The sequence below is a fragment of the Limnobacter sp. genome (assembly GCF_964228395.1).
Classification (GTDB): Bacteria; Pseudomonadota; Gammaproteobacteria; order Burkholderiales; family Burkholderiaceae_B; genus Limnobacter.
Map to the genome: position 1 here is coordinate 1 of NZ_CAXQZX010000055.1, position 93496 is coordinate 93496.

Below are 93496 nucleotides of genomic sequence, written 5' to 3' on the forward strand. Positions count from 1 at the left end.
CCGGTTTGGCCCACACCGAGGGGCCGAGGCGTGTTTACCGACCAAGCCCCGGCTTGACGGGAAACCGGATCGGATGCAATGGCGACATTTTAGCCATGCATGCCCCCTCGGAAGGGACAAGAAGGGAACCACGGGCTGATCCCAGGCCCAGTGGCCTGTGCCAACCCGGCACCTAAAAGCTGCGCAATCAAACGAAACGCAGGTCGATCCCTAGCCGAGTGACCTCAGTTGCGGAAGTACTTGCGCGACCTGTACACCAAGGCCTCACCCTCTCTAAAATCGCACCGCAACACCTCGCCCACCATGATGAAGTGATCGCCCTCGTCGTAACGGCTTTTGATTTTGCACTCAAAGTGCGCCAAGGCATTGGGGATGAGCGGGGCGCCGCCCAGGCCTTCAATCACTTCCACGCCTTCAAAGCGGTCGCCTTTGTATGTGGAAAACCGGTGTGACAAATCTTCCTGCTCGGCCGCCAGCACGCTCACGCCGTAGTGCGTGGCCTGTGCAAATGCAGCGTGGCTGCTGGCCTTTTTGGCCAGGCTCCACAACACCAGCGGCGGGTGCAGGCTCACCGAGTTAAAGGAGTTGGCGGTGACCCCCACGTATTTGCCATCGGCCTTTTTGGTGGTGATGATGGTGATGCCCGTGGCAAACTGGGCCAGAGCCTGGCGGAACATGTGCGCGTCCAGTTCGGCTTCGCCTTCGTGTTTCTCTGCACGAATAAACGGTGGGTTGGGTGGTGCTTGCATGAGGTACTTCTTTAAAAATAAGCCACCATTGTGCCAAACAACGGCCTTGCTTGCTGGAATTGCCGCTCGAAAGGTGTGGCTTGGGCCCAAGCGCAAGGCGTGCATGTGATTGAAATGATTTAAAATACGGCACTTCCTTAAGCCAACCTTTGCCGCAGGGCCGTCACTTTGTCTTCCCTTTCTTTTCTTTTAAAGTCCACCTCAGGCCAAGCCAGGCGAGGCCAAATCACCACCGCGCACGGCACCATTCAAACGCCAATTTTTATGCCGGTGGGCACCTATGGCACAGTGAAGGGCATGACGCCCCGCGATCTTCAGGGCATTCAGGCCCAAATCATTCTGGGTAACACTTTCCATTTGTGGATGCGCCCCGGGCTGGACATCATGGCCAACTTTGGTGGGCTGCATCAATTCATGGCCTGGCCCGGGCCGATTCTCACCGATTCGGGTGGATTTCAGGTGTTTAGTTTGGGCGCCATGCGAAAAATCAAAGAGGAGGGTGTGCACTTCCGCTCGCCTGTGAATGGCGACAAGCTTTTTTTGACGCCCGAAGAAAGCATGCGCATTCAAACCGTGTTGAATTCCGACATTGTGATGATTTTTGACGAATGCACCCCTTACCCCGCCACGCACGATGAGGCCAGGCGCTCCATGGAAATGTCGATGCGGTGGGCGCGCCGCTCGCGAGACGCCTTCGATGCCCTGCACAACACCAATGGCTTGTTTGGCATAGTACAGGGCGGCATGTATGAAGACTTGCGCGACATATCGCTACAAGGCTTGGAGCAAATTGGTTTTGATGGTTATGCAATTGGCGGTCTGTCGGTGGGCGAGCCCAAAGACGACATGCAGCGCATATTGGCCCACACAGCACCCAAGCTGCCGGTGAACAAACCCCGATACCTCATGGGGGTGGGTACGCCGGAAGATTTGGTGAACGCCGTGGGGCAGGGCATAGACATGTTCGATTGCGTGATGCCAACCCGCAATGCGCGCAATGGTTGGTTGTTTACCCGAACTGGCGATATTCGAATTCGCAACGCCCGATTCCGCAACGATGAGCGGCCTCTGGATGAGCAATGCACATGCTACACCTGCCAACATTTCTCGCGCGCGTATTTGCACCACCTGGACCGCAGCAAAGAAATCCTTGGCGCTCACCTGAACACCACCCACAACCTGCATTACTACCTCGACCTGATGCAGCAGATGCGAACGGCCATTGAAGAAGACCGTTTTGAAGCATGGAGCCTGCAATTTGCTGCGCTGCGGTCGCAAGGCGTACCCGAGTAATTTGTCTCTTTCAGTTTGGCGTAAGTTTTCGCTCTGATACTGGGCCGCAAGCCTAGGCTTGGAGGGATGTGACCCTGGTAGTTCCAAGTCTTCGGTTAATTAAACCTCTAAAGGAGACAAGCGATGAGCAACCCAAAGGGCGGTGAGGCCTACTGGAAAGCAACGCTCGGCCTCTTGACCAAGATCCTGATCGTTTGGTTCGTGGTCTCGTACGGCGCGGGCATTATGTTTGTTGAGCAATTGAACGCATTTAGCCTGGGCGGTTACCCCTTGGGCTTCTGGTTTGCTCAGCAAGGGTCCATTTACGTGTTTATTGCACTTATTTTCTATTACGCAAAGAAAATGGGTGAGTTAGACCGTGAACACGACGTCGACGAAAAATAAGGAGAGCGTGAATGGATTTGCAAACAATCACCTACGTTGTCGTGGGTTTAAGTTTCGCGCTGTACATCGGCATTGCGATTTGGTCGCGCGCCGGTAGCACAGGCGAGTTTTATGTGGCTGGCGGTGGCGTGCACCCCGTGGCCAACGGCATGGCCACAGCAGCCGACTGGATGTCTGCGGCCTCTTTCATTTCCATGGCCGGCCTAATCGCCAACCTTGGCTATGGTGGTTCTGTGTTCCTGATGGGCTGGACCGGCGGCTACGTGCTGTTGGCCATGTTGTTGGCACCCTACTTGCGCAAATTTGGCAAGTTCACTGTGCCACAGTTCATTGGCGATCGTTACTACTCCCAAACCGCCCGTACTGTGGCGGTGATCTGCTTGTTGGTGGCTTCTATTACTTACGTGATTGGTCAGATGACAGGCGTGGGCGTGGCATTCTCGCGCTTCCTGGGGGTTTCGTCTGAGACCGGTATTTACATCGGTATGGGCATTGTGTTCATGTACGCGGTGTTTGGCGGCATGAAAGGCATTACCTACACCCAGATCGCCCAGTACATTGTGTTGATTTTCGCCTACACCATTCCAGCGATTTTTATTTCGCTGAACCTGACCGGCAACCCGTTGCCCCAGTTGGGTTTGGGCTCTGACATGATTGCCAACGGCAAACCCATGTTGGCCACGCTGGACAAAGTGGTGACCGACCTTGGATTTAACAACTACACCACCACGCCCAACGGCAGCTACCTCAACACCTTCTTCTACACCGTGAGCTTGATGATTGGTACCGCGGGTCTGCCCCACGTGATCATTCGCTTCTTCACCGTGCCGAAGGTGGCTGATGCCCGTTCGTCCGCAGGCTGGGCATTGGTGTTTATCGCCATTTTGTACACCACAGCCCCTGCTGTTGGCGCCATGGCTCGCTACAACCTGCATGCCACGGTGAACACCAATGTGGTCACAGGCGGTGATCTGTTTGCACCAGAGGCCTCTTTGCCGGTTGATCAACAACCCGCATGGATGAACCGTTGGGCGCAAACTGGTTTGCTGGCGTTTGAAGACAAAAACGGCGACGGCCGCATCCAGTACTACAACGACAAGAGCAAAAACCCCGAGTTTCTGGCCAAGGTGGAAGCCGCCGGCTGGAAGGGCAACGAGTTGACGGTCAATGCTGACATCATGGTGTTGGCCAACCCTGAAATTGCTCTGTTGCCCAACTGGGTGATTGCGCTGGTTGCAGCGGGTGGTTTGGCTGCTGCCTTGTCTACTGCGGCGGGCTTGCTGTTGGCGATTTCTTCGGCTGTGTCGCACGACCTCATCAAAGGTGTGTTCAACCCAAGCATCTCCGAGAAAAGCGAGTTGCTGGCCGGCAAAATTTCAATGGCAGGCGCCATTGTGTTGGCTGGTTACTTGGGCTTGAATCCCCCAGGCTTTGCGGCAGGTACGGTGGCTTTGGCCTTCGGTATTGCGGCCTCCACGCTGTTCCCTGTGATCATGATGGGCATTTTCTCCAAGAAAATGAACTCTGCAGGCGCCATCGCGGGCATGTTGACTGGCTTGGCCGTGACCCTGTTCTACGTGTTTGCGCACAAGGGCATCTTGTTCATCAAGGGCACCGAGTATGTTGAACTGGTGGGCGGCACCAACGGGTTCTTTGGCATTACGCCGGAAGCCTTCGGTACCGTTGGCGCGATTGTTAACGCAGTCGTGGCCGTGGTGGTGAGCAAGGTGACCGCACCTCCACCAGAGCACATTCAGCACTTGGTGGAAGACGTTCGTACCCCACGCGGTGCAGGCGCAGCCACTGGGCATTAACACAACGAAAACCCCGGCATGAAACCGGGGTCAAAAGCAAAGCAGTATCCTGTCATCAAAGCCCGGCCTCGAGCCGGGCTTTTTTATGGGTGTTGTTGCCACCACACGCTAGAGGAAAACATTTACTGTGCTGCTCAAAAAAATGATTGAATGGCAGCCAATTGAGCGTGAACCCATGGGTGACTGCCCAGAGCAGCCAGCAAGATCAGCGCCAGAGCAAACCAACCCAGTGGCTTCACCCAGTTTTTTCGGGAGGGTGCGGTGTAGTAGTCGATCTTCGCGGTTCTGGTTGAAGCCGCGGGTGTACTGCCTCTGGCTTTGCCCTCCATATCCTTTGATGCTTCATGGTGTTCGTTGTTTGGCAGGCTGTTTTTGACTTGTTCAGGGATAACCTTGCCCAAAAACCACATGGCCGCTGAAATCACCACCAAGTCGTCGGTGAGGCCAAACAGCAGTAGCACGTCGGGCACCATGTCAATGGGGCTGAAGAGGTACACCACCACGCCCAGCATCACGCCCTTGATCCATTTGGGCGTGTCGGCATGGCGAAAGGCGTGCAGCATCAGCCGACCGTGGGTTTTAAGCGCTTTGAGTTTGTTCAGAATTGGAAAAAAACGAGACAACATACACCGTGGTCCAAAAATTTAACAAGAAGAGGAAATCATGAGCCAGGCCCCTTTGATGATTCAGCGCAGCTGCAAAATCCCAGTGCCCCTCACTGCCTGCTTTAACGCATTTACCCGGCTAAAAGCCGATGAGTACATCCACAGCGACGCTGTGATTGCCCCCATTACTAACATAGAAATGATACGCGGCGCAGCGTTTCGAGAGGTGGGCGATATTCAACGCATCACGTTTAAGGGCGGGGCGGTGATTGAAGAGGAGTTGCTGGCCGTGGTCGCCAATCGCCAGTTTGTTTACCGTGGCACGGGTTTTAGCCAGCCCTTGCTAAGTTGGCTTGACCACGCCAAAGGCTCGTTCGAATTTGAGGGTCAGGGTGACGAAACCTTGGTGACTTGGCGATACTTGTTTTACCTGCGTGAAGACGTGGCTTACACGGCCAAGCGCATGGTGTTTAAAGCCGTGGTGGTGAATGTGATTTGGCACCGCATGATGAGCAAAACCTTGTCGAACCTGACCAAGATCATCACCTTGCGAACCCTCAAGCCGGGTAAAAAAGCATGAATATCTTTCAACCCATCAGGGTTTTATTGGCTTGGGTGGCCTTGGGTGCGATGTTGCCCAACGCCTTGGCCACCAGTGCATCGCCCGAAGTGAGACCACTGTCCAAACCACTGGCTGAACCGCAAATTTGCGTGTTTGACTTGCTGGGCACCAAAGGCCCCATCTTTAACCTGGCGCAAGAATACGCCCTGGAAGGGCGCAAAAATGGCTACCCCTTCAAGCCTGTGGTGTACACCAACGAGGCCGTGGCTGCCAAAGATTTTGAAATTGGCAAATGCGATGGTTTGGTGGCCACTGGCATTCGCACTCGGCGTTTTAACAGCTTTGCTGGCAGTTTGGATGCCATTGGTGCATTGCCCAACTACCAGGCGGTGCTGTTGGCCTTAAAAAGCATGGGCAGCCCACAGCTTCAGCCGGTGATGGTGCAAGGCGATTATGAGGTGGGTGGCGTGTTGCCTTTTGGAGCTGCTTACATTTTTGTAAAAGACCGCGACATTGACAGCCTGGCCAAGGCCGCCGGCAAGCGTGTGGCAGCCCTGGCGCATGATGAGTCCCAGCGCAAGTTGATCGAGCAGGTCGGGGCTCAGCCCGTGTCAGCCGAGGTAAACAACCTGGGCACCATGTTCAACAATGGCGCGGTGGATATTATTGTTGCCCCCTCTATTGCCTATGCACCTTTGGAGTTGTACAAAGGCATCCGAAAGCGTGGCGGCGTTATCGATTTGCCAGTGGCGATGGTGACCTATCAAATTATTTTGCGCAAATCGCGGTTTGAGTCCGGCTCGGGCCAGAAGCTTCGCGAGTACGTGGCTCAAGAAATGCCCAAGGCTTTGGCTGCAGTGGAAAAAATCGATAAAGATATTCCAGCCAAAGCCTGGTTGAGCGTGGCCGAAGACAAAAAGCCTGAGTACCACGCCATGATGCGCGAGGCGCGTATCCAGTTGAGCCGCGAAGGTGTTTACGATGGTTGCGCCCTGCGCTTAATGCACAAAGTACGATGTGCGGTGGAGCCTACCTTGGGCGAGTGCAACCTGCCGGAGCAGTACAAAGTGCCTGCCGTGTGCCCGGTGCGCCAGCGTTGATCGGTTGCTAGCCCAACACCACGGGGGTGTTGGGCAGCTCGTTGGGGCCACCGCCTTGCTGGCAGGGGAAGTGTTGCACCAACAAATGCGTAATGGCTTGAATGGCCAATTGGCAGCCCTCGGTGTAGTGTCGCTTGGCAAATTCCGATTGCACCGCTTCGCAAAGCGCCTGCCAAGCTTGCGGGCCCACTGCGCGGTGTATGCCCCGGTCGGCTACAATTTCGATGGCGTGGTCGGCCAGCAGCACGTACACCAGCACCCCATTGTTAAGCTCGGTGTCCCACACTCGCAGGTGTGAAAACACCTCCAAGGCGCGCTCGCGCGGTGTTTGCTTGGCGAGCAGCGCATTCAATGCAAGAGAGCTTTCTACCGCAAATTGAATTTCACCGGTGTGTTGTTGCTCGCTGCTGGCGATGCTGTGTTCAACCGCCTGCAGGCAACTGGGGCTGAAAGCCTTGCTCACAGCGCGCTCTGTGATACACAAGTGGCTCAGTAGCCTTTTTAATGTCATACCGCCCCTTTTGCCCAAGCTGCTTATCACCAACGCCCCGAGGCACCGCCGCCGCCAAAGCCGCCACCGCCTCCCCGAAAGCCGCCTCCTCCCCCGAAGCCGCCGCCAAAGCCGCCACGCCGCCCACCATACACCGTGCCCAGCCCGCCGCCACCTTGGTTAAACAGCGTGAGCAGCAGTGCAGCCACACCGGCCAGCAAGGCAATTAAAACCGCCCCACTTAAAAACCAGGCCAACACCGACACGCCAGCGCCAACGGCCATGGCGGCTGGCAGGCGGCCCATGGCCTTGCGCAGGGCGCCTCCCACGGCGATGGCAACAAAAAACAGCAGGGGGCCAAATTCCTCCAGTGCATTGGGTGTAGAGGCCTGGCGGGTAGCGTTTGGTGCGGGCAAAGGTTCGCCCTCAACAAGCCTCATGATGGCTTGGGTGCCCGCTTGCAGTGCGCCGTGCACATCGCCCGCGCGCAGGCGGGGCACCATGATGTCTTCAATAATTCGTTTGGATGCAATGTCGGTGAGTACCCCTTCAAGGCCGTAACCCACCTCGATGCGCAAAGCCCGGTCTTGCAGGGCCAGCACCACAATCGCTCCATCATCCACTTGCTTGCGGCCAATCTTCCAGGCCTCGGCCACGCGCAAGCTATATTGCTCAATGGTTTCGGGCTGTGTGGTTTGCACCAGCAGCACAGCCACTTGGCTGCCTTTTTGCTCTTCAAAGGTTTGCAAGGTTTGTGCAAGGCTTTGCAGTTGGGCGGCTTGGAGGGTGTTGGTGGTGTCAACCACCGGGCCAGCCAAGGCAGGCACTGGTACCTCTGCGCGTGCTGGTACGGCCAACATCAACAAGCCAGCCATGCACAGCGCAAACCAAACCGTGGGCAACACGCCCTGTGCCCCCAAAAAAAGAGTGCCTCGCATGTTTGCGTGCTGACACATGCGTTTTATTGAGCCGGCTTATTGCCACCGCCAAAGTCCACCACCGGTGGTCTGGAAATGGCTGCTTCATTGTCGACGGTGAAGGTGGGTTTGACCTCGTAGCCCATGACCATGGCAGTGAGGTTGCTTGGGAAGGACCGAACCGCCACGTTGTAGTTTTGCACGGCCTGAATGTAACGGTTTCGCGCCACTGTAATGCGGTTCTCGGTGCCTTCAAGTTGGGCTTGCAAATCCCGAAAGGCCTGGTTGGCTTTTAGCGTGGGGTAGTTTTCAGACACCATCAACAAGCGCGACAACACGCGTCCCAGTTCGCCTTGGGCTTGCTGAAACTGGCTGAACGCCTCAGGGTTGTTGATGAGCTCTGGTGTGGCCTGAATCGAGGTCGCTTTGGCTCGAGCCTCGACCACCTGCGTGAGCGTTTCTTGCTCAAAATTGGCCTCGGCTTTCACCACATTCACCAGGTTGGGAATGAGGTCTGCACGTCTCTGATATTGGTTGAGCACCTCGGCCCAACTGGCCTTGATTTGCTCGTCGCCACTTTGGAAGGTGTTGTATCCACAGCCAGAAAGGATCAACAGCAGAAACACGGCAAAGGCTGAAGAAGGGCGCAACAGTGTGTAGGTCATTCAGGTCATCCTTGATCGTCAAACCGAGCTGGTCGCCGAAACAAACGCCAGCCCGGGGGCTGCACCAAAAGAGCTTACTTCTTCATCATCTCAAAAAATTCGCCATTGTTTTTGGTTTGGCGAATCTTGTCCATGAGGAATTCCATGGCCGCAATTTCGTCCATGTCGTGCAGCAAGCGGCGCAGCACCCAAATTTTTTGCAGCAGGTCGGGCTTGATGAGCAGCTCTTCGCGGCGAGTGGACGAGCGGTTGATGTTGATCGCTGGGTAAACACGCTTTTCGGCCATGCGGCGTTCAAGGTGAATTTCCATGTTGCCGGTGCCCTTGAATTCTTCGTAAATCACTTCGTCCATCCGGCTGCCGGTGTCAACCAGTGCAGTGGCGATGATGGTGAGCGAGCCGCCTTCTTCAATGTTGCGGGCTGCGCCAAAGAAACGCTTGGGGCGGTGCAAGGCGTTGGCATCTACACCACCCGTGAGCACTTTGCCAGAGGAGGGCACCACGGTGTTGTAAGCACGGGCCAGTCGGGTGATGGAGTCCAGCAGAATCACCACATCGCGCTTGTGCTCCACCAGTCGCTTGGCCTTTTCAATCACCATTTCGGCCACTTGCACGTGGCGTGTGGCGGGTTCATCGAAGGTGGAGGCAATCACCTCGCCGCGCACACTGCGCTGCATCTCGGTCACCTCTTCTGGACGCTCGTCGATGAGCAACACAATCAGGGTGATGTCGGGGTGGTTGTCGGTGATGGCGTGGGCCACGTGCTGCAGCATCACGGTTTTACCAGACTTGGGCGGGGCCACCAGCAGGCCGCGCTGGCCCTTGCCGATGGGGGCGATCATGTCGATGATGCGGCCTGTGTTGTTTTCTTCACCGCGCATCTCGCGTTCCAGTTTCAAGGACTGGTTGGGGTGCAACGGGGTCAGGTTTTCAAACAGAATTTTGTGCTTGCTGGCCTCGGGGGGCTCGCCGTTGACCTTGTCGACCTTCACCAGCGCAAAGTAGCGTTCGCCATCTTTGGGGGTGCGCACCTCGCCTTCAATGCTGTCGCCAGTGTGCAGGTTGAAGCGGCGGATCTGGCTGGGCGAAATGTAGATGTCGTCGGGGCTGGCCAAGTAGCTGGTTTCAGGCGAACGCAAAAAACCAAACCCGTCGGGCAACACTTCCAACACACCATCGCCAAAAATTTGCTCACCGTTCTTGGCCCGCTTCTTCAGGATGGCAAACATCAATTCTTGCTTGCGCAAACGGTTGGCGTTTTCAATTTCCAGGCCAGAAGCCATTTCTAGCAGGGCAGAGACGTGGAGGGTTTTCAGTTCAGATAAATACATGGTGGTTTTTGAGTGTTGGCCTGGCGAACGCCGAAGGTTTTTTAGTTGGGTAACGTGGGGAAAACTGCAGGCTTGGATGTTGAAAGCCCGGCGAGTGCCGGGCTCGGAATACTTAGTATATTACAGATGGCTCTCGAGGAAAGCGGCCAATTGCGATTTGGACAGTGCGCCCACCTTGGTGGCCACCACAGCGCCGTTTTTAAACAACATAAGGGTGGGGATGCCGCGGATACCGTACTTGGCTGGTGTTTCTGCATTTTCGTCCACGTTCATTTTGGCGATCTGCAGCTTGCCTTTGTATTCGGAAGACACCTCATCCAGAATGGGGGCGATCATCTTGCAGGGGCCACACCACTCTGCCCAGTAATCGACCAGCACGGGGCCATCGGTCTTCAAAACATCGCTTTCGAAAGATGCGTCGCTGACGTGTTTGATGAGATCACTGCTCATTGAAAAGAATCCTTAAGAAAATGCTACTCTGGATGTTACAGCGAAATTGACGCCAAATACAAACCCGCCCTCGCTACCGTACCACTTAACTGTAGACGTTTTTCCCGAATTCAAGCCCAATGCCGCGATTGCCCAGCCAAACCGAGCTTCAGCCCGATGCCTGCCCGTTTGAAGCAGCCTTGAATTGGTTGCAAGCGCAGGGCGTGGCACCTGCACGCGTACTGTGGCTGATGCCCCGCATTGAATCTGCTGTTGAATTCAAGCGCGCATACGCACGGCATCAAGGCTTGCTGGCTTGCCTGTCGCCCAAGGTGCAAACCGCTGACCGCCTAAGCCAGCCCAGGGCGGTGTTGCCTTGGTTAAACCTGCAAACCGAGTTGGTGGGTTTGCTGGCCGGGCAGCCCAGCTTAACGGGGGGTTTGGTGGGCGAGGGCTTGTGGGCCCTGGCGCAAGAATACCTGGAGCTGGCCATGCGTTTGGTGTTGGTTAAAGCAAGCCAACCTCGTGCGTGGGCCAGTTACCTGGAGTCAAGCCCGTTTGCAGCCCAAGAAGCCGCGGTGGTGACCCAACTGGCCACCACGTTTGAGCATGACTTGCTGGATTTGCTGCCCAAACCCAGCACCCCCGGCTCTGCGCTTGATTGTGTGGTGTGGTACGACGATGGCGAAGCCTTGCCGGCCATGTGGCTGAATATCCATTACCCCGGCGTGCCTGTGCTGCGTGTGGCCCTGCCTGCGGTGCAGGGGCCAAAGCCTTGGCAACAGGTGGCAGAGGCGGTGCAAGCCGGGCGCAAACAGGTGCGATTGTGCCTGGCGCCTGATGAAACCACGCAGGCGCAGCAAGCCGCCTGGCAAATTGTGCAGTGGTTGCAGCAAAACCCCCATGAAGACATTGCCGTGGCGGTGCTTGACCGCTTGGCCGCCCGGCGTTTGGTGCCGGTGTTGGCTAGTTTGGGGGTGCGGGTGGATGACCGCACCGGCTGGCGTCTGTCCACCGCCAGCGTGGCGGGGTGGCTAGATCAGGTGTTTCAGCAACACGCCGAGCAGGGTGAGGTGGTTCAGTTCACTCACCCTTTCACGGGGGAACCTTTGCTCCAAACCTCGCCATGGGCAAAAACCGGCAGCCACACTTTGGCCCAATGGGCGCAGGCTTGGCGGCAGGTGCTCAACAACCGTGGTTTAGACCTGGTGTTGGAAAGCGATGAGGCTGGTCGCATTGTGCTGTTGGGTTTGGCCGAGATGGCGCAAACCCACGCGGGCCTCTTGATGGATGCCCACGGGTTTTTGGCGGCGTGGCGATACTGGGCCGAGCAGGAGCGTTTTAGGCCCGAGGATGTTCAAAGCCCTGTGCGAATGGTGCCACTGCAGTCGACGCGGCTTCGCCAGTTCAAACGAGCGCTGGTGTTGGGTTGTGCGCAGGCGCACCTGAAGGAGAGCCCACCCGGTTTGCTGCCCCCCAGTGTGGCGCATGAACTGGGTTTCACCGGGCCCAATGTGCAACGCGTGCAAAAGCTGTCGGCTTTGCACCATGTGCTGATGACTACGCCAGAGGTGGCCTTGGTGCACGCCAGCACGGCCCTGGGACGGGCCGAGCCCTTGCTGCCCGAGTTGCAGTGGCTCGATGTGCTGCTCGAACATGCGGGGTTGGAATGGAAGGCGAATTGGCCGCCGCAAACGCTGCCCATTTGCCCACAACCCATCGAGGAGCTCGCCTTGCGTGCTTTGCCCAAGGGGCAGTCGGTGCCGGCTCGTTTGCGTGTGACCGGGCTGGACGACTGGGCCGCTTGTCCTTTGCGGTTTGGCCTGAAGCACGCCCTGCCTTGGCCGAATCAAAACGAACAAGGGGCTTTGGGTTTTTATCAACTGCGCGGCATTTATGTGCACAAAGTGTTGGAGCGCACGGCCAGGCACATGCAAAGCCGGCCGGGGGCCGATTTGCAAACCTGGAAGCAGGCCTTACAGACCCAGAGCCAAGCGGTGCGGCAAGGCATGGCCCTTGAAGAGCAAGCGGTGCTGCACCCCTTTGTGGCCCCCTTCGAGCAATTTATTCCCCGAATTGCAGGCCGCCTGATGGCCAAAGCCATCGAAGGCTGGCAGTTTGATGGCGCTGAGCGCTCGGTGGCAGGCCATTTGGATTTGCCCGCCTTGGGTCGACGCATTGAATTGCAGGGGCGTTTGGATCGCCTGGACCGTCGCGGCCACGAGGTGCAAATCACCGACATCAAATTCAAATCCCTTGGCGAGCTTCGCAAGCTCGCCCAAAACCCGTTGAAGAGCCCACAGTTGCCAGCCTACCAAGCCTTGTTGAACCTTCCACATGCGCAGCTTTGTTTTTTGGGCGTGCACAGCAATGGCGTAGAGTGGGTGGATTTTCCAACCGTGGAGTCTGACAACGCACCGCCTGGGGTTTCTAGTTGGGGTGAGGCCCTGTGGCAGCAACTACAAACCGATTTACAGGCCTTTTTTGACGGCTCACAGACTTGGCAAGCCCGGCCCGGGGACGCCTGCGCGCATTGCGATGTGCGCGGCGTGTGCCGACCCAGCGAGGAAGAACCCGGGGATGCTTCAGAAGTGGAGGGCGATGCATGAACCTCCCCCCCAACAGTTTGAACAACAATGCGCGCATGGCATTCACGGCCACGGCTTGCAACCCCGCCAACAGCGTGGTGGTGGAGGCCTGTGCGGGCAGTGGCAAAACCTGGTTGCTCACCGCAAGGCTGTTTCGCTTATTGCTGGCTGGCGCCAAGCCAGAGCACATTCTGGCCATTACCTTCACCCGCAAAGCTGCCGAGGAAATGCAAACCCGGCTTTACGACCTGCTTCGGGAGTGCGCCTGTGCCAGCCCGACGCGCTTGCAAGAATTGCTCAGCGAGCGCGCCGCGCCCGTGGATGCAGCCACGCTGGCCAAAGCGCGTGCCCTGGCTGGCGAGGTGCTCACCAGCCCGCGCGGGGTGACCATCAACACCTTCCACGGCTGGTTTACCTCCCTGTGCCAGCTTGCGCCTTTGTCGAGCGGGTTTTCCAGGCAAAGCGAGCCCACAGAGCAAACCCAATTCTGGATGGACCAAGCCATTGAACACCTCACGCGGAAGGCTTTGCAATTGGAGGTCGATCAACCCCAGTTGGCCTCGGCCTTCAACACATTGGCCAAGCTCTTGGGGCGTGAAGGGCAGCACAAGGTTTTAAAAGACGCCCTGCAAAACCGCGTGGCGTGTATGTTGGCTTTGCTCAACCCCAACGCGCCCGGCCTCTTGGACGTGTTTCAGGTCGACCCTGCGCAGCGTTGGCCTGTGGCCTTGCTGGATGATGTGCAATGGCTTGCGCAGTGCCGGCAGATTGCGGTTGACCTGGGGTTGGGCACTGCTGCGCAACAGCGGGCAGCCAATGAGCTGGAAGCCCTTTGTAGCGAGGTGGGCGCTGGTGGCGACGCTGAGCAGCAATTCAATGTGTTTTTTGATTTCTTTTTAAAATCAGACGGCGCACCTCGGGTGGGCTCGCCTTTTAAAGTCACCAAAGACCAAACCGGCAATCCACGGTTTGATGAGGTCCGGTGGACCCAAAGCCTGCAGGCTGTGCAACTCAATTTGCGAACGGCGCGCCAGAGGCAGCACGACCAGGAAGACCTGGAGTGCACCGAGGCTTTGCGGCAGCTTCAGCCCGCGCTCTTCGAGGTGTACCAGCAATTAAAACGCGAGCAGGGCTTGTGCGACTTTGATGACCTGGAAGCCACCGCTTTGCAGTTGATGATGGACGACGAACAGCGGGCCTACATGCTGCAAAAGCTGGATGCCCGGGTGCGCCATGTGTTGCTGGATGAGTTCCAAGACACCAACCCCGTGCAGTGGAATATTCTGCGCCACTGGCTGGAAGACTACGGGGACGCCGAGCGCCCCAGCGTGTTTTTGGTGGGCGATCCCAAGCAGTCGATTTACCGTTTCAGGCGGGCCGAGTCGCGTTTGTTCGAGCAGGCCAAACAATGGCTAAAACAACATTTTCAAGCGCATGATTTGTATTCTGACGAAACGCGCCGTTGCGCCCACGGGGTGGTAGAAGTCGTCAACGCCGTGTTTGCCCCGGGGCAACTGCGCGGCAACACGCCATTTCGCCCCCACACCAGCCTGGCTGCGCCAGCGCAGCACGCCTGGCCCGCGCTCGCCCTCTACCCTTTGGTCGAAAAAGAATCGCCTTTGAGTGAAGCCACCTTGTGCGTGCACACCTTGCAACAGTGGTTAAACAGTGGCCGCATTGAAGGCCTGCACCAAGTGATGGTGCTGGTGCAGGCCCACAGCAGCGTGCCCCCACTGACCCGGGCGCTGCGCGAGGCCAATTTGCCATACACAGTCAAGGACAAAGGCGAGCGGTATTCGTCAGTGGTGTGGGCCGACACATTGGCCTTGTTGCGCTTCCTGGATGAGCCCACCAACACCATGGCCTTGCTGCATGTGCTGCGTAGCCCCTTGCTGGGCCTGAAGGTAGGGCAGGTTCAACAATTGATACACGCAGGCCATGCCCTGCAAAGTCCGCACGCATGGCACACCTTGTGCGCCTTGGCGCAGGCTGCTGATCCGCCCTGGGCGGTCTCAGTCCAGGCCCTTTTGCAAGGGTGGTTGCACAGTGCCAAGGCCATGCCTTTGTTTGAAACCTTGAGCCTGGTGGTGCAGCAAAGCGAGGCCATGCAGCGTTACCTAAACGCCGCTGCACCCCGTGAACGCAAACTGTTTTCCGAGCATTGGGACTGGTTAAAAGCCTGGGCGCTTGGGGTGGACAAAGGGCGATTCCCCAGCCTTGGCAAGGCCATTGAACAGGCCGAACGTCTGGCCTTGTACGAGGGTTCAGATGGCGAAGGTGAGGCCCCCAGCCCCGGGGTGTTGCGCATCATGACCGTTCACTCCGCCAAGGGGTTGGAAGCCGACCATGTGTGGTTGTTGGATGCCAATCGCACCGCAGAGGGCATGGGCAGCCCAGCTGGGCTGTTGCTTGACTGGCCTCTGGAAGACAGGGTGCCCCGCGCTGTGACGGTGATGGGCAACACCCGGCGCCCCAGCCTGGGGCGCACCGCCGTGCAAGCCTTGGACGAACAAGCGTACCTGGATGAAGAAGACCACCTGCTGTACGTGGCATTGACCCGCGCGCGGCTTAGCGTGCATGTCAGCGGCAGGCAGGGCGGCAAAGGCGCGGGCCGTGCTTGGTATGCCCGCCTGCTGCCCCATGTGCCTGGTGTAAGCGAATGGCCCGCAGTTCAAGGCGATGTGGCTGTGGCGCAGGCCTTGGACGATGCCCCAGCGGTTTGGACACGCCCTGCCTGGCCCGTGGTGCAAGCGCTTGAAGCCCCCGTTGGGCAGGTGTTACCGCGCCTGCACTCCCCCGAGCTGCGCATGGGCACCGCCTGGCACGCCGCGCTTGAGCATGTGGATGCACTGGCCACCACCGAATTTGAAACATGGTGGGCAGAACGCCTGTTGGATTGCGAGGCGGTGTTTTTGCCCCTTGCGGAAGATGAATTGCAGCAGGTGAAATCCGCCTGCCACACTGTGCTTTCCAAAGCAGAGCTACACCCCTACCTGCAGCATGCGGAGCAAGCCTGGAATGAACTGGAATGGACCCTGCCGAATGGCCGATTTTTACGGGCAGACCGGGTGGTGTACACCCAGGGGCAATGGTGGGTGCTGGATTACAAATGGGCGGTTAACGCCCACAATTTGCCCGAATACACCCAGCAAGTGCTTGAATACGTGGCCCTTGTGGACCAAACCTTGCGCTTGGGCACAGCCCCAGGCACGCCTGCTGGCCCCACGCGGGCTGCGCTGATTGACCGGCATGGGGAAATGCACCGCCTCAGTTCAGTGTAGAATGCAGGTCAGGCGGGCCTCCCCGCATGGTGTAGCGGCCAACCTGGTCAGGTCCGGAAGGAAGCAGCCACAACCGTCAAGCCAGTGCCGGGGTTCTGGCTCGCCTCTTTATTTGGGACTCCACGCGCATGACTCAAACCGTTTCTCAAGCACTGGCCCGCAAATGGCGCCCCCGTGATTTTGATTCGCTGGTGGGCCAGGCGCACGTGGTCAAAGCCTTGTCCCACGCGCTGGACAATCAACGCCTGCACCACGCCTACCTGTTCACGGGCACCCGCGGCGTGGGCAAAACCACCATTGCCCGCATCATGGCCAAGGCGGTCAATTGCGAGCAAGGCATTTCCCGCAACCCGTGTGGCGTTTGCCAAGCCTGCCAGGAAATTTCGCAAGGGCGCTTTGTCGACCTGCTTGAAGTGGACGCGGCCACCAACACCCGCGTGGATGAAATGCGAGCCCTGCTCGAAAACGCCATGTACGCTCCCACGGCGGGGCGATATAAGGTGTACGTCATCGACGAAGTGCACATGTTGTCCACCAGTGCCTTCAATGCCATGCTCAAAACCCTGGAAGAGCCACCGGGGCATGTGCTGTTTATTTTGGCCACCACCGACCCGCAAAAAATTCCGCCCACGGTGCTGTCGCGTTGCCTGCAGTTTGCCCTGCGCCAGCTGCCGCCCGACCAATTGGCCGAGCACTTGGGCAACATTCTTGTGCAAGAAAACATCGCCCACGAGGCTGGCGCACTTCGCTTGTTGGCCAAGGCCGCCCGTGGCAGCGTGCGCGACGCTTTGTCCCTCACTGACCAGGCCATTGCCTACAGCGCAGGGCAGGTCACAGAGGCCACCGTGCGCACCATGTTGGGTGCCGTTGATCAGCACGTGGTGCATCAAATTTTGCAGGCCCTGGCCCAAAGCGATGGCAAAACCCTGCTGGATTTAAGCAAGGCCTTGGAGGCCGCCAGCGCCCCTTTTGGCGCCATTCTGGACGAGTTGGCAGCCATTAGCTACCGGCTGTCGGTGGCCCATTTTGCAGGCGGGCTGGATACCGCCGATCCTGATGAGGTCGCTTTGCTGGCTTTGCAGGGCTTGTTCGATCCAGAAACGCTGCAACTGTTTTTCCAGATTGCAACCCATGCACGCGCCGAGCTGCACCTGGCCCCCGAAGAGTCAATTGGCTTTTCAATGGCTTTAATTCGCATGTTGGCTTTTAAGCCGGGTGGGCAGGGGCAAGCCGTGCAGGCCGCTGGCAAACCTGCACCCGCCATGCCAACCCGTGCCCCCGGTGCAACGCCACCGGCCCAGCCCGCAGCAGCCGCCGCCAAGCCGCAGCCTGCCTCCCCGCCCGCCAAGCCGCCAGTGCAGCAGGGCAGCGTGCATGCTTTGGCTCCAGCAGCGCCCAAAACCGTTGCGCCAGCCCCGTCGACCTTGCCCGTTGATTTGCCCACAGCCGCCAATTGGCCCACACTGTCACAAAGCATTGCAGCCAAGGGCTTAATGCGGCAGGCCTTGGTGCAGGCGGAGCTGGTTGAAGCACACCAAGACGGCGCGGTGCTGCACATTGTGCTGCGCACGGGCATTAAAACCTACACAGAGACCAGCATGGTAAGCCGCCTTGAGGCGCTGCTGGGTTCGCATTTTGATTGCCCTGTCAAATTGCAAATGCAATTGGGTGAAGCGCAGCAAACTGCGCACGCTGTGCAAACAGAAAACCGTCGCCAGGCTTTGCAGGGTGCCAAAGAGGCTTTGCAGGGCGACCCCTTTTTAAACGATATTCAGAACCTGATGGGGGCCTCTGTGGTCTCAGGTTCTGAACGAAGCCTGAAAGACATTGGCCCCGCAGACGTATAACCGGAGGAATATCCCCATGAACATGATGAAAGGCCAATTGGCCGGCCTGATGAAACAGGCCCAGCAAATGCAGGAAAAAATGGCCAAAATGCAGGCCGAAATCGCCGCCCTGGAAGTGGAAGGGCAATCTGGCGGTGGCATGGTCAAGGTGCTGATGACCTGCAAACACGACGTCAAGCGCGTCACCATCGACCCCAGCTTGCTGGACGATGACAAAGACATGCTGGAAGACCTGGTTGCCGCCGCGTTTAACGACGCCGTGCGCAAAGCCGAAAACCTGATGCAAGAAAAAATGGCCTCTGTGACCGCGGGCTTCCCCATGCCCCCCGGTTTTAAAATGCCATTCTGAACTTTCTCAGTCTTATGACCCGCTCTGTGCCCGACGCCTTTGAAGGTCTGGATCCCCTGGTGGATTTGGTGCAGGCTTTCAAACGCCTGCCCGGCGTGGGGCCCAAATCGGCCCAGCGGCTGGCGTTCCATTTGCTGCAAAACGACCGCCAGGCGGCTACTGCATTGGGGCAATCCTTGCTCAAGGCCGTGGCAGAAATTCAGCACTGTGCCCGCTGCAACAATTTTTGCCACAGCCAGGTGTGTTCCATTTGTAGCGACACCCGCCGCAATCCGGGCTTGCTGTGCGTGGTCGAAACCCCCGCCGACCTCGCCGCCATTGAGAACACTCAAACCTACCGTGGCTATTACTACGTGTTGATGGGGCGTGCCTCCCCTTTGGATGGTGTTCACCCCGAGTCGCTGGATTGGCCCAAGCTCAGCGAGCGCCTTGGCGATGAGTCGGTGAGCGAAGTCATTTTGGCGACCAATTTCACCAACGAGGGCGAGGCCACGGCGGTGTTTTTAACTGACCGCATACGTCGCCTGGGCTTGAAGGTGAGTCGGCTCGCCCGTGGCGTGCCGTTGGGGGGCGAACTGGAATACACCGACCCCAGCACGGTGGCCCGCGCATTGCTGGACCGCCGTCAATTGGGCAACAACGACTTCTAAACCCCAGGCTTTATTCACCATGGCCAGTGAACACACATCACCCAAGAGTACAACTGCCCCCACTGCGGGGCCTTTGGCGGGCTTGCGCGTATTGGAACTGGGCACCCTGATTGCCGGGCCATTTGCCAGTCGCATGTTGGGCGAATTTGGCGCAGAGGTCATCAAGGTGGAAACCCCGGGCACCGGCGACCCCATCCGAAAATGGCGTGTGCTGCACGAAGGCAACTCCCTGTGGTGGGCTGTGCAGGCGCGCAACAAGAAATCCATTACCTTGAACCTGAAGCACGAGCAAGGCTTGAAGGTGCTGAGGGATTTGTTGGCCAGCACCGATATTTTGGTCGAGAATTTCCGCCCGGGGCAGCTCGAGAAATGGGGCTTGGGCCCCGATGAACTGTTGGCCTTGAACCCCGGCCTGATTGCGGTGCGCCTAAGCGGCTACGGCCAAAGCGGGCCTTACAAAGATCGTCCCGGGTTTGGTGCGATTGCTGAATCCATCGGCGGCATGCGTTTTTTAAGTGGCGATGTGGACAGGCCCCCGGTGCGGGTGGGCATTTCGATTGGAGATTCTTTGGCAGGTTTGCATGCGGTGATCGGTGCCCTCATGGCCCTTCAACACCGCAACACCACCGGGCAGGGCCAGGTGGTGGATGTGGCCTTGTATGAATCGGTGTTCAACATGATGGAAAGCCTGTTGCCCGAGTACGATTTTGCCGGCGTGGTGCGCAAACGAAGCGGGGCAAGCCTGCCGGGCATTGTTCCCTCCAACACCTACACATGCCAGTGCGGCGGCTACATTGTGATTGGCGGCAACGGCGATGCCATCTTTAAACGGCTGATGCAGGCCATCGGCAGAAGCGATTTTGCCAACAACCCTGACATGGCCACCAACGATGGCCGCGTGCGCCACACCGAATTAATCGACAACACCATCGCCGACTGGTGCGCGCAACGCTCGATTGACGAGGCATTGGCCGTGTTGCAGGCCGCCGATGTGCCAGCCAGCAAAATTTACAGCATCGAAGACATTGTGCGCGATCCGCAGTTTGCCGCCCGCCATATGATTGAAGAGCACGCTTTTGGCGGGGGCACATTGAAGGTGCCGGGCATTGTGCCCAAGTTGAGCAACACCCCGGGGCAAACCCGCTGGCTTGGCCCTGGCCTGGGCCAACACACCGATGAGGTGTTGGCCGCTCTGGGTTATGGCCCAGAGGCCATTGCAAAGCTGCGGGAGCAGGGGGCTGTTTAAGCCTGAAGCAGCCCGTCCAGTGTGATGGAATCTTTGACAAACGCGCGAATGCCTTCGGCCAGTTTTTCGGTGGCCATGGCGTCTGCGTTTAATTCAAACCTGAATGCCGCCTCGCCATCTGGGAAACTCTCGCGAGGCTGCTGCAAGGCCCATGCGGGGTTCAGGTCAACGGGCAGTTGGCCATCGTCAGCACGCAGTTCTGCCAGCAATTCGGGGCTAATGGTCAGCAAATCGCAGCCAGCCAATGCCTTAATTTGACCGGCATTGCGGAAACTCGCTCCCATCACCTCGGTGGGTATATTGTTTTGCTTGTAATAAGCGTAAATGCGCCGCACAGACTGTACGCCGGGGTCGTTTACGCCAGCCTGCGCCGCCTCATTCCATTGCGCGCCAGCCGCCTTTTTATACCAGTCGTAAATTCGGCCCACAAAAGGCGAAATAAGCTGAACACCTGCCTTGGCACAGGCATGTGCCTGAATGGGCGAGAACAGCAGGGTGAGGTTGCAGTGTATGCCCTCTTGCTCCAACTGGCGGGCGGCTTCAATGCCTTCCCATGTCGAGGCGATTTTGATCAAGAGTTGTTTTTCGGGGTTGATGCCTTCGGCCTTGTACAGGCTGACAATTCGCTTGGCCCGCTCGATGGTGGCTTGTGTGTCAAAAGACAGCCGCGCATCCACCTCGGTGGACACTCGCCCCGGGATGATTTCTAGAATTTTACATCCAAAGGCCACCAACAAGCGGTCGGTTTGTAATGCCAGGGGTTCGCTGCCGTAGGCCACCTTGATTTTGTTCATCAAGGGCTCGTACTGCGGTTTTTGCACAGCCTTAAGAATCAGCGAGGGGTTGGTGGTGGCGTCTTGCGGCAAAAAGGAAGCCATGGCCTGAAAGTCGCCTGTGTCGGCCACCACCGTGGTGACCGCCTTGAGTTGCTCAAGAATGTTGCTCATGAATCTGCTTATGACTTCGGTTGCTAAAAAAATCAATACGAATCCCCCCAGTATAGGCGTTTTGAGGTGTCCCTTTGATGAATCACAGGGTATCCTTGATCCACAAGAGTCAATAAATAACCAAGGGGTCATTGCCATGTACACTCAAAGTGCCCTGTTAGACCAACCACTCATTGATGAAGACCAATGGGGTCGGCTTCAGTCTGAGCTGGGTTCGGAAATGCTGCAGGAGTTTGCCCAGGAGTTTTTTGAAGAAACGCGCGAGTTGTGGTTTGATGCCGCGCTCAACCCCCTGGGCATGGAAGAAAAAGCCTTCAAGTCCATGGCCCATCGCAGCGCGGGTGCTGCGGGCACCATCGGTTTCAAACGCCTCCGGTTTGCTTTTTTGTGCATGGAGCACAATCCCTTGGGCGAATCCACCATGACCTATGTTCAATCCATGCGGGCTGTGTTTGAAGACACCGCTGCATGGGTCAATTCTCAGGCTTAATCGATTTCCATGTTGTATTCGGTGTCACCAAAACAATGGGCGGGTGTGGGCTTGGCCGTGTGCCTTGGGGCCTTGGCGGCTGCGCTTTATTTGCAGATTGTGCTGAACTGGTTCCCCTGCCCGCTGTGCATTGTTCAGCGCTATGCATACCTGGTGGCTGCAATCGGATTTTTGGGTCTATTGCTGGTGGGGCCACGCTCTTGGCTTGCCAAGGGTTTGATGGGTGCGGTTGTATTGGCCGTGTTGGGTGGCTTGGGCACCGCGGCTTATCATGTGTGGGTGTTGTCCAACCCCATGCAAACCTGTGGAGTGGACCCACTTCAAACCCGTTTGAATGAACTGCCCTGGGTGGCTTATTGGCCCGACATGTTTGTGGCCGATGGTTTGTGCACGGCAGAGTACCCGCCTTTGTTGGGCTTGTCCCTGCCCATGTGGAGCGGAATTGGCTTTGTGTTGTTGGGGCTGGTGCTGTACTTGGCCCGTCGCAATGCCAGAAGGCTTAGACGGTCATGGTGACGGGGCTGGACAAGGTAATCCAGTTGTCGTTTTTGCTGGTGCCCACGTGCTGGGTTTTTTCCAGCGTTTCCATGTAGGCCAACAAGGTGCCCAAGGCGTCCATGCCGCCAGGCAGTTTGCTTTGGCGAATGGCTTGCACCACGGTGGCCAAGGCCTCATCCAAGTTCACCGCTTTGTCCTGTTTGCAGTTCAGGGACTGCAACTCCACCACGTCAGACTGAAATTGCTCAAACGGGGCTGTGGCGCGCAATTCGATGGTTTGCATAATGGCTGGCTCGCAGTGGGGCTTTCGATCGGGCTTCGTTAAGCGTTAATTTCTCATTTTTGCGCTGCGCGGCAGCGGGCGAATAAGCCCCTTTTTTTTGGCCAGTTTGCCAGATCCCCAAACCGTGCTCCACCGCTTGGGCGATCCACCCATGACCAAGGCTGGCCGTAGAAGCAGGGGTTCACCGGGAGACCCTGCATGCTGATCAATATTTCAAACGGGGCATCGATTGCGCCCCTGATCCATCGAAAGTCCATTTTGCCGGAGCAGTTGTACTTCAGCTCTGGCAAGCAACTTCGGCCAGGCCAGCGACTGGGGGCCGATGGCCTGATTGCACTGGAGTTGGAGTTAAGCCAATCCACTTTGCTGTACTTGCAGGCCAAAGACCTCTTTGAGGAGCTGGCCTGCGCCCATGCCGTGTTGTCCAAGGCTTTGCTGGATGAAGACCCTGACACGTTTTTGCCAGCCATTGATGAGCTGGCAAACCGAATTGAACACATTGCCACGCATCACTTCGACCTGGCTTACGCTTACCTGGCCTGGCACACGGCAGACGATTACCCGGTGATGCACCATTTGCTGGTGGCTCTCACCTTGGTGCGGGCGGGCCAGTGCAGTGCGCAGTTTGAGGGGGCAGAGTTGCGCTCGTACCTGAAGGCAGCGCTTACCATGAACCTCAGCATGTTGACCTTGCAAGCCCGTTTGCGCGACCAAAAAGAACCCCTGACCCGTGAGCAACGCGAGACCATTCGCAAGCACCCCGAGCAAAGCGCCAATAAGCTAACGCTGTTGGGTGTGAAAGACGAGCGTTGGATAGACACCGTGCGCATGCATCATGAGCTGCCCGACGGCAGCGGTTACCCCAGCCAGGTGCGCAACACCAACCCTGGGGCCGTGTTGCTGGGGGTGTGTGATTCGTTTAATGCGCGCATGGCGCAGCGGGATTACCGCAATAATTTCACGGCTGAGCAGGCAGTAAAAGACCTGTTTGCCCACGCTGACCCGTTGACCAGTGGCTTTACTGCAGTGGTGCTGGAGCAATTGGGCATTTACCCGGCGGGCAGCCTGGTTCAACTGGTGGGCAACCAGATCGGCTGCAGTTTGATTCGGGGTGAAACCGCCATTACCCCGGTGGTGTTGGTGTTTAAAAATTTGCCGCAGCCCGGTGGTGGGGCCGCTTTGGTGGATTCGTCACAAGACGAGTTTAAAATTCGCAATGCCTTGCCCCGACGGGGCTTGGGCAAATTGCCCGCCTTGCTGGATCTGTTGGCCAAAGTGGTTTAGCTGTCGGTCTCTAATTCCAGGCTGGCCACGGTTTGATTGCCCACCCGGGCCAATTGTAATGTCCAGTGGTGGCGTGTGGCGATGCGCTCGGCCATGGCCAGGCCAATGCCTTCGCCCTCAAACTCGTCGTTGCCGTGCATGCGGTGGAACAGCCTGAACTTTTGGGCGTCATGCGCCTGCGAAAATCCAACCCCGTTGTCGATGATTTCCAGGGTGTTGGGGCTGGCCATGCGAATTTGTACACGGGGCTGCTCAACAGGCTTGGCAAACTTCACGGCATTGTCGATGAGTTCTTTGAACAGGCGCATCACCAGCGCTTTATCGAACTTGAATTGCCCACTCACCTGGATCTCAATGGGCACGGGGCTGAAGTCAAAATGCTCATCGACGACCTGCTCCAGGATGTTTTGCAATGAATGCGTTTGCAGGTTCAGCGGGCAAACACCCAAACGAAGATATTCAATGAGCGCATCCAACAGCACGCCCATGCGTTTGCCGTTGCGGCGAATTTCCTCCAGGGATTTTTCTGCCTCGGGTGGTGCGTTGGCGCCCAGGTCGTCTGCCAAAAAGAAGGAATAAGCGTCGATGGCTCGCAGGGGTGCTCGAAAATCGTGGGCGATGGTGCCAGACAGCCAATTGAGTTGGTTCAGCAGGGCGTTGTTTTCGCGGATTTGCCGTTGGGTTTCCAGGTCGACACTGCGGGCCAGTTGCTCATAGGCTTCCCGAAGGGTGCTCATTTCCTGTTGCCTGGCGCTGATTCGCCCTTCCAGTGTGAGGCGCAGGGCCATTTGCTGCTGCTCATTCTGTTGTTGCTGGGTTTTTAGCTCGGCCCGCAACTTGCCGTTAAGCTCCTCCAGGGCAGCGGTTTTGGCTTGTTGCATGCCAAGCTCGCTTTGCAGTTGAGCCAATTGCTTGGGCGAGGCCAGGGGTTGGCCCGTGAAAAAAGACAGCAGTCGAAGCAGTACGGCCAGCACAACGTTACTTGGTGTTGATGGTCGACAACTGTGAGCTGACGGGGGCCTGGTTTTTCGAGCCGATGGAGTCGACGTAAGCGCGGTAGGCTTTGCCCGCAGATTCGGCACGGTAGGGCTCGGTTTCACCGCGGTTTTGCCCTTCGGCCTGCTCTTTCAGCCAGGCGCGCGTGCTGGCGCCGGTTTGGGCATCGGTGGTGCCTTCATGACCTTGCGTATTTGAGGTTTGAGCCTGTGCCACGCTGGGCAGGCCAAATGCCAGCCCTGTGGTGAGGACCGCAGTGAGTGCCGCGGTGCGCGCAACAGTGATGGGGTGTAGCCGAGTGACCATGATCAGTTTCCTTGCGGTGACATGCGCCTTTTGATCGTGTTGGCTTGAGACATCACGCGGTTGCGCGTGCTGTCGGACCATTGCAGGCGGTCGGCAATGTCCAGGGCCATGTTTGGGTCTTCAAACACCAAGCCCCACAAGGCCAGGTTGGCCAGCACATTGGGGTCGTTGTTTGACAATTGGTTGGCTTTCATCAGCGTGCTGTAGGCCGGTTCTTTTTGACCCTCCAGCAAGTACACCAAACCAAGGTCTGAGTATGCGGTGATGTTCAATGGATCGGCTTGTACCGATTTTTCAAGCCGCGTGGCCGCGGTTTTAAGGTCGCCCCGTTCAATGGCCACTTTGCCCAAGCCGTACCAAACCGGCCCAAGGCGCGATTGTTCGGTGCCACTGAGCAGGCTTTTGTAGACCAGTTCGGCCTGGTCCAACTGACTGGTTTTGCGAAGCGCATCGGCGCGCAGTTGGCGGCTTTCGCGGTTGGCACCCCATTTTTGGTCGTAGGCATCCAGGTGGGCCAGGGCCGCGTAGGCGTTGTCTTGCTGCAGCATGGTTTGCACCAGCTTGAGATGAATGGCGCGCTCACGCTCGGCACGTCCGCGTTTGAGCTCTTCGTCTTCGCGCAGGTCTTCCTGGCGCTGGGCCTCGATCATGGCTTGTTGCGAGGGCGACACCAAATCCACATTGGCTGTTGGCCGGGCGGGCTCGGGCGCAGTTTGGGCTGCGGGGCCTGATTGCCTGGTTGGTGCTGCACACGCGGCCAGCACCAAAGGCAGCAGCAGGGCGACCAGGCGCGATGCCCGGTTTGCCCGGTGTGGTGTGGGTGGGGTGCTGCGGGTGTCCTTCACTGCCTTATCCTCCAACTCGTTCAAATGCGCGAATGATGGAGATGATACCCGGCCCGCCGGTCATGATGAGCAGGGCTGGCAGCATGGTAATCACCATCACGCCAGTCAGTTTAACAGTCAGCTTGCCCATGGTTTCTTTGGCATTGGCTCTTTCTTTTTCAATGAGTCGGTCAGAAAACTGCTTGAGGGGTTCTTGCACCGCCCCGCCGTATTTTTCAATTTGTCCGATCACTTGCACAAAAGATTTGAATTCATCGCTGGAATACACGGTGCTGATTTTTTTCAGGATTTCATTCCAGGGCACTCCAGACTTCACCTGAGCGCGTTGGCGGTGCAGCATGCGGCCCGTGATGGGCACCAGGTCACGAAGTTGGGTGGACATGATTTCAATGGACTGGTCCACGCTCAAACCCACGCCTTGCAGCAGGCGCATTACGTCCACAATGGCCACCAGTTCGCGCTCGAAGGCCGCTTCACGGCTTTCGCCAATGGCTTTGAGTAACCACTTTGGACCCATGAAGCCAATGCCAGCCACTGCGATGATTTGAATCATCTGAATGGGCCCAAACCCGCTGCTCCAGTTCAGGTAGATGCCCAGCGCCACCCCCACGATGAGCAGGGTGATGCGCAACAGCACATAGCGGTTAAGATCTTCGTCACGACCGAAGCCAGCTCGACCAAGCAGCTTTCGATCTTCATCTTCAATGAAGTAACCGAAGGCTTTGGTTTGTGAAAACTGGTGCCCGATTCGATCGATGCGCCCGCTCAACACGGCGGTGGGCACCTGGTTGCGCGCGGCCAGTGTGCTTTGCACCCGCCGGCGTTTGTCGATGAATTCCTCAATGCGCGCCAAGGCTTTTTCTTTGCGGGTGGCTTGCCTGTACAGGCTCCAGGCCAGGCCTACAAAACCCAGCCCGAGCAGAAAAATTCCCATGAGCAGCAATTGGTCTTTTGGCATGCGTGGGCCCCTTAAATGCTCTTGACCATGCGGTAAATGATGGCGGCACCTGCCACTTGCAACAAGGCGGCCAGCAAGAGAAGCATGCGCCCGGTGTCGTCATTCCACATGGTGCCCAAATAGGCAGGGTTGAGCGTGAGGATGATGCCTGCCAGCGCGGGTGTCAGGCAGCACATAAACACAGCCGACATCCGCGCCTCGGATGACATGGCCAGCATCTCTTGATGGTGTTGCTCGCGATCGCGCAGGTACTGTGCCAGGCGGCCCAGCAAAATATCGCTTTTGCCACCATAGTTCAGGGCCAGAGCCACCACCGATGCGATCAATTTGAATTCTGTCAGGCCGTACACGCGGGCCAAGCGGTGCATGGCTTGGTCGAGTTCCAGGCCAGCGTATTGCATTTGTACGGCCAGGCCCAGCGCCTCTTTCAGGGGCTGCTCAGCGTTTTCCAGTGCGGTGTTGAACGACACCGTGAGGCTGTAACCCACGGCGCTTACGCGGACCACACCGTCCAAAAAATTCGGCAATTGGCTGAGCATTTGCAATCGTCGTTTGCGCTGCTTGTATAGCACGTAGGCGCCCACGCCCAATAGCGCAAGCATGAGAGCTCCGATGGCACTGGCGAGACCACGAAACACCAGGCCCGCCAGCGTGGGCACCAATAATATGAGGCCAATTCGTAGCCCCAAGGTGCGATCAATCACCAGGCCGGCAGAAATCAAGCTGTCGGTGATCCATTGGGGTATATATTTTTTGCGCAGAGGGTCTTTTTCCAGGGCCAGCGGGTCGCGGGCCTGGCTGAGGGCACTGTCCAGGCGGCTTTCGGCGCGCTTGCGCAGTTCATCCTCCGAGCTTTTGCCCAGCAGCAAAACAGCCAGAGAAATAAACACCAGCGCAGCGGCGATGAGTCCGAAGGTCATGTGAGGCGTATGTGGGAGATTTTCGGGTTTTTGGGGTACGGCACCACGGGCAACCAGTTGTCCAGTTCTTGCCCGTCGGGTCCAAGCCGGCTTTCGTGTCGATACAGGTCTTGCAGCAAAATATTGTCGTCCACGATGCCCGCCACCTCTGTGATGCTGTGGATGCGGCGCTTGCCCGAGGGCAGTCGCACAATTTGCACAATCAGGTCCAGGGCCGATGCGATTTGCCTGCGCAGGCTCATTTCGTTGCCGGTGAAACCAGCAAAGCCTGACAGCATTTCCAGGCGGTGCAGGCAATCGCGTGGTGTGGAGGCGTGGATGGTGCCCATGGACCCATCGTGACCGGTGCTCATGGCTTGCAACATGTCCAGCACCTCTGCGCCGCGCACTTCACCCACCACCACTCGGTCAGGGCGCATGCGCAGGCTGTTTTTGACCAGGTCGCGAATGGAAATGGCCCCCGCGCCTTCGTGCCCACCCGGGCGGCTTTCCAGCCGCACCACATGGTGGTGGTTCAGTTGCAGTTCGGCGGTGTCTTCAATGGTAATGATGCGCTCGCCCGGTGGAATAAATTCGGCCAGCACGTTCAGCATGGAGGTTTTACCTGTGGATGTGGCACCACTGACCACCAGGTTGCAGCGCTTGCGAACAGCTTCGCGCATCAGGTCGTATAGCCGTGCATCAAAAGTGCCCAGGCCCATCAGGTCCTCTGCCCGCAGCGGGGTGCTTCTAAATTTACGGATGGACACCACCACGCCATCTCGGGCCAGCGGGGAGATGATCACGTTGATGCGGCTTCCATCGGGCAGGCGAGCATCCACCATGGGGCTGGACTCATCCAGGCGCCGGCCCAGTGGGGCCAAAATACGCCGCACGATGCGCAGCAGGTGGGCGTTGTCGGCAAAGCGGGTGCTCACCCGTTCCATGCGCCCCATCTTGGACACATACACGTCTTTGTAGCCGTTGATCATGATGTCTTCAACGGTGGGTTCGGCGAGCAGATCCTCAAGTGGACCAAAGCCGGCAATTTCTTTAAACAGCGAGTTGGCCACATGCACCACCTCGTTGTCGTTCAAAGGAATTTGTTTGCCGTAAATCAAGCTTTGCACTTCACCCTGAATAAATTTCTCCAGGGCTTTGTTGTCCATTTTTGCAAAGGTGGCGCCTTTTTTCTCGATGATGGCCAGGATGTGCTCATGCGCCATGTCTTTCACATCGTTGAGCACTGCAGAATCGATGTCGCTGGCTGCAGCCGCCGCAAATTGCACGGGCTCCGTGTGCTCCGCGCTGTGAGCTGTTGGGGCCGAGGCGGGCTGATCGGAGTCTGGGCGCGGGGCAGGGCTTTCCTGTCCAAAAATAATCTCGCTCATTTCTTGAACCACTTCTTCAATGTCGATGCGATTCCCTCTGTACCGTCACCCCCTTTGAGGTGAGAGATGCGCTTGTCGAGCAGCGCACTCACGGCCTTGGTGTAGGGGTCTTTGCTGTCTGTGAGTGACACCACCTGCCCGCCGTTGACCGCATTGATCAATGTGGTGCGCCGGTCCGGCAGGGTGTGTACTTTTTCGATGCCCAGCTTGCGGGCAATGGAGTCGGCGTCCAAGGCCACTTCTTTTTGGTGGGGGGCAATCACCAATTCAAAGGTGCGCGAGGCAATGCCTTTGTCGTTCAGGCTTTTGATTAACTCCGCAGTGGTGACCACGCCGGGCACCGATTGCGGCGTCAACACCAAGGTGCTGTCTGCGCTGCGCAGCAGGCTGGCCACAAATTCAAGGTTTGAGAAGCCGCACAGGTCGATCACGATGTTCTGGAAAAACGACTTGATGAGGTTCAAAAACTTCAATGCATCTGAGGCGGAAATGTCGCGCAGGTCGGCCAGGTTTCTGGGCAGTGACAAAATGGCCACGCCCGTTTGAACGTTTTTGCGAAATGCTGTTTTGGCCAGCGTGGCGTCAAAGCGTTTAAGGTTACGCACGCATTCCACAAAGTCCATGGCGCCTTGTTTGTCTTCTGCGGGCAGGTGGATCAGGCCATCACCAAGCGGCAAACCAAAATCAAGCAGCAGGGTTTCGCCGTCGCCACGACGCGCCAGTTGGGCGGCCAGGTTCACGGCCAGCGTGGTGGAACCCACACCTTGCCGACCACCCAACACCACCATCACATAGCCTTTGCTTTCTTGTTGGGTTTGAGGCGCTTTTTCGAGCACGGCCGACAAAATTTTGACCGCTTCGCCCGCGCTGCTGTCCAAGCCCAGAAAGTCGCGTACGCCCGAGCGCAGGGCATTGACCACCGACTCTGTCGAGGTTTTGGAGCCCAAGGCCACCACAGGCAAGTCGGGGGCCAGTTCGCGCAGCTCTTTAACCACCAGGCTGGGGTCCAGGCCCACTTGAGGCGAGTAGTCCACCACGGCGAGGCTTGGCGACACCAGACCCACGCGTTTGGTGATTTCGCTGAACGAGCCCGATTCACGCACCAGCATGAAACGATCGCCCAGCGCATCTGACAGCCAAAGCCAATTGGCGTCTGACCCGCTGATGAACAGTATTCGGGGCATGCTTGCTTGCATCACATTCCCCTTTATTTGCTTGTGAAGCCTGGCACAGGCTCGTTTTTAGACGGCAGGAAGAGTTGCCCCCACACGCTGCGCGGGCGCATGCCAACATTTTCGCCGGGCAAGGCCATGGCCGGTGCCGCGGCATCGCGGGGTTTCACAAATCGAGGGGTGACCACAATCAAGAGTTCTTTGTCTTCGCGGCTATACGAGTTGCTCTTGAAAAACGCGCCAAGAATGGGAATGTCGCCCAGCCAAGGCACTTTGTTGGCATTGGCAATGATGTTTCGGCTGATCAGGCCACCGATGACAAAGCTTTGGTTCTCGCCCAGTTCAACCGTGGTGGTGGCACGCCGAGTCAGGATGGCGGGCACAAGGATGCCCTGGATGGACGTGCCTCGGGAAAAGTCGAGGTCGCTCACCTCTGGGGATACTTTCAAGGCGATGGTTTTGTTCGACAAAATGGTGGGGGTGAAGGCCAAGCCGATACCGAACTTTTTATATTCAATGCCGATGGTGCCGTTGCCTGAGGGCACGGGGATGGGGATTTCGCCACCCGCCAGGAAAGAAGCGTCTTGCCCAGACTGAGCAATCAGTGAAGGCTCGGCCAACACCTTGGCGTAACCATCAGACTGCAAAATATTCAAACCCGACACCAAATCACAGGTGGCTGGTCCGATGTTGGTGCCATTCAACGCACCCACGACCGCACCGCCCACACACCCTGCGCCATTGAAGGCCAGGGAAAATGCATTAGACACGCTCGATGAACTGCTGGAGGCTGGCCCTGCAATCGAATAGGTAAACCCGCCACCACCCACTTGCCCGGTGATGTTGATGCCCAAGCGTTGCAGCTCACTGCGAGTGAATTCAACCACCTTCACATCCACTTGCACGGTGCCCGATGTTTGAATGGTGGCCTGGTCGATCAGCTCAGCCGGTGCGGTGCCTTCTTTGGTTCGGGTCAGGCTTTCACGGGCCTGTTGGTAGGTGCCGATGTTGGGGGTCGAGCCTGAAAGTTTGAGCACCTGCCCTTCGGTTTCAAGGTTCAGGTCTTTCAGGGTCGAAATGGTCTCTGCGGCCTTGCCGGTGACGGCCACCGTGATCACGCGGGCTTTGCTGGCACCGCGGTCCCAAATCAACAGGGAGGTGGAGCCGGTTTTAAGACCCGTCACCAGCACACCGGCGCCGCGTCCACCGCTCGCCGTGGGGTTAAGCACGGTGATGGACGCAATGCTGGGGTCGCCAATGGAAACCCGTGCAGGCACGGCGGGCAAGCTCACAATTTTTTGAAATCCAGTGCTCACAGTAAGCACAAAGGGCGCAGGGCTGCTGGATGCAGCGGGTTTGGCGGCCTCTGGTTCCGGGGTGTTTTGCGCCAGGGCTGGCAAGCCCAGCCAAGCACTTCCCACCAAGGCCAAAGCCAGTCCCAGGGTGTGGCGGTTTATTGTTTTGGTTTTGGTGTTCATCGCGCTTTTTCCCGAGAAATTTCACCGCCGCGAATCACTTCCACCGTGGGTGGCGCCTCTTCAGCGCGGCGTTGTGCGGTTTGGGGTGGTTTTTTGTTGTCTTTGGTGTTGGCGCTGCCCGGCAACACGGTGTTACCCAGCGAGGTGCCTGCATAGGCTTTGTCGCTGTCGCTGAGCTCTGGCGGCGGGGGTGGCGGGTTGGGTGTTTTGCCCCCCTCGGTTTTTACCGGCACGGGCTTGATCACGGTGTCAGCCTTGGGATAAAGCGCCACATTGGGCACTTCTTCATCGTCCGGGCTGCGAAGCACCACAAACAGTTCGCCTTGCGATTGGGCAATTGCCAGGGTGTTGATGTCGGCGGTGGGCACTTCCACCATCATGGCGCGTTGCCGCACTTGGCGGTTATTCTGGTCTTTTTCCTCGGCGTTGACACTTTCGGGCGCGTTCACCAGTTGGGAGCCCACAGACAACACCCGCAAACGGGGCAAAATCAGACGGGAAATGGTTTCCTCCACTTCCTTGGTGTTGGCCCTGAAAATCGAAAACACATCCACGTAATCGCCAGCTTTGATCTTGCCGGTGGCCACGTTGTTTTCGTCCAGGCGCAAAGCAAAAGCGCGATACCCTTCTCGCACCTCGGCGGCCACTGCACCGCTCTCAAAATATTGCGAAGTTACCGGCAGGCCCTTGCCAATGTTGAACAGGGGCTTTTTGCCCACCACGTCGTTAACGTCTTTGAATGCACCGGCTGGCGAGATGGCAAATTTTTCAACTTTGACCATGTCTGGGGTCACTGGCTTGCCAAACTGTATTTCGGTGGCACTCACCACCACGGGGAAGCGCTCCAATTCAGTTTTGATTTGCTCGGTGCCTTCGCGCACGTTCTGGCCCGACAAAAAGGCCATGACCATGAAGATCAGACCCAAACCAAGCAGAAGCAGCGCAAGTATTTTTGTTTTTCCTGACATGGTGCGACGGGCTCCCGGATTTGTTTAAAGTGCTGTTGTGTTTTGGTAGAGCACCACGGCGCTGGCGCTCAACTGGGATGGAAAAAATGTGCTGGAAAACGGGATATTGGCCAAAAAGTTGTTCTCGGACGGGCTAAAAAATCCACGAAACTCCAAACAGGTCAACGATGGGTTGGTCCCAGTGCCCAGTGCATTGCCGCAGTCTGCAGCACCGGCCAGTTGCTCGGTTTCAAAAGAAAAACCCGCCGGATACATGGCGGCGGGCAGGGCGTCTTGGAGCAATTGCCGCGCAGCCGATTCCGGGTTGGCATCGCTGCCAGCCACTGCCACAGACCGAGCCGCCTGCGACACCGCCGAACTCAGGCTGTGCTGCACCATGAACAACATGCTGTAGCCCACAATTGCAAAAATAACGGTCAGCACCACGGGCAGCATCAGCGCCAGTTCAATCAACTGGGCGCCACGCTGCCTGGTGCGGTTTTGCAAAAATTGGCTGGGCTTAGCAGCACGCATGGCCGATTGGCATTAGCCGCCAGCGCCAGTCAGCGCGTTCACAATGTTGTCGAAGGCGGTGCCCAGGCCATCGCCCAGCGTTGCAAAGCCAGCAACAGCCAAGGCCACCACCAACGCGGCGATCACGGCGTATTCAATTAAGGAAGCGCCTTCCTGTTTGCGAAATTTTGCCAACTGCATTTTTGCTACCTTGCTCATGGTTCACTCCTGTTTAAAACATCGAACGAATGATCGAATACCCCCATAATAGGGGTGCCTCAAATGGAGCAAAGCAACAATTAGGGACATTAAACCGCCCCCTTTTTGGAACTTTGACTCTATGTTGTGCAAAGCCATGCGGAAGGTTAACCCGATGTGATTGCACCATGTGAGTTACGATAGTAAACCAAGTCTGTAACTTGTTCATTCCTCACTTCGACACAATTTGCTTTTGGTCATCGATTCATGCAAAAAAACGGTCTACCCAAAGCCATTCTAGGACCATTGCACACCGTGATGGGCGTGGTCACTGGGGGGGTACCCCAAACGAATGAACCAGGCCGCGCCAAGCGACCCTACGAGCGTTCCAAGGAAATCACCCAAAAAGCATGCGCCAAGGCGGCAGCCGTGTCTGGGGGCTTGGCTTTGCCGGTGGGGCCTTTGGGCATGCTCACGGTGCTGCCCGACTTGGTGTTGGTGTGGCGAATCCAGGCGCAAATGGTGGTCGACATCGCCACAGCCTTTGGGCACAAAGGGCCTGTGACCCAGGAAGACCTCATGCATTGTTTGTTTAACCACGTGGCAGGCACAGCCGTGCGCGAATACGAACGTGCCATACCGCTGGAGCATGCGCCTGTGCAGCGCTCCTTGCTGGATTGGATCGACACAGCCACCCGCAGCGGTGGGCGCGATGTGGCGGTGCGTGTGACCAAGCAAGTGGGGCAAGCCATTTTCAAGCGCGTGGCGCAGCGCACAGCCTCGCGCATTGTGCCTTTGGCAGGGGCCGCCATTGTGTCGGCCTATGCGGCCTTGGACACCAAAGAAGTGGCCCGCACCGCGGTGGAATACTTCTCGGGCGAAAAATTGCCTGCGCGGCGCACCAAGAAAAGCTACCCTCGGCCCGAGGAAATGTTCAACGTTGACAACATACGCGACATCCCCTCCTAGTCCATTTGAGGCATCGCCCAGGGCTTGAAGCCGCGGGGGCTCTGTGCAACACTGAACCCAAGCATGTTTAGCCCCGCCGGGCCCACAAGGCTCTTCGGGCCCCAAACACGTCAGCGCCAAGCGCGCTGTGGAGGTTTGTCCCGCATGAACGCACCGCGTCACCCCCCCTTGCACTCCGCTTTGCAACAAGCGATTGCCTCTGTTTCTCTCGACGACAAATACACCTTGCCCAGCGGGCGAGTGTTTCTTAATGGGGCGCAGGCTTTGGTTCGGCTCACCCTGTTGCAAGCCGAGCGCGATCGACTGGCCGGGCTGAACACCGCAGGGTTTGTGTCGGGTTACCGGGGCTCGCCTTTGGGTGGAGTGGATTTGGCTTTTGCTGCCGCCAAAAAACATTTGCAGCCCGCAGGGGTGCGTTTTCAGCCCGGCTTGAACGAGGACTTGGCCGCCACAGCCGTGTGGGGCAGCCAACAGGTGAATTTGTTCCCGGGGGCTCGGTTCGATGGCGTGTTTGGCATGTGGTACGGCAAGGGGCCAGGCGTGGACCGCAGCCTCGATGTGTTCAAGCACGCCAACGCAGCGGGCACCTCGCCCCATGGTGGGGTGTTGTTGGTGGCGGGCGACGATCACGCCGCCAAAAGCTCCACCTTGCCCCATCAGTCTGACCATGTGATGAAGGCCGCGCTCATGCCGGTGGTGTTCCCCAGCAATCTGCAAGAGGTGCTGGATTACGGCGTGTTGGGCTACGCCATGAGCCGCTATGCCGGCGTGTGGGTGGGCTTTAAAACCATCGCAGATGTCATTGAATGTTCCGCCGTGGTGGAGGTGGACGCCCGCCGCGTGCAAATTCAGATGCCGCAAGATTTTGACATGCCACCGGGGGGCTTGAACATTCGCTGGCCCGACACCCCCTTGGATCAAGAAGCGCGCCTGCTCGACTTCAAGCTGTATGCCGCATTGGCATTTGCGCGGGCCAACCGCATGAACCACACCACTGTCCACGCGCCGCAAGCGCGCATGGGCATTGTGGCCAGTGGCAAGGCTTACCAAGACACCATGCAAGCGTTACACGACCTGGGTCTAACGTCGGAAGCCTGTGCCCGCATCGGGTTGCGGGTGTACAAAGTGGGCATGGTCTGGCCGCTGGATGCGGTGGGAATTCGAGAATTCGCGCAGGGTCTTCGGGAAATTCTGGTGGTGGAAGAAAAGCGCCAGATGCTGGAATACCAAATCAAGGAAGAGCTTTACGCATGGCGAGCTGATGTGCGCCCCAAGGTGTACGGCAAATACGATGAGCGGGTGAGTGAAGATGGCCGCGAGGGCGGGGAATGGAGCCTGCCGCAGGGGCAGTGGCTGCTGCCCAGCCACCATGAGCTAGACCCAGCCTTGGTCACCAAGGCCATTGCAAAGCGACTGATGAATTTTGAATTGCCTCCCGATGTGCGGGCAGGCATCGAAAAACGGTTGGCTCAAATTGCCCACCGCGAATCGGTGGGCCACCCTCCGCATGACCCGGTGGAACGCAAACCTTATTTTTGTTCGGGATGCCCTCACAACACCTCCACCCGTGTGCCCGAGGGCAGCCGAGCCATGGCGGGCATTGGGTGCCACTACATGGCGGTGTGGATGGACCGCAACACTCAAACCTACACACAAATGGGCGGTGAGGGGGTGCCATGGATCGGCCAGGCACCATTCACCGAAACGCCCCATGTGTTTGCCAACCTGGGCGACGGCACCTATTTCCATTCCGGCATTTTGGCCATACGGGCCAGTGTGGCCGCAGGCGTCAACATCACCTACAAGTTGCTTTACAACGACGCAGTGGCCATGACCGGCGGCCAACATCTGGATGGCACATTGACCGTGCCGCAGCTTACTCGCCAATTGGATGCAGAAGGTGTGGCTCGCATTGTGATTGTGAGCGACAACCCCGAGCAGCACCGCAGCGTGCGCGCCGATGACCCCATGGCCCCTGGGGTGCAGGTGTTTCATCGGGATGAGCTCGATGACGTGCAACGCACATTGCGCAGCACGCCGGGCACCACCGTGCTGGTGTATGAGCAAACATGCGCTTCAGAAAAGCGTCGCCGCAGAAAGCGCACCAACCCTGCCACCGGGCAGCCGCTTTACCCCAACCCCGCCAAGCGGGTGTTCATCAACCCGCGCGTGTGTGAAGGGTGTGGCGATTGCTCCAAACAATCGAATTGTTTGTCCATCGAACCCTTGCCCACCCCCTGGGGAATCAAGCGAACCATCAACCAATCCACCTGCAACAAAGACTACAGCTGCCTGGCGGGGTTGTGCCCAAGCCTGGTGACCGTGGAGGGTGCAGAGCTGCGCAAGCCCACGCCGCGCAGCGATTGGGGGGCCTTACAAAACCAGGTGGCGCAATTGCCGCCCCCGGCCTACCGCCTGGAACCTGAACATTTGAACCGCCGCTACGCCGTGTTAATCAATGGCGTGGGTGGCACCGGAGTGATCACCATTGGGGCATGGTTGGGCATGGCTGCGCATTTGCAGGGCCTGGAAGCCGTGGTGTTGGACATGGCAGGCCTTGCCCAAAAGGGTGGGGCTGTGTTTTCGCATGTGCAAATTGCCCCTGCTGGTCAAGCGCTGACCTCGGGCAAAATTGCCGTTGGCGAGGGCGACCTCATGCTGGGCGGCGATCTGTTGGTGTCTTCCCACCCCAAAACTCTGGAGCTTTTGGCGGACGACGCCTATGCGGTGGTCAACACCGATTCGCCACCGACTGCCGACTTTATTCACCAACCCACCTGGCACGTGCCCGTGGGCCAGGTCAATCATGACATTGAGCAAGCCTTGAACAACCCTGCAAAACAATTGCACCGGGTGCAGGCCCAGCACTTGGCCCAATTGGCTTTTGGCGACACAGTGTATGCCAACGCATTGCTGCTCGGGTATGCCTGGCAAACGGGTGCATTGCCTTTGCACTTGCAGGCCTTGCGGCGGGCCATCGAGCTCAATGGCGTACAAATTGAAACCAATTTGCGTGCATTTGATGTGGGCCGCCTGCTGGCCCATGCACCAGAGCAGGCCATGCGCTTGATTCAAGGCGAGCAAGCCGGGGCCGCCTTGGCGCGCACGGATCACGAAAGCAACCCAGCCTTGCTGCAGCGCTTAAGCGCCGAGTTGGCTCAATATCAAAACCAAACCTATGCACAGGCCTTCGAACAAAAAATGCGGACCTTGGCTGCAGCAGCAGGCAGCAAGGGGGATGAATGGCCCGCGTGGTGGCAGCCCATGTTGAAAGCCTATTACCGCCTGCTGGCTTTTAAAGACGAGTACGAGGTGGCCCGTTTGTTGAGCGACACCGTTTGGCAAAAAGAACTGCTTGGGCAGTTTGATGGTCAGGCCAAACCGTACTTTTATTTTGCCCCCACCTGGTTAAAGCAGCCGGAGGGCAACGGTCGGCCACGCAAATGGCGTGTTGGCCCGTGGGCCTTGCCCGGGCTGCGCCTGCTGGCCCGTCTCAAAGGCATCCGGGGCACTGTGCTTGACCCATTTAAGAACAGCGAAGAAAGAAAAATGCAGCAGACCTTGGTGGCTTTGTTTGAATCGTGGCTCCTTATGTTGCACAATGACCCTTCCTTGTTGCAACACAACAAGGCTTTGATGTGCACACTGGACCTGTTCAATCAGGTGAAAGGTTTCGGCCAGGTGCGGCTTGAATCATGCCAAAAGGCACTGCCTTTGATTCGCGCCAACCTGGCTCAATGGAAAACGCTTCAAGCCAATGACCAAAGCAGAATCAAAGAGCTCCAAACGCAAGGGGACCAAGCGCTCTGAAAAGGTGCTACCCGACGCACTCGTTCCCGAAAGCCAGTGGGAAATACTCGGCCAGGCCTGCATGGTCAACGGCAAAGCCGTGCGTTTGCGCCAATGGCCCACGCGCTATGGTGACATGCCCTCCAAAGAAGACATGCACGAGCGGGTGGATCAACTGTCAGAACGGCTTAACAGCCTGCTCACCTGCCTGTATGCCCAAGGTGAACACAAGCTCTTGGTCATTTTGCAGGGCATGGACACCTCCGGCAAAGATGGCGCAGCGCGGGCCATTATGCGTGCGGTTCACCCATGGCTTTGCGCATGGAGTCATTCAAAGAGCCCACCGAACAAGAAGCCGCTCGTGACTTTTTGTGGAGAGTGCACAGCAAGGTGCCTGCCACGGGGCAATCGGTGATCTTTAACCGCTCGCATTATGACGGCGTCATTGTGCCATTGGTGCAAGGCGACCTCACCCCTGCCGATCTCGAAGAAAAAATTCGACAGGTGAATGACTTTGAGAAAATGCTCAACGAAACCGGCACCACCGTGCTTAAAATTTTTCTGAATATTTCCCGGGAAGAGCAGCACCAGCGCATGGTTGAGCGCTGGGAAAGCCCCGAGAAACGCTGGAAGCTCACCGAGAAAGACCTTCACTGCGGTGAAAACTTCAGCCTGTACGCCAACGCCTATGAGCAGGTTTTGGAAAAAACCTGCACCAAAGACGCGCCTTGGTGGATTATTCCCGCCGATCACAAAGGGTTTCGCAACATGCTGACCGCTGAAATATTGGTGGGCACCTTGGAGCGCATGGGCCTGGCCTGGCCAGAGCCCGACCCAGCCGTGCTTAAAAGCGAGTTCTGGAAAAAGCAGTCAACCCAGGGCAGCCACTAAGCGTTACTGAATTTCCCAAACAACATAGAGACAGGGAGTAAACATGATCAAATCACCACTGAAACTTGCCGTTTTGACCGGCGCCATTGCACTGAGCACTTCGGCCATGGCTGTTGGCCTGGGCGTGAACACAGGCGTGGGCGTACAGGCCAATGTGCCCGGCGTTTCACTGGAAGCAGACGCCAAGGCAAAGGCCAAAGCCGATGCAAAAGCAGAAGGCAAGGCCAAGGCTGACGCCAAAATGGACGCCAAAGCCGATGCCAAGGCAGACGCCAAGGCCGGTGGTAACGCCGCTGCCGATGTGCGTGGCAAATCGGGCGAGGCTGTCAAAGGGGCCAAGAGCCAAGGCGACGCCATGCGCAGCGAAGCAGGTCAGTTGCACTCCGAAATCAAAGGTGAAGCAGGCCAACGCACCGGCCAAGCCAAGGCCGCTGGTGAAGGCGCCATGGGTGCCGCTGGTGACCTGAAGAGCAAGGCCCAGGGCAAAGCCGAAGGCGGTGCCAAGGCCGAAGTAAAAGCCGAGGCCAAAGGCCAAGCCAAGGTGAAGTAAGCCCCTCACCCGTGCGCTGGGGGTCCCCAAGGCCTTTGCGCACAAACGCAATCCATGCCCCAGAGCCCAAACGCCTGGGGCATGTTGCTTTAAGGGCCTACAATAGGCCCTTCTGATCAACCTCGGCTTGTATTGGTATGGATTTTTCTTCAATCAAAGGGTGGCTGCTGCAATTGGGCGTGCCACAAACCGTTCTTGGCTTTGATCTTTGGGTGTACCAAGTGTTTTTGGTGGTGTTTTGCACCCTGGCCTTGAGCGCCTTCAGTGGCGTGGTCCTGGGCCGTGTGGCTACACTCACCAGTCGTTCCAGCAACCTGTGGGACGATGCCCTGGTGGCCAGCGCCAAGCGACCCATCAAGTACCTCATTTGGTTGCTGGGTTTAAGCTGGGCGGCAGAGCTCACGCATGCGGCAGCACCCACGGCCTTGTTTGAATACCTGGGCCCCTTGCGTCGGGCTGGTGCGATTGTGTTGGTGGCCTGGTTTTTGTTCTCGCTGGCCAAGCATTTTGAGCAGGTTTTGCAGGTGCGGCGGGGGGACAAAGAGCCCATGGACCCCACCACGGCCAGCGCCATTGGCAAATTGCTGCGTGCTTCCATTTTGATCACCGCCACCTTGGTGATTCTGCAAAACCTGGGGTTCAGCATTTCGGGCGTGTTGGCCTTTGGCGGCGTGGGCGGCATTGCCGTGGGGTTTGCCGCCAAAGATTTGCTGGCCAATTTTTTTGGCGGGCTCACGGTTTACATGGACCGTCCCTTTGTGGTGGGCGACTGGGTGCGCTCGCCTGACAAAAACATCGAAGGCACGGTGGAGCACATTGGCTGGCGGCTCACCCGCATCCGCACCTTTGACAAGCGCCCGCTGTATGTGCCCAATGCCACTTTTACCACCATTTCTCTTGAAAACCCATCGCGCATGAGCCACCGACGCATCAGCGAGACTGTGGGGGTGCGGTATGACGACATGGCCCAGGTGAAAGCCATTGCCCAAGCGGTGAAGGCGATGCTAATAGAGCACCCGGAAATAGACAACCAGCAAACCCTGATTGTCAACCTGAACAGCTTTGGGGCTTCCAGCGTGGACCTGATGGTGTACTGCTTCACCAAAACCACGGTGTGGGTCAGGTTCCACGAGGTTAAGCAGGATGTGTTGCTTCAAATAGCAGACATCATCACCCAGCATGGGGCTGAAATTGCGTTCCCCACCCAAACCCTGCATGTGGCCAGCCTGCCCGAGCAATTTGCTGCGGCCAGCGTGTCACCGGGGGGCATGGGTAGCAAGCAAGGGCAATAAGTCGCAGGCGGTGGCCAAGCCGATTGGCCTGCCTTGGCCCCTTACAGTTTGCGGATTTTTTCAAGCGTGGCAGTGGTGCTGCGGTCATGTTCAAACGCAATGGACACCGCGCGCCCGCCCCAGCCTTGTACTTCCTTGGCCCCCACCATTTTTTCAACGGGCCAGTCGCCACCTTTGACCAACACCTGGGGCTTGGCGGCCAATATGGCATTTAAGGGCGTGTCTTCTTCGAAGTAAGTGACCAAAGCCACACATTCCAGCGCCGCCAGCACATGCATGCGGTCTTCCTGCGTGTTGATGGGGCGGTCGGGGCCTTTTCCCAGGCGCTTCACCGAAGCGTCTGAGTTGACCGCCACGATGAGGCTGGCGCCCTCTTGAGCCGCCTGGTCCAGGTACGTGACATGCCCGCGGTGCAATAAATCAAAAACCCCGTTGGTAAACACCACGGGGCCTTGCAGTTGGCTGGCGCGTTGCGCCAGTTCACTGGGGTGGCACACCTTGCTCTGAAAGCGTGCCGGTTTTCCGGTTGTTGTCATGGTGGCCTTATGCTGCGTTGCCCACAGGGGTATCGCTGGTGCCCAAGCGGGCCATCACTTCTTTGCGGTAGCGGTTGAGGTCTTGTACAGACTCAAAGGTGCGCTCAAACAACAGGCTCATGTTGTGCAAAATGCGGTCCACCACCTTCTTTTCCCAATCGGCGTCGAAGCGGATCTGACCATCCAGCCAACGCTCCAGCCAGTCGGGGTCGGGCAGGCGGCTCTGCACGGTGTCGTTGGGGAACAGGTCTTTGTTCACATGCAGGTTGGTGGGGTGCAAAGGCTTTTGGGTGCGGCGGGCCGAGGCCATTAACACACCAATTTTGCTAAAGGCGGCGCGCGCATTGTCGCCCACCTCTTGCAGGGCTTTTTTCATGTAACGCAGGTAGGCGCCACCATGCCGTGCTTCATCGTGGGAAATGGTTTTGTAAATGTGCTTGATGACCGGCTCGGTGTGCCAATCGGCGGCGCATCGGTACCAGTGGTTCAAACGGATCTCGCCGCAGAAGTGCAGCATCAGGGTTTCAAGCGGGGGAGCTGGGTCGAATTCAAACCGCACTGCGTGCAGTTCTTCTTCGGAGGGCAGCAGGTCTGGTCGGAAGCGACGCAGGTATTCCATCAGGACCAGCGAGTGCTTTTGCTCCTCGAAGAACCAAATCGACATGAAAGCCGAAAAATCGCTGTCATGCTTGTTGTCACGCAAAAACATCTCGGTGGCGGGTAGCGCCGACCACTCGGTGATGGCATTCATTTTGATGGTTTGGGCCTGTTCTTCGGACAGGAGACTGGCATCAAATTGATCCCAGGGGATGTCTTTTTCCATGTTCCAGCGAACAGATTCCAAGGATCTGAATAGTTCGGGATACAGCATGTCGTTTGGCCTTGAGAAAAAATGATTTGTGTGATTTTAACAAGACATGTCATCAACAGCATTAAATTTCAATGACATTGCCCACTTTTGTGCACACTTGTACGCGCCCAAAGCCAGCCAAAACTTCAACCAGCCTGTTTTTTAAGCCAGCGCATCAAGCCGCCCAGCACCGGGATTTTTTCGTACAGTTCTTCGGCTGCATCCCAGTAATCCCGATGTGACTGCACCTGCCCGGATTGGTTCAATACGAGGTGTGAAGACCCCCTGCACACCTGGGTTTGCCCCACTTTGAAGCGCTTCATTTCAAAAAGGAAGTGCCAGCCCAAAAACACCTGTTGATCTTGCTCAAAGGCCGTGTGCACTACAAACCGGGGCTTGTCCACTTGGTGAAACATTTCTCCAAAAATGCGTTGAATGTCCACAGCACGGTGCACTTCGTTGAATGGGTCTTTGAAATAGGCGTCGGCTGCATAGAATTTCGGCAGGTCTGCCACTGTTTCGGGGGTGATGTGCTCAAAAAAGTCGATCAGAGCCCGCACCGGGGCCGACAGTTTTTGCCGATCCAGGGGGGCCAGGGTGGGCTGGGTGTTTATGCTCATTTTTTGAGTTGGCCGGCTGTGAATTTTTTAACCGCAGCAAAGTACAGGCTGTAAGGCAAAATGCGCAAAGCGCGCAGGCTGCGGGTGAAGGCTTTTGGGAAATGAATTTCAAATTCGCCTTTTTCCAGGCCCACAATAATCTCATTGGCCGCTTGCTCGGCGGTGATTAAAAACGGCATGGGAAAGGTGTTTTTGCGGGTCAAGGGCGTGTCCACAAAGCCCGGGTTGATCACGCTCACCCCCACCTTGCTGGGTTTCAGCTCCATGTGCAGGGCTTCGGCCAGGTTGATGAGTGCCGCTTTGGTGGGCCCATAGGCCAGCGAATTGGGCAGCCCCCGGTAGCCCGCCACGCTCGACACAATCGAAATGTGTCCGTGCCCTTGCCCAATAACACACGGCAGTACACTGGCCAGCACATGCATGGTGCCATTGAGGTTCACGTCAATCTGCTGGCGCACCTTGGCCAAATCAAAATGCGCCACATCCATTTCAGAATAGGTGCCTGCCATCAGCACCACCAGGTCAAGACCGCCCCACGCAGCCATCAAAGTGTCAAAGGCATTGTTGACCGCATGCTCATCGGTGATGTCCAGGGGCAGGGCTGTGGCTTGTTTTAATTCGCCGGCCAGGGCTGACAATTTGTCGGCGCTGCGGGCCGATAGCATTTGGCGGCATCCCAGTTGGTCAAGCTGGCGGGCAAGCGCCTCGCCGATGCCCGTGGAGGCCCCCACAATCCAGACCCGTTTGTTGTCCCATTGGGTGAGTTTTGGGTTAAAGCTCATGACATGGTCCTAGTGTTAGTCGCGTTTGCGAAAGCTTAACAAGACTTCGCCCAGCTCAATGCCAAATTTGCTCATCACCGCCTTGTTCAGCATGGTTTTCTCGTCCATCAGGTACATCCAGTCATCAAACTGCACCTCGTACGTGGTGCCGTCCACAGGCAGTAGCAGGGTGTACTTCCAGTTGAAGGCATTGCCAGCAGTTTGCCCTGTGGCTGTGCCCAGTACGTCACCCGCGGTGCCTGTGTACTGGTTACCATTTTTTTGCAGCGTCCAAATGCGCTTTTGGGTGGTGCCGTCAGAGTAGGTGAAGTCTTCATCGAGTGTGCCTGTGTTGCCATCCCAAGTGCACTTCATCACCACAGTAAACCGCTTGACCACCTTGCCCGAACGGTCGTGAAACACGCCCCATGCATCGATGGTGCCATTGAAATATTCTTTCAAATCCAGCGTGGGTTTTTCTTGCGCATAGTCGGCCGGGGTTGGGCCAGCGCATGCGCCCAGTGCAAGCAAGGCCAGTGTGGCCAAGGCCAGGTTGAAAAGGCGCGTTTGCATGGTTTTAAACAGCGTCATGGGTTTGCTCCTTGTGGCGTGTTGGGTGTGGGTGCCGTGGGTTTGGTTTGGGTAAAGCCGCTGCGCGCCAGCAGCACCAAGGCCACCAGCTTTAGCGCGCAGGGCAGCAGGGCATACACCCAAATCAGTGGGTCGGCGGCAATTTGGCCCAGCAGACCCAGGCTTTGAAACTCTTCGCTTTTTGACACATCGGCCGAGTAATTGAACCATTGCAGGGTGCCCAGGGCAAAGCTGGGCGCCAGGGCGAGGTTGAACTTGTTGACCCAGTTCCATAGGCCAAAATAGGTGCCTTCGGTTTGGCCACGTTCGCCGTTTTCCTCAATGAGACGCGCCACCAAGGCAGCGGGCAGGGACAAATCGGCCCCCAGCGCAAAACCGGTGAGTATGCACACCCACAGGTAACCCACCAGGTCGCCTTGACCCAACAGCACCACCATGACAAATGCTGGAATGGGCGCCACCATGCCAATTAACCAAGCGCGGGCCAGGCCGATTTTGCCAGCCAGCCACACCCAAAACACGGTGGAGGCTGCGCCCACCAAAAAGTACACGGCCAGCACCCACTGGTCGCTGTCGCCCAGGCCGAGCCGGTCGCGCATGTAAAAAGGCACCAGGGTGGCGGGCAGGGCCGCAGCCAAGCCATTGAAAAAGAAGACCACCATCAATTTGCGGAAATTGGCACGGCGAAGGGGGGCAAGCACCGCCCGCAGTGCGCCCTTCAACCCCTCTCCGGCAGCCACCATGTGGCGAGCCGCCTGGCCCATGGCGGCCTCCGCGGCATGGGCTGCGTCTGCGAGTGCAGTTTTCTCTGGCCGGGGTGCAAGGCGCAGCAACAGAAAAACACCGGAGAGCAACATCACGGCAAATACGCTGAAAATCAGCATGGCGTAGGTTTCAAGGGCCAGCGACACGGCAAACACCACACCGATGATGCCCAGCCCTTCACGAACAGCGACAAAGGTGGATCGCTGTTTGTCGGTGTGGCCAAGCTCTGCTCCCCAAGCCTGGTACGCAATGCTGGCAAAACTGTAGCCCAGGTGCACCACCAACAGGCTGAGTAACAGGCTTGCTGCATATTGCGTGGGCGTGTTGCCGAAAGGAAAAAACACCCCCGCCATGCCCAGCAACAGCAATGGCACGGCCATCAACAGGGGCAGGTGGTAGCGTTTGGCGCGGCCGCTGCGTTGGTCCACCCACAAGCCGATGGCGGGGTCCAACACGGCATCCAGCAGGCGAGAAATCAACAGAATTACACCCACCCAGGCGGAAGGCACCTCGTACACCCGGGAGTACAGGTAGGGCACTTGAATGTAAATGGGCACCGCCACGGCGCCCAAGGCCCAACCCAGCCAGCCGTAGGTCAGCAAATCGCGGGTGGAAACAGGATTAGGCTGGCTGTGCATGGGGCGCGGCCTGGGGTTAACGCTTCAGGCCGATCAGTTGCCTGCGCATTTCGGGCGCTGATGTTTTTGGGTCAAGCCAAATGCCCATGAATGCTGCTGCCAACTCGGGGTCGTCCACGCGGGCCAGTGGCGACCCATTGCGGAAAAACTGAATGCCCTTGCCCGGCGTGTGCAGCGCACTCAAAGTGTGGCCCTGTTTTACATCCGGAAAAATAGACTTCAATGTTTCAAGCCACGCTTTGTGCTGTTCTGGGGTGCCAGCACCGATTTCTTCCATCTCGTCGATGCTGCGCTCGGCAATGTCTGTGCCGTCAAAACTGCGGGCGTAGGTGAGCTCCAGCCAGGCCGGGTCTCGCTTGTAATTAAAACCTTCGGGCTCTACATTGGCCCACAATTGGCCATCGTATATCTTCAGGCCAAACCAGCGCAGGGTGCCAAACCCCATGCGTTTGGCGTTGTCGATGGTGTTGGTGACCTGTTTGGGCGGCTGGCCAAAATGGTCGCCGGCCCACGCCTTGGGCACAACCAAGGCCATGGCCGCGATCAAGGCAACACCACTCCAAAAGTAGAAGCGCGCCTTATGCATGTTCAAGGCTGTGCTCATTGAACACCGTCCTTTTTTTCAAGGTAGAACTGGATTACATCGGTGCTTTGGTATTCAAAGCCCGCTTCGCAGTAGGCCAGGTAAAACTCCCAGGTGCGGATGAATGGTTCATCAAAACCTTGGGCACGCACTTGGTCCAAGGTGTTCATAAACTGCATGCGCCAGCGGCGGAGGGTTTCGGCGTAGTCTTTGCCAAATGCCTTTTCTTCCACCACACGCAAGCCGTGTTTTTCGGCCAGTTGGCGAAACTTGGTCGGGCTGGGCAACATGCCGCCGGGGAAAATATATTGCTGAATAAAATCGGTGGATTTTCTGTACCGATCAAACAGCGCATCGTCGATCACGATGGTTTGAATGGCCGCTTTGCCGCCCGTTTTTAGCAGTCGGTTCACGGCCTGGAAATAAGTGGGCCAGTATTCTTCACCGACCGCCTCAAACATTTCAATGGAGGCGATGTGGTCAAATTGCCCTTGGCAGTCGCGGTAGTCTTGCAGGCGGAATTCGCTGCGATCGTCAAACCCGAGTCGTGCCATGCGCGCTTTGGCAAAGGCCAATTGCTCAGTAGACAATGTGAGCCCCACCAGCTTGGCCCCGCGGCCACAGGCCTCTTCGGCAAACCCACCCCAACCGCAACCAATTTCCAGCACACGGTCACCTTGCGCGGGCTTCAAAAAGCTCAGCATGGCCTGGTACTTTGCGCTTTGCGCTTGCGCCAGCGACAAGCTGGTGTTGCCATCAAACAGCGCACTGGAGTAGGTCATGGTGGGGTCAAGCCACAGCTGGTAGAAGGCATTGCCCAGGTCGTAGTGGGCGTGAATGTTTTTGCGCGCTTGGGTTTTGGTGTTGCGGTTTAACAGGTGCTTTATTTTGTAGGCCAGGCTGCCCAAAAAACTGCCGTAAATCACTTTTTCAACGGCCTTGCGGTTTTCAAGAAACACACCCAACAAGGAGGCCAGGTCATCGGTTTCCCATTCACCCGCAATATAACCTTCCGCAAAACCAATGTCGCCTGCTTTCAGGGCCCGTGAACACACGGCCCAAGTGTGCAAGCGGATGGTCGCACTGGGCTGGTCCGCATCGCCACCAAACAGCAAGTGTGTGCCCTCGGGGGTGATCACCTTCAGGCGCCCTTTCTTGAGCTTGTTCAGAAGCTTGAGGGTCCAGTGTGCCGATGATGGGGCATGGCTGGGTAATTGAAATTGAGAAAGAGAAATCGTTGCTTCGGTCATGCTTCTTGCTCAGTGTGCGAAATGAGTTGAGAGGGGGGGGCGGGTTTGCGGTGAAACTTTGCGCCCTTGAACAACAATTTGACGGCTTGCCAGTGAATTTTAATGATGACAGCCAGGGTAAACCAACCGTACTTCACCAAAGTTCTACCCCATAGACCTGCGCTTGGATGCGATAGTTCTCCACTTACGCTGGTGGACAGTTGCAGGGTTTGGTCTTCAAAGTAATTGATGCGAGCCACGGTGCGCGGCCCTACATTGGCAAAACGGAATTCATAACGACCCGACACCGGGAAAAATGGCGACACGTGGAACACCTTGGTGGCGTGCAGCAACATGCCATGGTCGATGGGCACATCGCGTTTTAACTCATCGTTGAGCAAATAAAAATGCCGCTCGCCAAAGGTGTTGTTGACTTCGCACAAGATAGCTCGGCACGTACCGTGGTGGTTGTGGAAATACCAAAAGCTCACCGGGTTAAACACGTAGCCCAGCACCTTGGGAAAGGTGTGCAAATCCACCGCCCCGTCCAGCACTTCGCCGGTCAGCGTTTGTACTTTTTTGTGCAATTGCTCCAGCAGTTGCGCAAAGGGCATTGCGTGTGGCTCAAAGCCATAGTGGCGAGCCTGCACGGCCAGCAGGCCTTTTTGGTCGATGGCCAACAAACCATTCGCCTTGGCCGGGCCTGGTTTGCGTTCAAAGCGCAGCTTGACAAAACACGCGCCAGTTGTGAACCCATTGGCCTTGGGCTTGCTGCGGCGGTGCTTTACCAGCCCCCAGGCAAGCTTGACGTGTTGGAGTTCAAACAGCGGCAAGTGCATCAGGCGGCCTTTTGTGCAGTGTGTCCCAGTTGAGCCAACAAAGCCTGAGCAGCATTCAAGCCGGCGGTGTGGCCGTCTTCATGAAAGCCGTACTTCATCCAGGCGCCAGCCAGGTATACGCCATTCAAACCCTGCAGGGCTTGAAGATCATGTTGCGCTTGCACCGCAGGTGCATCAAACACGGGGTGCGCGTAATGAATTTCGCGGTGAATGGTGTGTTGCTTGGGCATCACGATGGGGTTCAAGGTTACAAACACAGGTGTTTGGGTGGGCAGAGGCTGCAGGGAGTTGCTCCAATACGTCACCGACACGCTGGGTTGCGGGTTTAACACATCGCTGAGGTAATTCCATGAGGACCAGGTGCTGCGGGTTTTGGGCATCAAGGCCACGTCGGTGTGCAGGTAGGCCACATTGTCCTGGTAGCCAATGTGTTGTAGGCAGGCCCTTTGGGCTTCGTTGCCTTGCAACAGTTGCAAAGCCTGGTCACTGTGGGTGGCCAAAATCACGTAATCAAATGTTTGCTCGCCAGCCGCTGTTTTTATGCGTACTTGCTCGCCCAGTGGTTGCACGGCCAACACGGGGGTGTTGGCATGCACGGTCGCAATGTGCGGCAATATTTTGTTCACGTAATTGCGTGCGCCGTTTTTAACCGTGAACCACTTGGGCCGGTTTTCAACCTGCAGCAAACCGTGGTTGTGGCAAAACTGTACGAAAGTGGCCAGCGGGAATTTCAGCATTTGCTCCGATGGGCAACTCCAAATGGCTGCGGCCATGGGGATCAGATACCAGTCGCGAAATTCCGCACTGTAGCGCTCTTGCTGGAGGTAATCCCCCAAACCCATGGCGCCTTGGCCTGTAAACAAAGCCTCGCGCCCACCGTGGGCGACCATGGCGGTGGCGGTTTTGTTGAAGCGCAAAATGTCGAGCAGCATTTTCAAAAACCTGGGGCGCAACAGGTTGCGGCGCTGGGCAAACACGGTGTTCAGGTTGGTGCCCGCCCATTCCAGATTGATCTCTGGCAGGCACACCGAGAATGACATGTCTGACTGCACGGTTTCCACGCCCAATTCATTAAACAAGCGAATCAGGTTGGGGTAGGTGCGTTCGTTGTAAACCAAAAAGCCGGTGTCCACCGGGAAAGTTTGACCGTCCAGGGTGATGTCCACTGTGTTGGTGTGCCCGCCAATGTAGGCGTTGGCTTCAAACAGGGTGACCTGCGCATGGTCGCGCAGTGCGTATGCGGCAGACAGTCCTGAAATGCCCCCGCCAATCACGGCCACAGACGGCTTGGCGGGTTGGTTGGTGTGGTTCATGGTTCCCCAAAGTGTGTGATCGACAAAACATTCACCCAATGCTACATCGAATGTGTGAAGTATTTTAAATGGCTTCAGTATTACCGCTTGTCTTCTTCGATCCAGGCCACGGCTGAATGGTTGTGGATGGACTCAAAGTTTTCACTCTCTACCCGGTAAGCCAACACTTTGCCGTTGGCCCGCAGGCGCAGCGCCACATCGCGCACCAGATCTTCTACAAACTTGGGGTTGTCATAGGCACGTTCGGTGACGTATTTTTCGTCCGGGCGCTTGAGCAAGCCCCACAGCTCGCAAGAAGCCGATTCTTCTGCCATACGGATCAGTTCCTCTACCGACAAACCTTTGCCAGCCAAGGCTCGAATGGTGATGTGCGAGCGTTGGTTGTGCGCACCGTAGTCTGATATTTTTTTGGAGCAAGGGCACAGGCTGGTCACGGGCACCACCACGCTTAAAAATACGTCCGTGCCTTTGCCGTTGTTGTTGGCTTCCAGCGTGACCTCATAGTCCAGCAGGCTGGCCACTCCGGATACCGGCGCCACTTTGCGGATGAAATACGGAAAGCGCATGGTGATGGTGCCGGCTCGGGCTTCCAGCCTGGCCAGCATGTCCTGCATCATCACTCGCAAAGTGTCCATGGCCAGGGCGTGGTCTTGCTGTTGCAGAATTTCAAGAAAGCGCGACATGTGAGTGCCCTTCACATCGGCGGGCAGGTGCACGGCCATGTCGATGGTGGCCACGGTGGGTTGTGGGCCCTCGGCGGTGTCCATGATGATGGGGTGTTTGATGCCGCGCACGCCCACCCGTTGAATGGCGATATTTCGCGAATCGGCTCGGGATTGCTCGTCTGGTAAAAAAAGGCCGTCAGGTGCGTTCATTGGATGCTCTCCATCGGTAAAGCAAGTGGTTGACTGGATGTGCATCAAATGCACCACGATTAATGACAAACCCGGGCTGGACTAGACAGAGAGATCGTCTTAGAATGCAAACAAAACACCTGAATGTCTCTATATGTGTACTGCAAAGAGGCGTCATGTGTTAGTTTGATCTACACAACCCGGTTCGGTTCCATTATTATTCGATCACGGGGGCAAGTCAATTTGTCTAGGACAAAATAGATGTTGAAGTATCCAATGCGTCGGGTGTCGGCATGAACGAGCGCTCAGAATTAAATCAACCGTCATTCTCGATTGCTGCGGTTGAGCGCGACACGGGCCTGCCCAAAGATACCCTGCGCGTTTGGGAAAAGCGGTACAACTTTCCTCAGCCCGGGCGCGATGCGTTTGGCGAACGCATTTATTCCATTGACCAGGTTGAGAAGCTCCGCGTCATCAAGCGCTTGTTGGATGGCGGTCACCGGCCAGGCAAAATCATCGGGCTAAGCATCGATGAGCTTGTCAAGCTGGCCGAGGTCAGTAGCGCTGGTGTGCGCATGGCGGTTGCCCCAGACAGCCTTGACGAGCTCAATGGCTACATGGATCTCATCAAAAAACACGATGCCGAAGAGTTTCGGCAAACCATGTCGCGTTTGGCGCTCACCATGGGTTTGCGTCGGTTTGTGGTTGAAGTTGTTGCGCCACTGAACGCCATGGTGGGGGATGCATGGGCACGGGGCTATTTCGAAATATTCGAAGAGCACATTTACACCGAAACCATTCAGGTGGTGCTTCGCAATGCACTCAACACCATCCCCTCAACCCGCAAGGGGCCAAGGGTGCTGCTGACCACCCTGCCCAACGAACTACACGGCTTGGGGCTGCTCATGGCCGAATGTATTTTTTCGATGGAAGGCGCGCAATGCGTATCTTTGGGTACTCAAACCCCCATCTACGACATTGTGTTGGCTTGCCGTGCTCAAAACATCGACATCGTGGCCTTGTCGTTCTCCGTCATTCAAAGCTCACCGGCTGTGCTCGATGCGGTCACTGAGTTGCGCGAAAAGCTGCCCCACAACGTTGAAATTTGGTGCGGGGGTTCGTCCACGGCCCTGCGCAAGCGCGTGTCCGACGACTTCGTGCTCTTGCAATCGCTGGACGCCATTGCCGAAGAAGTGGCGCAATGGCGCCAACGTTACAAATTCAAAACTCCCCATTGAGCCTGGCGTGGCATTCAAAGGCAACAAGTCGTACCTGCCTGCCAAACCGTGTGCGGTGTGCGGCAAAGACATGACCTGGCGAAAAAGCTGGGCCAAAAACTGGGAGCAGGTGAAATACTGTTCAGACGCCTGCAGAAAACGCGCTCCCAAGTCCCAAGGTGGTCAGTGAGGCTAGCAGTACCATGAGCAGTACCCGAGCAGTTTTGGTGTTGGGCGATCAACTCGATTTATCCAACCCAGCCCTCCAGGCCAACCCGCCCGGCTCTGCGGCGGTGTTGATGATCGAAAGCCTTCAAGAATCCAAGTTGGTGTGGGTGCACAAGGCACGCATTGCCGTGTTTTTGGCGGCCATGCGGCATTTTGCGCAAGCCCTGCGCGAGGCAGGCTACACGGTGCACTACAGTGCGTTGGCCGACAGTGGGCAGCGCAGCCTGGTGGAGGTTCTGCAAGACCAGTGCGAGCAATTGGGCATTGCCAGCCTGGACATGGCCGAACCTGGCGAGTGGCGCCTCGAGCAAGACATCACCACCATGGCGCGCAAACAAAGCCTGAAACTGCGCATGCTGGACGACGGCCATTACCTGTGTACTCGCGCAGAGTTTGCAACATGGGCTTCGAAGTACAAACAGTTGCGCATGGAATATTTTTACCGGGAAATGCGCAAACGCACCGGCGTTTTAATGGAAGGTGAGCAGCCCGCCGGTGGGCAATGGAATTACGACGCCGACAACCGCAGTGCCTATCCCAAGGCTGGCCCGGGTAGTATTTCGCCGCCGGCGGCTTTTGAACCCGACAAATTGACCTTGCAAGTGCTTGATGAAGTGCGACAGCGCTTTGCTGACCACCCCGGTGAACTGGACGATTTTTGCTGGCCAGTGACCCGCGAGCAAGCTTTGCACGCCTTGGAGGTTTTTGTTACCACCCGATTGCCCAATTTTGGCAAATACCAAGATGCGATGTGGACCAAGACGCCGTTTGGTTGGCATTCGCTGTTGTCAGTAGCCCTGAATTTGCATTTGCTCAACCCCCGTGAGGTGATTGAACGAGCTGAACAGGCCTGCAAAGAAGGGCAGGTTGATTTGCCCAGTGCCGAAGGTTTTATACGGCAGGTTTTGGGTTGGCGCGAATTCATGCGGGGCGTGTATTGGCTGGACATGCCGGGCATGCGCCAAGGCAACGCGCTACAAGCCCAACTGGATTTGCCCAAGTGGTTCTGGACTGGGCATACGCACATGCGTTGCCTTGGCGACTCCATTGGCCAAACTCTGCAATATGGCTATGCACATCACATCCAACGTCTCATGGTCATTGGTAATTTTGCCTTATTGGCCGGGCTTTCCCCGCAACAGGTGGAAGACTGGTTTTTGGCAGTGTATGTGGACGCCGTGGAATGGGTCGAATTGCCGAATGTGGCCGGGATGGCCTTGTTTGCCAACGGTGGGCGGTTCACCAGCAAGCCCTATATTTCGTCTGGGGCGTACATCAAGCGCATGAGCAATTATTGCGACAATTGCCGCTATAACCCCTCGCTAAAAACAGGTGACAAGGCTTGCCCCTTCACCACCCTGTATTGGGGCTTTTTGGATCGTCGCGAGGCCATGTTGTCGGCCAACCCGCGCACTGGCTTAATGGCCAAAAACATTGCGCGCTTGAGCGATGACGAGCGCCAAAAGCTTCGTCAGCAATGTGAGCTCACCCTGAAGAAGCTCGACACCCTGTAAAGCCCGCTGCATTGGTGTACTCTTGGGCGTCCGGTTTGCTCTTGTTTGCCCATGCCTTCCCACCCCTTGCCAGGCTTTGCCCTTGATGCCGTGGTGTCTGCCCTCCCTGCGCCTGCACAGGTGTATGTGGTCGGTGGCGCGGTGCGTGATGCCCTGCTGGGCATGCCCAGCAGTGACCGTGATTGGGTGGTGGTGGGGGCCTCACCCCAAGCCATGTTGGACGCTGGCTTTCGCCCGGTGGGCAGCGATTTTCCGGTGTTTTTGCACCCCCACACCCAGGAAGAATATGCCCTGGCACGCACTGAGCGAAAAAGTGGCCATGGCTACAAAGGCTTTGTATTTCATGCCGACGCCAGTGTCAGCCTTGAACAAGACCTGCAGCGTAGAGACTTCACCATCAACGCCATGGCCATGGATGCGCACGGGCGCTTGATAGACCCCTACGGCGGCTTGGATGATCTGCGTCAGGGATTGTTCAGGCATGTCAGCATGGCATTTTCTGAAGACCCTTTGCGGGTGCTGCGCTTGGCGAGGTTTTTGGCACGCTTTCATGAATTTCGGGTCAGCCCTTCCACGCTGGCCCTGTGTTGCGCCTTGCGCGAAGCGGGCGAGTTGCAACACTTGGTGGCCGAGCGGGTGTTTGCAGAGCTCAACCGTGGCATGGCCGAACCCAAGCCATCGCAAATGGTTCAGTTTTTACAAACCACACAGGCCTGGCCTGCCCTCAGTGGTGGGCTGGCCGAACCTTTCACAACCCTGGGCCGCGATGCCCTGGGTTTGCTGGACACTCTGCCCACCCCTGAGCAGCGTTGGCTCAGCGCCCTTGGCTTGCGCTTGCAGGCGGCGCTCATTGCGCCCTTGGCCGAGCATTGGCGCATGCCGACGAGCCTGGCTGATAGCGCGCGCGTGGTGGCCGATCTGAAGGCGTTTGTGCAGCAACCCGATCCAACACTCACCGATTGGGTTGCGTTATTCAACCAGTTGGATGTGTACCGCAAACCGGAGCGTTTGCAGCTGGCCGCTCAGGTGGTATCCGCAGCTGAAGGGTCGCAGGCCGCTCTGGTGGTGGTTCAGCAGGCTTGTCAGCAGATGATGGGGGGGCAATACAAAGCAGGCTTGCGGGCAGCCATGCAAAACCAGCAGGGGCGTTCCCCGGCAGATGTGGCGCAACTGCACAAGCAGCATTGGGTGCAACAACTATTAAACACCGTGTAAATATTAAGGCAATCAAAACATTGATGAAAAATATTTGTGTCTACTGCGGCTCCAGCAACGGCGCTTTGCCTGATTACGCCGAGGGGGCTCGCCAGTTGGCCAGCGCATTGCACAGTCGTGGTTTGGGCTTGGTGTATGGCGGGTCGAATGTGGGCCTCATGGGCGTGGTGGCTGATGAAATGCTTCGCTTGCAGGGGCGGGTGGTGGGCGTGATTCCGCAATCCTTGGTCAACAAAGAGGTGGCTCACCCCGGCTTGCACAAACTGCACGTGACCCAAACCATGCACGAACGCAAGGCCTTGATGGCTGAGTTGTCAGATGGGTTCATCGCTTTGCCCGGGGGGCTGGGCACCCTCGAAGAATTGTTCGAGATGCTCACCTGGGGGCAGTTGAGTTTTCATGCCAAGCCGGTGGGGGTCTTGAATGTGGCTGGTTATTTTGACGGTTTGTTGCATTTTCTGGATCAGTCCACCCAGCAAGGGTTTGTTCGGCCTGTTCATCGCGCCATGCTGATGGCCAGCAACAATCCGCACACGCTGCTAGAGTCCTTTGCAACATACCGGGCTCCGGAAGTGGCCAAATGGGTGCCGCCCAAACAGACCGCCCAATAAAGGGCACCCCTTTGTGGGCGTGGTATTCGGTGGGGCACCCGTGCAACATAAGAGCGTTTAATCCAGATCCCTTGGGGTGCTCGCCATGCGCATTCACCGTTCTTTTGCCTTGGTGCTGTGTTGCACAGTATTTTTGTCGGCCTGCGCCTCCAACCCGCGTCAGGCCCTGCACGCCGAGGCCAAGCCGCATGTCAAGCGCATTGCCCTGTTTCAGGTTGAAGAGCCCAAGCGTTACCTGGCCGAGCCCGAACAGCTCACCGCGGGTTATTTGTTTTACGCCCTGGGTACTTTGGGCAGCGTGATTCGCGCTGGCATTGAAACCTTGCGCTACAGCGCCGCCACCGAGCGCTTGCACGCTGCTCTGCAACCCCATCAGCCCAGGTTGGCCGATCAATTCGAGGTTCAACTCAAAAGCCAGTTGCGTGCCAAAGGGTATCAGGTGGACTTGATCAATCCGCCCCCCAAGTCCCGCACGGGTGAGGGTTATGACCTGCGCGACATTGCCGCCAAATACGATGCATTTTTGACAGTGGACATGATGGCAGGCTTTGTTGAGCACGATGGTTTGTCCTCCCCGCATGTTCAGGTGCACGCAACCCTGTTGGCCTCACCCACTTCTGATGTGCTGATGAAATCCCCGTACGTGTACACCTCTCGCGATATTCAAAATGTACCCCGCATCGCCAGCAGCCAGCTACACGCCTTACCCGCCTTGGACGACGTGGCCAGTCACCCTGAAAAGGCCGTGAATGGCCTGCGCGAAGGCGCAAGGCAGGTAGCGCAACTATTGGCTGCCGATCTTTAGCCACAGCCCCTGTTGCGGCGATACACTAGAGGAGTTGTGCTGATGTCAGCACGAAGCCAGAGGGTGTTCGCATGGGTCATAAAATGGCATGGGCTGTTGGGGCGGTGGTGTGGCTGTGGTCCGCGTCTGCACTGGCTGCCAAGCCAAACACGACTGACGGTTCACCGATATTGCCCATTTCTGCCGCGCAAGCCGGCAGCAAAATGGGGCAGGCCGTGTTGGTGGACTTCAAAGTGCGTTCCACCCAAACCCGCACCGATGGCTATGGCGCGTATGTGCTCCATTCTGAGACCAGCGCACGCGCGCCCAACAACCTCAGCATCGTGATTGATGCGCGGGCCGCGGATATTTATTCCCGTCTGGGTATTTTCGACCCTGCTTCCTATTTTTTTGGAAAACGCATTCGCGTGGCTGGTGTGGTGAGCACTTGGGATGGCCAGGTGCAAATTCTGGTGGGCGACCCGGTGCAAATTGAAGTGTTGCGCTAGGGGTGGGCAGTGGGTGTGCTAAGGCAGGCAAAGTTCGGTGAGTGTGCATGTTGCGGCCGTTACACCCCGCTTACATTTCATCACCTCATTCCCAAAAAACTGCACCGCCGCGCCTATTTTAAAAAGCATTTCAATAAACAAGCCCTCAATGCAGGCATACAGGTGTGCCGCACCTGCCATGACGGTATTCATGACCTGTACACCGAAATGGAGTTGGCCAAGCGGTTTTTTTCGCTTGAGCTTCTGAAGGCCGATGAGGCCTTGCAACGGCATTTTCATTGGGTGTCCAAACAGAAATAAGCAAAACCGTGGGAGTGTTGCATGAAAGAGAACTGGCGTTTTTGGCTAAACCGTCTCAAAGAAAAGTTGTGGCTAAAACCCTTGGTGATGTGTGGTTTGTCGATTGTGGCTGCCTTTTTGGCCATGCTGGCCGATGGCCTGGAACCCACTTTGCTGCCCGATGTGTCCACCGATTCAATTGTCACCCTGCTTGAACTGGTGGCCTCCACCATGCTGGTGATTGCCATGTTTGCCGTGGGTTCCATGGTGGCCGCTTACAGTTCGGCCAGCAATTCGGCCACGCCCCGGTCGTTTCCCCTGGTGCTGGCCGATGACACCTCCCAAAACGCCTTGTCCACCTTCATCGGCGTGTTTATTTTTAGCGTGGTGGCCCTGATTGCACTGAAGAACAATGCCTACGGGCAGGGCGGGCGGTTTGCCCTGTTTGTGTTCACGGTGTTTGTGTTTGCTTTGGTGATTCTTGCCTTCTTGCGATGGGTGGACAACATCGCCAGGCTAGGGCGTTTGGGGCACACCGTCGACAAGGTAGAGCGGGTTACTTTTCAGGCCATGCGCATCCGCATGCAAAACCCTTACATGGGCGGTGTGTGCATGAATACCTATGGTCAGGCCAGTGGAGTGCCGTTGGCGCTTGCCAACGTGGGTTATTTGCAGCGGGTGGACATGGCAGCCATCCAGGCCTGGGCCTTGGCGCGTCAATTGCGGGTGGGTGTGCTTGCGCTGCCGGGTACGTTTTGTACGCCAGCCAAGCCGGTGCTCGAGATCTATGGTCTGCCCGGCGACCATGTTGAAAACCCAGAGGACACCGCGCCTTTGCTGGCGGCTTTTCACGTGGCTGATCACCGCACCTTTGATCAAGATCCCCGTTTTGGTGTGGTGGTGTTGAGCGAAATTGCAAGCCGCGCCTTGTCACCAGCCGTCAATGACCCTGGCACTGCGATTGATGTCATCGGCACTTTGGTTCGTTTGTTTCATCAATGGGAGGCGCCACCGGTGCCTGCAGTGGAGCCGGTTTACCCCAATGTGTTGGTGCCTAGCCTGCGCATCGAAGACCTGTTTGATGATGCTTTCACTGCCATTGCCCGTGATGGAGCCACTTTGGTTGAAGTGGCCATACGCCTGTTAAAAGGGCTGCAGGCCTTGGCGGAGCAGGGTGATGAAGACATGCGCCGCGCTGCCATCGCACAAGCGGCCACGGCGGTGGAGCGGTTTCGCAAAGCCATGCCTGTGCAGGCCGATGTGCAACGGGTTGAAGAAGCCGCGGCTTTTGCACGTTTTACATAGACAAAACTGCGTTTGTCTACAACATATCTTATAAAAATGGGCCAATGCCCCCATTTTTTTCAAAAAACATCTGGTTTTTGTCTATAACAATTAACAAATAAAAAATTAATTGAGATTTTTAGACTTTTAAATGTTAAAAAACAAGAAAATATCGAAGTAACAAAAACTTTAGAAAATTTAAGCCTGAAATAAGCCATATAAAAGCATTTCAGCTTTTTCTTTTGCACCCAATTGGCAGGGGGCACAGATGGAGGGGGGTATATAAGTTATTGATTTATATAGATAATAATAATAGTCAACAAGTGTAAAAGCTGTTGTTTCACAAAAATTGGCTGCCTAGAATTTGGACTGGTTCTATAAAACCTAGATTAAGTGAATTGCAAAATCTTAAATAGATTGTTGGGTTTGCTGGGTCTAATAGTTAAACATCCAAGCCTAAATTTCTCGTCAAGGAGACGCAGCCATGGCCCTCGTTAAGAAACAGATTCACGCCGTAACCCCAGTCGACACTCGCTCTTCAGCAGCCGCAAGCCGCGAATCCGAAGTGCAGCGCAAACGCGCCCGCACACTGGCCAAACAACAGCAAGCCGCCGAGCGCATTGCGGCGGCCACCTCCCAGTTGTCCTCGGGCATCACCGAGGCCGCTTCTGCCGCTGAGGAGCTCAAGCGCTCATCCGATCAAATCGCCACCGGTGCCGAAGAAGCATCCGGTGCATCGCAAGAATCTTTGCAAGCCTTCCGCCAAGTGAGTTCTGCCATCGACCGCCAGTTGAAAAATGCGGACGAGAGCCAACTGTTGATGGAAAACACACAAACGCTGGTTCAAAAAACCGGTGAAGAAATCAGCTCCTTGATCTCCAATGTCAGTGTGGCCGCTTCTCGCCAGGAAGCCTCCGTGAAAATGGTGGCCGAGCTTGAGCGTCAAGCCAGCAACATTGGCGACATCATCAAAGCAGTGGTTCGCATTGCCGACCAAACCAACCTGCTCGCCTTGAACGCCGCCATCGAAGCCGCCCGCGCAGGCAAGCACGGCAAAGGTTTTGCCGTGGTGGCTGACGAAGTTCGTACCCTGGCAGAAACCTCTGAGAAAAGCGCCAAGCAGATCCAAGACCTCGTGGGTCAAATTCAAGGTGAAGTCAAAGAAATTTCTGAAGGCATCAATCGCTCTGCAACGTCTGTCAAAACACAGGCAGAAAGAGGCACCGTCATCACTGAGCAGTTGAGTGTCATCCGCGCCAACGCTGTTGAAATTGTTGCCGCCGTGCGTGACATTGCCACCGGTGCTCAACAATCCGTCGTTGCTGCAGCCCAAGCCTTAAAAGGCTCTGAATCAATTGCAACTGCTGCTGAAGAACAATCTGCTGCCGCTGAAGAAGTGGCCAAGACCGTGGCTGAGCAGTCGCAGGCCCTCGGTGAGTGCGAGCAAGCTGCGCAAAGTCTTTCGGAGCTGGCTGAAGAATTGAAAAACTCCACCGATGTGGCCAAGAGCGCCGAAGAAGTTGCTTCTGCCGCCGAAGAATTGTCTTCTGCTGTGCAAGAAATCAATCGCGCCAGTTCACAGATCATGGCCGCCATTGAGCAGATCCGCAAAGGCGCCCAGGTGCAAGCTGCTGGCACCGAGCAATCGTCTGCCGCGGTGAGCCAAATTCAAAAAGGCTTGGAGCTGGCCCAGAGCCGCGCCAACGCCAGCAAAGAAAAAGTGGGTCAAATTCGCAACCTCCTCAACGAAAACAAAACCGCTGTGGATACCCTGGTCACCGGCATCTCGACCGCCGCTGAGGAGTCTCGACGCAGCATCAACCAAATCAAAGACCTGGCTTTGGTGTCACGCCGCATCGATAAAATTGTAGACGCCATCACCACTGTGTCTATTCAAACCAATATGCTGGCCGTCAACGGTTCCATCGAAGCCGCGCGCGCTGGTGAATTCGGCAAGGGCTTTGTGGTGGTCGCCACCGACATTCGCAACCTGGCCCACGACTCCGCCGAAAACGCTGACCGCATCAAAGACCTCGTCAAAGGCGTACAAGACCAAATCGCCGTGGTAGGTCGCGATCTTGAAGAAATTGTTTCTGCAGCCTTGGCCGAAGTTGAAAAAGCCAAAGCCACCACCATCAACCTGGTGTCTGTCGAGTCCGAAATCGGCAAGGTGGCCGCTGGCACAGACGACATTCTCTCTGCTGCCGACGAAGTATTGGCCGCTGTTACTCAGGTGCGTGTGGGCATCGACCAAATCTCTGCCGCCGCGCAAGAGGCCGAGAAGGCCGCCACAGAGGCTGCCTCGGCATCCAAGCAACAATCGCAGGGCGCAGAAGAACTGGCCTCGGCGATCGAAGAAATTGCCTCTCTGGCCGATGAGTTGCAAAGCGCCTAAGCCCGCCAACATCAGGAGAAATTCGCATGAGCGATATCATTGAAGACGATGTGGCGGTGTTGGAGCAGGGCACTGCCCCGCCCGCCGACGAGGCCAAGGAACACGACACCGACGTTCACCAATTTGTGATCTTCGTGGTCAACGGCGAAGTGTTTGCCGTGGACATGAGCCCCGTGCAAGAAATCATTCGCGTGCCCGAGGTGGTGCGGGTGCCCATGGCTCCCCACTCGCTGGAAGGCTTGTCCAACCTGCGTGGCAAGGTGCTGCCCATCATATCCCTGCGTCGAATCTTCGGATTCGATGAGCAGGACTATGACGACTCCACCCGCGCCATCGTGATTGACCAAGGCCAGCCCCTGGGCTTTGTGGTGGACCGTGTGGTCAGCGTGGTGGCGGTGGAAACCCGCCTTATTGAAGACGTCACCGCCCTGGATGGCACGGTGGATACCGAGCTGCTGTGCGGCCTGCTGAAGAACATCAGCGGCTTTGACATGGTGATGGTCATGGACTTTGGCAGACTCATCAGCCGCGAGTTCAAGGACATCAGCAAATTGTCCAAGGCCCACGCCAGCAAAGCCCTGCTGGGGCAGGCGGGGGAAGACGCCGACGATCAAGCCATTTCGGACGAACTGCAATTGGTGAGCTTTGAAGTGGCCGGGCAGGAATACGCCGTGGCCATCGAAGAAGTGCAGGAAATCGTGCAGGTGCCCGAGAAAGTCATTCACGTGCCGCATTCAGAGTCCCATGTGTTGGGTGTCATGACCCTGCGCAACCGGCTTTTGCCTTTGGTGTCGCTGCGTGCCATGTTCGACCTGCCTCGCCAAAGCGCAGACGAGCACAGCCGCATCGTGGTCATCTCGGTGGGGTCGGTCTCGGTGGGCGTGGTGATGGACACCGTCAACGAGGTGCTTCGCGTGCCCAAAAGCGCTGTGGATGAAATGCCTGGCTTGTTTGCCCGCAGTGGCAATCTGTCTGACATCACTCAAATTTGCCGCCTGAACAACGGCAAACGTTTGGTCTCCATCATTTCCGCAGAAAACATGTTCAAACACACCGCGGTGAAAGACGCATTGAACAGGGTAGACAACATGGACGAGCAGTCATTGAACCAGTCGGCAGACCTTGAAGAAGAGGGCAGCGACGACGAGGAACAGGTGGTGGTGTTCAAACTTAACGATGAAGAGTTTGGCGTGCCTATTAACAGCGTACAAGAAATTGTTCGCGTGCCCGAAGAGCTGACCCATGTGCCCAAAGCACCATCCTATGTTGAAGGTGTAATCAACCTGCGTGGATCGGTACTGCCTGTGATTGACCAGCGCTTGCGCCTGGGCATGAGCAGCGCAGAACGCAACGACCGTCAACGCATCATGGTGTACCTGTTTGACAACGTGCGCATGGGTTTCATTGTCGACTCTGTGACCGAAGTGTTGAAGATCAACAAGGCCGCCATTGAAACATCGCCCGAGTTGTCTGAAGAGCAGCACACCCTGATTGGTCGCGTGGCCAACATGGAAAAGCAAAAGCGCATGATCCAGCTGATTGACCCTTCCCGCCTGATGGACAGAAAGGAAGTGGCCGGTCTGGGTGCGTTGATGAAGTCTTGATGTGTAGTCGAGGTGAGCCGTGATCAAGTTGTTGATTGTTGATGATTCTGCGCTAATGCGCCGCCAGCTGGCCAAGCTGTTCGAGTCTGAGGGTGACTTTCAAATCAGCCTGGCCCGCAACGGGGCTGAAGCTGTTCGGGAAAATCTGGAATTTGAACCAGATGTGCTCACGCTGGACATCAATATGCCAGAAATGGACGGACTCACCGCACTGGCCGAAATCATGGCCAGTCGGCCTGTGCCCGTGGTCATGGTGTCCTCGCTCACCGAGCGGGGCGCCTTGGCCACCTTTGAGGCTTTGGCCTTGGGCGCAGTCGATTACCTGGCCAAGCCAGACGGCACAATCTCCCTTTCGCTGCAAGAAATTGGTGGCGAGTTGATTCGCAAGGTGCGCCAAGCGGCACGCTCCAAAATCAAACGTGCACCCAGCGGTGCGCGCAAATTTGAGCGCCCGGCCCCAGCCCCCAAAACTGCCTCTGGGCGCACCCCACGCCAAGCGGTGGGTGATGGTCTGGTGCTGGTGGGCGTATCCACCGGTGGCCCCCGCACACTTGAAGACATTTTGCCAAAGCTTCCAGCCGATTACCCCTGGCCCATTTTGGTGGCGCAACACATGCCCGCCACCTTCACCCTGCCCTTTGCAAACCGCATGAACGACATGTGCGAGTTGCGTGTGGTCGAGGCCAGCAAACCCATGATGCTCGAGCCCGGCACGGTGTATATCGGCAAAGGCGGGGCAGACATGGTGGTGACCTCACGTTCAGGTCAATTGGGTGTCATGGCACGACCAGAGAACAACCAGTTTTTGTGGCACCCCTCGGTGGAGTTGTTGGGCCGCAGCGCCTTGGAGCATTGCCCCGCCAACAAAATCATTGGGGTGATGCTCACTGGCATGGGGCACGACGGGGCCGATGCTTTTGCAAACATTAAAAAACAGGGTGGGAGAACCATTGCAGAGTCGCAAGAAAGTGCCGTGGTGTTTGGCATGCCTTGCGAGCTGATAGAACGCGCTGGCGCCACTGTGGTGATTACCGCAGACAAAGTGGCTGCGCAATTGATCGCCTGGTCGGAGCGACCCCTTTAACAAGAACATCAACTCAAGCGAGGTGGCTTCATGCCCTTTGTAAAAAGCAACATCAGCGCGGTTCAGAGCAACACGGAAGAAGAGTCCGTTGCCACATGGCTGGCTCAACTCGATCACCCACAAGCCAGTGAGCGGCGCCACGCTGCCATTCAATTGGCCAAAGTGTCGGGGGCCAGCAAAGCTTTGTCAGCACGCCTTTGGAAAGAAAGCGATGCCTCTGTGCGCGAAGTGATCATCACCGCCATGGTTGCCCAGCGTGACAAAGTGACCTTGGACACACTCATTGCCTGCCTGCGCACCGAGGATGCCAACCTGCGCAACGAAGCCATAGAGGCGATCAAGAACCTGCCCAATGAAATCGGTCCGCACATCGACAGTCTACTGGCCGATGCAGACGCCGATGTGCGCATATTCACCGTGAATATTCTGCACACCTTGCCGCACCCCGACACCGAGCGCTGGCTATGCCGCCTGCTGCACAGCGACCACAACCCCAATGTGTGCGGCGCTGCGCTAGACGTTCTTGCCGAAATGGGCAGCACCAACTGTGCCCCGCACATTCAGGCGGCGCTAACCCGATTCCCCGACGAGCCGTACCTGCAATTTGCAGGGCAGCTTGCCCTGAAACGCGTGACTCAAGGGTGAACCATGTTGGAAACCGAAGCACATCTGAGCATTGAAGACTTCCGGAAATTCCAGGAGTTCTTCTATAGAAAAACGGGTATCCAGTTTGACGACTCCAAGCGCTACTTTGTCGACAAGCGCATTCTGGAACGCATGGAAGCCACCCAGTCGGACACTTTCCGCAGCTACTTCATGTTGCTGCGCTTTGATGGCACCGGCCAGGAATTGCAGGCCTTGGTCAACGTGATGACCGTGAACGAAACCTACTTTTTTCGGGAAGACTACCAGTTCACCTGCCTGGTGCGCTCCATGTTGAAAGAGGTGGTGCAGCGCAAGCAAGACGACAGTCCCATTCGCATTTGGTCTGTGCCATCGTCTTCGGGTGAAGAGGCCTACACCATTGCAATGCACCTGCTGGAAACATGGCCGCACATCAACAAGTACGATGTCGAAATTATTTCATCCGACATCGACACCAAAATTCTTGACCAGGCCCGTCGGGGTTTGTACACAGCTCGCTCTGTGCAGCATGTCCCACCTTACATGCTCGAAAAATATTTTCGCAAAGTGGGTGATCAGTACCAAATTTGCGACGATCTGCGCGGCGCGGTTGAATTCACACGCGTGAACTTGGTGGATCCCGCTGATGTCCGGCACTACCGCAACTTTGATGTGGTGTTTTGCCGCAACTTGCTGATCTACTTCGACGATCTTTCGCGCCGCAAAGCCGCCGAAGCCATGTACGACGCCCTTGTGCCGGGTGGGTTTGTGTGCCTTGGACACTCAGAATCCATGAGCCGAATTTCATCCCTGTTCCAGGCCAGAAAATTTCCTGAAACCATCGTTTATCAAAAATCATTGGAGGCCGTATGAGCCGAATTCTCGTCATCGATGACGCGGCCACTGTGCGTCAATACCACCGCGGCACTCTGGAGAGCGCAGGTTACACCGTGGATGAAGCCATGAACGGCCTGGAGGCCATCGAGAAAGTGCTTCAATCACCCTACGACCTGTACCTGGTCGATGTGAACATGCCCAAGATGGACGGTTACAGTTTTGTACGCCAATTGCGCGGCATGCAAGTGCACCAGGCGCCCGCCATCATGGTGTCCACCGAGTCTGAAGCGCACGACCAAACCATGGCCTACCAGGCTGGAGCCAACCTTTACCTTTGCAAGCCAGCCAAGCCACAAGCACTGTTGGGTTATGTGGCCATGTTGCTGGGAAGGAAGACCCCATGAATCCGCTTTTAGAGCAATTCCTGGCAGAAAACCGGGATTGTCTGCAATCCATCGGTGAAAAGTTGCTGGCACTTGAGCGAGAGCCCGGCAGCACCGACCTGCTCAATGAATTGTTCCGGTTGGTTCATACCTTGAAAGGCAACAGCGGGCTCTTCGACTTCCCCGAAATGACGCGCGTCTTGCACGCCGGCGAAGACCTCATGGATGCCGTTAGAAACGGTCAAGTGCAGTATTCAGACGATTTGGCCGACGAGCTGCTGAACATGGTCGACTTTGTGACCTTGCTCAACGACGAAATTGAGCAGCATGGTCAGTTGTCAGGCGCCCACGTAGCACAAGCCGCCGAATTGGTGAAAGCCTTGCGTGCCATGTTGGCCGAGCAGGGCGACGCCAGCGATGCACAAGCCGACGCGCAGGCGGGGCTTGCCGCGGCTGCCACCCCGCGTGGTCTGGCCGATGTGCCTGTGGCCCTTCGTCAGCAATGGGCGCAAGAACACTCACCCGAGCAGCCCCACATTTGGTTGCAATACGAACCGGAGCCTTCCTGCTTTTTTAAAGGCGAAGACCCGTTTTTCCAGTTTCGGCAGGTGCCGCGCGTGCAATGGTGCGGCATCGAAGCCTTACAACCCTGGTCTTCACCCCAAGAACTCGACCCCTACACCAGCAACCTGCGCTTCATGGCGGTCAGCAACGCCCCCTTGGACGAGCTGGCGGCCTTGTTCCGTTACGTGCCAGAGCAAATCACCATCCAGGCCTTGACCCCGGCCATGTTGCTGGACATCCCCAGCGCTGCCCAGGCCAGTCGGGTTTCCAGTGTCAATGCCGAACACCTGTGCCGTATTCTGGACGCCCAAATTGGCGTGCTCTCGCTGGATGACAAACCCAGTTGGGCCGCTGGTCGCCTGGAGGCGGTGGCCAACACGCTTCGCTCCTGCTGTGTGGTGGAAGAGCTCAGTGACGCACTGCCAGCGCTTGAACTGGCCTTGGCCGAGTCGCTGCAGAGCAGCACACCTGGCCCGCTCAAAGGCTGGTGCCTGGATGTGCGCGCGGGCGTGGTTGGCTTGGCCAGCGAGCCCCCAGCCCAGCAGCAAGAGCCCAGCGCGGCTCCTGGCCAGGGCGCAGCCCCCAATCCCGCTGCCTCAGGTTCCGCCCATCAAGCCACACCGGCTCAAGGGGCTGCGTCAGCGCCCAGTGCTGCGGCCTCTCGCAAGTCAGACGAGCCGGCCGGTGCCGTTAAAACCCTCAAGGTAGATCAAGTGAAGGTGGATCGCCTCATGGGGCTGATCGGCGAAATCGTGGTGGCAAAAAACAGCTTGCCCTACTTGGCCTCGCGCGCTGAAAACCATTATGGCAGTCGCGAAATGGCGCGCGAAATCAAGGCCCAGTACGCCGTGATCAACCGCATCGCCGAAGAAATGCAAGACGCCATCATGCAAGTGCGCATGATGCCCGTGTCTTTTGTGCTGCAGCGTTTTCCGCGCCTGGTGCGCGACATCTCCAAGAAGCTGCACAAAGAGGTTGAGCTCATCATTGAAGGCGAAGAGACCGAGATCGACAAAAACATTGTCGAGGCTTTGGGTGATCCGCTCATCCACATTGTGCGCAACAGCCTGGACCACGGTTTGGAGTTGCCCGAGCAGCGCATCAAGGCAGGCAAGTCGGCCACGGGCACCTTGCGCATTCGCGCCAGCCAAGAGTCCGACCGCGTCATCATCGACATCACTGACGATGGCAAAGGCATCGACCCCACCATCATCAAAACCAAGGCCTATGAAAAAGGCCTCATTGATGAAGCCACGCTGGAGCGTATCAGCGATCAAGAGGCTGTCAATCTGATCTTTGCGGCCGGGTTTTCTACCTCCGAGACCATCTCTGATCTCTCCGGTCGGGGCGTGGGCATGGATGTGGTGCGCAATGCCATCGAAAAGGTCAACGGAACCGTTAGCCTTCAAAGTCAAGTGGGGAAAGGCACGCAATTACGGCTCTCTCTTCCGCTTTCAATGGCAGTGACCAACGTTATGCTTATACAAAGCAGTGGGCAATTGTTTGGTGTGCCCATGGATTGTGTGGTCGAAACCGTCCGCCTGCCCAAGGCAGAAATCCACGGCATCAAACAAGCCCGCACCACCGTGCTGCGGGGGCAGGTGATTCCCCTGTTATCGCTCAACGAATTGCTGGCTTTAAATACGCAACCGCAGCTCAATGACGAAGGCGAACATGCAGTGCTGGTTCTGCGTCACGATGGTGAGCATGTGGGTGTGTTGGTCGATGATTTTCAAGAAACCATCGACATCATTCTCAAGCCCATGACCGGCATTCTGGCCAGCCTGGGCGTGTATTCTGGTTCTGCCTTGCTGGGAGACGGATCAGTCTTGATGGTACTCAACCCCAGGGAGCTGATCCAATGAGCCTCACCTTCAATGAAAACCTTGCCACCGTGCAAGACACCGCCACCGTCGAAGACGCCGAGCAGTTATTGGGTTGGGCTTTGGTGACTGAAAACCCTCAACTGGATTTGCGTGCATGCACCCATGTGCACGCCGCCGTGCTGCAAGTGATGATGGCACTCGAAATACCCGTGCTGCACGCACCAGAAGACCCCAATTTCAATCGTTGGCTGCAAGCGGCCCTGTTAACCCCCCAAGGAGAAATGTCATGACCAAACGAATCATGGTTGTGGACGATTCGGCCACCATGTTGATGAGCGTCAAAACCAATCTGGAAATGAATGGCTACAACGTTGAAACAGCCCAGGACGGTGTGCAGGCGCTGAACAAGCTCAAAACTGCAGGCAAGATGGACCTGATGATCACCGACATCAACATGCCCAATATGAACGGCCTGGAGTTGATTCAACAAACCCGGGCATTGCCCGGCGGCCGCTTCATGCCGATTCTGGCGCTCACCACCGAGAGCCAGCAAAGCAAACGCGACGAGGCCAAAAAATTTGGCGCCACTGGCTGGTTGGTCAAGCCCATCAGTGGTCCAGACCTCATCAAAGTGATCAAGCAAGTCTTGCCCGGGGCGTAATCATGGCTGCCAATCCAACCCTACTGCAACCCACATTCAAGCCTTGGCCCGCACTGCTGCGGCGCCCGGTGGTGGTCGCCAGCCTGGTGTTGGTGGTCAATGCATTCTGTCTGGGGTTGGCGTTTGGCTGGTTGGGCTTGCAGTCTTCCGCTTGGCTGGTGTCGGTGTGGGTGTTGTTGGGTGGCGGGCTTGCTCTGCTGGCTTACCACAGCGCTTCACAACGAATGGCCCAGATTGCCAAGCGTGAGTCGTCCTTGCACGCCCGGCAAGAGCCAGTTTCTGGCGCCATGCCCACACTTGTGGAAAACCCCATGGTCAAAACCATGGCTTTGAGCGACGATTTGGATCAACAAATGGGGGTTCAAATCAATCGCGTTGTTCAAGACACCGAGTTGGCTGCCATGAGCCTCATTGAGCGAGTGAACTCCCTCAACAAGGATGCGCACGCCGTGGTGGATTACCTTCAGCATTCCACCACCCACGCAGGCGACATGGAGCACGAAATAGGCCTGAGCCTCGACCTCATCGGCAACATCGGCGAGTTTGTGCAGCGCCTGCCCGAGCGCGTTCAAAAAGACATGGGCCTAATCCAACAGGCCAACGAAAAGGTCAGTGGTCTTTTGGGCCTCATCGAAGACATCAATGCGATCAGCAAACGCACCGACATTCTGGCCATCAACGCCAGCATCGAAGCCGCACGGGCTGGTGAAGTGGGTCGGGGCTTTGCCATCGTGGCCGACGAGGTGCGCAAGCTGTCCTTGGGCACTCGCACACTGGCAGGCAACATCGACAGTGGCTTAAAAGAGCTGAACAAAACCATCTCCCAAAGCCTGGCTGCGTTTGTCAACAACGCCAAAACACAATCCCACGAGGCCGAGGGCATGGTGCAGTCCATCGCCAAGCTGCAAAACAGCCACGAAGACATGCGCCAGTATTACAAAACCCTGTTTGCCGTGGTCAGCAAACACAACGGCGACTTGGCCAACCAAATTTCTTGCATGTTGGGCGACATTCAGTTCCAGGATGTGCTTCGGCAGCGGCTCGAGCGTGCCCTGGAGGCCATTGCGCATCGTGGGCTGGTGTTCTCTCGCCTGAGTGATTTGCACGCACTGGAGCCTTCGCAAATGCAGGCCATCGAAGCCGAACTGGTGGCCGTGTGCGAAGCCTACCGCGCCCACGAAGTACAGCATTCACCCATTGACAACTCATCCGAACAAGCCGAGGGTGGTTTGTCCAGGGTTGAGCTTTTTTAATTGAATAACATGGAGCAACCATGAGCACACCTGTATCCGCTTCCATCGCATCACTTCTGGTGGCCCAGCGCGACAATATTCTCAACGAGTGGGTCAGCAGCCTGCTTGGCTTGTGGTCCAAAAACTACCCCGGTTCGTTGAACGAAGCCGAGCTGCGCGCTCAAGTCGACAAGCTGCTCGGCGAGGTCATTGAGCAATTCAATGCGGAGCATGGCACGCCAGAGTTCGATGTGATTCGCGCACGCACCATCGAGACCATTCGACAAATCAGCATCAGCCGGGCCAAGCAGGGCTTCAAGCCCACCGACACCGCGCAATTGGTGTTCTTCTTGAAAAACATTTGCACCAACGCCTTGAATTCCGCCAGTGGCATGGATTCCAGCCCACGCGCCACCATGCTGATTGCCCTGCAAGATGTGTTGGACCACCTCTCGCTTGCCAACTTCGAAAGTTACGTTGAAACCCGCGAAAAAGTGATCGCCCAGCAAAGCCTGTCTTTGCAAGAACTGTCCAGCCCCGTCGTGCGCATGTGGGACCAAATCCTGCTGTTGCCGCTGGTGGGTGTGGTCGACACCTTTCGCGCAAGGCAAGTGACTGAGCGCCTGCTGGAGGCCATCAGCCGCTACGAGGCCGTGGTCACCATCATTGATGTCACTGGCGTGCCCGTGTTTGACACGGGTGTGGCCCGCCACATCATGAAAGCTGTGGATGCGGCCCAATTGCTGGGTTCTCGCATTGTTATTACCGGCATCAGCCCCGAAGGCGCGCAAACCCTCACCAAACTGGGCATTTCATTCGAGGGGGTGACCAGCCGTGCAACCCTTCGTGCGGGCGTGGCCGAAGCATTTGCCATGATCAACCGGCGCGTGCTCAAAATTCAACCCAACACGACGAATACCCAATGAATATACCCATACTCCGACTAGGCAATGTGCTGCTGGCGTCAGTGCAAATCGATCTGTCCGATCTGGACGCCATGCGCTTTCAGTCTGATCTGGTCAAGCAAATTTCAGAGACCGAAGCCATGGGCGTGCTCATCGACATCACCTCATTGGACATTGTCGATTCATACCTCGCGCGCATCATCAACGACACCTCCAGCATGGCCAAACTGCTGGGGGCCGAAGTCACCATCTGCGGGGTCAAGCCCTTTGTGGCCATGACCCTGGTCGAGCTTGGCAAAGACCTCATCGGTGTGGATTGCGCATTCAACCTGGAACAGGGCTTAAAAATTCTGAATGCCCGAATCGCTCGGCGCGGAGACGCGCAGCAGTGGTCATCAGATCAAGAGGATTAAATCCATGAGCTTTGAATCGGTGGCCATTTCAGAAACAGCCGACATTGTGCGAGCCCGAGGCGCGGCCCGCACACTGGCTGCACAGGCCGGGTTTAACCTGGCCGATCAAACACGCCTGGCCACTGCCGTATCGGAGTTAAGCCGCAACGCTTTGAATTACGCCGGGGGTGGTGTGTGCCAAATCACAGACCACTCCTGCGACCGCCATCGCCGCATCCGTGTCGTGGTTGAAGACCACGGCCCCGGGATTCCCGACATTACCCGCGCCACCGAAGACGGTTACAGCACGGGCGGTGGTTTGGGGGCGGGCCTGCCGGGCACCAAGCGCCTGATGGACGTGTTCGAAATCGAGTCGCGCCCGGGGCACACCCGCGTGCAGGTGGAGTTGGTGAGGCCCAAATGAGTGTGCTCAGTTTTTACCAAAGCACCGACGTGCATCTTGAGTCCGACATCGCCGCAGCCATACGCATTGCCCGCCATGCGGCCGAGCAATTGGGCTTTAACCGCACCGAGGTGGGGTATATCTCTACCGCGGCCGCCGAGTTGGCGTCCAATTTGTTTGTGCATGCAAAAAACGGTGAATTCGGGGTGTACTGCAGCGAATTCCCTCCGGGCATCACCCTTCAAACCCGCGACGACGGGCCGGGCATTGCCAACGTAGAACTTGCGCTTTCAGAGGGGTTTAGCACGGCTGGGGGGCTGGGGTGTGGTTTGCCCGGCGTCAAGCGCCTCATGGACAACCTGGAAATACAGCCCCGGCCGGAAGGGGGCACCGTGATCACTGCTCAAAAATGGAAATAAGCGTTTCTCACACCAGCCGCCCTTGTATGGGGGAATCTGCCTGCGGTGACCAAGTCGCCCACTGGCATTTCCCGGGTGGCATGTTGTTGGCCTTGGCCGATGGGCTTGGCCACGGTCCGCAGGCGCAAGACGCGGCGGCGCTGGCCATGCACACCTTGGGCAAGCAGGTCGGCTCTCTTCAGGCCAATAAAACCCTCGCCAACTGCAGCGATTTGTTTTCGCTGTGCGACAAAACCCTCGAAGGCTCTCGCGGCGCAGCCATGGCCTTGGGCCTGCTTGACCATGCACAAAGCACAGTCGAGTTGGCCTCAGTCGGCAATGTGCGCATTCGGGTGTTGCGTCAACAGCAACGCGACCTCAGCGTGGCCGCCTCGCGTGGCATAGTGGGGGCGGGTTATCAAACGCTCACACCCGAAACCATTCGCCTCCACGACGGGGATTTGGTGGTTTTGTTTTCTGATGGCATGGATGAACTGGCGAATATTCGTGAGTTTTTAAATCCACAAGCCACCCCGGCTGAAATGCAACGCTCAGTGCATTCACTGGTGTCTGCGTTTGGCAAGCACAATGATGATGTCGCCGTGTTGGTGTATCGGCACGGCAGCACGCTGCCGGAGCCTGCCCATGCGTGACGAGGCCCTGCGATACAGCGAATTGCTCCAACGTTTTGTGCTGGGTGTGGGGCAACAAAGCACCGAAGCCGACCTGGCCGAGGCCTTTGAATTGGGCCGCACTTTGGTTGAAAAACAAGTGCCACCTGATGAACTCATGGGCATACATCACGAGGCCGTGGTGTCTCTTGCCCAGTCTTCTTCCAATTTGCCTTTTGCTGAAGTGGCCGAGCGCATCACCGCACCTTTGCTAGAGTTGTCCATGGCCTACGGCTTGGCCTTTCGCAAACAAACCGAAGACCACGTCAACCAGCTGATGCGCGCCCGTTACGAACGCACCAGCCGCTTGCAGGCGGTGGCCACGCTGGCCTCTGGCATTGCGCACGATTTCAACAACATTGTGGGCAGTATTCAAGGTCACGCCGAGTTGATCGAGGACCACCTGCCCGAATGCCCCAGCCTGGCCCGCCACACCCAGCCCATTTTGAAAGGCTGCCAACGCGCCGGCGCCCTGGTGGAACAAATGCTCACCTTTGCCCGCCAGCAACCAGTTCAGGCTCTGCCTGTCAACCTGGCCGAGCAGGTGCACGAGTGCGCCAGGCTGATCCGATCTTCCATGCCTGCTCAAATTCGCTTACAGGTGGAGGAGCACATTGAACCGCCTTGGGTGCAAGGCGATCCCGGTGCTTTGGGGCAGCTCATCATGAATCTGGCCTTGAACGCCAAAGACGCCATCGAGGGCGCGGGTCGCGTGCGTCTTGTTTTGCAAGCTGTTGAAGGGCAGCCGCCGTTGGAACACATCGATTCACCCCAGCATCAGGTGTTGCTGTTGGTGCAAGACACTGGCAGTGGCATGCCACAAAACGTCATTTCGCAAATTTTTAACCCGTTTTTTACCACCAAGCCACCGGGCAGCGGCTCGGGCTTGGGCTTGTCGGTGGTGCATGGCATTGTGTCCCACCTGGGTGGACTCATCGAAGTGCGCAGTAGCCCTGGCCAGGGCACCACTTTTTTTATTCAACTGCCCACCTTGCGGCCAGTTGTTCCACTGCTAGAAAAAAGGAGCTCAGAGTATGAGCAATATTCTGCTAATTGAAGACGATGAGCTGTACCGCGACATGCTGTTGGAGATGCTTCAGCGCGAGGGTCACAGCGTGGACGTGGCCGGTGACGGTCAAGAGGGCCTGGCCAAATTGCAGGGCAAATCGGTGGATTTGGTGATCACCGACATCCTCATGCCCAATATGGATGGCATCGAAACCATCATGGCCTTGGTCAAGGCCAAATCCAACATGCCCGTGATCGCCATGTCGGGGGGGCGGCGCTCCATTAGCCCGGCCTTCAACTTGGAATCAGCAAGGCTCATGGGGGTTAAAGCCACCTTGACCAAACCCTTTACCCGGGCGCAATTAAAAGACGCTTTGTCCGTGGCGTTGGGGTAAAGCTGCTGTGCGTGTTTCGCCACAGGGGGTTGGTGCAAAAGGCACCAGGTTTTAGAACAATGGTTAAATCAACCCCCTTTATTGGTTAACGCTGTAGCGCAAAAAATTCACGTATTAGATACTTGAATGGACAGAGAAGCAGGCACGCTTAAGTGGCCTGAATACAAGCGCCCTAAAGCGTACTTAAACTGGGTAATCCATGAACCAATGCTACGAGTCCTGCGATCTTCAAGAAACAGAGCGCCTGGCCGAGCTGTACAAACTGGGTGTTCTAGATACGCCCCCGCAAATCGAACTGGACGCCCTGGTCAACCTTGGGCGCAGTCTTTTTAATTCAGCCATTTGCGCGGTGTCCATGGTGGACAAAGAGCGCTTGTGGTTCAAATCCAGTGTGGGCTCGCCGGTTAAAGAGGTGCCACGCGATATCTCTTTTTGTTCCATCACCATTGAGCGCGACCACCCTCTGGCGGTCAACAACGCCTTGCAAGACCCGCGTTTTAATTCCAATCCTTTGGTGGTCGAAGGGCCGCAGTTGCGTTCCTATCTCGGTGTGCCCATCAAAACACGCTCGGGTCACCGCGTGGGTAGCTTTTGTGTCATTGACAACACGCCGCGCCAGTGGAGCCATGTGGATGTCAACATTGCTAGGGAGTTCGCCTCGCTGGCTGAGGCCCTCATTTTAAAAGGCGCAGAAGGCCAGGTCTTGGCATTTCCGGCCCCAAGTGCTGACGACTGGGAGCCCGTGTCCGAGTCGGTCGAATTCAAAACCGTGTGGACCCGCGATCTTCGTGACAACACCGTTGTACTGGAGCCCGATTTTGCCCGGCGCATCGGGTTGGACGGTCGAACCCGGATCAGTAAAGACTGGTTTACCCGCCAGGTGCTCGATTGTGACCGCGAATTGGTGTACGCCGCCCGCAGCCGGGCCGATGGTGAGCCGTTCCACTACCAACTGGGTTTGGTCGATGGGGGGGTCTTGCAAATCACCGAGCGTGTTAGCCTGGAGCAGCTTGATAGCCACCCGGTCAAGGTGGGGCGCATTCAAGGACGCGACCTGCGTGTGGGGCAATCCCCCAGGGTGGTTGAGCAGGCCGAGGAGGGTGCCACGCCAAAGCCGCGTTCCCACACCCAGGGCCAAATTTATGTGGGCTTCGACCTATCCGTGGCATTGGACAAAGGTCTGTGCGTTGAAGGCGATGCCTATGGTGCGGGTCGCTTCCTGGACATGGTTCACCCAGCGCACATTGCCGATGTGTTGCACGTGATGCGCCAACTGCGCGCTGGCAGCCCCGCCTGTACGCTCACACTCGACCTCAACATGGGCCAGGGGCGCTTTGATACTTACCTGGTGGACATGAGCTATGTCAGCGAATCCAACCTGGATGGGCACAGTGGCTTCTTGGTGCGCTATTGCCTGGAAAACCCGACCATGGCACCTGTGGTCAACCTGGAAGACATCTACCACCAAGAGCATGTCAAAACCCAAACCGCCACAGCTGGATGGGTGTACGAGGCCAGCACGCAGGCCCTGCACGTGTCGCGCCCCCTGCGGCAGTTGCTGCGTTTAAACCGCCGCTCGCCCACGCTAGACGACCTTATTGTTGGTTTGGAAACTTTTTCTGGCCTCAGCCTGCGCGCACTGGTGGCTCAGTTGCTCCGTGGTGAAAAAACCCAAAACCTGGAATGGAAAACCGAATGCGCGGGGCAAACCAACTGGTACAACCTGCAAACTTCGCCCCTGCACAACCGGGGTGGTGATCTCAAAGGGTTCAGTGGTTTTGTGTCCGACATCACCGAGTCGCGCCGTGCACAGCTCAATGCCGAAAGCAGCCACTTCACCTACGACCTCATCGTTCAAGGCCTCTGCGATGGTGTGCTTGAATTTGACGAACACGACAGTCTCGTGTTTTTCAACCGCAACGCCAGAGACCTCCTCATGGCCCAGGCCGATCACTTGCGCCTGGGGCAATCCATACGCCAGGTGTTCCCGCAACTCAACGAGGTAGAACTGCATCGCGCCAAAGCCAGCCTCACCATGCAGGGCCTGTCCAAGCCCTTGGAGCTTTACCTGGCCAATGCCCGCAAGCACATTCAAGTGCGTTTGGCCCGTGGCTACGGCAAATATTTTGTGCTCATCAATGACCACACCGAACACAAAACCAACCTGCTCAACCTGGAGTTGACCAAAAAAGCCTTGTCGTCTTCCACCAAAGGGTATGTGCTGTTGCGCCACAACCCGATGGAAGAGGGCAATTTCGAGTTGGTCTACATGAACGATGTCATCCAGGGTTTGCTGCCCGGCACACAAAGTAAAGCGCGCATCAGCGCGCAATGGCTGGCGCAATGCTTCTTAAGCCCCTTTGCCCGGTTGCGTTTAATTTCACTGCTCAACCGCGCTGGCAGCAACAATGCTCGCTTTACCGTCAAAGTGCGCAATGCCGCCAACTTGTCTTGCGAGGTCGACATCGCGCGCATTTACAACCCACGCTTGGGCTTGCTCGAGGTGGTGCTCAGCTTCACCTTGCCCGACTAAGCCCTTCCCTTTGTTGGCGCCCCTCAGGGTGCCGTCATGTCGCCTGCCCGGTTCACCGCTGGCAGGCGGTCAGCCCTGCATCGGTTCGGTCGCTGCTTCGGTTACAATAGCGGTTTGGTGTCTCGGCCAAGCGCTTTGCAGCATGTGCCGGCGACTCATCCTATTCTTGCTTCAAACCTGCCATGCTCCCTAGCCAAAAACAAACCCTGCTTGCCGCATTCGAAGCGGCCGCCTCCGCCGCCTTGGGCCAAGCCTTCGAGGGCGTGGTCACGCTAGAAAAGCCCAAAGACCCCAACCACGGCGATGTTGCTTGCAACCTGGCCATGCAACTGGCCAAGCCCGCGCGCCGCAACCCCCGCGAATTGGCACAGCAACTTGCCGCGCATGTGCAGGCCAACCCCGATTGTGCGGGTTTGGTGCAGGCCATCGACATTGCCGGGCCGGGTTTTATTAACATCCGCTTAAGCCAAGCGGCTCGAGTGGCGGTGGTGGGTCAGGTTCTGGCGCAGGGCGACGCATTTGGCCGCTCCAACGCCCACGCTGGCCAAACCGTGCTCATCGAATTTGTCTCGGCCAACCCCACTGGCCCTTTGCATGTGGGCCATGGTCGGCAGGCCGCCTTGGGCGACGCCATGGCCGAGGTCATGAAAACCCAGGGCTGGCGGGTGCACCGTGAGTTTTACTACAACGACGCCGGTGTGCAAATTCAAACCTTGGCCATCTCGGTGCAAGCGCGCGCCATGGGCTTAAAGCCCGGCGATCCCGACTGGCCCGCCAACGCCTACAACGGTGATTACATTGCAGACATTGCCAGCGATTACCTGGCTCGCAAGCAAGTGCAAGCGGCCGATGGTGAGCCTGTGCAAGGCAGCGGCAACATCGAGGACATGGAGTCCATCCGCGCGTTTGCCGTGGCCTACCTGCGCGCCGAGCAAGATCTTGATTTAAAGGCCTTTGGCGTGAGGTTCGACCAGTTTTACCTTGAAAGCTCCCTATACACCGAGGGCAAGGTGGAAGCCGCGGTCCAAAAGATGGTCCAATCGGGCAAAACCTTTGAGGAAGGTGGTGCCTTGTGGCTGCGGTCGACTGACTATGGTGACGACAAAGACCGCGTGATGCGTAAGTCAGAGGGGGGGTACACCTACTTTGTGCCTGACGTGGCCTACCACATCGAAAAATTCAAGCGTGGATTTGGCAAGGTCATCAACATTCAGGGCACCGACCACCATGGCACCATTGCCCGCGTGCGCGCTGGCCTTCAGGCCTGCAATGTGGGCATTCCTCAAGGTTATCCCGACTACGTGCTCCACAAAATGGTCACCGTCATGAAGGGCGGGCAAGAAGTCAAAATCTCCAAACGGGCAGGCAGTTACGTCACCGTGCGCGACCTCATTTGCTGGTCGGGTGGCGTGGATGAGTCCCGGCCCATGCTCGAGCAGCCCGAGGCCCTCACCAAGGGCCGCGACGCTGTGCGCTTTTTCTTGGTGAGCCGCAAAGCCGACACCGAATTCGTGTTCGATGTGGACCTCGCCCTGGCCCAGTCGGACGAAAACCCGGTCTACTACGTGCAGTACGCGCACGCGCGCATTCATTCCATTCTTGACCAAGCCGGGGTCCCCCTTGCCGAACTGCCCAAGGCTCCACTCACCCTGCTGCAAGCCCCTGCAGAGCAGGCTTTGTTGCGCACGCTGGCCAGTTACGGCGATGTGTTGGCCAAGTCAGCCGAAGAGTTGGCTCCGCACCACATCGCCTTTTACCTGCGCGAACTGGCTGGCGCTTTCCACACCTTCTACAACGCCGAGCGCGTGTTGGTGGACGACGTTGCTCTAAAGACCGCGCGGCTGGCGCTGCTGGTGGCCGTGGCCAGGGTGCTGGCCAATGGTTTGGCAGTGTTGGGGGTGTCGGCGCCCAAGCGAATGTAATTTCGGTTAGTTTTAAACCCAGGTTCGCTTAAAACCTTGGAACCCTCGATGGGAATTCTTCACTCAAGGAATACCCCAACTAGAGTTCTGAGAGGTTTATTCATGGTCGCCGCTGCTGAGTCCCCAACAGTTAGTCAAACTGATCAAGTTCCGGAGTCGTCCTCAGAATCAAAGGTTTATCAAGACCCAAAAACAGGGGCAATTCTTACCGTTAGCTATCTTGGTGATCGGGGCAGCCTCGGGGTTGAGGGAACTTACGAAGAAGGTGGGGTTAAATACGCATTCAAGACCAACCAAGACGGAACCGACTTCGATATTGAGCGGCTCAATGCCGATGGCAGCCGTTCCCCGGTTACGGGTGGCGAAAAAGCGATGGTCAGGCGCGGCGTTCTCAACATGCTTCAAGAGCAAGGTGGGGAAGAAGGTGCAAACGCTGTAGAGGGTTTAGCCCACTCGGCTCATGCTGAGGCCGAAGTCGAAGTAGAAAAACCCCCGGTCGAACCGGTCTGGACCCCCAGAAATGGTCAACATGGCGCCAACATGGGTGTGGCTGAGGGCAGGTCGAATCCATCGGCTGGGCCATCTGGCTCGGCCGTGCACAATGCCGAGTCTTCAACTAGCACGCCCGGTCGGATGGACATACGCCACAACGGCACCCACGGCGGCTTTTACCAAGCTGATGATGGCAATGGCTACCAGGTTTTTGGCATCGAGGCGGGGCGTAAAGAGGGAATGAACGATACCCGCAACAAGTACATCCGATCAGAGGCTGCATTCACTGACATGGGTTTTGCTGCAAGCGACAATGTCAAGGTGAGGTTCCAAGGAACCTACAACGTTGATCCAGGCACCAGCGGCGTTATTGCCCAACTGCTGAACAACAGCGATGGAGAGCATTTGCCGCAGGTCAAAATCATTTACCGCAATGACGGCGAACTGGTGGTGGATGTACCTGGCCAAGCCGACGTTATTTTGCCCGGTCACTATCCACCGGGACAAGATTTCAACCTGGCCATTGAGTCTGATGGCAAAACCTTTCAGGTTTTCGTCAATGGTCAAATGGTCCACTCCGGGGAATGCATCACTCCCGGGGGTGTGAATGTCTACAAAATGGGTCTGTACGGCGGCAGTGGCGACTCCAACGACCGAGTGCGCATCAAAGACGCGTCGGTCAGCAAGGTCGATTCTCAACAAACACAAACCCAACAAGAGCCGCAAAATCAATCGGGTGGCCGAACCCGCCACATCTGGGGTTCTACCCTGTAGTATCAAGGTTTTAGAAGGGTGCTGGGGTAGTGCGTTCGCCCAAAAGCGGTACGTTTTGGTACACTTAAGGGCTAAGCAGTTAAAAGGTTTTGCATGAACGCACCCGTCGAACTCAACACCCTCAAACCTTCCGCCGGCGAAACCGCTCGCCTGCGGGAGATCCCGTACAACTACACCTCGTTTTCTGACCGCGAAATTGTGATTCGCCTGCTGGGTGAGCAGTCTTGGACCATCCTCCAAGAGTTGCGGCAGGAGCGTAAAACGGGCCGCTCCGCCCGTATGCTTTTCGAGGTGTTGGGCGACATTTGGGTGGTGCGGCGCAACCCTTACTTGCAAGACGACTTGCTCGACAACCCCAAGCGTCGTCAAGCGCTGATCGATGCGTTGTTTCATCGCCTCAGCGAAATTGACCACCGCCGAGTAGAAACCCAAGACACGGTGCCCGCCGAGGCGGACGATCGAAGCCAAAAAGTTCGCCTGTTGTTGGGCGCCGCTGAAAAGGCCGTGCTTGAGTTTCAGAGCGAATTTTCAACCATGGCCAACCTGCGCAGCAAAGCGCGTTCGGCCTTGGGCGCACACACTGCCAAAGACAACATCAAATTCGACGGGCTGTCTCGCGTATCCCATGTCACGGATGCCACCGACTGGCGTGTTGAGTATCCCTTTGTGGTGCTCACGCCCGACCGCGAGTCCGAAATCCCCGGTTTGGTCAAGGCCTGTATTTCTCTTGGGCTCACCATCATTCCCCGCGGAGGCGGCACAGGTTACACCGGTGGCGCTGTGCCACTCACGGCCCTGTCGGCGGTCATCAACACCGAAAAGCTCGAAGACCTGGGCCAGGTCAAGATGGAAGTGCTGCCCGGCTTAAGCGAAGAATACGCCACCGTGTTCTCTGGCGCGGGTGTGGTCACCAAACGTGTGTCTGAAGCTGCAGAGCATGCGGGTCGTGTGTTTGCGGTAGACCCCACCTCTGCCGAGGCCAGCTGCATCGGCGGCAACATTGCCATGAATGCCGGCGGCAAAAAAGCCGTGTTGTGGGGCACAGCGTTGGACAACCTGGCCTGGTGGCGCATGGTCGACCCCGAAGGCAACTGGCTCGAGGTCACCCGAATCAATCACAACCTGGGCAAAATTCACGATGCTCCTCAGGCTGAGTTCGACCTGGTGTGGAGCGATGGCAATGCCGCCCCCGGTGCCCGGGTGCTCAAGCAAGAGCGCCTGGTGGTAGAGGGTGCACGCTTTCGCAAAGTGGGTTTGGGCAAAGACGTCACCGACAAATTTTTGGCGGGCCTGCCCGGCATCCAGAAAGAAGGTTGTGATGGCCTGATCACATCGGCCAAATGGATTTTGCACCGCATGCCCAAGCACACGCGCACCGTGTGCCTGGAGTTTTATGGTCAAGCCCGCGACGCGGTGCCTTCCATCGTAGAAATCAAAAACTACCTGGACGGCGAAGGCAAAGCCATGGGCGCCATTTTGGCGGGCCTTGAACACCTCGACGAGCGTTACTTGCGCGCGGTGAAGTACAGCCCCAAGTCCAAGCGTGGTGCCTTTCCAAAAATGGTGTTGTTTGGCGACATTGTGGGCGACGACGAAGACGCCGTGGCCAAGGCCGCCTCGGAAGTCATCCGTTTGTCCAATGGCCGCGCGGGCGAGGGCTTTGTTGCCGTCAGCCCCGAAGCGCGCAAAAAGTTTTGGCTCGACCGCGCCCGCACCGCAGCCATTGCCCGCCACACCAACGCGTTCAAAATCAACGAAGACGTGGTGATCCCCCTGCATCGCATGGGGGAGTACACCGACGAAATCGAGCGTATCAACATCGAGCTTTCCATTCGCAACAAGCTCAAGTTGGTGGCCGAGCTGCGCAGCTTCTTTGAAAAGCCTTTGCCTTTGGCCAAAACCGACGAGGTGGACACCACCAAGTTGTCGGTTGAAGACATCGTGGGTGACCGCGTGCAGCGCGCCATCGCCTTGCTGGAAGGGGTGCACGAGCGCTGGAGCTGGCTGCTGGGCAATATGAACATGCCGCTGGGCCAAGCCATCCCCATTCTTAAAACACTGGGCTTGGGCAACCAGGAGGCTGACCTTGCCAAGCGCCTGGAACAACAGCCCCAAGCCGCAGTGTTCGATGTGCTGCAAGACCGCACCATTCGCATCAGCTGGAAGACCGAGCTGCGCGCTAACCTGCACCGCATTTTTGAAGGCGGTGCATTTGTACCGGTCATGGACGAATGCAAAGCCGTCCACAAACGGGTGTTGCGTGGCCGCTTGTTTGTGGCCTTGCACATGCACGCTGGCGACGGCAACGTGCACACCAACATTCCTGTGAACTCCGACGACTACGACATGCTGCGAGAAGCCGAGCACACGGTGGATCGCATCATGCAGATTGCACGCAATCTGGACGGCGTAATTTCTGGTGAACACGGCATTGGTATCACAAAGTACCAATACCTCACACAAGCCGAGTTAGACCCATTCCAGCAATACAAGCAGCGCATCGATCCCGAAGGCCGCTTCAACAAAGGCAAGCTTTTGCCCGGTGGCGACCTCAGCAATGCTTACACCCCCAGCTTTAATTTGATGGGCCACGAAAGCCTCATCATGAGTCAAAGCGACATTGGCTCCATTGCCAATTCCGTCAAAGACTGCCTGCGCTGCGGCAAGTGCAAGCCCGTGTGTTCTACCCACGTGCCACGCGCCAACCTGCTGTACAGCCCGCGCAATAAAATCCTGGCCACATCCCTGTTGGTTGAAGCGTTCTTGTACGAGGAGCAAACCCGACGCGGCGTTTCCATCAAGCATTGGGAAGAGTTTGAAGACGTGGCCGACCACTGCACGGTGTGCCACAAGTGCGTCACGCCTTGCCCGGTCGACATCGACTTTGGCGATGTGTCCATGAACATGCGCGCATTGCTGCGCAAAATGGACAAAAAGAGCTTCAACCCGGGCACAGCGTTGGCCATGACCTTCCTCAATGCCAAAGACCCGGCCACCATCAAGGCCTTGCGGGTGGGCATGACCGACATCGGCTTCAAAGCCCAGCGCGCCGCTTACAAAGTGGGCAAGGCCTTGGGCCTGGTAGATCGTCAAACCAGCAAACCCGCCGCAACTGTGGGCAAGGCGCCTATTCGTGAACAGGTGATTCACTTCATCAACAAGCCCATGCCCGGTGGCCTGCCCAAGAAAACCGCACGCGCTTTGCTGGACATCGAAAACAGCGACTACGTGCCAGTGATCCGCAACCCCAAAATCACGCAGGCCGACTCCGAAGCAGTGTTTTACTTCCCCGGTTGTGGCTCTGAACGCCTGTACAGCCAGGTGGGTCTGGCCACGCAGGCCATGCTGTGGAATGTGGGCGTGCAAACCGTGTTGCCCCCGGGCTACTTGTGCTGTGGCTACCCGCAGCGTGGCACCGGCCAGTACGACAAAGCCGAAAAAATGATCACCGACAACCGCGTGCTGTTCCATCGCGTGGCCAACACCCTGAACTATCTCGACATCAAAACGGTGGTGGTGAGCTGTGGCACATGCTATGACCAGTTACAAGGATACGAATTCGAGAAAATTTTCCCGGGTTGCCGCATCATCGATATTCATGAATTCCTGATGGAAAAAGGCGTGAAGCTCGACAACGTCACGGGTACAAAATACATGTACCACGACCCTTGCCACACGCCCATGAAAACCTACGAACCGCTGAAGGTGGTCAACACCCTTATCAACAGCGATTTGCAGGGCCAAACCGTCACCAAAAACGACCGCTGCTGCGGCGAGTCGGGCACCTTCGGTGTGTCTCGTCCCGATGTGGCCACCCAGGTGCGTTTCCGCAAAGAAGAGGAAATGCGCAAGGGTGCCGACAAACTGCGCGAAAATGCCCCGCAGGCCGATGTCAAGATTCTCACCAGCTGCCCGTCCTGCTTGCAGGGCTTAAGCCGTTACAGCAACGATGCCAACGTGGAGGCCGACTACATCGTGGTCGAAATCGCCAAGCATGTGCTGGGGCAAGACTGGTTGCAGAACTATGTGAAAGAGGCCAACGCCGGTGGCATCGAACGCATTTTGGTGTAGGGCGAGTAAGCCCATGCGCACTCAGGGGGGCTTGTGAGCCAAGCCGCCGCCCCCCTGCAACAAGCCAACTGCCCTTTGTGTCAATCCTTGGGGGGCGACTTGGTTTACCGCAACAGTCGCTTTCGGGTCATCGACGCCCTCGATGCCGATTACCCTGGCTTTTTACGACTGGTCTGGAACGATCACGTGCGCGAATTTAGTCAGCTTCAGCGGGACGATCGCTTGCTCTGCATGGACGCTGTGGCGCATCTAGAGCAATTTGTCCTGAACACCTTCAAGGCCGACAAGGCCAATTTGGCCACACTGGGCAATGTGGTGCCGCATTTGCATTGGCACGTCATTCCGCGTTTCGTCGACGACAAACACTTTCCCGCCCCGGTGTGGGCGGCAGCCAAGCCTGGCGTGGGTTTGGTGCCCAAGCAGCAGGCAATTCTGGACACTCGAAGCACCTGGTTGCCGGCGCTGAGGGCAGATTTGGTGCGGGCGTTTGGGACATAGGGAATCGGGCGCTTGCTCTTTGAAGCAAGCAGGTCGTGCCCCGTTTGGCGATGTCGCTTGCTCTCTGAAGCAAGCAGGTCCATGCAATGTTCGTTCGCTTGCTCCTTGAAGCCAGCAGGACCATGCCCCTTGGCGACGGCCAATCTGTTGATCCCTCCCTGAGCCTCGCCTGAACTGAGGCCCGCCCTCCAAAACAGAGGTCGGGTCGGGCCTCTGCCCCCTTGGGGGGCACCGTTCATTCTTGGCACGGTCGGGCAGATTGTCCTGAAGGTCGCTGCAGGGGCAACGGCCCCTGCTGGCTTCTGGGCAAGCGAAGGCGGCTCAGGTTGCATGCGCGGATGGCTTGACGGCTGCTGCATGGAGCTCGGATGCGCGAATCACCGGCGTTTCCAAGCGCAGCGCCGGAGCTGGGGTGGCACAGGCCGCGCAGGCCGATTCAGGGCAGCCCGCCCGGTTTGGCCCACACCGAGGGGCCGAGGCGTGTTTCCCCGCCAAGGCCCCGCTTGGCGGGAAACCGAATCGGATGCAATGGCGACATTTTCGCCTTGCATGCCCCCTCGGAAGGGACAAGAAGGGAACCACGGGCTGATCCCAGGCCAAGGGGACGGTGCCGCTCCAGTACCAAAACGCGGCGCATTCAACCGAAACGCAGGCTGATCCCAGGCCCAGTGGCCTGTGCCACCCCGGCCCAAAAGCGCGGCGCACAGAACTCCAAAGGGCCAATCCCAGGCCCAGCGCTACGCCTGCACCACCTCAGATTGCGCTTGCCGCTGCAACATTCCAGGCTTCAGCAGCGGCAACAAAATGGTAAAGGTGCTGCCCGCATTGGGCCGGCTTTGAATGTCCAGCTCCCCATCGTGCCGCTGCACCACGTGCTTCACAATGGCCAGGCCCAGCCCGGTGCCACCGCTCTCGCGGGAGCGGCTGCGGTCTACCCGGTAAAAGCGCTCGGTCAGGCGGGGTATGTGCTCAGCCGACACGCCAATGCCGTTGTCTTGCACCACAAAGGCCACGCAGGGGCGGCCTATATCATTTTCCGCTTGGCGCAGGCTGATGGAAATCTTTCCACCTTCGGGGGTGTATCGTACGGCGTTGGTGGCAATGTTGGAAAACGCGCTGAAAATTTCGGCCCCATTGCCCATGGTTTGCAAGCCGTCTTCAATGTGGGCTGAAATCTCGTGCTTACCTGCCGACAACTGTGCAGCATCGTCAAGCGTGCGCCGCGCAGCGTTGCTCAAATCAACCACATCGCCACTCTCGGCCGCGTTGGGGGCCGACTCCAGGGCCGACAATGCCAACAAATCCTCAACAAGGTTTTGCATTCGGCTGGCCTGTGTGTGCATCAGGTTGATGTACTCCTTTTGTTGTTCTGCACTCAAGGGCAGATCGCGAAAAGTTTCCAAAAAACCGCTCAGCACGGTCAGGGGGGTTTTCAATTCATGGGACACATTGGCAATAAAGTCCCGTCGCATGCGTTCCAGTTTTTCAACCTTGGTCACATCGCGGGTCAGCACCAGCATTTGACGCTCGCCGTAACCCACCAGTTGAACCGACAATATTTTGTTTGAGCTTCTTGGGGAGCGCATCACCATGGGGTGTTCCCAGGACTCGCTTTTTAAATATCTGCCAAAGTCGGGGTTGCGCACCAGGTTCACAATAGGCTGGCCGATGTCACTTCCCAATTTAAGCGAAAGATGGTCTTGAGCGGTGCCATTACACCAGGTGATGTGGCCTTGAGGGTCGAGGGTGACCACGCCATCGGGCAGGGCCTGCGCCGCTGTGCGGAAAGAAAGCAGCGCATTGCTCAGTGCTTGCTGCTGGCGTTGGTGCAGGCGCAAATACCGAAACAATTTGGCGGCAAGGTCGTCCCACCAGCCCGACACGGTGGGCACGTTGTCCACCTTGAAGTCATCCAGCCAAGCCAGGATTTTTTGGCCAGAACGGGCGTGTAGGGCGTGCACCAGCAGCGAAGCCAAAATAGCCCCGCCCACCGCGCCTTTGTGCCCAGCCACCATTTGCCCAACAATTGCAGCAAGGCCAAGCAGAAGCCCCAGCAGGAGCAGTCTGAAAAAGATAAATGCCATAGCTGCGTATTCTAGGGGAAAGTGAGCCCAAAGGGCGGGCTCAGTTCATTGCCCCTTCGTTTTGCGTGGCCGTGAAGCGGTAACCCGCGCCCCGCACGGTTTCAATCAATTTGTCGTGTCCGCTGATGGTTAATGCCTGCCGTAGACGGCGAATGTGGACATCCACCGTGCGCTCTTCTACAAACACATGGTCGCCCCACACTTGGTCCAGCAACTGTGTGCGGCTGTGCACACGCTCGGGGTGGGTCATAAAAAAGTGCAACAAGCGGAACTCGGTGGGCCCCATGTCCAGAATTTTGTCGTGACCCACAATGCGGTGGGTCACGGGGTCGAGTTTTAAGCCATGTACTTCAACAATGTCGTCGGTAAGCTGTGGGGCTCGGCGGCGCAACACCGCCTTGATGCGGGCCAGCAGCTCTTTGGGTGAAAACGGCTTGGTGATGTAATCGTCGGCACCGGCCTCCAGGCCGTCGACTTTGTCCTGCTCTTCAGTGCGGGCTGTCAACATGATCACCGGCACATGGCGAGTGCGTTCCTGCGCGCGCAGTTCGTGGGCAAATTGAATCCCGCTTTTGCCGGGCAGCATCCAGTCCAGCAGCACCAGGTCGGGCAATTCGGCCGTAATCAGGGTTTTGGCTTGATCGGCATCGGCTGCGCGCAGCACCTTGTGACCGGCAAAGCTCAGGTTGACCGATACCAGTTCGGCGATGGCGGGTTCGTCCTCGACGACCAGAATAGTGCTTGACATGCTGACTTCTCCACAGGCTTCTGTTGTGTGTAATGCCACCTAAAGTCGTGGATTTCCAGGACAGTAATATGACACTTGAATGAATCGTCATCAATTGCCAGCCGCTACGTGGGGCGCGGCGCAGCCCGCTGGCATAGGATACACTTAAGGTTTGCGCAATTTTAGGCGTTTGCAGCATGGAAACCAGCAACAACCCCATTCCCACCCGCATCGTGGTGCATCAGCAGTCCCGAGTACTCGAAATCGAATTCGACGCAGGCAAGCTTTTTAAGCTGCCTTTCGAACTGCTGCGTGTGTATTCCCCATCTGCCGAGGTGCGTGGCCATGGCCCCGGGCAAGAAACCCTGCAAGTGGGCAAGCGCGAGGTGAATATCACCAACCTGGAGCCTGTGGGCATGTACGCGGTCAAGCCGTATTTCTCGGATGGTCACGACTCCGGTTTGTTCTCCTGGGAATACCTGTTGTGGCTGGGCGAAAACCAAGAGGGCTTGTGGAACGACTACTTAGAGCGCCTCAAGCAAGCCGGTGGCAGCCGCGACCCCAACGCACCCGAAAACATTCCTTTGCAACAAAAAAAGGGTGGCGCTTGCGCCAGCCATTGAGCACTGCAACTACCCAGCCATGAACAACAAGACGACCGATTTCGGTTTTGACACCGTCCCCGAAGAACAAAAAGCCAAAAAAGTGGCCGAAGTGTTCGACTCGGTGGCCAGCAAATACGACGTCATGAACGACCTCATGTCGGGCGGCATGCATAGGCTTTGGAAGGCCAGTACAGTGCGTGCTGCCGGGGTGCGCCCTGGCATGAAGGTGCTCGACATCGCCGGTGGCACGGGCGACCTAAGCAAAGCCTTTTTGGACAAAGTGGGGCCCCGGGGCGAGGTGTGGCTAACCGACATCAACGAAAGCATGCTGCGCGTGGGCCGCAACCGCATGATCGACATGGGCTATTTGCCAAAAATGGCACTTTGCGATGCTGAAAAGCTGCCTTTCCCAAGCGACTACTTTGATGTGGTCACCGTGGCTTTTGGCCTGCGTAACATGACCCACAAAGACGTGGCCTTGGCCGAAATGCGCCGGGTCATCAAGCCCGGTGGCAAGGTGTTGGTGCTCGAATTTTCAAAGGTCAACCCGCTGCTGGCCCCTGCTTACGACCTGTATTCTTTCCAGGTGCTGCCACGCATGGGGCAGTTGGTGGCCCAAGACAGCAAAAGCTACCAATACCTGGCCGAAAGCATTCGCATGCATCCGGATCAAGAAACCCTCAAGCAGATCATGCTCGACAGTGGGTTCGACCACGTGAAATACACCAACTTCACTGCGGGCGTGGTGGCCCTGCATCAGGGAACAAAATACGCATAATTGGGTCTTAAACCCAAAGCACCTTACATCATCCATTGCTACTGGAGGCATTGTTTTGAGCATTAGAAATTGGTCCGTTCGCACCGCCGTGGCCACTGTGGCCGTGTCTTTTTTGGGCCTGATGGCCTTGCCCCCCGAGGCTGAAGCCCGGCGCTTGGGTGGCGGCAGCAGCTTTGGCCGCAGCGCGCCTTCACAGATGCAAAAAGCGCCCACATCGCCCACCAGCACACCCACCAAGCCCGCGCAGCAAAATCAGGCCACCGCGCCTGCAGGGGCCAACACCACCGCCGGTGCTGCCCAGCCTCGCAATCGATTCCTGGGGCCCTTGGGGGGTTTGGCCGCGGGCCTGGGCTTGGCCGCCCTGTTTAGTTACCTCGGCTTCGGTGGTGCGCTGGCAGAAATGCTCGGCACTTTCCTGATGATTGCCTTGGTGGTCTTTGCAGTGATGTTCCTCATGCGCAAACTGCGTGGGCAGGCCAGCCAGCAGCGACCTGCTTATGGCACCGCCGGTGGTGGCCAGGCCACTTATCGCCAAAGCGAACAGGCTTACCGCCCACAGCAGCCCCCAGTGCACGACCCTGTACCCGGCATGGGTGCGCCGCAAGGTGCCAGCCATGGGCACTTTGGCAACGGCCCTGCTGTGCAGCCAGCCTATGAAGAGCCCCAGCCCCAAGACGGTCCGGTTAAAAACCTGCCCGCCGGGTTTGATGAAGCCGCTTTCGTGAACAGCGCCAAAAAGTTTTTTGTGACCATGCAAGGCCTGTACGATCAAGGCAATGTGAATGGCCTTCGCGAATATTGCACCGATGAGGTGGTCGATCATTTGCGCAGCGAAATTGAGGCGCGCGCAGGTGCGGGCAACCGCACCGACGTGGTCACCCTGCAAGCCGAATTGATTGGCTTCGAAACCGATGTGGACGAGCAACTGGCCACCGTGGCCTTCAGCGCCATGTTGCGCGAGGAAGAGGGTGGTGCTGCCCACGAGGTGCAAGAAATGTGGACCATGACGCGCCCAGTGTCTGGTGGCGGCTGGGTGCTGGCCGGCATTCACAATCTGTAATTTTTCAAACACCCGGCCAGGCTTGCCCCGCCTGGCTGGGTTAAACTCAAGCCAATTGAGTTTTCAGGGCGCCCATCTTGTCCAGTCCTCCCGTGTTGTTGTTTCAATTTGCTTCCAAAATTTTGTCGGGGGCCAAGCCTTCTGTCCAAGGGGCGGGTGCGGGCTTGAGCGGTCTAATGTCAGCGCCTTTGGGTCTCTTGTCGGCCACCGTCAATCAAATGGCTTGCCTGGTGCTCAATCATTTGCTGGACCAACAACGCAGCAGCAAAGCCAAGTTACAAGCTGAAGCGGGCAAGGTGTTGTCCATCTCGGTGCCGCCCGTCACACTCATGTTTCGTATCAACGAGCAGGGGTACTTTCAAACCACACAGGCGGCACAAGGCCAGCACCCGCCAGCAGACACTTCCATTGCACTGCAGTGGGCCGACTTGGCCGGTGCGGTGGGCAGTGCAGGCGCTGTGGCTCGCAAAGCCAGCATTCAAGGTGACATGGATTTTGCGCAAACCGTGTCCACCGTCATCAACGATTTGTACTGGGACCCCGAACGCGATCTGGCCCGTGTGGTGGGCGATGCCCAGGCCATCTGGGTCATGAACACCCTGGCGGCTTTGGGTACCAACGCCAAAGACGTGGTGCAACGGTTCAAAAGCAGCCTGCGTGAGTACATGGTGCACGAAAAAGCACTCACGCCCACAGCCTCTGAATTTGATGATTTTCGCCAGGAAGTGGCCCAGCTTCGAGATCACATTGCCCGTCTTGAAAAGCGCTTGGCCAAGCTGCCCGGCTCCGCTGGAGGCGACTCAAGCACAGGCAAAGGCCCCGGGGGCCCTGCGGCATGAAATTGCGGCGCCTTGCAAAAATTGGCTGGGTGGCTCGCAAATATGGCTTGTTCCTTATCGCAGCCGATTCCATCCAAAACCCGGCTGCCAAATGGGTGCTCAAGCTGATTTCGTCCAGCGAGGCCTTGCAAGCCTCGCGTGGCGAGCGTCTTCGCAAGGCCCTGGAAGATCTCGGCCCCTTGTTCGTCAAGTTTGGGCAATTGCTCTCCACCCGGCGCGACCTGTTGCCCGCCGACGTGGCCGACGAGTTGGCCAAGTTGCAAGACCAGGTGCCTGCGTTTTCTTCTGAGGTGGCCCGGCAACTCATCGAGACCAGCCTCGGGCGTCGCATCGACGACATGTTCCTCGACTTTCAAAACCAGCCGGTGGCCAGCGCGTCCATCGCCCAGGTTCACTTTGCAGTCATCAAAGAGGGCGGGCAGGCTGGTAAAAAAGTCGCGGTCAAAGTGTTGCGCCCCGGCATGATGAACGTCATCGACAAAGACCTGGCGCTCATGAAAACCGCTGCCACCTTGGTCGAAAAAATTTGGGCGGATGGCAAACGTTTAAAGCCTCGCGAGGTGGTGGCCGAATTCAACAAATACCTGCACGACGAGCTAGACCTCATGCGCGAGGCGGCCAATGCCTCCCAACTGCGTCGCAATTTTTCCGCGGCCTCGGGCAGCGGGCATTTGCTGCGTGTGCCCGAGATGTATTGGGATTATTGCTGCAGCACCGTGATCACCATGGAGCGAATGCATGGCATACCCATTTCGCAAATTGAGCGCCTGCAGGCCGCCAATATTGATCTTAAAAAGTTGTCTCGCGATGGCGTAGAAATTTTTTTCACGCAGGTGTTTCGCGATGGTTTTTTTCATGCCGACATGCACCCGGGCAATATTTATGTGGGCGACCAGGGCGAAGACTTTGGTCGTTACATCGCGTTGGACTTCGGCATTGTGGGCACACTCAGCGATGTAGACAAACAGTACCTGGCGCAAAACTTTTTGGCATTTTTCAGGCAAGACTACAAGCGTGTGGCCGAGTTGCATGTGCAGTCTGGCTGGGTGCCCAAAGGCACTCGAATCGACGAATTGGAGTCCGCCATACGCGCCTGCATCGAGCCATTTTTTGGCAAGCCGCTCAAAGAAATTTCACTGGGTCAGGCCTTGATGCGTTTGTTCCAAACCTCGCGCCGCTTTAACGTGGAAATTCAGCCACAACTGGTGCTGTTACAGAAAACACTGTTGAACGTGGAGGGCCTGGGGCGCCAGCTCGATCCCGACCTCGATTTGTGGAAAACCGCCAAACCATACCTCGAAAACTGGATGCACCAGCAAATCGGCGTCAAGGGTTTCCAGGCCAGTTTGCAATGGGAGGCCGCCCAGTGGTCGCAAATACTGCCAGCCTTGCCACGGCTTTTGCATCAAAACCTCACCCATGCCAATGGCCGGGTGGACCATCAAATTGAACAGCTTGTGAAGCAGCAAAAGCGGCTAAACCGTGCGCTGTTCTGGATGGTGCTCATGCTGGCGGTGCTGTTTGGCGTGGTGGCACTGGATTTGCTTTGGCCTTTCTTGTTGGGCTATGCAAACTCCAATTCCATTTTCTAGCCTATAATCCGCAAAATTTTCTAATCATTTCATTTGCTTGGTGGGTTTCTTATGTTGCTTGCATCGGTTATTGCCTACTTGCTGGTTTCGGTGGCCATTGGTTTGTATGTGGCGCGCAACGTAAAAAACACGGCCGATTATGCGGTGGCGGGGCGTAACCTCAGCCTGCCCATTGTGACCGCCACGGTGTTTGCCACCTGGTTTGGGTCCGAAACCGTTTTGGGTATTTCGTCCACCTTCGTAGAAAGCGGTTTAAGCGGCATTGTGGCTGACCCCTTTGGCGCATCCATGTGCCTTATCTTGGCGGGCTTGCTGATTGCCCCCAAGCTGTACCGCCTAAACCTGCTCACCATTGGCGACTATTACCGCGTGCGTTACAACCGCGCAGTGGAAGTGTTTTGCAGTGCAGCCATTGTGGTGTCGTACCTGGGTTGGGTGGCAGCACAAATCAGTGCACTGGGCTTGATCTTTCACGTGCTCACCGATGGTGCAATATCCCAGGAGTGGGGCATGGTGATCGGCGCTGGCGTGGTGTTGGTGTATACCCTGTTTGGCGGCATGTTGTCAGTCGCTGTGCTTGACTTCATTCAAATGGTGGTGATTGCCGCCGGGTTGGTTTACATCATGTGGATCGTGTCCGATCTGGCCGGTGGTGCCGGCGCTGTGCTGGCCCATGCCGAGGCGGCGGGCAAGCTCAAGTTTTTCCCCGAAGAATTCAGCTATGTGTTGTGGGTACCCTTTGTGGGCGCATTTCTGACCATGGCCTTCGGGTCCATTCCCCAGCAAGATATTTTCCAGCGTATTAGTTCGGCCAAAGACGAAAAAACCGCTGTGCGCGGGGCGGTGTTGGGGGGAAGTTTGTACTTTTTCTTTGCCTTCATTCCCGTGTTTTTGGCCTATGGCGCCATCATGATCGACCCAGAGCGCTTTGCGGCCATGGTGTCTGAAGACTCTCAAATGGTGCTGCCCAACCTGGTGCTTACCCACACACCGGTGTTTGCACAAATCGTGTTTTTTGGCGCGCTGCTGTCGGCCATCATGAGCACGTCCAGCGCCACCTTGTTGGCCCCTGCCGTGTCGTTTTCCGAGAACATTGTCAAAAACGTGGTGCCCAACATGAGCGACAAAGCCTTGTTGCTCACCATGCGAATTTCTGTGTTTGTGTTCACCATCATTGTGGTGAGTTTTGCAATCAACAGTGAGTCTTCCATTTTCGAGATGGTTGAAAGCGCTTACGAAATCACTCTGGCTGGTGCGTTTGTGCCTTTGTTGCTCGGTTTGTACTGGAAGCGCGCAACCTCCCAAGGCGCGGTGCTGTCCATTGTTGTTGGGGTCAGCAGCTGGCTGATTGCCAAAAACTTCTTCCCAAGCGAAATTTGGCCTCCCCAATTGCTGGGCATGGTACTGGGCCTGTTTGGCATGGTGGTGGGGTCGCTGCTGCCGCAGTGGATCGCCCACCGCCCGGCCCTGCGTGACGGCGTGGTGCACCCACACTGAAGTCATGAGCCGCCATGTGGGCGGCAAGCGCAGTAAAATAGCCGGATTACCTTTGCTACAAGTGATCCGGCTTTGAAATACCTCACCATTGAAGACACCATCGGCAACACCCCCCTGGTCCAACTGCAGCGCATTCCAGGGGCGGGCAACGCCCAGCGTGGCAACGTTATTTTGGGCAAGCTTGAGGGCAACAACCCTGCTGGTTCGGTCAAAGACAGGCCAGCCATCTCAATGATTCGCCATGCCGAGGCGCGTGGCACCATCAAACCGGGCGACACACTCATTGAAGCAACATCGGGCAACACTGGCATCGCGCTGGCCATGGCCGCTGCCATACGTGGCTACAAAATGGTGCTCATCATGCCCGAGCACCTGAGCATCGAGCGTCGGCAAACCATGCGTGCCTTCGGTGCCGAAATTATTTTG

General features: G+C 57.1%; 89 protein-coding genes, 1 other RNA gene and 1 pseudogene. 58 read left to right on the plus strand and 33 right to left on the minus strand.

Features of this window, described 5'->3' with window-relative positions; translation table 11 throughout:
• Positions 1-224 precede the first annotated feature (224 nt).
• Complete coding sequence (locus ACEQU8_RS04210) at positions 225-749, minus strand: flavin reductase family protein (RefSeq protein ID WP_370261715.1); 525 nt, start codon at positions 747-749, stop codon at positions 225-227.
• Between the two features lie 168 nt (positions 750-917).
• On the opposite strand from ACEQU8_RS04210, the gene tgt reads away from it, so the two are divergent.
• The 3 genes from tgt (at position 918) to ACEQU8_RS04225 (ending at position 4240) form a co-directional block, all read left to right on the plus strand.
• On the plus strand, positions 918-2042 hold the full coding sequence (tgt, locus tag ACEQU8_RS04215) for a tRNA guanosine(34) transglycosylase Tgt (RefSeq protein ID WP_370261716.1): 1125 nt from the start codon (positions 918-920) through the stop codon (positions 2040-2042).
• 123 nt (positions 2043-2165) lie between these two features.
• The gene (locus ACEQU8_RS04220; protein ID WP_370261717.1) at positions 2166-2426 is read left to right on the plus strand and encodes a DUF4212 domain-containing protein; all 261 of its coding nucleotides are present in this window, start codon (positions 2166-2168) and stop codon (positions 2424-2426) included.
• Positions 2427-2437: 11 nt separating this feature from the next.
• A complete protein-coding gene (locus tag ACEQU8_RS04225; RefSeq protein ID WP_370261719.1) occupies positions 2438-4240 on the plus strand; it encodes a sodium:solute symporter family protein in 1803 nt (600 codons plus the stop codon).
• A gap of 134 nt (positions 4241-4374) precedes the next feature.
• Here the strand turns inward: ACEQU8_RS04225 and ACEQU8_RS04230 are convergent, their stop codons facing one another.
• A complete protein-coding gene (locus ACEQU8_RS04230) occupies positions 4375-4866 on the minus strand; it encodes a YkvA family protein (RefSeq protein ID WP_370261720.1) in 492 nt (163 codons plus the stop codon).
• Positions 4867-4903: 37 nt separating this feature from the next.
• Between ACEQU8_RS04230 and ACEQU8_RS04235 the strand changes: the two genes are divergently transcribed.
• Together ACEQU8_RS04235 and ACEQU8_RS04240 are read left to right on the plus strand one after the other, a co-directional pair.
• Positions 4904-5425: a hypothetical protein gene (locus ACEQU8_RS04235; protein WP_370261722.1), complete on the plus strand. Its 522-nt coding sequence runs from the start codon at positions 4904-4906 to the stop codon at positions 5423-5425.
• On the plus strand, positions 5422-6507 hold the full coding sequence (locus tag ACEQU8_RS04240) for a putative solute-binding protein (protein ID WP_370261724.1): 1086 nt from the start codon (positions 5422-5424) through the stop codon (positions 6505-6507). Before ACEQU8_RS04235 ends, ACEQU8_RS04240 begins: the two co-directional genes overlap by 4 nt.
• 7 nt (positions 6508-6514) lie before the next feature.
• Here the strand turns inward: ACEQU8_RS04240 and ACEQU8_RS04245 are convergent, their stop codons facing one another.
• The 5 genes from ACEQU8_RS04245 to trxA form a co-directional block, all read right to left on the minus strand.
• Positions 6515-6970, minus strand: coding sequence for a TPM domain-containing protein (locus ACEQU8_RS04245; protein ID WP_370261725.1), 456 nt, complete (start codon positions 6968-6970; stop codon positions 6515-6517).
• A 74-nt stretch (positions 6971-7044) separates the two neighbouring features.
• Positions 7045-7935, minus strand: a complete 891-nt coding sequence (locus ACEQU8_RS04250; RefSeq protein WP_370261727.1) for a YgcG family protein — start codon at positions 7933-7935, stop codon at positions 7045-7047.
• A gap of 23 nt (positions 7936-7958) precedes the next feature.
• The gene (locus ACEQU8_RS04255; protein ID WP_370261729.1) at positions 7959-8579 is read right to left on the minus strand and encodes a LemA family protein; all 621 of its coding nucleotides are present in this window, start codon (positions 8577-8579) and stop codon (positions 7959-7961) included.
• 74 nt (positions 8580-8653) lie between these two features.
• Positions 8654-9910 (minus strand): transcription termination factor Rho, encoded by a 1257-nt coding sequence (gene rho, locus ACEQU8_RS04260; protein ID WP_370261731.1) that lies wholly within the window; start codon positions 9908-9910, stop codon positions 8654-8656.
• A 120-nt stretch (positions 9911-10030) separates the two neighbouring features.
• The gene (gene trxA, locus ACEQU8_RS04265; protein ID WP_370261733.1) at positions 10031-10360 is read right to left on the minus strand and encodes a thioredoxin TrxA; all 330 of its coding nucleotides are present in this window, start codon (positions 10358-10360) and stop codon (positions 10031-10033) included.
• A gap of 119 nt (positions 10361-10479) precedes the next feature.
• On the opposite strand from trxA, the gene ACEQU8_RS04270 reads away from it, so the two are divergent.
• From ACEQU8_RS04270 to ACEQU8_RS04300, 7 genes are all read left to right on the plus strand, one after another.
• Positions 10480-12948 carry a PD-(D/E)XK nuclease family protein gene (locus ACEQU8_RS04270; RefSeq protein ID WP_370261735.1) on the plus strand — a complete coding sequence of 823 codons (2469 nt, stop codon included), beginning with the start codon at positions 10480-10482 and terminating at the stop codon, positions 12946-12948.
• The gene (locus ACEQU8_RS04275; RefSeq protein WP_370261737.1) at positions 12945-16208 is read left to right on the plus strand and encodes a UvrD-helicase domain-containing protein; all 3264 of its coding nucleotides are present in this window, start codon (positions 12945-12947) and stop codon (positions 16206-16208) included. Before ACEQU8_RS04270 ends, ACEQU8_RS04275 begins: the two co-directional genes overlap by 4 nt.
• A gap of 11 nt (positions 16209-16219) precedes the next feature.
• An RNA gene (ffs, locus tag ACEQU8_RS04280) (signal recognition particle sRNA small type) lies at positions 16220-16316 on the plus strand.
• Positions 16317-16336: 20 nt separating this feature from the next.
• Positions 16337-18055 (plus strand): DNA polymerase III subunit gamma/tau, encoded by a 1719-nt coding sequence (gene dnaX, locus ACEQU8_RS04285; RefSeq protein ID WP_370261738.1) that lies wholly within the window; start codon positions 16337-16339, stop codon positions 18053-18055.
• Positions 18056-18077: 22 nt separating this feature from the next.
• A complete protein-coding gene (locus ACEQU8_RS04290) occupies positions 18078-18404 on the plus strand; it encodes a YbaB/EbfC family nucleoid-associated protein (RefSeq protein WP_370261851.1) in 327 nt (108 codons plus the stop codon).
• 14 nt (positions 18405-18418) lie between these two features.
• Positions 18419-19054, plus strand: coding sequence for a recombination mediator RecR (gene recR, locus ACEQU8_RS04295; protein WP_370261740.1), 636 nt, complete (start codon positions 18419-18421; stop codon positions 19052-19054).
• A 19-nt stretch (positions 19055-19073) separates the two neighbouring features.
• Positions 19074-20300, plus strand: coding sequence for a CaiB/BaiF CoA transferase family protein (locus ACEQU8_RS04300; protein WP_370261741.1), 1227 nt, complete (start codon positions 19074-19076; stop codon positions 20298-20300).
• Here ACEQU8_RS04300 and tal read toward each other — a convergent pair.
• Positions 20297-21247, minus strand: a complete 951-nt coding sequence (tal, locus tag ACEQU8_RS04305) for a transaldolase (RefSeq protein WP_370261743.1) — start codon at positions 21245-21247, stop codon at positions 20297-20299. The two genes, ACEQU8_RS04300 and tal, sit on opposite strands and share 4 nt — an antisense overlap.
• A 136-nt stretch (positions 21248-21383) precedes the next feature.
• Between tal and ACEQU8_RS04310 the strand changes: the two genes are divergently transcribed.
• Both ACEQU8_RS04310 and ACEQU8_RS04315 read left to right on the plus strand, forming a co-directional pair.
• Positions 21384-21737 (plus strand): hypothetical protein, encoded by a 354-nt coding sequence (locus ACEQU8_RS04310; RefSeq protein WP_370261744.1) that lies wholly within the window; start codon positions 21384-21386, stop codon positions 21735-21737.
• 9 nt (positions 21738-21746) lie between these two features.
• Positions 21747-22253 carry a disulfide bond formation protein B gene (locus ACEQU8_RS04315; RefSeq protein ID WP_370261746.1) on the plus strand — a complete coding sequence of 169 codons (507 nt, stop codon included), beginning with the start codon at positions 21747-21749 and terminating at the stop codon, positions 22251-22253.
• On the opposite strand, the gene ACEQU8_RS04320 is transcribed toward ACEQU8_RS04315, so the two are convergent.
• Positions 22237-22518 (minus strand): hypothetical protein, encoded by a 282-nt coding sequence (locus tag ACEQU8_RS04320; RefSeq protein ID WP_370261748.1) that lies wholly within the window; start codon positions 22516-22518, stop codon positions 22237-22239. The genes ACEQU8_RS04315 and ACEQU8_RS04320 overlap by 17 nt on opposite strands.
• 198 nt (positions 22519-22716) lie before the next feature.
• Here ACEQU8_RS04320 and ACEQU8_RS04325 point away from each other — a divergent pair, with 198 nt between their 5' ends.
• Positions 22717-23802 carry an HD-GYP domain-containing protein gene (locus ACEQU8_RS04325; protein WP_370261750.1) on the plus strand — a complete coding sequence of 362 codons (1086 nt, stop codon included), beginning with the start codon at positions 22717-22719 and terminating at the stop codon, positions 23800-23802.
• Here ACEQU8_RS04325 and ACEQU8_RS04330 read toward each other — a convergent pair.
• Genes ACEQU8_RS04330 through ACEQU8_RS04380 form a run of 11 tightly spaced genes read right to left on the minus strand, consistent with a single transcriptional unit; the run spans position 23799 to position 33526 of the window.
• A complete protein-coding gene (locus tag ACEQU8_RS04330; protein WP_370261752.1) occupies positions 23799-24776 on the minus strand; it encodes an ATP-binding protein in 978 nt (325 codons plus the stop codon). The genes ACEQU8_RS04325 and ACEQU8_RS04330 overlap by 4 nt on opposite strands.
• 4 nt (positions 24777-24780) lie before the next feature.
• Positions 24781-25104 carry a hypothetical protein gene (locus tag ACEQU8_RS04335; protein WP_370261754.1) on the minus strand — a complete coding sequence of 108 codons (324 nt, stop codon included), beginning with the start codon at positions 25102-25104 and terminating at the stop codon, positions 24781-24783.
• Between the two features lie 2 nt (positions 25105-25106).
• Entirely contained in the window at positions 25107-25949 is an 843-nt protein-coding gene (locus ACEQU8_RS04340) for a tetratricopeptide repeat protein (protein WP_370261757.1), read from the minus strand.
• A gap of 4 nt (positions 25950-25953) precedes the next feature.
• Positions 25954-26907 carry a type II secretion system F family protein gene (locus ACEQU8_RS04345; protein WP_370261759.1) on the minus strand — a complete coding sequence of 318 codons (954 nt, stop codon included), beginning with the start codon at positions 26905-26907 and terminating at the stop codon, positions 25954-25956.
• An 11-nt stretch (positions 26908-26918) separates the two neighbouring features.
• Positions 26919-27827 (minus strand): type II secretion system F family protein, encoded by a 909-nt coding sequence (locus ACEQU8_RS04350; RefSeq protein WP_370261762.1) that lies wholly within the window; start codon positions 27825-27827, stop codon positions 26919-26921.
• Positions 27824-29197: a CpaF family protein gene (locus ACEQU8_RS04355; protein ID WP_370261763.1), complete on the minus strand. Its 1374-nt coding sequence runs from the start codon at positions 29195-29197 to the stop codon at positions 27824-27826. The genes ACEQU8_RS04350 and ACEQU8_RS04355 overlap by 4 nt, the downstream gene beginning before the upstream one ends.
• Positions 29194-30381: a CpaE family protein gene (locus ACEQU8_RS04360; RefSeq protein WP_370261764.1), complete on the minus strand. Its 1188-nt coding sequence runs from the start codon at positions 30379-30381 to the stop codon at positions 29194-29196. The genes ACEQU8_RS04355 and ACEQU8_RS04360 overlap by 4 nt, the downstream gene beginning before the upstream one ends.
• Positions 30382-30404: 23 nt before the next feature.
• The gene (locus ACEQU8_RS04365; protein ID WP_370261765.1) at positions 30405-31847 is read right to left on the minus strand and encodes a type II and III secretion system protein family protein; all 1443 of its coding nucleotides are present in this window, start codon (positions 31845-31847) and stop codon (positions 30405-30407) included.
• Positions 31844-32815 carry a Flp pilus assembly protein CpaB gene (cpaB, locus tag ACEQU8_RS04370; RefSeq protein ID WP_370261767.1) on the minus strand — a complete coding sequence of 324 codons (972 nt, stop codon included), beginning with the start codon at positions 32813-32815 and terminating at the stop codon, positions 31844-31846. Before cpaB ends, ACEQU8_RS04365 begins: the two co-directional genes overlap by 4 nt.
• A gap of 24 nt (positions 32816-32839) precedes the next feature.
• Positions 32840-33328: a TadE/TadG family type IV pilus assembly protein gene (locus ACEQU8_RS04375; protein WP_370261768.1), complete on the minus strand. Its 489-nt coding sequence runs from the start codon at positions 33326-33328 to the stop codon at positions 32840-32842.
• Between the two features lie 12 nt (positions 33329-33340).
• Entirely contained in the window at positions 33341-33526 is a 186-nt protein-coding gene (locus tag ACEQU8_RS04380) for a Flp family type IVb pilin (RefSeq protein WP_370261769.1), read from the minus strand.
• Between the two features lie 246 nt (positions 33527-33772).
• Here ACEQU8_RS04380 and ACEQU8_RS04385 point away from each other — a divergent pair, with 246 nt between their 5' ends.
• The 5 genes and pseudogenes from ACEQU8_RS04385 (at position 33773) to ACEQU8_RS04405 (ending at position 40996) form a co-directional block, all read left to right on the plus strand.
• A complete protein-coding gene (locus ACEQU8_RS04385) occupies positions 33773-34474 on the plus strand; it encodes an EcsC family protein (protein ID WP_370261771.1) in 702 nt (233 codons plus the stop codon).
• Positions 34475-34618: 144 nt separating this feature from the next.
• A complete protein-coding gene (locus ACEQU8_RS04390) occupies positions 34619-38284 on the plus strand; it encodes an indolepyruvate ferredoxin oxidoreductase family protein (RefSeq protein WP_370261772.1) in 3666 nt (1221 codons plus the stop codon).
• A gap of 133 nt (positions 38285-38417) precedes the next feature.
• Positions 38418-39154: pseudogene (locus ACEQU8_RS04395) on the plus strand (PPK2 family polyphosphate kinase).
• A 43-nt stretch (positions 39155-39197) separates the two neighbouring features.
• On the plus strand, positions 39198-39704 hold the full coding sequence (locus tag ACEQU8_RS04400; RefSeq protein ID WP_370261773.1) for a hypothetical protein: 507 nt from the start codon (positions 39198-39200) through the stop codon (positions 39702-39704).
• A 137-nt stretch (positions 39705-39841) separates the two neighbouring features.
• Entirely contained in the window at positions 39842-40996 is a 1155-nt protein-coding gene (locus ACEQU8_RS04405) for a mechanosensitive ion channel family protein (protein ID WP_370261774.1), read from the plus strand.
• Positions 40997-41037: 41 nt separating this feature from the next.
• On the opposite strand, the gene rfaE2 is transcribed toward ACEQU8_RS04405, so the two are convergent.
• From rfaE2 to folE2, 11 genes are all read right to left on the minus strand, one after another.
• Positions 41038-41532 (minus strand): D-glycero-beta-D-manno-heptose 1-phosphate adenylyltransferase, encoded by a 495-nt coding sequence (gene rfaE2 / locus ACEQU8_RS04410; protein WP_370261776.1) that lies wholly within the window; start codon positions 41530-41532, stop codon positions 41038-41040.
• A gap of 7 nt (positions 41533-41539) precedes the next feature.
• Complete coding sequence (locus ACEQU8_RS04415; protein ID WP_370261777.1) at positions 41540-42403, minus strand: ferritin-like domain-containing protein; 864 nt, start codon at positions 42401-42403, stop codon at positions 41540-41542.
• A gap of 125 nt (positions 42404-42528) precedes the next feature.
• Positions 42529-43002, minus strand: coding sequence for a nuclear transport factor 2 family protein (locus ACEQU8_RS04420; protein ID WP_370261778.1), 474 nt, complete (start codon positions 43000-43002; stop codon positions 42529-42531).
• Positions 42999-43784 carry an SDR family NAD(P)-dependent oxidoreductase gene (locus ACEQU8_RS04425; RefSeq protein WP_370261780.1) on the minus strand — a complete coding sequence of 262 codons (786 nt, stop codon included), beginning with the start codon at positions 43782-43784 and terminating at the stop codon, positions 42999-43001. The genes ACEQU8_RS04420 and ACEQU8_RS04425 overlap by 4 nt, the downstream gene beginning before the upstream one ends.
• Before the next feature lie 15 nt (positions 43785-43799).
• Entirely contained in the window at positions 43800-44336 is a 537-nt protein-coding gene (locus ACEQU8_RS04430) for a DUF3833 domain-containing protein (protein WP_370261852.1), read from the minus strand.
• Positions 44337-44350: 14 nt separating this feature from the next.
• Positions 44351-45757 (minus strand): MFS transporter, encoded by a 1407-nt coding sequence (locus tag ACEQU8_RS04435; protein ID WP_370261781.1) that lies wholly within the window; start codon positions 45755-45757, stop codon positions 44351-44353.
• A 16-nt stretch (positions 45758-45773) separates the two neighbouring features.
• A complete protein-coding gene (locus tag ACEQU8_RS04440) occupies positions 45774-46361 on the minus strand; it encodes a chalcone isomerase family protein (protein WP_370261782.1) in 588 nt (195 codons plus the stop codon).
• Positions 46358-47590: a class I SAM-dependent methyltransferase gene (locus ACEQU8_RS04445; RefSeq protein WP_370261784.1), complete on the minus strand. Its 1233-nt coding sequence runs from the start codon at positions 47588-47590 to the stop codon at positions 46358-46360. The genes ACEQU8_RS04440 and ACEQU8_RS04445 overlap by 4 nt, the downstream gene beginning before the upstream one ends.
• Entirely contained in the window at positions 47587-48408 is an 822-nt protein-coding gene (locus ACEQU8_RS04450; RefSeq protein WP_370261785.1) for a DUF1365 domain-containing protein, read from the minus strand. Before ACEQU8_RS04450 ends, ACEQU8_RS04445 begins: the two co-directional genes overlap by 4 nt.
• Positions 48408-49721 (minus strand): NAD(P)/FAD-dependent oxidoreductase, encoded by a 1314-nt coding sequence (locus tag ACEQU8_RS04455; protein ID WP_370261787.1) that lies wholly within the window; start codon positions 49719-49721, stop codon positions 48408-48410. The genes ACEQU8_RS04450 and ACEQU8_RS04455 overlap by 1 nt, the downstream gene beginning before the upstream one ends.
• A gap of 80 nt (positions 49722-49801) precedes the next feature.
• Positions 49802-50596, minus strand: coding sequence for a GTP cyclohydrolase FolE2 (folE2, locus tag ACEQU8_RS04460; RefSeq protein ID WP_370261789.1), 795 nt, complete (start codon positions 50594-50596; stop codon positions 49802-49804).
• Positions 50597-50868: 272 nt separating this feature from the next.
• Between folE2 and ACEQU8_RS04465 the strand changes: the two genes are divergently transcribed.
• The 31 genes from ACEQU8_RS04465 to ACEQU8_RS04615 all read left to right on the plus strand — a co-directional run bounded on the left by ACEQU8_RS04465 (position 50869) and on the right by ACEQU8_RS04615 (position 83888).
• On the plus strand, positions 50869-51813 hold the full coding sequence (locus ACEQU8_RS04465) for a MerR family transcriptional regulator (protein WP_370261791.1): 945 nt from the start codon (positions 50869-50871) through the stop codon (positions 51811-51813).
• A gap of 7 nt (positions 51814-51820) precedes the next feature.
• Positions 51821-51982 carry a DUF2256 domain-containing protein gene (locus tag ACEQU8_RS04470; RefSeq protein WP_370261792.1) on the plus strand — a complete coding sequence of 54 codons (162 nt, stop codon included), beginning with the start codon at positions 51821-51823 and terminating at the stop codon, positions 51980-51982.
• A gap of 13 nt (positions 51983-51995) precedes the next feature.
• Positions 51996-53534, plus strand: a complete 1539-nt coding sequence (locus tag ACEQU8_RS04475; RefSeq protein ID WP_370261793.1) for a cryptochrome/photolyase family protein — start codon at positions 51996-51998, stop codon at positions 53532-53534.
• A gap of 51 nt (positions 53535-53585) precedes the next feature.
• Complete coding sequence (locus tag ACEQU8_RS04480) at positions 53586-54749, plus strand: hypothetical protein (protein ID WP_370261795.1); 1164 nt, start codon at positions 53586-53588, stop codon at positions 54747-54749.
• A 23-nt stretch (positions 54750-54772) separates the two neighbouring features.
• Positions 54773-55360 (plus strand): TIGR00730 family Rossman fold protein, encoded by a 588-nt coding sequence (locus ACEQU8_RS04485; RefSeq protein WP_370261797.1) that lies wholly within the window; start codon positions 54773-54775, stop codon positions 55358-55360.
• Between the two features lie 85 nt (positions 55361-55445).
• Complete coding sequence (locus tag ACEQU8_RS04490; protein ID WP_370261799.1) at positions 55446-56165, plus strand: hypothetical protein; 720 nt, start codon at positions 55446-55448, stop codon at positions 56163-56165.
• A 71-nt stretch (positions 56166-56236) separates the two neighbouring features.
• Positions 56237-56653 carry a hypothetical protein gene (locus ACEQU8_RS04495; protein WP_370261801.1) on the plus strand — a complete coding sequence of 139 codons (417 nt, stop codon included), beginning with the start codon at positions 56237-56239 and terminating at the stop codon, positions 56651-56653.
• A gap of 9 nt (positions 56654-56662) precedes the next feature.
• Positions 56663-56953, plus strand: coding sequence for a hypothetical protein (locus ACEQU8_RS04500; RefSeq protein WP_370261803.1), 291 nt, complete (start codon positions 56663-56665; stop codon positions 56951-56953).
• Positions 56954-56974: 21 nt separating this feature from the next.
• Positions 56975-58237, plus strand: a complete 1263-nt coding sequence (locus tag ACEQU8_RS04505; protein WP_370261804.1) for a DUF2254 domain-containing protein — start codon at positions 56975-56977, stop codon at positions 58235-58237.
• 463 nt (positions 58238-58700) lie between these two features.
• On the plus strand, positions 58701-60611 hold the full coding sequence (locus ACEQU8_RS04510; protein ID WP_370261805.1) for a methyl-accepting chemotaxis protein: 1911 nt from the start codon (positions 58701-58703) through the stop codon (positions 60609-60611).
• A gap of 26 nt (positions 60612-60637) precedes the next feature.
• A complete protein-coding gene (locus ACEQU8_RS04515; protein WP_370261807.1) occupies positions 60638-62215 on the plus strand; it encodes a chemotaxis protein CheW in 1578 nt (525 codons plus the stop codon).
• 19 nt (positions 62216-62234) lie between these two features.
• The gene (cheB, locus tag ACEQU8_RS04520; protein WP_370261808.1) at positions 62235-63299 is read left to right on the plus strand and encodes a chemotaxis-specific protein-glutamate methyltransferase CheB; all 1065 of its coding nucleotides are present in this window, start codon (positions 62235-62237) and stop codon (positions 63297-63299) included.
• 30 nt (positions 63300-63329) lie between these two features.
• Positions 63330-63944, plus strand: coding sequence for a HEAT repeat domain-containing protein (locus ACEQU8_RS04525; RefSeq protein WP_370261809.1), 615 nt, complete (start codon positions 63330-63332; stop codon positions 63942-63944).
• A gap of 3 nt (positions 63945-63947) precedes the next feature.
• Entirely contained in the window at positions 63948-64796 is an 849-nt protein-coding gene (locus ACEQU8_RS04530) for a protein-glutamate O-methyltransferase CheR (RefSeq protein ID WP_370261811.1), read from the plus strand.
• The gene (locus ACEQU8_RS04535; protein ID WP_370261812.1) at positions 64793-65164 is read left to right on the plus strand and encodes a response regulator transcription factor; all 372 of its coding nucleotides are present in this window, start codon (positions 64793-64795) and stop codon (positions 65162-65164) included. The genes ACEQU8_RS04530 and ACEQU8_RS04535 overlap by 4 nt, the downstream gene beginning before the upstream one ends.
• Positions 65161-67572, plus strand: a complete 2412-nt coding sequence (locus tag ACEQU8_RS04540) for a chemotaxis protein CheW (RefSeq protein WP_370261814.1) — start codon at positions 65161-65163, stop codon at positions 67570-67572. Before ACEQU8_RS04535 ends, ACEQU8_RS04540 begins: the two co-directional genes overlap by 4 nt.
• Entirely contained in the window at positions 67569-67823 is a 255-nt protein-coding gene (locus tag ACEQU8_RS04545; protein ID WP_370261816.1) for a hypothetical protein, read from the plus strand. The genes ACEQU8_RS04540 and ACEQU8_RS04545 overlap by 4 nt, the downstream gene beginning before the upstream one ends.
• The gene (locus ACEQU8_RS04550) at positions 67820-68194 is read left to right on the plus strand and encodes a response regulator (RefSeq protein ID WP_370261818.1); all 375 of its coding nucleotides are present in this window, start codon (positions 67820-67822) and stop codon (positions 68192-68194) included. Before ACEQU8_RS04545 ends, ACEQU8_RS04550 begins: the two co-directional genes overlap by 4 nt.
• Positions 68195-68196: 2 nt before the next feature.
• Positions 68197-69447 carry a methyl-accepting chemotaxis protein gene (locus tag ACEQU8_RS04555; protein ID WP_370261820.1) on the plus strand — a complete coding sequence of 417 codons (1251 nt, stop codon included), beginning with the start codon at positions 68197-68199 and terminating at the stop codon, positions 69445-69447.
• A 20-nt stretch (positions 69448-69467) separates the two neighbouring features.
• A complete protein-coding gene (locus tag ACEQU8_RS04560) occupies positions 69468-70352 on the plus strand; it encodes an STAS domain-containing protein (RefSeq protein WP_370261821.1) in 885 nt (294 codons plus the stop codon).
• Positions 70349-70744: an STAS domain-containing protein gene (locus ACEQU8_RS04565; protein WP_370261822.1), complete on the plus strand. Its 396-nt coding sequence runs from the start codon at positions 70349-70351 to the stop codon at positions 70742-70744. Before ACEQU8_RS04560 ends, ACEQU8_RS04565 begins: the two co-directional genes overlap by 4 nt.
• Positions 70745-70748: 4 nt before the next feature.
• Positions 70749-71147, plus strand: coding sequence for an ATP-binding protein (locus ACEQU8_RS04570; RefSeq protein WP_370261824.1), 399 nt, complete (start codon positions 70749-70751; stop codon positions 71145-71147).
• Positions 71144-71545 (plus strand): ATP-binding protein, encoded by a 402-nt coding sequence (locus ACEQU8_RS04575; RefSeq protein ID WP_370261826.1) that lies wholly within the window; start codon positions 71144-71146, stop codon positions 71543-71545. Before ACEQU8_RS04570 ends, ACEQU8_RS04575 begins: the two co-directional genes overlap by 4 nt.
• Before the next feature lie 26 nt (positions 71546-71571).
• Positions 71572-72177, plus strand: a complete 606-nt coding sequence (locus ACEQU8_RS04580) for a SpoIIE family protein phosphatase (RefSeq protein ID WP_370261828.1) — start codon at positions 71572-71574, stop codon at positions 72175-72177.
• A complete protein-coding gene (locus tag ACEQU8_RS04585) occupies positions 72170-73252 on the plus strand; it encodes a sensor histidine kinase (protein ID WP_370261830.1) in 1083 nt (360 codons plus the stop codon). The genes ACEQU8_RS04580 and ACEQU8_RS04585 overlap by 8 nt, the downstream gene beginning before the upstream one ends.
• On the plus strand, positions 73230-73598 hold the full coding sequence (locus tag ACEQU8_RS04590) for a response regulator (RefSeq protein WP_370261831.1): 369 nt from the start codon (positions 73230-73232) through the stop codon (positions 73596-73598). Before ACEQU8_RS04585 ends, ACEQU8_RS04590 begins: the two co-directional genes overlap by 23 nt.
• 199 nt (positions 73599-73797) lie before the next feature.
• Positions 73798-76131 (plus strand): GAF domain-containing protein, encoded by a 2334-nt coding sequence (locus ACEQU8_RS04595; protein WP_370261833.1) that lies wholly within the window; start codon positions 73798-73800, stop codon positions 76129-76131.
• Positions 76132-76313: 182 nt separating this feature from the next.
• Positions 76314-78053, plus strand: coding sequence for an arginine--tRNA ligase (gene argS / locus ACEQU8_RS04600; RefSeq protein WP_370261835.1), 1740 nt, complete (start codon positions 76314-76316; stop codon positions 78051-78053).
• 102 nt (positions 78054-78155) lie between these two features.
• Positions 78156-79319 carry a hypothetical protein gene (locus ACEQU8_RS04605; RefSeq protein ID WP_370261837.1) on the plus strand — a complete coding sequence of 388 codons (1164 nt, stop codon included), beginning with the start codon at positions 78156-78158 and terminating at the stop codon, positions 79317-79319.
• Between the two features lie 93 nt (positions 79320-79412).
• Positions 79413-83390: a DUF3683 domain-containing protein gene (locus tag ACEQU8_RS04610; protein ID WP_370261838.1), complete on the plus strand. Its 3978-nt coding sequence runs from the start codon at positions 79413-79415 to the stop codon at positions 83388-83390.
• Between the two features lie 33 nt (positions 83391-83423).
• Positions 83424-83888, plus strand: coding sequence for an HIT family protein (locus tag ACEQU8_RS04615; RefSeq protein ID WP_370261839.1), 465 nt, complete (start codon positions 83424-83426; stop codon positions 83886-83888).
• A gap of 737 nt (positions 83889-84625) precedes the next feature.
• Here ACEQU8_RS04615 and phoR read toward each other — a convergent pair.
• Positions 84626-85972, minus strand: a complete 1347-nt coding sequence (gene phoR / locus ACEQU8_RS04620) for a phosphate regulon sensor histidine kinase PhoR (protein ID WP_370261840.1) — start codon at positions 85970-85972, stop codon at positions 84626-84628.
• Positions 85973-86012: 40 nt separating this feature from the next.
• The gene (gene phoB / locus ACEQU8_RS04625) at positions 86013-86720 is read right to left on the minus strand and encodes a phosphate regulon transcriptional regulator PhoB (RefSeq protein ID WP_370261841.1); all 708 of its coding nucleotides are present in this window, start codon (positions 86718-86720) and stop codon (positions 86013-86015) included.
• A 176-nt stretch (positions 86721-86896) separates the two neighbouring features.
• Between phoB and ACEQU8_RS04630 the strand changes: the two genes are divergently transcribed.
• The 7 genes from ACEQU8_RS04630 to ACEQU8_RS04660 form a co-directional block, all read left to right on the plus strand.
• The gene (locus tag ACEQU8_RS04630) at positions 86897-87322 is read left to right on the plus strand and encodes a gamma-butyrobetaine hydroxylase-like domain-containing protein (RefSeq protein ID WP_370261842.1); all 426 of its coding nucleotides are present in this window, start codon (positions 86897-86899) and stop codon (positions 87320-87322) included.
• A gap of 19 nt (positions 87323-87341) precedes the next feature.
• A complete protein-coding gene (gene ubiE / locus ACEQU8_RS04635) occupies positions 87342-88082 on the plus strand; it encodes a bifunctional demethylmenaquinone methyltransferase/2-methoxy-6-polyprenyl-1,4-benzoquinol methylase UbiE (protein ID WP_370261843.1) in 741 nt (246 codons plus the stop codon).
• Positions 88083-88137: 55 nt separating this feature from the next.
• On the plus strand, positions 88138-89142 hold the full coding sequence (locus ACEQU8_RS04640; protein WP_370261845.1) for a TIM44-like domain-containing protein: 1005 nt from the start codon (positions 88138-88140) through the stop codon (positions 89140-89142).
• Positions 89143-89219: 77 nt separating this feature from the next.
• Positions 89220-89981, plus strand: coding sequence for an SCP2 domain-containing protein (locus ACEQU8_RS04645; protein WP_370261846.1), 762 nt, complete (start codon positions 89220-89222; stop codon positions 89979-89981).
• Positions 89978-91573 (plus strand): ubiquinone biosynthesis regulatory protein kinase UbiB, encoded by a 1596-nt coding sequence (ubiB, locus tag ACEQU8_RS04650; RefSeq protein WP_370261847.1) that lies wholly within the window; start codon positions 89978-89980, stop codon positions 91571-91573. The genes ACEQU8_RS04645 and ubiB overlap by 4 nt, the downstream gene beginning before the upstream one ends.
• 51 nt (positions 91574-91624) lie before the next feature.
• Positions 91625-93070 carry a sodium:solute symporter family protein gene (locus ACEQU8_RS04655; RefSeq protein ID WP_370261848.1) on the plus strand — a complete coding sequence of 482 codons (1446 nt, stop codon included), beginning with the start codon at positions 91625-91627 and terminating at the stop codon, positions 93068-93070.
• 72 nt (positions 93071-93142) lie between these two features.
• Positions 93143-93496, plus strand: a 354-nt coding sequence (locus ACEQU8_RS04660) for a pyridoxal-phosphate dependent enzyme (protein WP_370261850.1), incomplete at its 3' end; no start/stop codon positions are given.

Bases quoted from the DNA above. Each gene is read 5' to 3' on its own strand.
- ACEQU8_RS04210 (WP_370261715.1), bottom strand. From the start codon at position 749: ATGCAAGCACCACCCAACCCACCGTTTATTCGTGCAGAGAAACACGAA.
- ACEQU8_RS04220 (WP_370261717.1), top strand. From the start codon at position 2,166: ATGAGCAACCCAAAGGGCGGTGAGGCCTACTGGAAAGCAACGCTCGGC.
- ACEQU8_RS04225 (WP_370261719.1), top strand. From the start codon at position 2,438: ATGGATTTGCAAACAATCACCTACGTTGTCGTGGGTTTAAGTTTCGCG.
- ACEQU8_RS04230 (WP_370261720.1), bottom strand. From the start codon at position 4,866: ATGTTGTCTCGTTTTTTTCCAATTCTGAACAAACTCAAAGCGCTTAAA.
- ACEQU8_RS04235 (WP_370261722.1), top strand. From the start codon at position 4,904: ATGAGCCAGGCCCCTTTGATGATTCAGCGCAGCTGCAAAATCCCAGTG.
- ACEQU8_RS04240 (WP_370261724.1), top strand. From the start codon at position 5,422: ATGAATATCTTTCAACCCATCAGGGTTTTATTGGCTTGGGTGGCCTTG.
- ACEQU8_RS04250 (WP_370261727.1), bottom strand. From the start codon at position 7,935: ATGCGAGGCACTCTTTTTTTGGGGGCACAGGGCGTGTTGCCCACGGTT.
- ACEQU8_RS04255 (WP_370261729.1), bottom strand. From the start codon at position 8,579: ATGACCTACACACTGTTGCGCCCTTCTTCAGCCTTTGCCGTGTTTCTG.
- rho (WP_370261731.1), bottom strand. From the start codon at position 9,910: ATGTATTTATCTGAACTGAAAACCCTCCACGTCTCTGCCCTGCTAGAA.
- trxA (WP_370261733.1), bottom strand. From the start codon at position 10,360: ATGAGCAGTGATCTCATCAAACACGTCAGCGACGCATCTTTCGAAAGC.
- ACEQU8_RS04270 (WP_370261735.1), top strand. From the start codon at position 10,480: ATGCCGCGATTGCCCAGCCAAACCGAGCTTCAGCCCGATGCCTGCCCG.
- ACEQU8_RS04275 (WP_370261737.1), top strand. From the start codon at position 12,945: ATGAACCTCCCCCCCAACAGTTTGAACAACAATGCGCGCATGGCATTC.
- dnaX (WP_370261738.1), top strand. From the start codon at position 16,337: ATGACTCAAACCGTTTCTCAAGCACTGGCCCGCAAATGGCGCCCCCGT.
- ACEQU8_RS04290 (WP_370261851.1), top strand. From the start codon at position 18,078: ATGATGAAAGGCCAATTGGCCGGCCTGATGAAACAGGCCCAGCAAATG.
- recR (WP_370261740.1), top strand. From the start codon at position 18,419: ATGACCCGCTCTGTGCCCGACGCCTTTGAAGGTCTGGATCCCCTGGTG.
- ACEQU8_RS04300 (WP_370261741.1), top strand. From the start codon at position 19,074: ATGGCCAGTGAACACACATCACCCAAGAGTACAACTGCCCCCACTGCG.
- tal (WP_370261743.1), bottom strand. From the start codon at position 21,247: ATGAGCAACATTCTTGAGCAACTCAAGGCGGTCACCACGGTGGTGGCC.
- ACEQU8_RS04310 (WP_370261744.1), top strand. From the start codon at position 21,384: ATGTACACTCAAAGTGCCCTGTTAGACCAACCACTCATTGATGAAGAC.
- ACEQU8_RS04315 (WP_370261746.1), top strand. From the start codon at position 21,747: ATGTTGTATTCGGTGTCACCAAAACAATGGGCGGGTGTGGGCTTGGCC.
- ACEQU8_RS04320 (WP_370261748.1), bottom strand. From the start codon at position 22,518: ATGCAAACCATCGAATTGCGCGCCACAGCCCCGTTTGAGCAATTTCAG.
- ACEQU8_RS04325 (WP_370261750.1), top strand. From the start codon at position 22,717: ATGCTGATCAATATTTCAAACGGGGCATCGATTGCGCCCCTGATCCAT.
- ACEQU8_RS04335 (WP_370261754.1), bottom strand. From the start codon at position 25,104: ATGGTCACTCGGCTACACCCCATCACTGTTGCGCGCACCGCGGCACTC.
- ACEQU8_RS04345 (WP_370261759.1), bottom strand. From the start codon at position 26,907: ATGCCAAAAGACCAATTGCTGCTCATGGGAATTTTTCTGCTCGGGCTG.
- ACEQU8_RS04350 (WP_370261762.1), bottom strand. From the start codon at position 27,827: ATGACCTTCGGACTCATCGCCGCTGCGCTGGTGTTTATTTCTCTGGCT.
- ACEQU8_RS04355 (WP_370261763.1), bottom strand. From the start codon at position 29,197: ATGAGCGAGATTATTTTTGGACAGGAAAGCCCTGCCCCGCGCCCAGAC.
- ACEQU8_RS04360 (WP_370261764.1), bottom strand. From the start codon at position 30,381: ATGCCCCGAATACTGTTCATCAGCGGGTCAGACGCCAATTGGCTTTGG.
- ACEQU8_RS04365 (WP_370261765.1), bottom strand. From the start codon at position 31,847: ATGAACACCAAAACCAAAACAATAAACCGCCACACCCTGGGACTGGCT.
- cpaB (WP_370261767.1), bottom strand. From the start codon at position 32,815: ATGTCAGGAAAAACAAAAATACTTGCGCTGCTTCTGCTTGGTTTGGGT.
- ACEQU8_RS04375 (WP_370261768.1), bottom strand. From the start codon at position 33,328: ATGCGTGCTGCTAAGCCCAGCCAATTTTTGCAAAACCGCACCAGGCAG.
- ACEQU8_RS04380 (WP_370261769.1), bottom strand. From the start codon at position 33,526: ATGAGCAAGGTAGCAAAAATGCAGTTGGCAAAATTTCGCAAACAGGAA.
- ACEQU8_RS04385 (WP_370261771.1), top strand. From the start codon at position 33,773: ATGCAAAAAAACGGTCTACCCAAAGCCATTCTAGGACCATTGCACACC.
- ACEQU8_RS04390 (WP_370261772.1), top strand. From the start codon at position 34,619: ATGAACGCACCGCGTCACCCCCCCTTGCACTCCGCTTTGCAACAAGCG.
- ACEQU8_RS04400 (WP_370261773.1), top strand. From the start codon at position 39,198: ATGATCAAATCACCACTGAAACTTGCCGTTTTGACCGGCGCCATTGCA.
- ACEQU8_RS04405 (WP_370261774.1), top strand. From the start codon at position 39,842: ATGGATTTTTCTTCAATCAAAGGGTGGCTGCTGCAATTGGGCGTGCCA.
- rfaE2 (WP_370261776.1), bottom strand. From the start codon at position 41,532: ATGACAACAACCGGAAAACCGGCACGCTTTCAGAGCAAGGTGTGCCAC.
- ACEQU8_RS04415 (WP_370261777.1), bottom strand. From the start codon at position 42,403: ATGCTGTATCCCGAACTATTCAGATCCTTGGAATCTGTTCGCTGGAAC.
- ACEQU8_RS04420 (WP_370261778.1), bottom strand. From the start codon at position 43,002: ATGAGCATAAACACCCAGCCCACCCTGGCCCCCCTGGATCGGCAAAAA.
- ACEQU8_RS04425 (WP_370261780.1), bottom strand. From the start codon at position 43,784: ATGAGCTTTAACCCAAAACTCACCCAATGGGACAACAAACGGGTCTGG.
- ACEQU8_RS04430 (WP_370261852.1), bottom strand. From the start codon at position 44,336: ATGCAAACGCGCCTTTTCAACCTGGCCTTGGCCACACTGGCCTTGCTT.
- ACEQU8_RS04435 (WP_370261781.1), bottom strand. From the start codon at position 45,757: ATGCACAGCCAGCCTAATCCTGTTTCCACCCGCGATTTGCTGACCTAC.
- ACEQU8_RS04440 (WP_370261782.1), bottom strand. From the start codon at position 46,361: ATGAGCACAGCCTTGAACATGCATAAGGCGCGCTTCTACTTTTGGAGT.
- ACEQU8_RS04445 (WP_370261784.1), bottom strand. From the start codon at position 47,590: ATGACCGAAGCAACGATTTCTCTTTCTCAATTTCAATTACCCAGCCAT.
- ACEQU8_RS04450 (WP_370261785.1), bottom strand. From the start codon at position 48,408: ATGCACTTGCCGCTGTTTGAACTCCAACACGTCAAGCTTGCCTGGGGG.
- ACEQU8_RS04455 (WP_370261787.1), bottom strand. From the start codon at position 49,721: ATGAACCACACCAACCAACCCGCCAAGCCGTCTGTGGCCGTGATTGGC.
- folE2 (WP_370261789.1), bottom strand. From the start codon at position 50,596: ATGAACGCACCTGACGGCCTTTTTTTACCAGACGAGCAATCCCGAGCC.
- ACEQU8_RS04465 (WP_370261791.1), top strand. From the start codon at position 50,869: ATGAACGAGCGCTCAGAATTAAATCAACCGTCATTCTCGATTGCTGCG.
- ACEQU8_RS04475 (WP_370261793.1), top strand. From the start codon at position 51,996: ATGAGCAGTACCCGAGCAGTTTTGGTGTTGGGCGATCAACTCGATTTA.
- ACEQU8_RS04480 (WP_370261795.1), top strand. From the start codon at position 53,586: ATGCCTTCCCACCCCTTGCCAGGCTTTGCCCTTGATGCCGTGGTGTCT.
- ACEQU8_RS04485 (WP_370261797.1), top strand. From the start codon at position 54,773: ATGAAAAATATTTGTGTCTACTGCGGCTCCAGCAACGGCGCTTTGCCT.
- ACEQU8_RS04490 (WP_370261799.1), top strand. From the start codon at position 55,446: ATGCGCATTCACCGTTCTTTTGCCTTGGTGCTGTGTTGCACAGTATTT.
- ACEQU8_RS04495 (WP_370261801.1), top strand. From the start codon at position 56,237: ATGGGTCATAAAATGGCATGGGCTGTTGGGGCGGTGGTGTGGCTGTGG.
- ACEQU8_RS04505 (WP_370261804.1), top strand. From the start codon at position 56,975: ATGAAAGAGAACTGGCGTTTTTGGCTAAACCGTCTCAAAGAAAAGTTG.
- ACEQU8_RS04510 (WP_370261805.1), top strand. From the start codon at position 58,701: ATGGCCCTCGTTAAGAAACAGATTCACGCCGTAACCCCAGTCGACACT.
- ACEQU8_RS04515 (WP_370261807.1), top strand. From the start codon at position 60,638: ATGAGCGATATCATTGAAGACGATGTGGCGGTGTTGGAGCAGGGCACT.
- ACEQU8_RS04525 (WP_370261809.1), top strand. From the start codon at position 63,330: ATGCCCTTTGTAAAAAGCAACATCAGCGCGGTTCAGAGCAACACGGAA.
- ACEQU8_RS04530 (WP_370261811.1), top strand. From the start codon at position 63,948: ATGTTGGAAACCGAAGCACATCTGAGCATTGAAGACTTCCGGAAATTC.
- ACEQU8_RS04535 (WP_370261812.1), top strand. From the start codon at position 64,793: ATGAGCCGAATTCTCGTCATCGATGACGCGGCCACTGTGCGTCAATAC.
- ACEQU8_RS04540 (WP_370261814.1), top strand. From the start codon at position 65,161: ATGAATCCGCTTTTAGAGCAATTCCTGGCAGAAAACCGGGATTGTCTG.
- ACEQU8_RS04545 (WP_370261816.1), top strand. From the start codon at position 67,569: ATGAGCCTCACCTTCAATGAAAACCTTGCCACCGTGCAAGACACCGCC.
- ACEQU8_RS04550 (WP_370261818.1), top strand. From the start codon at position 67,820: ATGACCAAACGAATCATGGTTGTGGACGATTCGGCCACCATGTTGATG.
- ACEQU8_RS04555 (WP_370261820.1), top strand. From the start codon at position 68,197: ATGGCTGCCAATCCAACCCTACTGCAACCCACATTCAAGCCTTGGCCC.
- ACEQU8_RS04560 (WP_370261821.1), top strand. From the start codon at position 69,468: ATGAGCACACCTGTATCCGCTTCCATCGCATCACTTCTGGTGGCCCAG.
- ACEQU8_RS04565 (WP_370261822.1), top strand. From the start codon at position 70,349: ATGAATATACCCATACTCCGACTAGGCAATGTGCTGCTGGCGTCAGTG.
- ACEQU8_RS04570 (WP_370261824.1), top strand. From the start codon at position 70,749: ATGAGCTTTGAATCGGTGGCCATTTCAGAAACAGCCGACATTGTGCGA.
- ACEQU8_RS04575 (WP_370261826.1), top strand. From the start codon at position 71,144: ATGAGTGTGCTCAGTTTTTACCAAAGCACCGACGTGCATCTTGAGTCC.
- ACEQU8_RS04580 (WP_370261828.1), top strand. From the start codon at position 71,572: ATGGGGGAATCTGCCTGCGGTGACCAAGTCGCCCACTGGCATTTCCCG.
- ACEQU8_RS04585 (WP_370261830.1), top strand. From the start codon at position 72,170: ATGCGTGACGAGGCCCTGCGATACAGCGAATTGCTCCAACGTTTTGTG.
- ACEQU8_RS04590 (WP_370261831.1), top strand. From the start codon at position 73,230: ATGAGCAATATTCTGCTAATTGAAGACGATGAGCTGTACCGCGACATG.
- ACEQU8_RS04595 (WP_370261833.1), top strand. From the start codon at position 73,798: ATGAACCAATGCTACGAGTCCTGCGATCTTCAAGAAACAGAGCGCCTG.
- argS (WP_370261835.1), top strand. From the start codon at position 76,314: ATGCTCCCTAGCCAAAAACAAACCCTGCTTGCCGCATTCGAAGCGGCC.
- ACEQU8_RS04605 (WP_370261837.1), top strand. From the start codon at position 78,156: ATGGTCGCCGCTGCTGAGTCCCCAACAGTTAGTCAAACTGATCAAGTT.
- ACEQU8_RS04610 (WP_370261838.1), top strand. From the start codon at position 79,413: ATGAACGCACCCGTCGAACTCAACACCCTCAAACCTTCCGCCGGCGAA.
- phoR (WP_370261840.1), bottom strand. From the start codon at position 85,972: ATGGCATTTATCTTTTTCAGACTGCTCCTGCTGGGGCTTCTGCTTGGC.
- phoB (WP_370261841.1), bottom strand. From the start codon at position 86,720: ATGTCAAGCACTATTCTGGTCGTCGAGGACGAACCCGCCATCGCCGAA.
- ACEQU8_RS04630 (WP_370261842.1), top strand. From the start codon at position 86,897: ATGGAAACCAGCAACAACCCCATTCCCACCCGCATCGTGGTGCATCAG.
- ubiE (WP_370261843.1), top strand. From the start codon at position 87,342: ATGAACAACAAGACGACCGATTTCGGTTTTGACACCGTCCCCGAAGAA.
- ubiB (WP_370261847.1), top strand. From the start codon at position 89,978: ATGAAATTGCGGCGCCTTGCAAAAATTGGCTGGGTGGCTCGCAAATAT.
- ACEQU8_RS04655 (WP_370261848.1), top strand. From the start codon at position 91,625: ATGTTGCTTGCATCGGTTATTGCCTACTTGCTGGTTTCGGTGGCCATT.